The organism is Kitasatospora sp. NPDC058170, from assembly GCF_042883905.1.
In the GTDB taxonomy this organism is placed as follows: domain Bacteria; phylum Actinomycetota; class Actinomycetes; order Streptomycetales; family Streptomycetaceae; genus Kitasatospora.
The window spans coordinates 1-110,836 of sequence record NZ_JBHVUV010000019.1 but is presented as its reverse complement, the minus strand read 5'-3'; the positions used below and the strand labels follow the sequence as shown (position 1 = coordinate 110,836).

The 110,836-nt window shown below is 73.8% G+C and carries 105 protein-coding genes and 1 pseudogene (1 of these 106 cut by a window edge); 56 read left to right on the top strand and 50 right to left on the bottom strand.

Going from position 1 to position 110,836, the window contains the following annotated elements:
- Nucleotides 1-606 carry the beginning of a trypsin-like serine peptidase gene (locus ACFVVX_RS22165; RefSeq protein WP_387948113.1) on the bottom strand. Its footprint begins 615 nt before the window's first position, so only the first 606 of its 1,221 coding nucleotides appear in the window; it begins with the start codon at nucleotides 604-606; its stop codon lies beyond the left edge, outside the window.
- A gap of 545 nt (nucleotides 607-1,151) precedes the next feature.
- Here ACFVVX_RS22165 and ACFVVX_RS22160 point away from each other — a divergent pair.
- Nucleotides 1,152-2,759 (top strand): ABC-F family ATP-binding cassette domain-containing protein, encoded by a 1,608-nt coding sequence (locus ACFVVX_RS22160; RefSeq protein ID WP_387948111.1) that lies wholly within the window; start codon nucleotides 1,152-1,154, stop codon nucleotides 2,757-2,759.
- Between the two features lie 76 nt (nucleotides 2,760-2,835).
- Here ACFVVX_RS22160 and ACFVVX_RS22155 read toward each other — a convergent pair whose 3' ends face one another.
- The 4 genes from ACFVVX_RS22155 to ACFVVX_RS22140 form a co-directional block, all read right to left on the bottom strand.
- Nucleotides 2,836-3,483: a Pr6Pr family membrane protein gene (locus tag ACFVVX_RS22155; protein WP_387948109.1), complete on the bottom strand. Its 648-nt coding sequence runs from the start codon at nucleotides 3,481-3,483 to the stop codon at nucleotides 2,836-2,838.
- A 155-nt stretch (nucleotides 3,484-3,638) separates the two neighbouring features.
- The gene (locus tag ACFVVX_RS22150) at nucleotides 3,639-4,319 is read right to left on the bottom strand and encodes a response regulator (protein WP_387948107.1); all 681 of its coding nucleotides are present in this window, start codon (nucleotides 4,317-4,319) and stop codon (nucleotides 3,639-3,641) included.
- On the bottom strand, nucleotides 4,316-5,617 hold the full coding sequence (locus ACFVVX_RS22145; RefSeq protein WP_387948105.1) for a sensor histidine kinase: 1,302 nt from the start codon (nucleotides 5,615-5,617) through the stop codon (nucleotides 4,316-4,318). Before ACFVVX_RS22145 ends, ACFVVX_RS22150 begins: the two co-directional genes overlap by 4 nt.
- A complete protein-coding gene (locus tag ACFVVX_RS22140) occupies nucleotides 5,614-6,603 on the bottom strand; it encodes a hypothetical protein (protein ID WP_387948103.1) in 990 nt (329 codons plus the stop codon). Before ACFVVX_RS22140 ends, ACFVVX_RS22145 begins: the two co-directional genes overlap by 4 nt.
- Before the next feature lie 259 nt (nucleotides 6,604-6,862).
- On the opposite strand from ACFVVX_RS22140, the gene ACFVVX_RS22135 reads away from it, so the two are divergent.
- The 4 genes from ACFVVX_RS22135 to ACFVVX_RS22120 all read left to right on the top strand — a co-directional run bounded on the left by ACFVVX_RS22135 (nucleotide 6,863) and on the right by ACFVVX_RS22120 (nucleotide 12,693).
- Nucleotides 6,863-7,993, top strand: coding sequence for a CaiB/BaiF CoA transferase family protein (locus tag ACFVVX_RS22135; RefSeq protein WP_387948101.1), 1,131 nt, complete (start codon nucleotides 6,863-6,865; stop codon nucleotides 7,991-7,993).
- Nucleotides 7,994-8,003: 10 nt separating this feature from the next.
- Complete coding sequence (locus ACFVVX_RS22130) at nucleotides 8,004-9,146, top strand: acyl-CoA dehydrogenase family protein (protein ID WP_387948099.1); 1,143 nt, start codon at nucleotides 8,004-8,006, stop codon at nucleotides 9,144-9,146.
- Nucleotides 9,147-9,226: 80 nt separating this feature from the next.
- Entirely contained in the window at nucleotides 9,227-10,441 is a 1,215-nt protein-coding gene (locus ACFVVX_RS22125) for an acetyl-CoA C-acetyltransferase (protein WP_387948097.1), read from the top strand.
- 83 nt (nucleotides 10,442-10,524) lie between these two features.
- Nucleotides 10,525-12,693: a 3-hydroxyacyl-CoA dehydrogenase NAD-binding domain-containing protein gene (locus ACFVVX_RS22120; RefSeq protein ID WP_387948095.1), complete on the top strand. Its 2,169-nt coding sequence runs from the start codon at nucleotides 10,525-10,527 to the stop codon at nucleotides 12,691-12,693.
- On the opposite strand, the gene ACFVVX_RS22115 is transcribed toward ACFVVX_RS22120, so the two are convergent.
- Nucleotides 12,683-13,450 carry a MerR family transcriptional regulator gene (locus ACFVVX_RS22115; RefSeq protein ID WP_387948274.1) on the bottom strand — a complete coding sequence of 256 codons (768 nt, stop codon included), beginning with the start codon at nucleotides 13,448-13,450 and terminating at the stop codon, nucleotides 12,683-12,685. The two genes, ACFVVX_RS22120 and ACFVVX_RS22115, sit on opposite strands and share 11 nt — an antisense overlap.
- Nucleotides 13,451-13,659: 209 nt before the next feature.
- Complete coding sequence (locus ACFVVX_RS22110; RefSeq protein ID WP_387948093.1) at nucleotides 13,660-14,730, bottom strand: isopenicillin N synthase family dioxygenase; 1,071 nt, start codon at nucleotides 14,728-14,730, stop codon at nucleotides 13,660-13,662.
- 448 nt (nucleotides 14,731-15,178) lie between these two features.
- Here ACFVVX_RS22110 and ACFVVX_RS22105 point away from each other — a divergent pair, with 448 nt between their 5' ends.
- Nucleotides 15,179-15,691 carry an SgcJ/EcaC family oxidoreductase gene (locus ACFVVX_RS22105; protein ID WP_387948091.1) on the top strand — a complete coding sequence of 171 codons (513 nt, stop codon included), beginning with the start codon at nucleotides 15,179-15,181 and terminating at the stop codon, nucleotides 15,689-15,691.
- Here the strand turns inward: ACFVVX_RS22105 and ACFVVX_RS22100 are convergent.
- Together ACFVVX_RS22100 and ACFVVX_RS22095 are read right to left on the bottom strand one after the other, a co-directional pair.
- Complete coding sequence (locus tag ACFVVX_RS22100) at nucleotides 15,654-17,249, bottom strand: sensor histidine kinase (RefSeq protein ID WP_387948089.1); 1,596 nt, start codon at nucleotides 17,247-17,249, stop codon at nucleotides 15,654-15,656. The genes ACFVVX_RS22105 and ACFVVX_RS22100 overlap by 38 nt on opposite strands.
- Nucleotides 17,246-17,935, bottom strand: a complete 690-nt coding sequence (locus ACFVVX_RS22095; protein ID WP_387948087.1) for a response regulator transcription factor — start codon at nucleotides 17,933-17,935, stop codon at nucleotides 17,246-17,248. The genes ACFVVX_RS22100 and ACFVVX_RS22095 overlap by 4 nt, the downstream gene beginning before the upstream one ends.
- 96 nt (nucleotides 17,936-18,031) lie before the next feature.
- Between ACFVVX_RS22095 and ACFVVX_RS22090 the strand changes: the two genes are divergently transcribed.
- The gene (locus tag ACFVVX_RS22090; protein WP_387948085.1) at nucleotides 18,032-19,009 is read left to right on the top strand and encodes a phosphotransferase; all 978 of its coding nucleotides are present in this window, start codon (nucleotides 18,032-18,034) and stop codon (nucleotides 19,007-19,009) included.
- Between the two features lie 34 nt (nucleotides 19,010-19,043).
- Here the strand turns inward: ACFVVX_RS22090 and ACFVVX_RS22085 are convergent, their stop codons facing one another.
- The 3 genes from ACFVVX_RS22085 to ACFVVX_RS22075 form a co-directional block, all read right to left on the bottom strand.
- A complete protein-coding gene (locus tag ACFVVX_RS22085; protein ID WP_387948083.1) occupies nucleotides 19,044-20,063 on the bottom strand; it encodes an acetamidase/formamidase family protein in 1,020 nt (339 codons plus the stop codon).
- Nucleotides 20,060-21,505: an APC family permease gene (locus tag ACFVVX_RS22080; RefSeq protein WP_387948081.1), complete on the bottom strand. Its 1,446-nt coding sequence runs from the start codon at nucleotides 21,503-21,505 to the stop codon at nucleotides 20,060-20,062. The genes ACFVVX_RS22085 and ACFVVX_RS22080 overlap by 4 nt, the downstream gene beginning before the upstream one ends.
- Nucleotides 21,506-21,644: 139 nt before the next feature.
- The gene (locus tag ACFVVX_RS22075) at nucleotides 21,645-22,760 is read right to left on the bottom strand and encodes an ABC transporter substrate-binding protein (protein WP_387948079.1); all 1,116 of its coding nucleotides are present in this window, start codon (nucleotides 22,758-22,760) and stop codon (nucleotides 21,645-21,647) included.
- 82 nt (nucleotides 22,761-22,842) lie between these two features.
- On the opposite strand from ACFVVX_RS22075, the gene ACFVVX_RS22070 reads away from it, so the two are divergent.
- Entirely contained in the window at nucleotides 22,843-23,277 is a 435-nt protein-coding gene (locus tag ACFVVX_RS22070) for a MarR family winged helix-turn-helix transcriptional regulator (RefSeq protein ID WP_387948077.1), read from the top strand.
- A gap of 121 nt (nucleotides 23,278-23,398) precedes the next feature.
- Nucleotides 23,399-24,355: a helix-turn-helix transcriptional regulator gene (locus ACFVVX_RS22065; RefSeq protein WP_387948075.1), complete on the top strand. Its 957-nt coding sequence runs from the start codon at nucleotides 23,399-23,401 to the stop codon at nucleotides 24,353-24,355.
- Nucleotides 24,356-24,540: 185 nt separating this feature from the next.
- On the opposite strand, the gene ACFVVX_RS22060 is transcribed toward ACFVVX_RS22065, so the two are convergent.
- The gene (locus ACFVVX_RS22060) at nucleotides 24,541-25,452 is read right to left on the bottom strand and encodes an oxygenase MpaB family protein (protein WP_387948073.1); all 912 of its coding nucleotides are present in this window, start codon (nucleotides 25,450-25,452) and stop codon (nucleotides 24,541-24,543) included.
- A gap of 142 nt (nucleotides 25,453-25,594) precedes the next feature.
- Here ACFVVX_RS22060 and ACFVVX_RS22055 point away from each other — a divergent pair, with 142 nt between their 5' ends.
- Entirely contained in the window at nucleotides 25,595-26,401 is an 807-nt protein-coding gene (locus ACFVVX_RS22055) for a class I SAM-dependent methyltransferase (RefSeq protein ID WP_387948071.1), read from the top strand.
- 91 nt (nucleotides 26,402-26,492) lie between these two features.
- Here the strand turns inward: ACFVVX_RS22055 and ACFVVX_RS22050 are convergent, their stop codons facing one another.
- The gene (locus ACFVVX_RS22050) at nucleotides 26,493-27,710 is read right to left on the bottom strand and encodes an SUKH-4 family immunity protein (protein WP_387948069.1); all 1,218 of its coding nucleotides are present in this window, start codon (nucleotides 27,708-27,710) and stop codon (nucleotides 26,493-26,495) included.
- Nucleotides 27,711-27,921: 211 nt separating this feature from the next.
- Here ACFVVX_RS22050 and ACFVVX_RS22045 point away from each other — a divergent pair, with 211 nt between their 5' ends.
- Entirely contained in the window at nucleotides 27,922-29,556 is a 1,635-nt protein-coding gene (locus tag ACFVVX_RS22045) for an MFS transporter (RefSeq protein WP_387948067.1), read from the top strand.
- Nucleotides 29,557-29,574: 18 nt separating this feature from the next.
- On the opposite strand, the gene ACFVVX_RS22040 is transcribed toward ACFVVX_RS22045, so the two are convergent.
- Entirely contained in the window at nucleotides 29,575-30,297 is a 723-nt protein-coding gene (locus tag ACFVVX_RS22040; RefSeq protein ID WP_387948065.1) for a formylglycine-generating enzyme family protein, read from the bottom strand.
- A gap of 325 nt (nucleotides 30,298-30,622) precedes the next feature.
- On the opposite strand from ACFVVX_RS22040, the gene ACFVVX_RS22035 reads away from it, so the two are divergent.
- The 3 genes from ACFVVX_RS22035 (at nucleotide 30,623) to ACFVVX_RS22025 (ending at nucleotide 36,502) form a co-directional block, all read left to right on the top strand.
- Nucleotides 30,623-31,357: a hypothetical protein gene (locus ACFVVX_RS22035; RefSeq protein WP_387948063.1), complete on the top strand. Its 735-nt coding sequence runs from the start codon at nucleotides 30,623-30,625 to the stop codon at nucleotides 31,355-31,357.
- Nucleotide 31,358: 1 nt separating this feature from the next.
- Nucleotides 31,359-33,092, top strand: a complete 1,734-nt coding sequence (locus ACFVVX_RS22030; protein WP_387948061.1) for a DNA polymerase Y family protein — start codon at nucleotides 31,359-31,361, stop codon at nucleotides 33,090-33,092.
- A 161-nt stretch (nucleotides 33,093-33,253) separates the two neighbouring features.
- Nucleotides 33,254-36,502, top strand: coding sequence for an error-prone DNA polymerase (locus ACFVVX_RS22025; RefSeq protein ID WP_387948059.1), 3,249 nt, complete (start codon nucleotides 33,254-33,256; stop codon nucleotides 36,500-36,502).
- Between the two features lie 144 nt (nucleotides 36,503-36,646).
- Here ACFVVX_RS22025 and ACFVVX_RS22020 read toward each other — a convergent pair whose 3' ends face one another.
- Nucleotides 36,647-37,489 (bottom strand): TIGR03084 family metal-binding protein, encoded by an 843-nt coding sequence (locus ACFVVX_RS22020; protein ID WP_387948057.1) that lies wholly within the window; start codon nucleotides 37,487-37,489, stop codon nucleotides 36,647-36,649.
- Nucleotides 37,490-37,685: 196 nt separating this feature from the next.
- Here ACFVVX_RS22020 and ACFVVX_RS22015 point away from each other — a divergent pair, with 196 nt between their 5' ends.
- On the top strand, nucleotides 37,686-38,558 hold the full coding sequence (locus ACFVVX_RS22015) for a LuxR C-terminal-related transcriptional regulator (RefSeq protein ID WP_387948055.1): 873 nt from the start codon (nucleotides 37,686-37,688) through the stop codon (nucleotides 38,556-38,558).
- 77 nt (nucleotides 38,559-38,635) lie between these two features.
- Here the strand turns inward: ACFVVX_RS22015 and ACFVVX_RS22010 are convergent, their stop codons facing one another.
- The 3 genes from ACFVVX_RS22010 to ACFVVX_RS22000 all read right to left on the bottom strand — a co-directional run bounded on the left by ACFVVX_RS22010 (nucleotide 38,636) and on the right by ACFVVX_RS22000 (nucleotide 41,440).
- Nucleotides 38,636-40,168, bottom strand: a complete 1,533-nt coding sequence (locus ACFVVX_RS22010; RefSeq protein ID WP_387948053.1) for an AMP-binding protein — start codon at nucleotides 40,166-40,168, stop codon at nucleotides 38,636-38,638.
- A 112-nt stretch (nucleotides 40,169-40,280) separates the two neighbouring features.
- Nucleotides 40,281-40,637, bottom strand: coding sequence for a MerR family transcriptional regulator (locus ACFVVX_RS22005; RefSeq protein WP_387948051.1), 357 nt, complete (start codon nucleotides 40,635-40,637; stop codon nucleotides 40,281-40,283).
- Nucleotides 40,638-40,666: 29 nt separating this feature from the next.
- Nucleotides 40,667-41,440: an SDR family NAD(P)-dependent oxidoreductase gene (locus tag ACFVVX_RS22000; RefSeq protein WP_387948049.1), complete on the bottom strand. Its 774-nt coding sequence runs from the start codon at nucleotides 41,438-41,440 to the stop codon at nucleotides 40,667-40,669.
- Between the two features lie 220 nt (nucleotides 41,441-41,660).
- Between ACFVVX_RS22000 and ACFVVX_RS21995 the strand changes: the two genes are divergently transcribed.
- The 3 genes from ACFVVX_RS21995 to ACFVVX_RS21985 are packed head-to-tail and all read left to right on the top strand — an operon-like array spanning nucleotide 41,661 to nucleotide 43,099.
- Entirely contained in the window at nucleotides 41,661-42,131 is a 471-nt protein-coding gene (locus ACFVVX_RS21995) for a group II truncated hemoglobin (RefSeq protein ID WP_387948047.1), read from the top strand.
- Entirely contained in the window at nucleotides 42,128-42,676 is a 549-nt protein-coding gene (locus tag ACFVVX_RS21990; protein WP_387948045.1) for a GNAT family N-acetyltransferase, read from the top strand. Before ACFVVX_RS21995 ends, ACFVVX_RS21990 begins: the two co-directional genes overlap by 4 nt.
- A 60-nt stretch (nucleotides 42,677-42,736) precedes the next feature.
- Nucleotides 42,737-43,099: a VOC family protein gene (locus ACFVVX_RS21985; protein WP_387948043.1), complete on the top strand. Its 363-nt coding sequence runs from the start codon at nucleotides 42,737-42,739 to the stop codon at nucleotides 43,097-43,099.
- Nucleotides 43,100-43,220: 121 nt separating this feature from the next.
- Here ACFVVX_RS21985 and ACFVVX_RS21980 read toward each other — a convergent pair whose 3' ends face one another.
- Entirely contained in the window at nucleotides 43,221-44,003 is a 783-nt protein-coding gene (locus ACFVVX_RS21980; RefSeq protein ID WP_387948041.1) for a dioxygenase, read from the bottom strand.
- A 154-nt stretch (nucleotides 44,004-44,157) separates the two neighbouring features.
- Between ACFVVX_RS21980 and ACFVVX_RS21975 the strand changes: the two genes are divergently transcribed.
- A complete protein-coding gene (locus ACFVVX_RS21975; protein ID WP_387948272.1) occupies nucleotides 44,158-44,625 on the top strand; it encodes a MarR family winged helix-turn-helix transcriptional regulator in 468 nt (155 codons plus the stop codon).
- On the opposite strand, the pseudogene ACFVVX_RS21970 reads toward ACFVVX_RS21975, so the two are convergent.
- The 4 genes and pseudogenes from ACFVVX_RS21970 to ACFVVX_RS21955 all read right to left on the bottom strand — a co-directional run.
- A pseudogene (locus ACFVVX_RS21970) lies at nucleotides 44,591-45,231 on the bottom strand (DUF6596 domain-containing protein); the annotation flags it as partial. The gene ACFVVX_RS21975 and the pseudogene ACFVVX_RS21970 overlap by 35 nt on opposite strands.
- 455 nt (nucleotides 45,232-45,686) lie before the next feature.
- Nucleotides 45,687-48,095, bottom strand: a complete 2,409-nt coding sequence (locus ACFVVX_RS21965) for a glycosyl hydrolase family 28-related protein (RefSeq protein ID WP_387948039.1) — start codon at nucleotides 48,093-48,095, stop codon at nucleotides 45,687-45,689.
- A gap of 750 nt (nucleotides 48,096-48,845) precedes the next feature.
- Nucleotides 48,846-49,277 (bottom strand): hypothetical protein, encoded by a 432-nt coding sequence (locus ACFVVX_RS21960; RefSeq protein WP_387948037.1) that lies wholly within the window; start codon nucleotides 49,275-49,277, stop codon nucleotides 48,846-48,848.
- Between the two features lie 516 nt (nucleotides 49,278-49,793).
- Nucleotides 49,794-51,317, bottom strand: a complete 1,524-nt coding sequence (locus ACFVVX_RS21955) for a PucR family transcriptional regulator (RefSeq protein ID WP_387948035.1) — start codon at nucleotides 51,315-51,317, stop codon at nucleotides 49,794-49,796.
- Between the two features lie 392 nt (nucleotides 51,318-51,709).
- Between ACFVVX_RS21955 and ACFVVX_RS21950 the strand changes: the two genes are divergently transcribed.
- Nucleotides 51,710-52,159: a molybdopterin-dependent oxidoreductase gene (locus tag ACFVVX_RS21950; protein ID WP_387948033.1), complete on the top strand. Its 450-nt coding sequence runs from the start codon at nucleotides 51,710-51,712 to the stop codon at nucleotides 52,157-52,159.
- A 114-nt stretch (nucleotides 52,160-52,273) separates the two neighbouring features.
- Here the strand turns inward: ACFVVX_RS21950 and ACFVVX_RS21945 are convergent, their stop codons facing one another.
- Entirely contained in the window at nucleotides 52,274-52,693 is a 420-nt protein-coding gene (locus ACFVVX_RS21945; protein ID WP_387948031.1) for a molybdopterin-binding protein, read from the bottom strand.
- A 212-nt stretch (nucleotides 52,694-52,905) separates the two neighbouring features.
- Between ACFVVX_RS21945 and ACFVVX_RS21940 the strand changes: the two genes are divergently transcribed.
- Together ACFVVX_RS21940 and ACFVVX_RS21935 are read left to right on the top strand one after the other, a co-directional pair.
- Complete coding sequence (locus ACFVVX_RS21940) at nucleotides 52,906-53,247, top strand: ArsR/SmtB family transcription factor (RefSeq protein ID WP_387948029.1); 342 nt, start codon at nucleotides 52,906-52,908, stop codon at nucleotides 53,245-53,247.
- A gap of 1 nt (nucleotide 53,248) precedes the next feature.
- Nucleotides 53,249-54,148, top strand: coding sequence for a cation diffusion facilitator family transporter (locus ACFVVX_RS21935; RefSeq protein WP_387948026.1), 900 nt, complete (start codon nucleotides 53,249-53,251; stop codon nucleotides 54,146-54,148).
- An 18-nt stretch (nucleotides 54,149-54,166) separates the two neighbouring features.
- Here ACFVVX_RS21935 and ACFVVX_RS21930 read toward each other — a convergent pair whose 3' ends face one another.
- Entirely contained in the window at nucleotides 54,167-56,464 is a 2,298-nt protein-coding gene (locus ACFVVX_RS21930; RefSeq protein WP_387948024.1) for a hypothetical protein, read from the bottom strand.
- A gap of 121 nt (nucleotides 56,465-56,585) precedes the next feature.
- Nucleotides 56,586-57,713 (bottom strand): hypothetical protein, encoded by a 1,128-nt coding sequence (locus ACFVVX_RS21925; protein WP_387948022.1) that lies wholly within the window; start codon nucleotides 57,711-57,713, stop codon nucleotides 56,586-56,588.
- An 85-nt stretch (nucleotides 57,714-57,798) separates the two neighbouring features.
- Here ACFVVX_RS21925 and ACFVVX_RS21920 point away from each other — a divergent pair, with 85 nt between their 5' ends.
- Together ACFVVX_RS21920 and ACFVVX_RS21915 are read left to right on the top strand one after the other, a co-directional pair.
- Nucleotides 57,799-58,323 carry a GNAT family N-acetyltransferase gene (locus ACFVVX_RS21920; protein WP_387948020.1) on the top strand — a complete coding sequence of 175 codons (525 nt, stop codon included), beginning with the start codon at nucleotides 57,799-57,801 and terminating at the stop codon, nucleotides 58,321-58,323.
- 110 nt (nucleotides 58,324-58,433) lie between these two features.
- Complete coding sequence (locus ACFVVX_RS21915) at nucleotides 58,434-58,793, top strand: DUF6204 family protein (protein ID WP_387948018.1); 360 nt, start codon at nucleotides 58,434-58,436, stop codon at nucleotides 58,791-58,793.
- Nucleotides 58,794-58,873: 80 nt separating this feature from the next.
- Here ACFVVX_RS21915 and ACFVVX_RS21910 read toward each other — a convergent pair whose 3' ends face one another.
- Both ACFVVX_RS21910 and ACFVVX_RS21905 read right to left on the bottom strand, forming a co-directional pair.
- Nucleotides 58,874-59,401, bottom strand: a complete 528-nt coding sequence (locus ACFVVX_RS21910; RefSeq protein WP_387948016.1) for a DinB family protein — start codon at nucleotides 59,399-59,401, stop codon at nucleotides 58,874-58,876.
- Between the two features lie 157 nt (nucleotides 59,402-59,558).
- Nucleotides 59,559-60,422 carry a MurR/RpiR family transcriptional regulator gene (locus tag ACFVVX_RS21905; RefSeq protein WP_387948015.1) on the bottom strand — a complete coding sequence of 288 codons (864 nt, stop codon included), beginning with the start codon at nucleotides 60,420-60,422 and terminating at the stop codon, nucleotides 59,559-59,561.
- A gap of 54 nt (nucleotides 60,423-60,476) precedes the next feature.
- Between ACFVVX_RS21905 and ACFVVX_RS21900 the strand changes: the two genes are divergently transcribed.
- A complete protein-coding gene (locus ACFVVX_RS21900) occupies nucleotides 60,477-61,355 on the top strand; it encodes an EamA family transporter (RefSeq protein WP_387948014.1) in 879 nt (292 codons plus the stop codon).
- 33 nt (nucleotides 61,356-61,388) lie between these two features.
- On the opposite strand, the gene ACFVVX_RS21895 is transcribed toward ACFVVX_RS21900, so the two are convergent.
- The 5 genes from ACFVVX_RS21895 to ACFVVX_RS21875 form a co-directional block, all read right to left on the bottom strand.
- Nucleotides 61,389-61,985, bottom strand: a complete 597-nt coding sequence (locus tag ACFVVX_RS21895) for a DUF4291 domain-containing protein (RefSeq protein WP_387948012.1) — start codon at nucleotides 61,983-61,985, stop codon at nucleotides 61,389-61,391.
- A 198-nt stretch (nucleotides 61,986-62,183) separates the two neighbouring features.
- Entirely contained in the window at nucleotides 62,184-63,278 is a 1,095-nt protein-coding gene (locus tag ACFVVX_RS21890; protein WP_387948010.1) for a WD40/YVTN/BNR-like repeat-containing protein, read from the bottom strand.
- A 177-nt stretch (nucleotides 63,279-63,455) separates the two neighbouring features.
- Nucleotides 63,456-64,892, bottom strand: a complete 1,437-nt coding sequence (locus tag ACFVVX_RS21885; protein ID WP_387948008.1) for a dihydrolipoyl dehydrogenase family protein — start codon at nucleotides 64,890-64,892, stop codon at nucleotides 63,456-63,458.
- Nucleotides 64,889-65,353 (bottom strand): OsmC family protein, encoded by a 465-nt coding sequence (locus ACFVVX_RS21880; protein WP_387948006.1) that lies wholly within the window; start codon nucleotides 65,351-65,353, stop codon nucleotides 64,889-64,891. Before ACFVVX_RS21880 ends, ACFVVX_RS21885 begins: the two co-directional genes overlap by 4 nt.
- Nucleotides 65,354-65,560: 207 nt before the next feature.
- Nucleotides 65,561-66,301: an alpha/beta fold hydrolase gene (locus ACFVVX_RS21875; RefSeq protein ID WP_387948004.1), complete on the bottom strand. Its 741-nt coding sequence runs from the start codon at nucleotides 66,299-66,301 to the stop codon at nucleotides 65,561-65,563.
- Nucleotides 66,302-66,432: 131 nt separating this feature from the next.
- On the opposite strand from ACFVVX_RS21875, the gene ACFVVX_RS21870 reads away from it, so the two are divergent.
- Nucleotides 66,433-67,398, top strand: a complete 966-nt coding sequence (locus ACFVVX_RS21870) for a helix-turn-helix transcriptional regulator (protein ID WP_387948002.1) — start codon at nucleotides 66,433-66,435, stop codon at nucleotides 67,396-67,398.
- Between the two features lie 144 nt (nucleotides 67,399-67,542).
- Here ACFVVX_RS21870 and ACFVVX_RS21865 read toward each other — a convergent pair whose 3' ends face one another.
- Nucleotides 67,543-69,189, bottom strand: coding sequence for an APC family permease (locus ACFVVX_RS21865; protein WP_387948000.1), 1,647 nt, complete (start codon nucleotides 69,187-69,189; stop codon nucleotides 67,543-67,545).
- 170 nt (nucleotides 69,190-69,359) lie between these two features.
- On the opposite strand from ACFVVX_RS21865, the gene ACFVVX_RS21860 reads away from it, so the two are divergent.
- On the top strand, nucleotides 69,360-70,010 hold the full coding sequence (locus ACFVVX_RS21860) for a TetR/AcrR family transcriptional regulator (protein WP_387947998.1): 651 nt from the start codon (nucleotides 69,360-69,362) through the stop codon (nucleotides 70,008-70,010).
- Nucleotides 70,011-70,177: 167 nt separating this feature from the next.
- Here ACFVVX_RS21860 and ACFVVX_RS21855 read toward each other — a convergent pair whose 3' ends face one another.
- A complete protein-coding gene (locus tag ACFVVX_RS21855; RefSeq protein WP_387947996.1) occupies nucleotides 70,178-70,573 on the bottom strand; it encodes a thioredoxin family protein in 396 nt (131 codons plus the stop codon).
- 190 nt (nucleotides 70,574-70,763) lie between these two features.
- Between ACFVVX_RS21855 and ACFVVX_RS21850 the strand changes: the two genes are divergently transcribed.
- The 3 genes from ACFVVX_RS21850 to ACFVVX_RS21840 all read left to right on the top strand — a co-directional run bounded on the left by ACFVVX_RS21850 (nucleotide 70,764) and on the right by ACFVVX_RS21840 (nucleotide 72,805).
- Nucleotides 70,764-71,363 (top strand): hypothetical protein, encoded by a 600-nt coding sequence (locus ACFVVX_RS21850; protein WP_387947994.1) that lies wholly within the window; start codon nucleotides 70,764-70,766, stop codon nucleotides 71,361-71,363.
- 69 nt (nucleotides 71,364-71,432) lie between these two features.
- On the top strand, nucleotides 71,433-72,005 hold the full coding sequence (locus ACFVVX_RS21845) for a sigma-70 family RNA polymerase sigma factor (RefSeq protein WP_387947992.1): 573 nt from the start codon (nucleotides 71,433-71,435) through the stop codon (nucleotides 72,003-72,005).
- The gene (locus tag ACFVVX_RS21840) at nucleotides 72,002-72,805 is read left to right on the top strand and encodes an anti-sigma factor family protein (RefSeq protein WP_387947990.1); all 804 of its coding nucleotides are present in this window, start codon (nucleotides 72,002-72,004) and stop codon (nucleotides 72,803-72,805) included. Before ACFVVX_RS21845 ends, ACFVVX_RS21840 begins: the two co-directional genes overlap by 4 nt.
- A 66-nt stretch (nucleotides 72,806-72,871) precedes the next feature.
- Here the strand turns inward: ACFVVX_RS21840 and ACFVVX_RS21835 are convergent, their stop codons facing one another.
- From ACFVVX_RS21835 to ACFVVX_RS21825, 3 genes are all read right to left on the bottom strand, one after another.
- Entirely contained in the window at nucleotides 72,872-74,257 is a 1,386-nt protein-coding gene (locus tag ACFVVX_RS21835) for a hypothetical protein (RefSeq protein ID WP_387947988.1), read from the bottom strand.
- Nucleotides 74,254-74,787: a hypothetical protein gene (locus ACFVVX_RS21830; RefSeq protein ID WP_387947986.1), complete on the bottom strand. Its 534-nt coding sequence runs from the start codon at nucleotides 74,785-74,787 to the stop codon at nucleotides 74,254-74,256. The genes ACFVVX_RS21835 and ACFVVX_RS21830 overlap by 4 nt, the downstream gene beginning before the upstream one ends.
- 201 nt (nucleotides 74,788-74,988) lie before the next feature.
- Nucleotides 74,989-75,942, bottom strand: coding sequence for a LysR family transcriptional regulator (locus tag ACFVVX_RS21825; protein WP_387947984.1), 954 nt, complete (start codon nucleotides 75,940-75,942; stop codon nucleotides 74,989-74,991).
- Between the two features lie 103 nt (nucleotides 75,943-76,045).
- Between ACFVVX_RS21825 and ACFVVX_RS21820 the strand changes: the two genes are divergently transcribed.
- Complete coding sequence (locus tag ACFVVX_RS21820; protein ID WP_387947982.1) at nucleotides 76,046-76,939, top strand: NAD(P)H-binding protein; 894 nt, start codon at nucleotides 76,046-76,048, stop codon at nucleotides 76,937-76,939.
- 80 nt (nucleotides 76,940-77,019) lie between these two features.
- Nucleotides 77,020-77,385, top strand: coding sequence for a darcynin family protein (locus ACFVVX_RS21815; RefSeq protein WP_387947980.1), 366 nt, complete (start codon nucleotides 77,020-77,022; stop codon nucleotides 77,383-77,385).
- A gap of 88 nt (nucleotides 77,386-77,473) precedes the next feature.
- On the opposite strand, the gene ACFVVX_RS21810 is transcribed toward ACFVVX_RS21815, so the two are convergent.
- Nucleotides 77,474-78,109, bottom strand: a complete 636-nt coding sequence (locus ACFVVX_RS21810) for a DUF1990 family protein (protein WP_387947978.1) — start codon at nucleotides 78,107-78,109, stop codon at nucleotides 77,474-77,476.
- Entirely contained in the window at nucleotides 78,106-78,960 is an 855-nt protein-coding gene (locus tag ACFVVX_RS21805; protein WP_387947976.1) for a YndJ family protein, read from the bottom strand. Before ACFVVX_RS21805 ends, ACFVVX_RS21810 begins: the two co-directional genes overlap by 4 nt.
- Nucleotides 78,961-79,119: 159 nt before the next feature.
- On the opposite strand from ACFVVX_RS21805, the gene ACFVVX_RS21800 reads away from it, so the two are divergent.
- Both ACFVVX_RS21800 and ACFVVX_RS21795 read left to right on the top strand, forming a co-directional pair.
- Nucleotides 79,120-79,389: a DUF1876 domain-containing protein gene (locus ACFVVX_RS21800; protein WP_387947974.1), complete on the top strand. Its 270-nt coding sequence runs from the start codon at nucleotides 79,120-79,122 to the stop codon at nucleotides 79,387-79,389.
- Nucleotides 79,390-79,425: 36 nt separating this feature from the next.
- The gene (locus tag ACFVVX_RS21795) at nucleotides 79,426-79,656 is read left to right on the top strand and encodes a hypothetical protein (protein ID WP_387947972.1); all 231 of its coding nucleotides are present in this window, start codon (nucleotides 79,426-79,428) and stop codon (nucleotides 79,654-79,656) included.
- A 44-nt stretch (nucleotides 79,657-79,700) separates the two neighbouring features.
- On the opposite strand, the gene ACFVVX_RS21790 is transcribed toward ACFVVX_RS21795, so the two are convergent.
- The 4 genes from ACFVVX_RS21790 to ACFVVX_RS21775 form a co-directional block, all read right to left on the bottom strand.
- On the bottom strand, nucleotides 79,701-80,141 hold the full coding sequence (locus ACFVVX_RS21790) for a PPOX class F420-dependent oxidoreductase (protein ID WP_387947970.1): 441 nt from the start codon (nucleotides 80,139-80,141) through the stop codon (nucleotides 79,701-79,703).
- A 269-nt stretch (nucleotides 80,142-80,410) separates the two neighbouring features.
- Nucleotides 80,411-81,943, bottom strand: a complete 1,533-nt coding sequence (locus tag ACFVVX_RS21785; RefSeq protein ID WP_387947968.1) for an MFS transporter — start codon at nucleotides 81,941-81,943, stop codon at nucleotides 80,411-80,413.
- 69 nt (nucleotides 81,944-82,012) lie between these two features.
- Nucleotides 82,013-82,681, bottom strand: a complete 669-nt coding sequence (locus ACFVVX_RS21780; RefSeq protein ID WP_387947966.1) for a TetR/AcrR family transcriptional regulator — start codon at nucleotides 82,679-82,681, stop codon at nucleotides 82,013-82,015.
- Between the two features lie 171 nt (nucleotides 82,682-82,852).
- On the bottom strand, nucleotides 82,853-83,410 hold the full coding sequence (locus tag ACFVVX_RS21775) for a GNAT family N-acetyltransferase (RefSeq protein ID WP_387947964.1): 558 nt from the start codon (nucleotides 83,408-83,410) through the stop codon (nucleotides 82,853-82,855).
- Nucleotides 83,411-83,577: 167 nt separating this feature from the next.
- On the opposite strand from ACFVVX_RS21775, the gene ACFVVX_RS21770 reads away from it, so the two are divergent.
- The 11 genes from ACFVVX_RS21770 (at nucleotide 83,578) to ACFVVX_RS21720 (ending at nucleotide 95,602) form a co-directional block, all read left to right on the top strand.
- The gene (locus ACFVVX_RS21770) at nucleotides 83,578-84,855 is read left to right on the top strand and encodes an ATP-grasp domain-containing protein (RefSeq protein ID WP_387947962.1); all 1,278 of its coding nucleotides are present in this window, start codon (nucleotides 83,578-83,580) and stop codon (nucleotides 84,853-84,855) included.
- An 83-nt stretch (nucleotides 84,856-84,938) separates the two neighbouring features.
- A complete protein-coding gene (locus tag ACFVVX_RS21765; protein WP_387948270.1) occupies nucleotides 84,939-85,751 on the top strand; it encodes a Rossmann-like domain-containing protein in 813 nt (270 codons plus the stop codon).
- Complete coding sequence (locus ACFVVX_RS21760) at nucleotides 85,748-86,815, top strand: PLP-dependent cysteine synthase family protein (protein WP_387947960.1); 1,068 nt, start codon at nucleotides 85,748-85,750, stop codon at nucleotides 86,813-86,815. Before ACFVVX_RS21765 ends, ACFVVX_RS21760 begins: the two co-directional genes overlap by 4 nt.
- Complete coding sequence (locus tag ACFVVX_RS21755) at nucleotides 86,812-87,876, top strand: dipeptide epimerase (RefSeq protein ID WP_387947958.1); 1,065 nt, start codon at nucleotides 86,812-86,814, stop codon at nucleotides 87,874-87,876. The genes ACFVVX_RS21760 and ACFVVX_RS21755 overlap by 4 nt, the downstream gene beginning before the upstream one ends.
- Entirely contained in the window at nucleotides 87,873-89,078 is a 1,206-nt protein-coding gene (locus ACFVVX_RS21750; RefSeq protein WP_387947956.1) for an MFS transporter, read from the top strand. Before ACFVVX_RS21755 ends, ACFVVX_RS21750 begins: the two co-directional genes overlap by 4 nt.
- Entirely contained in the window at nucleotides 89,075-89,878 is an 804-nt protein-coding gene (locus ACFVVX_RS21745; protein WP_387947954.1) for a class I SAM-dependent methyltransferase, read from the top strand. The genes ACFVVX_RS21750 and ACFVVX_RS21745 overlap by 4 nt, the downstream gene beginning before the upstream one ends.
- Before the next feature lie 2 nt (nucleotides 89,879-89,880).
- Nucleotides 89,881-91,434 carry an ABC transporter substrate-binding protein gene (locus tag ACFVVX_RS21740; protein ID WP_387947952.1) on the top strand — a complete coding sequence of 518 codons (1,554 nt, stop codon included), beginning with the start codon at nucleotides 89,881-89,883 and terminating at the stop codon, nucleotides 91,432-91,434.
- Nucleotides 91,431-92,375, top strand: coding sequence for an ABC transporter permease (locus ACFVVX_RS21735; RefSeq protein ID WP_387947950.1), 945 nt, complete (start codon nucleotides 91,431-91,433; stop codon nucleotides 92,373-92,375). The genes ACFVVX_RS21740 and ACFVVX_RS21735 overlap by 4 nt, the downstream gene beginning before the upstream one ends.
- Entirely contained in the window at nucleotides 92,372-93,184 is an 813-nt protein-coding gene (locus ACFVVX_RS21730) for an ABC transporter permease subunit (RefSeq protein ID WP_387947948.1), read from the top strand. The genes ACFVVX_RS21735 and ACFVVX_RS21730 overlap by 4 nt, the downstream gene beginning before the upstream one ends.
- Entirely contained in the window at nucleotides 93,181-94,707 is a 1,527-nt protein-coding gene (locus ACFVVX_RS21725) for an ABC transporter ATP-binding protein (RefSeq protein WP_387947946.1), read from the top strand. Before ACFVVX_RS21730 ends, ACFVVX_RS21725 begins: the two co-directional genes overlap by 4 nt.
- A gap of 106 nt (nucleotides 94,708-94,813) precedes the next feature.
- The gene (locus ACFVVX_RS21720) at nucleotides 94,814-95,602 is read left to right on the top strand and encodes a VOC family protein (RefSeq protein ID WP_387947944.1); all 789 of its coding nucleotides are present in this window, start codon (nucleotides 94,814-94,816) and stop codon (nucleotides 95,600-95,602) included.
- Nucleotides 95,603-95,667: 65 nt separating this feature from the next.
- Here the strand turns inward: ACFVVX_RS21720 and ACFVVX_RS21715 are convergent, their stop codons facing one another.
- Nucleotides 95,668-96,324 carry a hemerythrin domain-containing protein gene (locus ACFVVX_RS21715; protein ID WP_387947942.1) on the bottom strand — a complete coding sequence of 219 codons (657 nt, stop codon included), beginning with the start codon at nucleotides 96,322-96,324 and terminating at the stop codon, nucleotides 95,668-95,670.
- Between the two features lie 92 nt (nucleotides 96,325-96,416).
- Complete coding sequence (locus tag ACFVVX_RS21710) at nucleotides 96,417-97,013, bottom strand: TIGR03086 family metal-binding protein (protein WP_387947940.1); 597 nt, start codon at nucleotides 97,011-97,013, stop codon at nucleotides 96,417-96,419.
- A gap of 163 nt (nucleotides 97,014-97,176) precedes the next feature.
- On the opposite strand from ACFVVX_RS21710, the gene ACFVVX_RS21705 reads away from it, so the two are divergent.
- Both ACFVVX_RS21705 and ACFVVX_RS21700 read left to right on the top strand, forming a co-directional pair.
- Nucleotides 97,177-97,746: a DoxX family membrane protein gene (locus ACFVVX_RS21705; RefSeq protein WP_387947938.1), complete on the top strand. Its 570-nt coding sequence runs from the start codon at nucleotides 97,177-97,179 to the stop codon at nucleotides 97,744-97,746.
- A 337-nt stretch (nucleotides 97,747-98,083) separates the two neighbouring features.
- Nucleotides 98,084-100,564 carry a collagenase gene (locus tag ACFVVX_RS21700; protein ID WP_387948268.1) on the top strand — a complete coding sequence of 827 codons (2,481 nt, stop codon included), beginning with the start codon at nucleotides 98,084-98,086 and terminating at the stop codon, nucleotides 100,562-100,564.
- Between the two features lie 84 nt (nucleotides 100,565-100,648).
- On the opposite strand, the gene ACFVVX_RS21695 is transcribed toward ACFVVX_RS21700, so the two are convergent.
- Nucleotides 100,649-101,410 (bottom strand): PP2C family protein-serine/threonine phosphatase, encoded by a 762-nt coding sequence (locus ACFVVX_RS21695; protein ID WP_387947936.1) that lies wholly within the window; start codon nucleotides 101,408-101,410, stop codon nucleotides 100,649-100,651.
- Between the two features lie 279 nt (nucleotides 101,411-101,689).
- Between ACFVVX_RS21695 and ACFVVX_RS21690 the strand changes: the two genes are divergently transcribed.
- A complete protein-coding gene (locus ACFVVX_RS21690) occupies nucleotides 101,690-102,790 on the top strand; it encodes an LLM class flavin-dependent oxidoreductase (RefSeq protein ID WP_387947934.1) in 1,101 nt (366 codons plus the stop codon).
- Entirely contained in the window at nucleotides 102,787-103,410 is a 624-nt protein-coding gene (locus ACFVVX_RS21685; RefSeq protein ID WP_387947932.1) for an FMN reductase, read from the top strand. Before ACFVVX_RS21690 ends, ACFVVX_RS21685 begins: the two co-directional genes overlap by 4 nt.
- A 112-nt stretch (nucleotides 103,411-103,522) precedes the next feature.
- On the opposite strand, the gene ACFVVX_RS21680 is transcribed toward ACFVVX_RS21685, so the two are convergent.
- On the bottom strand, nucleotides 103,523-103,954 hold the full coding sequence (locus ACFVVX_RS21680; protein ID WP_387947930.1) for a winged helix-turn-helix transcriptional regulator: 432 nt from the start codon (nucleotides 103,952-103,954) through the stop codon (nucleotides 103,523-103,525).
- Between the two features lie 275 nt (nucleotides 103,955-104,229).
- On the opposite strand from ACFVVX_RS21680, the gene ACFVVX_RS21675 reads away from it, so the two are divergent.
- The 6 genes from ACFVVX_RS21675 to ACFVVX_RS21650 all read left to right on the top strand — a co-directional run bounded on the left by ACFVVX_RS21675 (nucleotide 104,230) and on the right by ACFVVX_RS21650 (nucleotide 109,794).
- A complete protein-coding gene (locus ACFVVX_RS21675) occupies nucleotides 104,230-105,561 on the top strand; it encodes an MFS transporter (RefSeq protein WP_387948266.1) in 1,332 nt (443 codons plus the stop codon).
- A gap of 209 nt (nucleotides 105,562-105,770) precedes the next feature.
- Entirely contained in the window at nucleotides 105,771-105,914 is a 144-nt protein-coding gene (locus ACFVVX_RS21670; protein ID WP_387947928.1) for a hypothetical protein, read from the top strand.
- A gap of 18 nt (nucleotides 105,915-105,932) precedes the next feature.
- Nucleotides 105,933-106,973 (top strand): Dyp-type peroxidase, encoded by a 1,041-nt coding sequence (locus ACFVVX_RS21665; RefSeq protein WP_387947926.1) that lies wholly within the window; start codon nucleotides 105,933-105,935, stop codon nucleotides 106,971-106,973.
- On the top strand, nucleotides 106,970-107,770 hold the full coding sequence (locus ACFVVX_RS21660) for a family 1 encapsulin nanocompartment shell protein (RefSeq protein ID WP_387947924.1): 801 nt from the start codon (nucleotides 106,970-106,972) through the stop codon (nucleotides 107,768-107,770). The genes ACFVVX_RS21665 and ACFVVX_RS21660 overlap by 4 nt, the downstream gene beginning before the upstream one ends.
- A gap of 226 nt (nucleotides 107,771-107,996) precedes the next feature.
- A complete protein-coding gene (locus ACFVVX_RS21655; RefSeq protein WP_387947922.1) occupies nucleotides 107,997-108,782 on the top strand; it encodes an electron transfer flavoprotein subunit beta/FixA family protein in 786 nt (261 codons plus the stop codon).
- A 49-nt stretch (nucleotides 108,783-108,831) separates the two neighbouring features.
- Nucleotides 108,832-109,794 carry an electron transfer flavoprotein subunit alpha/FixB family protein gene (locus ACFVVX_RS21650; protein ID WP_387947920.1) on the top strand — a complete coding sequence of 321 codons (963 nt, stop codon included), beginning with the start codon at nucleotides 108,832-108,834 and terminating at the stop codon, nucleotides 109,792-109,794.
- A gap of 116 nt (nucleotides 109,795-109,910) precedes the next feature.
- On the opposite strand, the gene ACFVVX_RS21645 is transcribed toward ACFVVX_RS21650, so the two are convergent.
- Entirely contained in the window at nucleotides 109,911-110,345 is a 435-nt protein-coding gene (locus ACFVVX_RS21645) for a hypothetical protein (RefSeq protein WP_387947918.1), read from the bottom strand.
- Nucleotides 110,346-110,495: 150 nt separating this feature from the next.
- On the opposite strand from ACFVVX_RS21645, the gene ACFVVX_RS21640 reads away from it, so the two are divergent.
- A partial coding sequence (locus tag ACFVVX_RS21640) for an acyl-CoA dehydrogenase family protein (RefSeq protein ID WP_387947916.1) occupies nucleotides 110,496-110,836 on the top strand: 341 nt, incomplete at its 3' end.

Sequence of the window (110,836 nt, the reverse complement as noted above, 5' to 3'; positions counted from 1 at the left end):
CAGGCAGTGGCTGGCGGTCCACACCAGGTTGCTCTTGCCGGGGTTGGTCGGGTCGGAGACGACGGTGCCGGAGCACACGTAGTCCTCGTTGCCGTCCTTGAAGAAGATCTTCCCGTTGACGTGCAGGTTCTTCGCGAACGGGTGCGCGGCCGGCTTGGCCTCGATCACCTGCGGCAGCGGGTCGGCGCCGCCGGGGGGTGCGGTGGCCGGGGCCGGTGCGGTCGGCTGGGCGGTGGGCTGCGCGGTCGGCTGGGCGGGCGGCTGCGTCGGGTCGGGCTGGGGGCTCGGCATCGGCTTGGGCTTGGCGTCCAGCAGCTTCTGGAGGGTCCAGTAGCCCTTGACGGCCGGCGTGATGACGTTCTGCTGGGCCCACTTGTCCCAGTCCTCGAACTTCCAGCTCTTCAGTTCCTCGACCGTCGGCAGCTTGATCGGCGCGGCACCGGTCTTGCCGGCGGGCGTCGACGCCGTCCCGGCCGCGGTCGGGGCCGCGGTCTGCGCGCCGGCCGGGTCGGCGTTGTCCGGGCCGCAGGCCGTCGCGAGGACCATCGTCAGGGTGACGACGGACGCGCCCAGCGCAGCACGCTTCGTACGGGATATCGGTGACATCGGATCAGTTCCCCCTGTGAGCGGTGCCCCTGCGCTTCGAGCCGCAGGCGTGGCAGGTGAGGAGTCTGCCATGCGGACCGGCAGGCTCCTGACGTGCGGCCGTGTCCGGGACGCTCCTGTCACCGGATCGGCACCGGATCGGCACGGTGCAGGCACCGGGCACAATCCCCCGTCCGCGGACCACCGCTCCCGGGCCCCCGCTCCCGGACCGCCGCCCCCGGACCGCCGCCTCCGGGCCCAGCTCCCGGGCCCCCGCCTCCGGGCCCCGCCCGAAAACCGGTTGCGGGGCCGCGCGGGCCTTTCGTAGCGTGATCGGTGCCACCCGCCAGAACAGGAGAAGGCCGTTGCTCTACTGAGGTCCCGAGACACCGCCCCGCCGCGCCACGGCCGTATCGGCCTGTGCGTGCGCCGCGCGAGTGTGCGACCTCAGTGGTGAGCCGGCCCGGTCTTCCTCCGGGCGCGGGCGCTCCCGCACCTCCGCCGCACCCGCGGTGTCTCCCGTGTTGCTCCCTCGACCAGATTCGGCAACCACCGGGAGGCCATCCATGGCACAACCCACCATCTCCGTCCTCTGCTCCGACCTCTCCTTCGAGTGGCCGGACGGCAAGCCCGTCCTGGACGGCTTCAACCTCGCCGTCGGCCCCGGCCGCACCGGCCTGATCGGGCTGAACGGCGCGGGCAAGTCCACCCTGCTGCGACTCGTCGCGGGCGAGCTCACCCCCACCGGCGGCACCCTCCGGGTCGGCGGCGAGCTCGGCTACCTGCCCCAGGGCCTCACCCTCGACACCGGACTGCGGGTCGACGAGGCGCTCGGCATCCGGGCCGCCCGCGAGGCACTGCACGCCATCGAGTCCGGCGACACCGACCAGCGCCACTACGACGCCCTCGGCGACGACTGGGACGTCGAGGAGCGCGCCCGCGCCACCCTCGACCGGCTCGGGCTGCACCGGCTCGGCCTCGACCGCACCACCGGCGAGCTCTCCGGCGGCGAGGCCGTGCTGCTGCGCCTGGCCGCCCTGCTGCTGCGCCGCCCCGACGTCCTGCTGCTCGACGAGCCCACCAACAACCTCGACCGCGCCGCCCGCGAGCGGCTCTACGAGACGGTGGCCGGCTGGAGCGGCGTGATGCTGATCGTCAGCCACGACCGCGAACTGCTCCAGCACGTCGACCAGATCGCCGACCTCAGGGACGGCGCCGTCACCTGGTACGGCGGCAACTTCGCCGCGTACGAGCACACCCTCGCCGCCCAGCAGGAGACCGCCGAGCGGCTGCTGCGCACCGCCGAGGCCGACGTCCGGCGCCAGAAGCGGGACTTGGTCGACGCCCGGACGCGGCTGGAGCGCAGCGCCAGCTACGGCAAGAAGCGCTCCGTCACCCGCAACGACCCGCACATCTTCGCCGGCAAGCTGAAACGCCAGGGCCAGGAGACGGCCGGCCGCCTCCAGGGCATGCACACCGAGCGGCTGGAGGACGCCCGGCAGCGGCTCACCGCCGCCGAGGAGGCCGTCCGGGACGACGCCGAGATCCGGATCGACCTGCCGCGGACGAACGTCCCGGCCGGCCGCACCGTGCTCACCCTCGACCAGGTCCGGCTGCCCTACGGCGTCACGGCCGAGCTCGACCTGCGGGGCCCCGAGCGGGTCGCCCTGGTCGGCCGCAACGGCGCCGGCAAGTCCACCCTGCTGCGCGCCATCGCGGGCGAACTCGCCCCGCTGGCCGGGGAGATCACCATCCCGGTGCCGCTGCGCCACCTGCCGCAGCGGCTCGACCTGCTGGACGACGGGCTGACCGTCGTCGGGAACGTCAAGCTCTTCGCGCCGAGGGCGGGGGACAACGCGATCCGGGCCCGGCTCGCCCGCTTCCTGTTCCGCGGCGGCCGGGCCGACCAGCCCGCCGCCACGCTCTCCGGCGGGGAGCGCTTCCGGGCCACGCTGGCCGCCCTGCTGTTGGCCGACCCGCCACCGCAGCTGCTGCTGCTCGACGAGCCGACCAACAACCTGGACCTGGCCAGCGTCCGCCAGCTGACCCAGGCACTCGCCGCCTACGAGGGCGCGCTGATCGTGGCCAGCCACGACCTGCCGTTCCTGCGCGGCCTCGGCCTCACCCGCTGGCTGGAGCTGGACGGCGAGCTGCGGGCGGTGGACCCGATGTAGCCGCCCGGCATGCCCGGGGCGCCCGGGGATCCGATGATCCCCGGGCGCCCCGGGCGGAAGAAGGGGTGCGGGGCGCTCAGGCCTCGGACGGCCGCAGCCGGGCCCGGACGAGGGTGCCGAGCCGGTCCAGCCCGATCACGGTCGCCGCGAGCACCACGAACTCCACCGTCAGCAGGGCGATCTGACCCCACACATAGGCGTAGCCCTCGGTGGTCGGGTCGAAGAAGAAGTAGGGGTAGGGCATCGGGTAGTTGGAGAACAGCGCGTTGCGCGCCAGCACGATCGCCGCGTAGCCGAGCGGGAAGGCCAGCCAGAGCGGGACGTCCCGCCAGGCGGAGGCGTTGCGCGGCTTCAGCGTCAGCCAGTCGATGATCACCATCACCGGCGTGACGTAGTGCAGGAAGAAGGAGGACCAGTGGGCCAGCTTGTCCGGCCCGTCGAACAGCCCGGGCAGCGGGTTGGCGCCGTGCTCCAGCAGGACGTGCGAGACCAGGCCGGTGATCAGGATGTACAGCGTGGCGGCGCCGCGCAGCCGGGGTGCGGGCGCGTCGACGGTGCCGCGCTTGACCATCCAGTACACCGCGCCGATGAAGTAGCCGAGCACGATCACGTTGCTCTGGATCGTGAAGTACACCAGCGGCGCGGTCTGGAGGGTCAGGCCGAGGCCTGCCGAGAGCACGATGCCCAGGCGCCACCAGAGCGCAGGGCGGGTCCGGACTGACATGCGGCCACCAGTTCGTTTCAGGCGATACGGGAGGTATCGGACGGCTTGAGGGCCGAACTCTACTCGCTGGTAGCCACGGGACGGAAGAAACGTCACTGCGCCGCCCGCGCCGTCCCGGTCACCCGCGCTGCCCAGGTCGCCCGGTCCGCCCCCGGTCACCCGGGCAGCACGAACCCCGACTCGTAGGCGGTGATCACCGCCTGGGTGCGGTCCCGGGCCCCGAGCTTGGCGAGCACGCTGCCGACGTGCGTCTTGACCGTCTCCTGGCTGACCACCAGGCGCCCCGCGATCTCGCCGTTGTTCAGCCCGGCCGCCATCAGCCGCAGCACCTGCCCCTCCCGCTCGGTGAGCCGCTCGACCGGGCTGCGCCCCGTCCGGCCCGCCCCGGCCCGCCGGGCCGGCTCCCGCCGCAGCGCGAGCTCGCGCACCGCGGCCGGGAAGAGCAGCGAGTCCCCGCGCGCGACCAGCCGCACCGCCTGCACCATCTCCTCCGCCCGGGCCCGCTTCAGCAGGAACCCGCAGGCCCCCGCCCGTAGGGCGTCGTACACGTGGTCGTCGTGCTCGAAGGTCGTGACGACCAGGATCCGCGGGGGCTCGGACATTCCGGCGACGAGCTGCTCGGTGGCCCGGATGCCGTCGATGCCGGGCATCCGGACGTCCATCAGCACCACGTCCGGCCGCAGCTCGCGCACCAGCGGGACGACCTCGGCGCCGTCGGCGGCCTCGCCGACCACGGTGAGGTCCGGTTCGGCGTCGATCACCACCCGCAGGCCCGTCCGCACCAGGCGCTCGTCGTCCGCGATCACCACGCGGATCGTGTCGGTCGTGTCGTTCACTGTGCTCCTCCCACCGGCAGCCAGACGGCCAGCCGCCACGTCGTCCCGTCCTCCGTCGGCCCGGCCTCGCAGCCGCCGCGCAGCACCGCCGCCCGCTCGCCGATCCCGCGCAGCCCCCGGCCGCCGCCGGGCCGGCTGGGGTGGGCCGGGCCCATCGGGCTGGTCAGCTCGATCTGCAGCCGGCCCGCCGCCAGCCCCACCCGCAGCCGGGCCGGCGCGGAACCGGCGTGCCGCAGCACGTTGGTCAGGCCCTCCTGCACGATCCGGTACGCCTCGCGGGAGACGGCGGCCGGCAGCCGGTTCAGCCCGGGGGCGAGCTCGGCGTCGACCTCCACCCCGGTGCGGGCGAGCTGGCGCAGCAGGTCGCCCAGTCCGGCCAGGGTCGGACCGGGCGGCCGCGGGTCCGCCCGGTCCTCCTCGCGCAGCAGGCCCAGCACGGTGTCCAGGTCGGCGACGGCCGCCCGCGCGGTCTCGCCGATCGCCTCCAGCGCCTCGGCGGCGAAGTCCGGGTCGGTCCGCAGCACCCGGGCGGCGGCCGAGGCCTGGATGCCGACCGCACTGAGCGCGTGGCCGACCGAGTCGTGCAGCTCGCGGGCGAGCCGGTTGCGCTCGGCGAGCACGGTGGCCCGGCGCTCGGCGGCGGCCAGCCGCTCCTCCGGGGTCGGGCCGAGCAGGACCGGCGCCCAGCGGGCCAGCAGTGCGCCGAGGCCGGCGCTGGTGCCGATGATCAGCAGCAGCAGGGCGAGGCCGAGCACCTGAGCGGGCAGCGGGCCAGGGATGCCCCGGTCCTGCCAGAACTGCACCACGTCGTCCACCGCCGGCCCGCCCAGCGGCGTGATCAGCAGCACCACCGCGAACGGCGTCCCGGCCAGCGACATCCCGCTGACCACCCCGCCGAACAGCACGTGCAGGACGTAGAAGGCGGCGGTCCGGCGCCGCGCCGCCCAGGACCTCGCCGGGCCGGTGGACACCTCCTCGGCCCGCTCCGGCGCGCAGAGCGCCCGGGCGGCCGCCCCCTCCAGCGACCGGACCGTCGGCACCAGCGCGGTGACGGCGGCCATCGGCAGGGACAGCCCGAGGGAGGCGAAGTAGAGGAGGGTCTGGACCGGCTGCCCGTGGCTCGGGTCGAGCGCGCCGAGCAGGACGACGGAGAGCATCCAGTACGGCATCAGCAGCGCACCGCCGAGCACCAGGTGCACCCAGCGCAGCCGCGCCCGCCGCCCGAGCAGCGCGCTGCCCGCCCGCCGTGCCCCGCCGGTCATGCCCGTGCCCGCCCCCGCGCCCGCCCCCGTGCTCACCGGGCCGACTCTACGTCAGCGCTCCGGCGGGCAGCGGCCCGTTCCACCAGGGCGACCGCCCCGACCACCAGGACCAGCAGCCCCACCACCACCTGCAGCGCCTCCACCATCGGCAGCAGGCCGGGTACGGCCTTGCGGGCCTCGGGCACCTCGGTGGTGGCCGCGAACGCCACCAACTGCCAGGCGCCCCAGCCGAACAGCGACCCGGACGCGGTCCAGGCCGTGGCCAGCGGCACCCGCAGCCGCCGCCCGGGCAGGCGGCGGAACACCAGGAGCAGCAGCGCCGCCGGGGCGGCCACCGCCATCACCGCGGTCGTCCCGTCCAGGACGGCCATGCTGCGGCCGCGCTCCTCCACCCACTGGAGGGGCAGCCCCGTGGTGCCGCCCGCCGCCCAGTAGATCCGGGCCGCGGCCACCCCGAGCGCGAGCAGCGCGGCGACGCAGGCGAGGGCGCGCTGCACGGTCAGCGTGGGGGAGTCGGGCAGCTCGCCGATCCGGCTGCGCAGCAGGCCGACCCAGCGCCGTCGCGCGTACAGCAGGAACGCGGTGATCAGCGCGATGCCCTGGACGCTGAACCCGCCGTACACCACGGCGAACACCCAGTCGCCCAGCCCGCTCGGCCCGTCGTCCTGTTTTGGCGCCTCGCCGGTACCGAACAGCGGCACGGTCAGCAGGTACAGCGGCAGGGCGACCAGGATGGTGCCGAGCAGGCCGGTCGCCACCCACATCGGGAAGGCCAGCAGCCCGGCCGGTGCCCGCCGCCCCCAGGGCCGGGCGAACGCGAGCGCGAGCACGACCGCGATCGCGTCCATGCCGAAGGTCAGCAGGTTCACCAGCCACAGCTTGTCCAGTGCGGCCGGGTCGTCGGCGCCCACCGGGTGCCCGGTCAGCCAGAGCAGTTTGAGCGTCAGGTAGGGCAGCGTCGCGGCGACGGCCAGTGCGGCCGCCACACCCTGCGCCGTGCTGCCAGAGGTCCTCGTGGTCATGCCCCCACGCTCCCGCGGGCGGGCCCGCCCCCACCTCCCCCCGTCACACGATCCACCTCCCCCTGCGGGGGGATCCGCCCGGCGGCCGCCTCCTACCGCCGGCCCGTCCGGGTGCCCTGCGGGTCCGTCCGCCGGAGCCCGGGGCCGGTGGCGGTGCCCCGGCGCGCTTGGGCCGAGGGTCTTGTTACCGGCGGGTCGCTTCCCTATCATCGCGAGTGTTACAGCTTTACTGTCAAACCTCTGAAGGGGGCGGTGGCCCGTGTCTGGCGCAACCAGCCCCGGCCCGCTGGCCGGTGTGCGGGTGGTCGAACTCGCGGGAATCGGCCCCGGGCCCTTCGCCGCCATGCTGCTCGCCGACCTCGGCGCCGACGTGGTCCGGGTCGACCGGCCCAGCCCGTCCCCGCTGGGCGTCGAGCCGGCGTACGACCTCACCAACCGCAACAAGCGCTCGGTGCTGATCGACCTCAAGGCCCCCGAGGGGCCGGGCCGGGTGCTCGACCTCGTCGAACGCGCCCAGCTGCTGATCGAGGGCTACCGACCCGGAGTCGCCGAGCGCCTCGGCGTCGGACCGGAGGCCTGCCTGGCCCGCAACCCCGCGCTGGTCTACGGCCGGATGACCGGCTGGGGCCAGCACGGCCCGCTCGCCGACCGGGCCGGCCACGACATCGGGTACGCGGCCGTGGCCGGGGTGCTCGGCATGATCGGCGCCCCCGACGCCCCGCCCGCGATCCCGGCCAACCTGCTCGGCGACTACGCCGGCGGCTCGCTCTACCTGGTGGTCGGCCTGCTCGCCGCCCTCCACCACGCCCGTACGACCGGCGCCGGCCAGGTGGTCGACGCCGCGATCGTGGACGGCGCCGCCCACCTCACCTCGATGCTCTGGGGCCTGCTCGCCGCCGGCCACTGGCAGGACCGCCGGGGCGTCAACCTGCTCGACGGCGGCGCCCCCTGCTACGCCGTCTACCGCGCGGCGGACGGCGGCCACCTCGCCGTCGGGGCGCTGGAGCCGCAGTTCTACGCCGAGTTCGCCCGGCTGCTGGAGCTCGGCCCGGACGCGCCCGCCCAGTACGACACCGCCCGCTGGCCCGAGCTGCGGGCCCGGATCGCCGAACGCTTCGCCACCCGCACCCGTGCCGAGTGGGAGGCCGTCTTCGCGGGCTCCGACGCCTGCGTGGAACCGGTCCTGACGATGGGTCAGGCCGCCGCCCACGAGCACCTGGCGGCGCGCGGCACCTACGTCGAGGCGGGCGGCATCACCCAGCCGGCCCCCGCCCCGCGCTTCTCCGCCACCCCCGGCGCGCTGCGCCGCCCGCCGGCCCGACCGGGGGAGCACACCGCCGAGGTCGCCCGCGACTGGGGCGTCCCCGCGCTGGACTCCGAGGCCCGATAAGGAGCTTGCCGTGGAACGCGACATCTACACCGAGGAGCACGAGGACTTCCGCCGGACCGTCCGGTCGTTCCTCGCCAAGGAGGTGCTGCCGCACTACGACCGCTGGGAGCGGGCCGGCATCGTGGACCGCTCCGCCTGGCTCGCCGCCGGCCGGCAGGGCCTGCTCGGGCTCGCCGCCCCCGAGGAGCACGGCGGCGGCGGAAGCACCGACTTCCGCTACAGCGCCGTGCTGGCCGAGGAGTTCGCCCGGGCCGGCGCCTCGGGCCTGGCGATCGGCCTGCACAACGACATCATCGGCCCGTACCTCACCTCGCTCGCCACCGAGGAGCAGAAGCGCCGCTGGCTGCCCGGCTTCTGCACCGGCGAGCTGATCACCGCGATCGCGATGACCGAGCCCGGCACCGGCTCCGACCTCCAGGGCATCCGCACCCACGCCGTCGACCAGGGCGACCACTACCTCCTCAACGGCGCCAAGACCTTCATCTCCAACGGCATCCTCGCCGACCTGGTGGTCGTGGTGGCCCGGACCACCCCCGAGGGCGGCTCGCGCGGCCTCAGCCTGCTGGTGGTCGAGCGCGGCATGCCCGGCTTCGAGCGCGGCCGCAACCTCGACAAGATCGGCCAGAAGGCCCAGGACACCGCCGAGTTGTTCTTCGAGGACGTCCGGGTGCCCAAGGAGAACCTGCTCGGCGAGGAGCACCAGGGCTTCGTGTACCTGATGCAGAACCTCGCCCAGGAGCGGCTGACCATCGCGGCCGCCGCCATCGCCGGCGCCGAGTACCTGGTGGAGATCACCACCGAGTACGTCAAGCAGCGCGAGGCCTTCGGCCGTCCGCTGGCCAAGCTCCAGCACGTCCGCTTCGAGATCGCCGAACTCGCCACCGAGTGCGCCGTCACCCGGGCCTTCGTCGACCGCTGCATCACCGAGCACAACCGCTGGGCGCTCACCCCGGCGGACGCCTCGATGGCCAAGTGGTGGGCCACCGAGCTGCAGAAGCGCACCGCCGACCGCTGCCTCCAACTCCACGGCGGCTACGGCTACATGTCCGAGTACCCGGTCGCCCGCGCGTTCACCGACGGCCGCATCCAGACCATCTACGGCGGGACGACCGAGATCATGAAGGAGATCGTCGGCCGCTCCCTGCTCGGCTAGGCCCAGCCCAGCCCGCCCGGCGCCCGCCTCCGCCCGGCCACCACCCTCCGCCCGGTCAGACCCTCGAAAGGCTCTCCACCGTGACCACCGAAGCGTACGTCTACGACGCGATCCGCACCCCGCGCGGCCGGGGCAAGGCCACCGGCTCGCTGCACGGCACCAAGCCGATCGACCTCGTCGTCGGCCTGATCCACGAACTGCGCCGCCGCTTCCCCGGGTTGGACCCGGCGGCGGTGGACGACATCGTGCTCGGCGTGGTCAGCCCGATCGGCGACCAGGGCTCCGACATCGCCCGGATCGCCGCCATCGCGGCCGGCCTGCCCGACACGGTGGCCGGCGTCCAGGAGAACCGCTTCTGCGCCTCCGGCCTGGAGGCCGTCAACCTGGCCGCCGCCAAGGTCCGTTCGGGCTGGGAGGACCTCGTCCTGGCCGGCGGCGTGGAGTCGATGTCCCGGGTGAAGATGGGCTCCGACGGCGGCTCCTGGGCGATGGACCCGATGACCAACTACGAGAACCACTTCGTCCCGCAGGGTGTCGGCGCCGACCTGATCGCCACCATCGAGGGCCTCTCCCGGACGGACGTGGACGCCTTCGCCGCCGAGTCCCAGGCCCGCGCCGCCAAGGCGCAGGCGGACGGCCTCTTCGACGGCTCGGTCGTCCCGGTCCGCGACCGCAACGGCCTGGTCGTGCTGGAGCGCGACGAGTTCATCCGCCCGGGCACCACCGTGGAGAGCCTGGCCGGCCTCAAGCCCTCCTTCGCCGGTATGGGCGAGGCCGGCGGCTTCGACGCCGTCGCCCTGCAGAAGTACCACTGGGTGGAGGCCATCGACCACGTCCACCACGCGGGCAACTCCTCCGGCATCGTGGACGGCGCGGCCCTGGTCGCCATCGGCAACCGGGAGATCGGCGAGCGCTACGGCCTGCGCCCGCGGGCCAGGATCGTCTCCGCCGCCGTCTCCGGCTCCGAGCCCACCATCATGCTCACCGGTCCGGCCCCCGCCACCCGCAAGGCGCTGGCCAAGGCGGGGCTGACCGCCGCCGACATCGACCTGGTCGAGATCAACGAGGCCTTCGCCGCCGTCGCGCTCCGCTTCATCCGCGAACTCGGCTTCCGGCCGGACCAGGTGAACGTCAACGGCGGCGCGATCGCCCTCGGCCACCCGCTCGGCGCCACCGGCGCGATGCTCCTCGGCACCGTGATCGACGAGCTGGAGCGGCGCGAGCTGCGCTACGGCCTGATCACCCTCTGCGTCGGCGGCGGCATGGGCATCGCCACCATCGTCGAGCGCGTCTGAGCCTGCTCCGCCCGCCACCGCCTCCCGGCGGGGCGTCGTGCGGCACCCCCTCTCTTCCCGGCCTTCCCTGGAGACGAAAACCCATGTCCGACACCACCATCCGCTGGGAGCAGGACCAGGACGGCGTGGTCACCCTCGTCCTCGACGACCCCACCCAGTCCGTCAACACGATGAACGAGGCCTTCACGGCCGACTTCGAGGCCGCCGTCGAGCGCCTGGCCGCCCTCGGCGACGGGCTGCGCGGCGTCGTCATCACCTCCGGCAAGAAGACCTTCTTCGCCGGCGGCGACCTGCGGATGCTCTCCGCCGCCCGCCCCGAGGACGCCGCCGCCGTCTTCGAGAAGTCCCTGCGGATCAAGCGCACCCTGCGCCGGCTGGAGACCCTCGGCAAGCCGGTGGTCGCAGCGGTCAACGGGAGCGCGCTCGGCGGCGGCCTGGAGATCGCCCTCGCCTGCCACCACCGGATCGCCCTGGACACCCCGGCCAGCCGGATCGGCCTGCCCGAGGTCACCCTCGGCCTGCTGCCTGGCGGCGGCGGAGTGGTCCGCACGGTCCGGCTGTTCGGCATCACCGACGCGCTGCTGAAGTTCCTGCTGGAGGGCCGCCAGTACCGGCCGGCGCAGGCGCTCCAGCACGGCCTCGTCCACGAACTCGTCTCCACGCCCGAGGAGTTGACCGACCGGGCGCACGCCTTCATCGCGGCCAACCCGACCGCCGTCCAGCCCTGGGACGTCAAGGGGTACCGGATCCCGGGCGGCACCCCCGCCACCCCGGCCCTCGCCGCCAACCTGCCGGCCTTCCCGTCCAACCTGCGCAAGCAGCTGGCCGGCGCGCCCTACCCGGCGCCGCGCAACGTGCTGGCGGTGGCGGTGGAGAGCGCCCAGGTGGACGTGGACACCGCGATGGTGATCGAGGCCCGCTACTTCACCGAGCTGGCCTGCGGGCAGACCAGCAAGAACATGATCCAGGCGCTCTTCTTCGACCTGCAGGCCGTCAACTCCGGTGCCGGGCGCCCGAAGGGGATCGAGCGGCGCGAGGTGCGCAGGGTCGCGGTGCTCGGCGCCGGCATGATGGGCGCGGGTATCGCGTACACCTGCGCCGCGGCCGGCATCGAGGTCCTGCTCAAGGACGTCACCGTCGAGGCCGCCGAGCGCGGAAAGGCCTACTCCGCCGGCCTGTTGGACAAGGCGGTGGCGCGCGGCCGGTCCACCGCGGCGCAGCGCGACGAGCTGCTCGCCCGGATCACCCCGACCGCCGAGGCCGCCGACCTGGCCGGCTGCGACGCCGTGATCGAGGCGGTCTTCGAGAACCCCGAGCTCAAGCACAAGGTGTTCCAGGAGATCGAGGACGTCGTCGCACCGGACGCGCTGCTCTGCTCCAACACCTCCACCCTCCCGATCGGCCTGCTCGCCGAAGGGGTCGTCCGCACCGCCGACTTCATCGGCCTGCACTTCTTCTCGCCGGTCGACAAGATGCGGCTGGTGGAGATCATCCGCGGCCCCGGGACGGGCGACGAGGCGCTGGCCCGGGCGTTCGACCTGGTCCGCCAGATCAACCGGACGCCGATCGTGGTCAACGACTCGCGCGGCTTCTTCACCTCCCGGGTGATCGGCCAGTTCATCAACGAGGGCGTGGCGATGGTCGGCGAGGGCGTCGACCCGGCCTCCGTCGAGCAGGCCGCCGCCCAGGCCGGCTACCCGGCCAAGGTGCTCTCGCTGCTCGACGAGCTGACCCTCACGCTGCCGCGCCGGATCCGCGACGAGTACCGGCGGGCCACCGAGGCGGCCGGCGGCAGCTGGACGGCCCACCCGGCGGACGCGGTGGTGGACCGGATGGTCGACGAGTTCGGCCGCCCGGGGCGCAGCGGCGGCGCGGGCTTCTACGAGTACGGCGAGGACGGCCGGCGCGGCAGGCTCTGGCCCGGTCTGCGCGAGCACTTCACCTCGGCCGACTCCGCCGTCCCCTTCGAGGACCTCAAGGAGCGGATGCTCTTCAGCGAGGCGCTGGACTCGGTCCGCTGCCTGGAGGAGGGCGTGCTGACCTCGGTCGCCGACGCCAACGTGGGCTCGATCCTCGGCATCGGCTTCCCGGCCTGGACGGGTGGCGTGTTCCAGTACATCAACGGGTACGAGGGCGGCCCGGCCGGCTTCGCGGCCCGGGCCCGCGAGCTCGCCGCCGCCTACGGCGAGCGGTTCGCGCCGCCGGCCCTGCTGGAGCGGGTCGCCGCCGAGGGCCGGACCTTCACCGACTGACGGTCGGTCGGGCGGGCGGGTCGGTGTCCTCCGTGGAGCGCGCCGCCCCGCCCAGCTCCTCGCGCAGCGAGCGCTGGAACGCCGTGACCAGCGCCTGCGCCACCATCGGCTGGATGTGGTCCGTCAGCTCCTTCATCCGCTCCAGCTCCGCCGGCGCCGGCTCGCTCTCCCGGTACGGCCGCCACACCGTCTCGCGGAACAGCCGCTGCAGCTCGTGCGCGGTCGCCCGGCTGTGCTCCAGCACCACCGCGCGGGCCGCCAGCAGGGTCTCCAGCGGGATCGGCACGTCCAGGATCCGCACGCCCAGCGGCAGCAGCCCCGGATCCACCCGGAACACCTGCGGGTCCGCCGTCCGCTCCAGCGCGCCCATCGCGGCCAGCCGCTCCAGCTGCTGCTCCGACAGCCCCTGCCCGGCGCGGCGCTCCAGCTGCGCCCGGCTCAGCTCCTCGGCGGCCTCCGGCGTCCACGACGCGACCAGCGCCCGGTGGATCGCCAGGTCCAGCGGGGTGCTGTCCTGCGGCAGCCGGGCCAGGTACCGCTCGATCGCGGCCAGGGTCAGCCCCTGCCGCTGGAGCTCCTCGATCAGCCCGAGCCGGTCCAGGTGGTCCGCGCCGTAGAGCCCCACCCGGCGCGGTCCGAGCTCCGGCGGCGGCAGCAGGCCCTTCGTCCCGTAGAACCGCACCGTGCGCACGGTCACCCCCGCCCGCGCCGCCAGCTCGTCCACCGTCAGCCGCACCTCCGCCGCCTCGGCCCCCATCCGCCCCGCCTCCGCCTCCGTGTACCACCACTGCTGTAACAGCAAGAGTGTGACACCGTGCGCCCGGCCGGTCCACTGCCGGTGATGCCCGGGGGCCGGGCGGGCGGACGACAGGACCGGCCCGCGTCCGCGCCGGGGCGGGGAGGCGGAGCCGGTCCTGAGAGGTCGGGAGGGTCCGGACGGGGTCCGGACGGGTCCGGGAGGGGTGGTCAGCGCGGGGCGGCGTCGGCCAGCTCGGGGTGGTGGCGGCGGGTGACCTCGGGATGGGCCCTCGTGTACCCCTTCCACTCGTTCAGCCCGAACTCCGCGAAGAGCGGGTTGGCCGGATCCTCGGTCGCACCGGGGGCGTGGTGGGCGAGCGGGAAGTCGAGCGGCGCGATGTGGGCGTCGAGGCGCGGGTTGTAGAAGAACGGCACGGAGAAGCGCTCGCGGGCGCCGGCCGGGCTGACCACCCGGTGGCTGGTGGCCTTCAGGTAGCCGTCGGTGGCGACCTCCAGCAGCTCGCCGAGGTTGACCACGAAGGCGCCCTCCAGCGGCGGCACCTCCAGGAAGGAGCCGTCCGCGCGCTCCACCTGGAGTCCGCCGACGGTGTCCTGGAGCAGCAGGGTGATGAAGCCGTAGTCCTTGTGCGCGCCGACGCCCTGCCCGCCGCCGTCCGGGGCGGTGCCGGGGTAGCGGACCAGCTTGAGCCGCAGGTGGGGGTGGCCGGCGAAGACGTCGTCGTAGAAGTCGGGCCGGGCGCCGATCGCGGCGAGCAGCTCGTGCAGCAGCCGGCGGGCGACGGCGCCGAGCCGGTCGATCCAGCCGAGGGCGGCGGTCCGCAGCTCCGGGAGCGCCTCGGGCCACTGATTGGGGCCCTCCAGCCACCAGTACGCGGGCTCGCTCGGGGCGGGGACGTGCGGGGGCAGTTCGGCGCCGATGTCGAGCTGGTCGCGCCAGTCCCGGCTGCCGCCGGTGCGCTCGTCGCCGGTGCGCGTGTATCCGCGGTAGTGCGGGGAGTTGAGGTTGGCGACGGCGAGGCGGTCGGCCTCCGGGAGGGCGAAGAACGCCCGCATGGCGGCGGTCAGGGTGGCCGTCTGCGCGGGGGAGACGCCATGGCCGACGAGCTGGAAGAAGCCGACGTCGGTGGCCGCGGCACGCAGCTCGTCGTGCAGCCGGGTGCGGTCCTCCGGGCTGCCGTCGGCGAGCGAGAGGTCGATCACCGGGAGGCTGTCCAGCCCGGAGGGCGCCGTCCGGGCTGCGGTCTCGGTGGAGGGGGTGGTGGGGTGCTGCTGCGTCATGGGTGACATCCGCTGGGTCTCGTCCCGACCTGTCCCGGTGATCGACCGGGGGCTCCGGGGTCACGCCTGATGCGGCGGGTGCCCCGGGGGCCGGGAGGGGGGACGCGGCCTGCTGTGGCCGCGCTTGAGGGTGGGAGGCGCGAGGTTCAGCTGGAGCGTCGACAGGACATGCTCGTGACGCGGAGCAGGTCCACGTGGCGGCGGCGAACGAGTATGAGCACGTCACCAGCCTAGATGACGGTCGGAGCGGCGGGGAGACCCCGGGTCGACATCATTGTTCTGAACCTGCCAAGAGGCTCCCGGGAGAGCCCGCCGCCCGCCCCGCCCGCCGGGGCTTCTTGGCCGAGCCTTGTCCGCGCCCTTGCCCTGCGCTGTACGGACGCTAACCCGTCCCTCGGGAGAGTGGTCGCACACCCGAGACCGCAGACCCTCCCGAGCAGGAGCACCGATGAACCGTAAGATCCGCACCCGCGCCGCCGTCGCCGGCGTCGCCGTCGTCGCCGCGCTGGGTACCTTCACCGCCGGTGTCGGCGTCGCCCAGGCCGGCGACGAGCAGAGCCGCCGCGGCAGGACCACCGAGCGCGAGATCGCCGCGCTCTTCGACCAGTGGAACGCGGCCCTGCAGAGCGGCGACCCGAAGAAGGTCACCGCGCGCTACGCCCACGACGCGGTGCTGCTGCCGACCGCCTCGCCGCGGATCCGCACCAACCACGAGGAGATCGCCGACTACTTCGCGCACTTCCTGCAGAAGAAGCCGCGGGGCGAGAAGGTCCGCTCGGTGATCAACATCCTGGACGCCGACTCGGCGATCGACGCCGGCGTCTACCGCTTCCACCTCACCGACCCGAAGACGGGCGAGACCAAGCCGGTCGAGGCCCGCTACACGTACGAGTACGAGAAGCGCGGCGGCAAGTGGCTGATCGTCAACCACCACTCCTCGGTGCTCCCGGCCGAGGGCTGAGCCCCGGCCCCGTCCCGCTCCTGGGCCCGGTCCGGGGGCCCGCCCCCGCCCGGGCGTCCGTCCGCAGCCCGATCCGGACGCACAGCCCGCCGCCCGGCGCGTCCCGCAGCGCCACCGTGCCGCCGTCGTCCGTCACCAGCTGCCGGACGACGGCGAGCCCCAGGCCGGAGCCCGAGCGGCCGGTCAGTCCCTGGCCGCGCCAGAACCGGTCGAACGCGCGGGACTGCTCGGCGGCGGACATCCCCGGCCCCTGGTCGAGCACCTCCAGCACCGCCTCCTCCCCGGCGGCCTCCAGCCGCACGGTGATGGCGCCCCGGTCGGGGGAGACCTCCAGCGCGTTGGACAGCACGTTGTCCAGGACCTGGTCGAGGTTGCCGGGCCCGGCCAGGACGTGCAGCCGCTCGTCCACGTCGCCGGTCAGCGCGATCGCCACCCCGCGCTCGTCGGCGGCCGGCCGCCAGACGCTCAGCCGGTCCTCGACCAGCTCGCGCAGCGCCAGCGGCTCCGGCGCGGACACCTTGGCCTCCGCGCGGGCCAGCACCAGCAGCCCGCTGACCAGCCGGCTCATCCGGACCACCTCGGCGGTCGCCAGCTCCACGTCCTCGCGGAGGAACTCGTCGTCCACGCCGTCGGCGATGTTGTCCAGCGAGAGGCGCAGCGCGGTCAGCGGGGTGCGCAGCTGGTGCGAGGCGTCCGCGACGAAGATCCGCTGCGAGGCGACCAGGGTGTCGAGCCGCTCCGCGCCCTGGTTGAGCGTCCGGGCCAGGGTCTGGGTCTCCTGCGGGCCGGTGACGGGGGAGCGGGCGGTGAGGTCGCCGTCGCTGAAGCGGCTCGCCATGTCGTTGAGCTGGCGCAGCGGCTTGGTGAGCAGCCGGGCCACGATCGCGCCGAGCCCGGCGGCCACCGCCAGCACGCCGACCGCGAGGACGGCGCGGAAGCCCCAGATCCGCCAGAGCCGGTCGCTGAGGTCGGCCGTCGCGTAGCGGATCCGCACCGCGCCGACGATCCGCGGCCCGTCCGGCCTCCCGTCGGCCTGCGCCTGGGCCTGGGCCTGCTCCTGGGCCTGCTCCGGCGTCTGTGCCGGCGTCTGTGCCGGGGTCTGCGCCGGGGTCTGCTCCTGCGCCGGGGTCTGTGGCGGAGCCGGCGGCGGCCCGCCCGTCCGGGCGTGCGCGGGCACGGTGACCACCAGCTGCGGGCCCCAGACCAGCCGCGACCCCCAGTCGACCGTGCTGCGCCCCTCCCGCAGCGCCCGGTCGAAGGCCTCGTCCGCCGGGTGCGCCGGCGGCGGCAGCGGCGGTACCGCCGCCCCGTCGGCGGCCACCACCTCCACCGTGCCGGGCGTCTCGTCCGCGTACGCCCCGGCCACCCGCGCCAGCGCCTGCCGGGCGGGCTCGTCACCGTCCCCGAGCAGCAGCGCCATCGTGGTCGCCTCGCGCCGCACCGACTCCTCGGTGTCCCCGCGCAGCTGGGCGGTCAGGGTGAACGCCACCGGCACGGTGAACGCCGCCAGCGCCACCCCCACCAGCAGCACGTAGCTGACGATCAGCCGCCGGATCACGCCGTCGCCCCGCCGAGGCCCTCGTCCACCACCAGCCGGAAGCCGACCCCGCGCACCGCCTCGATCACCACCGCCCCGGCGAGCTTGCGCCGCAGCGCCGCCACATGGACGTCCAGCGTCTTGGTCGGCCCGAACCAGTTGGCGTCCCAGACGGCCTCCATGATCTGCTCGCGCGACATCAGCGCACCCGGCTCCTCGGTGAGGAAGGCCAGCAGGTCGTACTCCTTGGGGGTGAGCGCCACCTCGGCCCCGTCCAGCCGCACCCGGGCCGCCTTGCGGTCGACGGTCAGCCGGGCGCCGTAGCGGTCCGGCCCGGCCGGCTCGTGCGCCCTCGGCCGCACCCGCCGCATCACGGCCCTGATCCGGGCGATCACCTCGCGCACCCCGAAGGGTTTGGACACGTAGTCGTCCGCCCCGATCTCCAGGCCGACGACGCGGTCCGTCTCGTCGCTGCGCGCGCTGATCACGATGATCGGCACGTCCCCGCGCCCGCGCAGCACCCGGCACACGTCCAGCCCGTCGGTGTCGGGCAGTCCGAGATCCAGCAGCACCAGGTCGTAGGGCTCGGTCGCGGCCAGCGCCGCCGCACCGGTGGTCACCCACCGCACCGTGAACCCGTACCGCACCAGCCCGCGCCGCAGCGACTCCGCGACCGGCTCATCGTCCTCCACCAGCAATACACGCACGAGGCGAACCCTATTGACCCGGCTCGGGGGCACCGACACCGCCCACCGCGCGGATAATCCGGCGCCCGGGCCGCCCGGGCTCGCTAGCCTTCCCGCATGAAGACCCGCCCGGACGGCCTCGACGACCAGCAGCTCCGAACTGCCCTGCGGGAGTTCGGTATTGACGCCACGGAGCTCGGCTATGCGCCGGTCGGCCACGGTGACCACCACTGGACGGCGGTCGACCGGGACGGCGGGCGATGGTTCGTCACCCTCGCCGACCTCGCCCACAAGAGCCACTGCGGACCGGAGCCGGAGAGCGCCTTCGCGGGCCTGCGCCGCGCCATGGACACCGCCGCCGCCCTGCGCGCACTCGACCTGGTCGTCGCCCCGGTGCCGGCCGCCGACGGCGCGAGCGTGCTGCGCCTCGCCGACCCGCGGTACGCACTGAGCGTCTTCCCGCTGGTGCCCGGTGCCGCGGGCGGCTTCGGCGAGGCGCTCGGTCCGGCCGACCGCTCGCTGCTGATCGCCGCCCTGGCCCGGCTGCACACCACCCGGCCCCCGGCCGGTATCCCGGTCCACCACCCCGACCTGTCCGCCCGCCCCCGTCTGGAGGCCGCCCTCGCGGACCTCGACGCACCCTGGAGCGGCGGCCCCTACACCGGCCGGGTCCGCGAGCTGCTGGCCGGCCACGCCCCCGCGCTGCGCCGCCGCCTCGCCGAACTCGACGAGCTGGTCGCCCGCCCGGCCGGCCCCCGGGTCGTCACCCACGGCGAACCCCACCCCGGCAACCTGCTGCGCACCCCCGGGTGCGTCCGCCTGGTCGACTGGGACACCGTCGCCCTCGCCGCCCCCGAACGCGACCTCTGGCTCACCGGTGCCACCGACGGGGACCTCGCCCACTACGCGGCCCTCACCGGCCACACCCCCGACCCGGGGGCGCTCGCCCTCCACCGCCTGCGCTGGGCGCTGGAGGACGTCGACGCCTACCTGCACTGGTTCCGCTCGCCGCACACCGACAGCGAGGACGCCCGCGACTCCTGGGCCGCCCTGTCCGGCACGGTGCGCGAGCTGGCCGTGCCGGCCGGGGGGTAGCCCGGGGGGCCGCGGGCGGCCCGAGGCCGGTGGCTCAGCGGTGCCGCAGGTAGGCGGCGGCCGTCTCCCGGAGCCGGTCGTGCAGGCCGTCGTACGCGCGGGCGCGGCCGAGCACGGCCTTGGGCAGCTTGGCGGCCATCGTGTAGTTGGTGTCGCACACGTTCGCCGCCGGGGCCAACCCGGCCTGGCTGACCAGCTGGTAGGCGTCCAGCTGGTCCAGGCCGACCAGCTCGGCGGTCCAGCGGACCAGGTCGTGCTGGCTGATCCGGAAGGCGTCCTCCAGCGGCCGGGCCGAGCCGGTGGAGATCAGGTACCGGTCGTTCTCCAGCCGCGGCCAGGCCGGTCCGCCGCCCTTGACGAGGTCGACCACCACCGTGGTGCGCATCGCCGTCTCCACGGCCGTGCCGCACACCTCGCCCTCGCCCTGGCGGGCGTGGCCGTCGCCGACGGCCAGCAGCCCGCCGGGCACGTTGACGCCGAAGTAGGCGGTGGTGCCGGCCCGCATCTCGGGGGTGTCGAGGTTGCCGCCGTGGGCGCCGGGGGTGATCGACATCAGCGTCTCGCCGCCGGCCGGGGCGACGCCGACCGTGCCGTGCATCGGGTCCAGCGGCAGCTCGGCGGTGAAGTCGCTGTTCCGGGCCCGGAACCGGCAGATCCCGGCCGCGGTGTCCAGCTCGTACACCCAGACCCGTTCCTCCAGCGGTGCGTGCAGCATCGCCGTGGTGTGGGTCGCGGTGAGCGCGCCGAAGTGCGGGAAGGTGCTGGAGATCCCCCAGTCCCGGGCCGGGACGATCTCCACGAAGTGCACGGCGAGGGTGTCGCCCGGTTCGGCGCCGGCCACCGCGATCGGGCCGGTCACCGGGTTGAGGTAGGGGAACTCGCAGACCGCGCTCGGCAGGTCGCCGATGCCGCGCACCCGCCCGCCGAAGCAGTCCTCGGTGGTCAACTCGACCACCGTGCCGGGCCGGACGGTCACCAGCGGGGCGCGTCCGCCGAAGGTGTAGGCGTACTCGTCCGGGGCGGGGGAGAGCGAGACGGCGTCGGGCAGGTTCACGGGTTCTCCTTGACGGCGGGGGAGTCGGTCGGGTCGGGGGATGCCGCGGCGGTCGCGGTGTCCCCGGCCACCGCCAGGCGCGGCCGGCGGCCGGTGAGCACCAGCCCGGTCAGCACCAGGGCGCCGACCGCCAGCCAGGCGAAGCCGAGCCGCTGGGCGGCGATGTCCGCGTTGACGACCACGTAGGCGAGGATCGCGAACCCGGCGGCCGGTGCGACCAGGTGGCGCCACCAGTCCCGGCTGCGGCGCCGGATCAGATAGTGCACCACCACCGACACGTGCAGGACGAGGAACGTGGTCAACGCGCCGAAGTTGACCAGGCTGGAGAGCAGCGTGATGCCGTCCTCGCGGGAGGCCGTGTAGAGCCCGAGGACCAGCGAGACCCCGGCGGTCAGCAGGGTGGCGTTCACCGGGACGCGGTGGCGCGGGTGGACCTTGGCGAGGAACGCGGGCAGCTGCCGGTCGCGCGCCATCGCGTACAGCAGCCGCGAGGTGGCCGCCTGGGCGACCAGCGAGTTGGCGAACCCCCAGGCGACGGCGGTCGCGGCGGCCGTCACCGTGGCGAGCCAGCCGCCGGCGGCGACCCGGGCCGCGTCGTAGAAGGCGGTGCCGTCCGGGTCGCCCCCGGCGATCAGCGCCTGCGGATCCGGTACGAGGAGGGAGGCGATCCAGGTCTGCACGATGAACAGCGAACCGGCCAGCAGCAGCGCGGCGGTCATCGAGCGGCCGATCGCCCGGGCGGAGTCGCGGTTCTCCTCGGAGAGGGTGGAGATCCCGTCGAAGCCGAGGAAGCTCAGCACCGCCACCGACACCGCGCCGAACACCAGGCTCCACGAGAAGGTCTGCGGGTTGTAGACCGGCGTGAGGTCGAAGCCCCGGCCCTCGCCGGCCGCCAGCGCCGCCAGTCCGAAGCCGATGAACACCACCAGCACGACCAACTCGCCGATCAGCATGGCCTTGTTGACCTTCGAGGTCAGCTCGATGCCGAAGTGGTTGACGGCGGTGTTCAGCAGCACGAAGCCCACCAGCCAGAGCCAGACCGGCACCGCGGGCACCAGCGAGTTCATCGCCACCCCGGCGATCAGGTAGAGCAGGCCGGGTACCAGCACGTAGTCCAGCAGGATCATCCAGCCGGACAGGAAGCCGACGGGCGCCGCGATGCCGCGCCCCGCGTAGGTGTACACCGAGCCAGCCATCGGGAAGGCCCGTGACATCTGGGCGTACGACAGGGCGGTGAACACCATCGCCACCATCCCGAGCCCGTACGCCAGCGCGACCATGCCGCCGGAGCCCTGGAAGACGCTGCCGAAGATGCCGAACGGCGCGATCGGCACCATGAACACCAGTCCGTAGACCAGCAGATCGGTGAAGCGCAGGGAGCGGCGCAGCTCCTGTCTGTAGCCGTAGCTCTCGATGTTCTGGGGCGCGGGTGCTTCGGACATGGGGGCTCTCCTCCGTGACGACCCGGGGTGGTGGGGGAGACAGTAGGGCCAGTTATTTCCAAATGGAAGAGTTCTCGCCGGTCCGCGCCGAGGCGTGGGGCCGCGGAGGAGTTCTCCGGCCGCCTCAGGGCAGGACACCTCAGGGCAGGACGGTGAACCCGAGCCCCTCCGCCCGCGCCAGGTGCACCCCCTCCCGGGCCGGCCCCAGCGGCGCCCGCGCCCAGGCCCGCCGGACCGCCGCGCCCTCCCCGTGCAACAGCCGCGCCGCCGCCCGCGCCAGGCCGCCGGCCGGCACCAGCTCGCCGCGCGACCCGAGCGCCGCCAACAGGTGCAGCCCGTCGTACAGCCCCACCGCGTACGCGTCCAGCACCGGCGCGTACGGCCCGAACACCGCCCGGTGCCGCTCGGCCAGCCGCAGCCGCCGCTCCTCGGCGAGCGAGACGAACGACGGCATCACCGCGTACAGCGTGCCGGTGTCGTCCCCGCCGTACGCGACCAGGCTGTTCTCCTCCAGCGCGCCGGAGAGCCGCACCAGCCGCCGGTGCAGGCCGCTGCGGCGCAGCGCCCGGTTGAACCGCACCAGGTCGGCGCCGATCAGGCTCAGCAGCAGGGCGTCCGCACGCGCCGCCCGGAGCGCGTCCAGCAGCGGCTCCAGCGCCCGCTCCGCCGTGCCGAACGGCAGGTGCCGCTCCAGCACCACCCCCGCCCCCGCCCGGGCCACCGCCGCCCCGGCGGCCCGGTGCACCGCGCGCGGCCAGATGTAGTCGTTGCCGACCAGCGCCCAGCGGCGCAGCCGGTGGCGGGCGGTGAGCCGCTCGATCACCCCGTCCAGCTGCCGGACCGGATCCGCCCCCGTGCAGACCACCCCGGGCCGGCGGGTCCCGCCCTCGTGCGGCGGTGTGAACACGTAGGCGGCACGCCCCGAGACCACCGCCTCCACGGCCCGGTGCACATCACTGGAGTGGCAGCCGGCCACCGCGTCCACCGCCCCGGCGTCCAGCAGCAGCGCCACCTCCCCGGCCGCCGCCCCCGGCGGGCCGCCGCCGTCCACCAGCACCAGCTCCAGCGGCAGTCCGCGCACCCCGCCGCCCGCGTTCACCTCGTGCGCGGCCAGCAGCGCCCCGTCCAGCGCCGACGGCCCGGTCAGCCCCAGCGGCCCGGACTGCGGTACGACCAGGGCCACCCGGAGCGCCGGCCCCTCCCGGGGGAGGTGCAGCGCGTCGAGCGGTTCCAGCAGCTTCACGTCGGCGCTCATTGCCTGCGAGTATCGTCATGCCGGCGGATCCGGCAAGCGGCAGGCACCACGGCGGCACCACGGCGGCGAAAGAGGCACGGCGATGACACCATCCGGCACCGCCCCCGCCGTCGTCGACCAGCCGCTCCTGATCGAACTCCTCACCGTCGCCCAGCGCCGGCTGGCCCGGGGCCTGGCCGCCCAGTTGGAGGCCGAGGGCTGCACCCTCGACCAGTGGCGCGTCATGCGCGCCCTCGCCGCCCACGAGGCCGGCTGCGCGATGGGGGAGCTGGCCCAGGCCCTGGTCATCCCGCAGGCCAGCCTCAGCCGCGTGGTCGACGCCCTCACCGAGGCCGGCTGGGCCTACCGCCGCCAGGACGAGCAGGACCGACGCCGCGTCACCGCCCACCTCTCCCGCCGCGGCCACACCCGCCTCACCCGCCTCGACGCCCTCGCCGCCGCCCACGACGCCGCCGTCCGCGCCGCCTGCGGCACCCCCGACCCCGGCCCGCTGCTGCGCCACCTCACCGAGGCGTAGCGCTCCGGAGCGCGGTGCTCCGCGCCGTGCCGCCCGCATGCCGCCCGCGTGCTGCCCGCCTGCCGTGGCTACACCCGACAGGTGCAGGCACGGCCGGGCCGCAGCGGCGAGACTGGGGGCCATGAGTCCACAGGTATCCAGCACCCCGCGCCAGGAGCTCGGCGCCTTCCTGCGCGTCCGGCGCGCCCGGCTGCGGCCGGAGGACGTCGGACTGCCCACGTACGGCGGCCAGCGGCGCGTCCCCGGGCTGCGCCGGGAGGAGCTGGCGCAGCTGGCCGGGGTGAGCGCCGGCTACTACACCCGCCTCGAACAGGGGCAGAGCCCCAACGCCTCGGACGCGGTCCTGGACGCCGTCGCCCGGGTGCTGCGCCTGGACGCCGACGAGCGGGCCCACCTGTACGCGCTGGCCCGGCCGGTCCAGCGGCCGCGCCGGCGGGCGGCGCGGCCGGAGCGGGCGCGGCCGACGGTGCAGATGATGGTCGAGTCGCTCCGGGACGTCCCGGCGCTGGTGTTCGGCCGCTTCCTGGACATCATCGCCTGGAACCCGATGGCGCACGCCCTGCTGGCCGGCCACCTCGACCCCACCGCCCCGCAGCGGCCCGCCGACCGGCCCAACCTGGCCCGGCTGCTCTTCCTCGACCCGCACGTGCGCGAGCTGTTCGCGGACTGGCCGCGCCAGGTGCGGGGCGTCGTCGCCGACCTGCGGCTGGTCGCCGGGCGGCACCCGGACACGCCGGAGCTGGCCGCCCTGGTCGGCGAACTGTCCATGGCGAGCGAGGAGTTCGCCCGGCTGTGGGCCTCGCACGCGGTCTTCTGCCCGGGCAGTGACACCCGGGTCTACCGGCATCCGCTGGTGGGCCCGGTGGAGCTGACCACCGAGTACCTGTCGCTGCCCAAGGACGAGGAGCAGCGGGTGGCCGTCTACACGGCCGAGCCCGGTTCGCCGTCCGAGGCGGCGCTGCGGCTGCTGGCCGGGCTGGTGGCCGAGGGACGGGAGCCGGACACGGCCTGGACGGTCGCCGGGCCGCCCGGCACGGCGACCGGGGCGGCCGCCGTGCCGCGGCAGGACCGGGCGTAGGGCGTGTTTGCAAAGTCCCGCCGGGTCCGCGACGCCGGGCATCCCGCCTGGACGTACGCCCGAATCACCCAAGTACATCCAGTACGAGGGCGATCCGGGCGCACGCCCAGCCGGGCGCCCAACGCCGCGGCCTGGTCCGACGCGACTTTGCAAACACGCCCTAGGGCACGCCCGGGCGCGCCCGCTCAGGCCTCGTCCGCCGAGGCCTTCGCGTGCGGGAACGGGCAGCCGCCGGCGGCCGGGGCGGCGGGGGCGTCCGGGAAGGTGCCCAGCTCGCCGATCCGGTAGCCGTTCGGGTAGCCGCGGACCTGGCGGTTGTTGCGGGCCAGGCTGGGCCGCCGCCGGGGCGGGAGCAGCCGGACGGCCCGCCCGCGCAGCCGCATGCCGGCGCGGACGGCGCGCCGGACCACGGCGGGCGGGGCCGGGTAGCCGAAGGCCTCGCGCAGCGGGTCGTCGAGCAGGCAGACCGAGGAGAGCCGGATCGAGGGGCGCAGCGGCGGCGGGAACCAGGAGGCCATCAGGCCGAGCGTCGCGTCGGAGACCTCCCGGCCGCCCGGGTCGAAGCCGAAGTGCTCGCGCTCGTAGTCGTCGAGCAACTGCTCGAACTCCTCGAAGGTCTCCGGGATGCCGCTCAGGCCCATGTGGCGGCCCAGCTCGCGGTAGTAGTTGGTGGCGGCGCGGACCTCGTGCCGCGAGTACGGGCGCCAGCCGTAGTCGTCGAGCCAGCGCTTGGGGACCACCACGAAGGTGGCGAGCACGTACAGGTACTCGTCGTCGGAGATGTCGTACCGGCGGTGCATCTGGTTCATTCGCCGGATCGCCTCGCGGCCCTGCACCGAGCCGAAGCCGTGCTCGACCACGGCCTCCAGGATCAGCGTGGTGTCGTCGTACCGCTTCTGCGCGCGGTCGGTGAACTCGCGGGTCTGCGCGAGCAGCCGCCCGATGCCGGGGACGGCGTAGGTGCGGTACAGCGCGAAGCTGAGCGACTGGGTGGTGTCCCAGGGGAACTCGTACCAGCTGCTGATCCGGTAGATCTGGATGAACTCGGTCTCCGGATCCAGCTGCTGAATCTTCTTCAGCCAGTCGTATCGCTTCACCCTCAGACCATAGGGTCCGGTCAGGGACGGGTCAACGCGGCCGGGAGCGGTCCGCGGGCGCCGCCGCGCCCCCGGCGGGCCGACCGGCTCTTTTTCCGAGATCCCCGCCCCCGCCCCCGTGCATCCGTGACAGGGTGCGGTTATGACGACGCTCTCGGAGACCCCCGGCTTCGGCGGTGAAGTGGCCGAGTACTACGCCAAGTTCAGGCGCGGCTACCCGCCGCCGGTGATCGACGCGCTGCAGGCCGCCTGCGCGTTCGGCAGCGACGACCTCGTCCTCGACCTGGGCTGCGGCACCGGCCAGCTCGCCCTCCCGCTGGCCGGCCGGGTCGGCACGGTCTTCGGTATGGACCCGGAGCCCGACATGCTTCGCCAGGCCCGGGCGGCGGCGGCCCACCGGGGGGTCGGCAACGCGATCTGGCTGCTCGGCTCGGACGCGGACGTCCCGGCCCTCGCCCCGCTGCTCGCCGGGCGGCTGGGCCTGACGACGGTCGGCAACGCCATCCACTGGATGCGTCCCGAGCAGCTCTTCGCCGCCCTCCACCCGCTCACCCGCCCCGGCGGCGGCGTCGCGGTGATCGCCAACGGCACCCCGATCTGGGCGCAGGACTCCGACTGGTCCCGGGCCCTGCGCGGTGTCCTCGAACGCCACTTCGGCCAGGCCCCGGACAACTCCTGCGGCACCGCCGCCGCCGACCGCGCCCGCTACGCCCGGGCCCTCGCGGACGCCGGTTTCGGCGACGTCCGCGAGACCGTCATCGACCAGGACGACCAGCTGACCTTCCCCCAGCTGCTCGGCACCCTCTACTCGGCGATCCCCACCGGCGAGCTGCCCGCGCCGTCCCAGCGCCCCGCCTTCGCCGCCCGCATCCGCCAGGCCCTCCCGCCCGGCCCGACCTACCCCGAGCGGGTCCGGGTCGCGGTGCTCACCGCCGTCCGCGCCGGCTGACGGCTGCCCTGGCCGCTTGCCTGACTGCCCGCCTGCCTGTCTGCCGGGCCGCCCGCTTGCCCGGCCGACCGCCGCCGCCCGGGCCGCCGGGTCACGACAGGAGGCCGCCGGCGTGCGCGTCGTCGGCGAGCAGCTGCCAGGAGTGGCCGGGGGTCGCGAAGGCCTCCGGGTCGACGGCCGCCACCGCCGCGTCCACCGCGCTGTGCAGCAGGGCCTGCGGGTCGAACACCGCCCAGGGCCCGCCGTCCTCCCAGCGGTCCCACTCCTCGCGCAGCCGCTCGTACGTCCACAGGGCGTAGAGCAGCGCGGAGAGGTCGCGGTTGAGGTAGGCGGCGGGCTCGCCGTCGTCGTACCAGTCCGGGAGCTCCAGCCGGCCGGTGGCGCCGTCGAGGGCGACCTCCAGGTCGGTCGGCCAGGAGGCGAGCGCGAAGTAGCCGCGCTGGTAGTCCCGCTCCTCGGCGGCGTCCTGCGGCCCGTCGGCCTCGCCGAAGTACTCGGGGTACTCCTCCGCCATGGTGAGCAGCGGGCCCTCGTGGACGGCGAACATCCAGCCGCCGAGCGGCAGCCCGACCTCGGTGAGCAGCCGCCGGGTCGGCGCGTGGGTGAGCCCGGCCGGCAGCTCGGCCTCCACGTAGCGGCGGACGGCGCCCTCGTCGGTGAGCGCGGCGATCTCCGCCACCAGCCCGGGGTCGAGCTCGTACCGGAGCCCGTCCGGCCCGCCGGGCCCGGCGCCCCAGCACAGGGCGCGGACCCGCAGCGCGGTGTCCCAGTGCGCGGGCGGGGCGCCGCCGTCGTACAGCCGCGGGTCGATGGCGCGCATCCGCCGCCCGGTGGCCGCGATCACCTTGGCGACCACCGCCGGGCCCCGCAGGCCCTCGTACGCGTCGGGCTGCCGGGCGGCCCGCGCCACCGCCTCGGTCTCGTGGATCAGGGCGGCGAGCGCGGGGAGGTCGGAGGCGAGCAGGTCCCGCCGCAGCCCGCCGTCGACCCGCTCGGCGAGGTGCACCTCCCCGGTCGCGCCGTCGAGCACCACGCTGCTGCCGGCGAAGGCGATGTGGGGGAAGTAGTCGGTCTCACCGAGGAGGAACAGCGGCCCCGCGCCCTCGCCGCCGGGCTCGTAGAGGGACGGCCCGTCCGCCGCCAGGTCGCCGAAGTCCAGGAAGGCGCCCCTTTCCGGCAGCCCGTCCCGGACGAGGAAGCTCCGGCTGGGACCGTGTGCCAGCCCCGCCGGCAGCGCCTGTGGATCGACCGGGTACGGCCGCTCCCCGGCCGCCTCCGCGTCGTTGGTGTCCATGGTGGTGGTGTCCATGGGTGCCGCCCCCCTGTATCGGTGATTCCTGCGGCCCCGACCCTAACGGGAGACGGGGACGGCGGTGACCTCGCCGGTACCGGGCCCCTGCCGCCCGCGGGCCGCCCCCGCCGGCGGCCGGGGGGCACGGCACCGCCCGCGGGGCGCCAACCGGCTGACAGCCGGGGCGGGTCGGGGGCCCGTCGGCGGGGGAGGCTGGCACGATGCGCCCATGGCAGCCGGGACAGGTACATCCGAGCGTTCGGCAACGGCGGGGTTCGTCCTGCCCACCCTCGCGGCAGGTCAGTTCCTGATGGCGCTCGACAGCTCCGTCATGAACGTCTCGATCGCGACGGTGGCCGACGACGTGGGCACGACCGTGACCGGGATCCAGGGCGCGATCACGGCCTACACGCTGGTGATGGCGATGTTCATGATCCCCGGGGGCAAGGTCGGCGCGCTCATCGGCCGCAAGCGGGCGTTCATGATCGGCTGCGCCGTCTACGGCTGCGGCTCCCTGACGACGGCCCTCGCCCCGAACCTGACCGTGCTGCTGCTCGGCTGGTCGCTGCTCGAAGGGCTCGGGGCGGCGCTCATCCTGCCCGCGATCGTGGCGCTGGTCGCCGGCAACTTCGCCGCCCGGCGCCGGCCCGCCGCCTACGGGCTGGTCGCCGCCGCGGGGGCCGTGGCGATCGCCGTCGGACCGCTCATCGGCGGCGTCGCGACGACGTACTTCTCCTGGCGCTGGGTCTTCGCCGGCGAGGTCGTGGTCGTGTTCGGCATCCTGGTCCTGGCCCGCCGCCTCGCCGACGCGCCCACCGAGGGGCGCGCCCGCATCGACCTCCTCGGAGCGGTGCTCTCCGCCCTCGGCCTCGGGGTGTTCGTCTACGGCATCCTGCGCTCGGGCGAATGGGGCTGGTTCCTGCCGAAGCCCGACGCACCCTCCTGGCTGGGGATCTCGCTGGTGGTGTGGCTGGTGCTCGCCGGCCTGGTCCTGATCCAGCTCTTCCTCCGCTGGGAGGCCCGCCTGGTGGAGCGGGGCGGGGAGCCGCTGGTGGACCCGGCCCTGCTGCGGAACCGGCAGCTCAGCGGCGGCCTGGTGATGTTCTTCTTCCAGTACCTCGTCCAGATGGGCGTGTTCTTCGTCGTCCCGCTCTACCTGTCGGTCGCGCTGGGCCTGTCCGCGCTCAGGACCGGGGCCCGGCTGCTGCCGCTCTCGCTGACCCTGCTCGCCGCCGCGGTCCTGATCCCCCGCCTGCTGCCCGGCATCTCGCCGCGGCGGGTGGTGCGGACCGGGATCCTGCTGATGATCGCGGGCGCGGTGGTCCTGCTGGCGGCGCTCGACGCGGACGCGGGCGCCGAGGTCGTCACCGTCCCCCTGCTGCTGATCGGGCTCGGCATGGGCGCGCTGGCGTCCCAGCTGGGCGCGGTCACCGTGTCCGCCGTACCGGACGGGCAGAGCGCGGAGGTCGGCGGCATCCAGAACGCCGTCACCAACCTCGGCTCCTCGATCGGCACGGCGCTCGCCGGGTCGATCCTGATCGCCACCCTGACCTCCTCGTTCCTGGCAGCCGTCGAGCAGAACCCGGCGGTCCCGACCGCGGTCAAGAGCCAGGCCTCCGTGCAACTCGAAAGCGGCGCGCCCTTCCTGTCGGACGCCCAGCTGACGGCGGCCCTCGACCAGGCGGGCGCCGGCCCGGAGACGGCCGCGGCCGTGCTCGACGCGAACGCCGAGGCGAGGGTCGACGGCCTGCGGGCCGCACTGGCCGTCCTCGCCCTCGCCGGGCTCCTCGCGATGTTCTTCACCCACCGGATCCCGACGACCGCGCCCGGTTCCACCGCCCCCGGCTCCAGCGCGCCCCGCTGACCGGGCGGGGCCGCGCGCTCAGCCCGCCGCGGACCGCGCGACCCGGAAGCCCACGTCGTCGATCCGCAGGCTCGGGTGGCTGCGGCGGCGCGCGGAGGCCCGGCAGCTCCAGTGCTCGTCGAACCAGCCGCCGCCGCGCAGCACCCGGTAGCTGCCGTAGACCTCGGCGTCGTAGACGTCCCAGCACCAGTTCCAGACGTTGCCGAGCATGTCGTGCAGGCCCCACGGGTTGGGCCGTTTGCCGCCCACCTCGTGGATCCGCTCCGCCGAGTTGCCGCGGTACCAGGCGATCTCGTCGAGCGGCCCGTAGTGGGGCCCGGCCGTACCGGCGCGGCAGGCGTGCTCCCACTCGGCCTCGGTCGGCAGCCGGTACCCGTCGGCGGACACGTCCCACACGACGCCCCCGTCCCCGTCGCCGCCGTCCTCCCGGCCGTCCTCCGGGCCGCCCTCGCCGCCGTCGGGGCCGAGGCGGTAGGCGGGCGTGAACCCGTCCCGTCGGGACAGGGCGTTGCAGAACCGGACGGCGTCCCACCAGGAGACCCCCTCGACGGGCAACCGGTCCCCCCGCCCGGCCCCCGGCCACTGGCCGGTGACCTCCGCGTAGAGCCCCTGGGTGACCGGGAACGCCGCGACCCGACAGGGCGCGACCTCCACCGACCAACTGCGCTGCGTCCGCCGGTCCGACAGCGTGACCACCCCCGGCGGGACGGCGACCATCCCGTCCCATGCGCTTGCGTCCATGAGCAGATGATCCTACGCGCCGGCGGGTCAGGTGGCCCGGTTCGCCGACTGCCCGTCGGACAGGCGGCCGGGCGGCCTCACCGGCACGTCTCCTCGACCGTCAAGGGCGCCGAGCCCCCTCTCTTCCGGAATTCCGGGGCCTTCAGGGAACGTGCGCTGCGCCCCGCGATCAAACGTCGCCGATACAGGACAGCGGCAACTCAGCGTAATCGCCGGGGTGGGGGATTCGGACTTGAATCTTTGCGAACAGATGTTCGATCCTGGGGGTGTGCCTGTTTTCGAATCTGCTTTCGATTCCACCGCCGAGCGACCGACGCTCCGGCCGGTGGTGTCGACGGCTGCGCCGGGCGCCGGCGGCCGGGTGGGCGGGGTGCTGCCGGTGCCGCCCGCGCTGGGGGCGGTGCTGCCGGACGGGGGGCTGCGCCGGGGGACGGTGGTGTCGGTCGGGGGCGGGGACGCCGGGCTGCTGCTGGCGCTGGCGGCCGGGGCGGTGGGGGAGGACGCGGTGGCCGGGGGTGGCTGGGCCGCGGCGGTCGGGCTGCCGGACCTCGGGCTGGCCGCGGCGGCCGGGTACGGGCTGGACCTGCGGCGGCTGCTGGTGGCGGACGACCCCGGGCCGCACTGGGCCGAGGTGGTCTCGGTGCTGGCCGGTGCGGTCGAGCTGATCATGCTGCGCCCGGACGGGCCGGTGGCCCCCGGGCTGGCCGCCCGGCTGGCGGCCGTGCTGCGCCGCAGCGGCTGCGTGCTGCTGGTGGCCGGGCCGTGGCCGGGGGCCGGGCTGCGGCTGGGGGTGCGGTCCGGGCGGTGGTTCGGGCTGGGCGACGGGCACGGACAGCTCACCGGCCGGCAGGTGGAGGTGGTGGCCGAGGGCCGCGGCGCGGCGGTGCGCGGCCGGACGGCGCGGCTCTGGCTGCCGGACGAGCACGGCGAGGTGCGGGCGGTGGCGGAGCCGGCGGTGGATCCGGTGCGGACGGTGGATCCGGTGCGGGCGGTGGGGACGGCGGGGGAGGGCGCGGTGTCGGGGGCCGGAGCGGGCCTCGAACGTATGGCGGTGGTGTGAGATGGCGGACGGTCCACGCGTGCTGGTGGTCTGGTGCCCGGACTGGCCGGTCGCGGCGGTCGAGGGCCTCGGCGGCGACCGCCCGGTGGCGGTGACCGCCGGCGGGCGGGTGCTGGCCTGCTCGCGGGCGGCCCGGGCGGCCGGGGTGCGGCAGGGCCAGCGGCTCAAGCTCGCCCAGCGGCTCTGCCCCGCGCTGGAGCTGCGGGAGCGCGACCCGGAGGCGGAGACCCGGCGGTTCGAACCGGTGGTCGCGGCGGTGGAGGCGTTCACGCCCCGGGTGGAGGTGCTGCGCCCGGGCCTGTGCGCGATCCCGGTGAAGGGCCCGGGCCGGTACTTCGGTGGTGAGGAGGCGCTGGCGGCGAAGGTCCGTACGGCGGTGGCGGACGCGCTGGCGGCCCCGGTGGTGCAGGTGCACCCGGCCGACGCCGAGGCCTGCCCGGCCGGGCGCGCCCACCCCGGGCCGGAGTTGCCGGAAGGGCGCGGTCCGGAGACGGACGACCCGGCGTCCGGGCCCGGGCCTGCGGCGGCGGCCGAAGCGCCGGAGGCACCGGAGATCCCGGAGTCCCTGGTCGGCGTCGCCGACGGCCTGTTCGCCGCCGTGCTGGCCGCGCGGGCCGGGGTGCTGGTGCCGGCCGGGCGGACGGCGGAGTTCCTCGCCCCCTACCCGGTGGCGGCGCTCGGCGACGAGGGGCTGGCCGAACTGCTGGACCGGCTGGGCCTGCCCACCGTCGGGGCGTTCGCCGCGCTGCCCGCCGAGGCGGTCGCGGACCGCTTCGGCCCGGCCGGCACCGCCGCCCACCGGACGGCCCGGGGGCTGCGGTCGCGCCCGCTGGTGCCGCGGGCGGAGGAGCCGGACCTCTCGGTCGAGCAGCGCTTCGACCCGCCCGAGCCACTGGCCGAGCCGCTGGTGTTCGTCGCCCGGGCCCTCGCCGAGCGGCTGCACCAGCGCCTCGCCGGGGCGGGGCTGACCTGTCGGCGGGTCGCCGTCGAGGTGGCGTGCGCCGACGGGCGGACGGCCTCGCGGCTCTGGCGGCACGAGGGGCTGTCGGCGGGGGCGCTCGCCGAACGGGTCCGCTGGCAGCTCCAGGCCTGGCAGGGCGCGGGCACGTTCACCGCGTCAGCCGCGTCAGCCGCGTCCGGCACGTCCGGCACCTCCGCCGCCGGGCCCGACGCGGGCTTCACCGTCCTGCGGCTGGCCCCCGACGGGCTGGCCCCCGACCAGGGGCGGCAGCTGGCGCTCTGGGGACAGGCCGTCGCGGACGACCGGGTGGAGCGGGCGGTGGCCCGCGTCCAGGCGGTGCTCGGGCACGCCGGGCTGCGCCGGATCGAGCCGGCCGGCGGGCGGGGGCCCGAGGAGCAGGCGGTCCGGGTGCCGTGGGGCGAGGTGCACGAGCCGGCCGCCCCGGCCGACGCGCCCTGGCCGGGGCGGCTGCGGGACGTCTGGCCGGCCGTGGTGCACCGCACCCCGCTGCCGGCCGTGGTGCTGGACGCGGACGGGCGCCCGGTGACGGTGGACGGGCGGGCCGGGGTGTCGGCCCGCCCGGCCCGGGTCGCGGTGCGGGGGCGGGAGCTGGTGGTGGACGGCTGGACCGGGCCCTGGCCGGCGGTCGAGTACTGGTGGGACCAGTCGCTCGCCCGCCGCCGGGCGCGCTTCCAGGTCGCGGTGGAGGGCGGCCGGGCGCTGCTGCTCACGGTGGAGGGCGGCGCGTGGTTCGTGGAGGCCGGCTACGACTGACCGGAACGACCGAGGGGCACGACCGAGGGGGGCGACAGAGGCGGGCGACCGAGGCGACAGCCAGGCGCGAAGCGAAGGAAGCGCGAAGCGAAGAGAACGCGAAGCGAAAAGAACGAGGGGGGCGGCAGACAGACACGGCAGGACCGGAGAGACAGCCCCCGATGGGATTCACCAGCCACCCCACGCTCCCCTGGAGCGAACTGCACCGACGCCTGGCCGGCGGCCGGCCGGGCCCGGAGGGTGGCGAGGTCGTCCCGCTGCGCGGCCGCGCCCGGGCCGGCGCCACCGGTCCCGCCGAAGGCCCCGCCGAACCCTCCGGTGCGCCCTCCCCCGCCTGGGCCGAACTGCACGTCCACTCCGCCTTCAGCTTCCTGGACGGCGCCAGCGACCCCGAGGCGCTGGTCGCGGAGGCCGCCCGGCTCGGGATCGAGGCACTCGCCCTCACCGACCACGACGGCCTCTACGGCGCGGTCCGCTTCGCCGAGGCGGCCCGTGAGGCGGGCATCGCCACGGTGTTCGGCGCAGAGCTGACGCTTCGTCAGAACGGTGAACACCTGCTGGTCCTGGCCCGCGACCCGGCCGGCTACCGCCGGCTCTCCGCGGCGATCAGCGCGGCCCAGCTCGCGGGCGGGGCCAAGGGGCGGCCGGCGTACGACTTCGCGGCGCTCGCCGACGCGCACGACGGCCACTGGGCGGTGCTCACCGGCTGCCGCCTCGGCCGGGTGCCCGCGGCCCTGGCCGGCGCGCCGGACGGGAGCGCCGCCGAACAGCGACTGCGCACCCTCACCGAGGCGTTCGGCCGCGACAACGTCTACGTCGAACTGATCGACCAGTGGCAGCCCGGCGACGACCTGCGCAACGACGCCCTGGCCGCCCTCGCCGCCGGGCTCGGCCTGCCCGTGGTCGCCTCCACCAACGCCCACCACGCCGGCCCGGCCCAGGGCCGGCTGGCGCAGAGCCTCGCCGCGCTGCACGAGCGCCGCACCCTGCAGGACGCGGCGGGCTGGACGCGGGCGTCCGGCACCGCCCACCTGCGGTCGGGCCGCGAGATGGCCGCCCGGCTGGCCCGCTTCCCCGGCGTGCGGCAGGCCACCGTCGACCTCGCCCGCGCCTGTGCCTTCGACTTCGCGAGACTCGACCCGGAGCTCCCCGGCTTCCCCGTCCCGCCCGGGCACACCGAGATCAGCCACCTGCGCGCGCTGGTCGCCGAGGGCGGCCCGGCCCGCTTCGGCCCCGGCAACGGACCCGCCCGCCGACAGCTCGCCAAGGAACTGGACGTCATCGAGGAGCTCGACCTGGCCGGGTACTTCCTGATCGTCCACGACATCGTGGACTTCTGCCGCCGCGAGTCCATCTGGTGCCAGGGCCGCGGTTCGGCGGCCAACTCGGCGGTCTGCTACGCCCTCGGGATCACCGCGGTCGACCCGGTCCACTACCGACTGCTCTTCGAACGCTTTCTGAGCACCGCCCGCGACGGGCCGCCCGACATCGACCTGGACATCGAGAACCGCCGCCGCGAGGAGGTCATCCAGTACGTCTACCGCCGATACGGGCGCGAGCACGCCGCCCAGGTCGCCAATGTGATCACCTACCGGCCCCGGCTGGCGCTGCGCGACGCCGCCCGGGTGCTCGGCTACCCGCAGGGGCAGGTCGACGCGTTCAGCCGGCAGAGCGACTTCCGCTCCCCGCCCGGCGCCGACGCCGTCATCCCCTCCGACGTGTTCGCACTCGCCTCCCAACTCCACGGCCTGCCACGCCATCTGGGCATCCACTCGGGCGGCATGGTGCTCACCAGGGAGCCGATCGGTGAGATCTGCCCGACCGAGTGGGCCCGGATGCCGGGCCGCTCGGTGCTGCAGTGGGACAAGGACTCCACGGCCGGCGCCGGGCTGGTCAAGATCGACCTGCTCGGCCTCGGCATGCTCTCCGCGCTGCACGACGCCTGCGACCTGATCGCCGAGCACCACGGGCAGCGCTACGACCTGGCGACCGTCCCGGACGGCGACCCGGGCGTCTACACGATGCTCCGGCGGGCCGACACCGTCGGCGTCTTCCAGGTCGAGTCGCGCGCCCAGATGGCCACCCTGCCGCGCCTGAAGCCGGACCACTTCTACGACCTGGTGGTGGAGGTCGCGCTGATCCGCCCGGGCCCGATCCAGGGCGGCTCCGTCCACCCGTACCTGCGGCGCCGCGCCGGGGTCGAACCGGCCGGCTGCCCGCACCCGTTGATGGAGAACGCGCTCGGCAAGACCCTGGGGGTACCGCTGTTCCAGGAGCAGATGATGCAACTGGCCATCGACTGCGCCGGGTTCACCCCCTCCGAGGCCGACCGGCTCCGCCAGGCGATGGGCTCCAAGCGCTCCCACGAACGGGTCGCCCGGCTGCGCGGCCGACTGCTGGAGGGCATGGCCGAGCGCGGCATCCCGCCGGAGGTCGCCGAGGACGTCTACACCAAGATCGAGGCCTTCTCCAACTACGGCTTCCCGGAGAGCCACGCGATCAGCTTCGCCTACCTGGTGTACGCGAGCGCCTGGCTCAAGTACCACTACCCGGCGGCCTTCACCTGCGCGCTGCTGGCCAACCAGCCGATGGGCTTCTACGCGCCGCTCAGCCTGATCTCGGACGCCCGGCGGCACGGCGTACGGGTCCGCGGGGTGGACGTCAACGCCAGCGCGGCCCGGCCGACCCTGGAGCCGTACCAGGGGCCGACCCCCAGCCCGCCGCTCACCGCCGGGCGGCCGCAGCCCGCGATCCGGCTGGGCCTGGACACCGTCCGAGGCATCGGCGCACCGCAGGCCGAGGCGATCGCGGCCGGGCGCCCGTACGCGGACCTGGAGGACTTCGCCCGCCGGACCGGCCTGTCCGCGCCGGCCCTGGAGGCCCTCGCCGCGGCGGGCGCGTTCGGCTGCTTCGGACTGAACCGGCGGCAGGCGCTCTGGTCGGCGGGCGCCTTCGCCGGGGTCTCGGCGGCGCTGCTCCCGGGCACCACGCCCGGCACCGAGGCGCCGCCGCTGCCCGGGATGACCCCGGTGGAGGAGACCATCGCCGACCTCTGGGCCACCGGCTCCTCCGCCACCAGCCACCCCGTCCAGCACCTGCGGGCGCACCTGGAACGCGGCGGCGCGCTGTCGGCCGCCGAACTGCCGGACATCGCGCAGGGCACCGCCGTCGTGGTCGGCGGCCTGGTGACGCACCGCCAGCGGCCGCCGACGGCGGGCGGGGTGCTGTTCCTCAGCCTGGAGGACGAGACCGGTCTGATCAACGTGATCTGCAGCCGCCCGGTCTGGGAGTCCCAGCGCCGTACCGCCCTGGACCGGGCCGGCCTGCTGGTCCACGGCCACATCGAACGCGACCGGGGCGCCACCAACCTGGTCGCCACCCGGCTCAGCCCCCTGCGGATCGGGCTGTGACCTCCAGACTTGTGCCGCCCGGGGCGGCAGCCCGGTGTCCGGTGGTACGGCGCGGCGCAGGGGGAATTCCATCATTCGTCAACGAACTCTGCCTATCGCCGGAAGGAGTGGTTTGGCTTTTCCCTCCTGGTATTTGACGATGACTCAGGCGGAGGCGCCACCCGCGTCCCGCCCCTTTCCGGGCGCACCGGCGAAGGCCTGGGCGATCGGCAGCCAGGCCGTCGCCACCTCGCCGGAGGCGGTCAGCCCAAGGTCGTCCTGGTGCCGGCGCTGGGTCACCAGCAGGCAGAAGTCCAGGGCGGGCCCGCTCACCCGGTCCACCGCGTCCTCGGGGCCCCAGGCCCAGGGCTCCCCGTCGGGCCCGGTCAGCTCCACCCGGACCGGGGCCTCGGGCGCCGGCAGCCCGTGCAGCGTGAAGGCGAACCCCATCGTCCGCACCCCCAGGTGTGCGATGTGCCGCAGCCGCGCCGACGGCTCGCGCACCGCGCCGAGCGCGTCCGCGACGTCCTGTCCGTGTGCCCAGGTCTCCATCAGCCGGGCCGTGGCCATCGAGGCCGGCTTCATCGGCGGCCCGAACCACGGCAGCCGGATGTCGGCCGGTGCCGCGTCCAGCACCGCCAGCACCTGCTCCCGACCGGCCCGCCAGCGCGCCAGCAGCGCCCGGGGCTCCTCGGCCGCACCGCGGGCCGCCCCCTCCTCCACCGGGTCGGCGCCAGCCGCGAGCAGCTCCCCGAAGAGCCCGCCGATCGCCTCGCCGAAGGCCTCCGCGTCACGCGCCGACAGGGTGGCCCAGTCGTCCGTCCACGCCAGGTGGGCGATCTGGTGGGCGATCGTCCAGCCCTCGGCCGGTGTCGGGAGGGCCCACTGCTCCGGCGCCAGCCCGGCCACCAGGCCGTCCAGCACCTCGCTCTCGGCCCGCAGGTCGGCCAGCAGGCCGTCCAGGACGTTCGGACCCTTCGGCTTCGGGCTCGGGCTCGGGCTCGTCATCGGCATCCCCATTCTCATCGGTCAGTGCTGACCCATCGGTAACCCAAGGCCGCACCCTACGGGCCGCCGGGCGGCTCCACCGGGGACTCCATCGAACACGCACGTCACGAGCCGCGTCACGAGCCGCGTCACGACCCTCGCCAAGACCTGCGTCACGGCTCTCGCCACCGGCCGCACCGCGTGTGACAATCGCGCGATGACCAGGGCTGCGGACACCCCCCTCCGGGCGGCCGACGGCGTTGCCACGCGCGCCACCCGTACCGCCTACCCCGCTTTTCCCGCCTGCCCCGGCGGCCCTGCGGGCCCCGCCGTGGATCCCGTTGCGGATCCCGCCGGCGATCTCGCCGCCAGGGCCGCCGAGCTGGTCCGGGACGCGGTGCTCGGCGACCTCGCCCGCCGGGTGGTGGCCGACTGCGGCGCCGACGTCGGCCTGGTCGGCGTGCCAGGCACCGGCACCGGCGCTCGCACCGGCACCGGCACCGGCCGAGCGGCGGCCGGCCCCGCGGGGATGGTGCTGTGCCACTGGGCCGGCACCCGGGCCGATCTGCTGCACGACCTCGCCGTCCCCGCCGGGACCGGCCTCGGCGGCCGGGCGCTGGCCGAGCGCGCCCCCAGCTGGGTGCCCGACTACCGGGCCGCCACCACCATCTCGCACCACTACGACGCGGCGGTCACCGCCGAGGACCTCTACGCGATGCTCACCGTGCCGCTGCTGCACGGCGGCACGGTGCACGGCGTGGTGTACGCCTCGCTGCGCGCCGTCGTCCCGTTCGGGGACGTCCGGATCGCCGCCGTCAGCAGGCTCGCCGCGGCCGCCACCCGGGCGCTGGCCGGCGCTGCCGCCTGGGCCGGCCCGGCGGTCGCGGCGCCGCGGGCCGCGCTGACCCGGCGCGAGCACGAGGTGCTGAGCTGGGCGGCGACCGGCCGGACCAACCCGGAGATCGCCGCCCAGCTGGGCCTCACCTGCAACACCGTGACCGGCTACCTGAAGAGCGCCATGCACAAGCTCGGCGCCCGCAACCGGACCGAACTCGCGCTCGTCGCCCGGGAGTCGGGCCTGATCGGCTGACCCGACTGAGCTGATCCGACCCGGCAGAGCGGCTGATCCAGCAGGCCGCCCGACCCGGCAGACCGGCTGCGCGCGCCTCAGTTGACCTTGCGCTCCCGCCCGGCCCAGTACGGCTCGCGCAGCCGGAACTTCTGCAGCTTGCCGGTCGTGGTGCGCGGCAGCGTGTCCCGGAACTCCACCGAGGTGGGCGACTTGTAGCCCGCCAGCCGCTGCTTGCAGTGCGCGATGAGCTCCGCCTCCCCGGCGTCCTGCCCGGGCTTGAGCACCACCAGCGCCTTGACCGTCTCGCCCCACTTCTCGTCCGGCACGCCGATCACCGCGACCTCGGCCACCGCGGGGTGGTCGTAGAGGCAGTCCTCCACCTCGATCGAGGAGACGTTCTCCCCGCCGCTGATGATGACGTCCTTCTTCCGGTCCGAGATGGTCAGGTAGCCGTCGGTGAGCGTCCCGCCGTCCCCGGTGTGGAACCAGCCGTCCCGGACCGCCTCCGAAGTCTCCTGCGGCTGCTGCCAGTAGCCGTCCATCACGACGTTGGAGCGCACCAGCACCTCGCCCTGGTGGTCGACCCGCAGCTGGTTGCCGAGGGCCGGGGCGCCCGCCTGGACGAGCTTCTCCGCCCTTTCGGCGGACGGCAGTTCGTCCCACTCCGCGCGGGTGCGGTTGACCGTCACCACCGGCGAGGTCTCGGTCAGGCCGTAGATCTGCAGGAACTCCCAGCCGAGTTCGGACTCGATGCGTTGCACCACCGAGGTCGGCGGCGGCGCGCCGGCCACGATGATCCGCACCCGGTCCCGGCCGGGGATCGGTCCGTCCCAGTCGGCGGCGGCGTCCAGCACCATCGAGACCACCGCGGGCGCCCCGCACAGGAAGGTCACGCCGTGCTCGTCGATCCTGCGCAGGATCTCGGCGCCGTCCACCTTGCGCAGCACGATGTGCCGGGCGCCCAGGCCGGTGAGCGCGAACGGCAGGCCCCAGCCGTTCGCGTGGAACATCGGCAGGGTGTGCAGGTAGACGTCCCGGTCGCCGGCCCCGAAGTGCAGGCCCATCAGTACGGCGTTCAGCCAGATGTTCCGGTGGGTGAGCTGAACGCCCTTGGGGCGCGCGGTGGTTCCACTGGTGTAGTTGAGCGTGGCGGTGTCGTTCTCGGAGATCTCGTACCGGCGCGGCGCACGGTCGAAGTCGTACAGCAGGGCGTCGCTGTCCTCGCCGATCACGAACGTGTGCTTGGCGGTGACCCCGGACAGCGTGTCGGCGACCTCGGGGTCGAGCAGCAGCACGGACGCGCCGCTCTGCTCGACGATGTACGCGACCTCCTCCGCCTTCAGACGGAAGTTGACCGGCACCAGCACCCGGCCGTGCCCGCTCACGCCGTACATCGAGGTCATCAGCCGGGCCGAGTTGTGCGAGACGATCGCGACCCGTTCGCCCGGTCCGACGCCCAGCCGGTCCAGTCCGGCCGCCTGTGCCCGTGCCAGTTCGGCGATCCGACGGTAGCTCAGCTCGCCCCAGGACCGGGCGGGTTGGTCCGGCTCGTCGACGATGCCGACCCGGTCGCCGTAGACCAGCTCGGCCCGGTCGAGGAAGTCCATCACGGAGAGTGGAATCTGCATGCGCCCACTGTCCTCCGCGCGCCGCCCGCTGCACACCCCCGATCGGGGGTGTCACCCGTACGGCAGCCGTACGGCAGCCGTCGGGCGGACCGGCCCGGCGGGACCGGTGCGCTCAGGCGTCCCCGCCCACCCGTGCCAGGGCCGCGGCCAGCCGGTCCCGGGCCGCCGTCTGGGTGGCGATCCGGCGCTCCAGGACGGCCAGTCGCTCCCGGGCGACCCGCAGCAGCTCGGTGCTCGGCGGCTTGGCCAGCACGTCGCCGTCCAGGCAGGGCATCAGCAGCTGGATGTCCTCCAGGGTGAACCCGGAGTCCAGCAGGGAGCGGATGTTGCGGACCCGCACCGCCTGCGAGGCGTCGTACACCCGGTAGCCGTTGGCCGCGCGGGCCGAGCTGATCAGCCGGGCCTGCTCGTAGTGGCGCAGCGCCCGTGCCGTGGTGCCCGTCGCCCGGGCCAGCTCTCCGATCCGCACCTGTCCTCGCCCCATCCTTGCGCGGCCCGTCACCCCACGACGGCGCCTCCGTCCACGGGCAACACTACTCCGGTGACGAACGAGGCCTGCGGGGATGCGAGTTGCGTGATCGCCCAGGCCACCTCGGTGGGCAGGCCGATCCGTCCAAGCGGGGTGTGACCGATCTGCCACCGCCGGACGGCGTCCTGCTGCGCCCGGCTCAGCCCGGAGTGCTCGCCGATCGGGGTCTCGATCGCCCCGGGCGCCACCGCCACCACCCGCACCCCGCGCGGCGCCAGCTCCACCGCCCAGCTGCGGGTGACCACCTCCAGCGCGGCCTTGCTCGCCGCGTACACCGAGTTCCCCGGCCAACCCCGCTGGCCCACCGAGGTGCTGACGTTGACGATCACGCCGCGGCTCGCCTCCAGGGCCGGCAGCGCGGCCTGGCTGAGCAGCACGGCGGCGATCAGGTTGGTCGCCAGCTGGGCCTCGATCCCGTCCGCCGTGAGGCTCCCGATCCCGCCGCTGCGGACGATCCCGGCGTTGTTGACCAGGACGTCCAGCCGCCCGTGCCGGTCCAGTACCTCGCGGACGACCGCCTCCGGCGCCTCGGCGTCGGTGATGTCCGCGACCAGCGGGTGGATCCGCCCGGGGTGGCTCCGCGCGGTGTCCGCCAGCGGTTCGGCCCGCCGCCCGACCACCACCACCTCCACCTCGGGCCCCTGTCCGGCGAAGGCGTGGGCGGTGGCCCGCCCGATCCCGGTCCCGGCACCGGTGACCAGGACGACTCTCGGGGTGGTGGAGGGCTGTGCTGAGAAGTTCATGTTTCAAAGAGTGCAACCCTGCCGCCAGTGTCAAGGTCAAGGCCCCGGCAAAAGGAAGTCGCACGTCCGTTTGCTGAGCCGGCCGCGAACAGGGTGGGGGAGCGGGAGTCACGCGGGCCCACCGACTGTTAGGAAGGTCGGGCACACACCCGCGCACGGCGCCGAGCCCACCCGCCCGGCAGTCACGCACCGGGCGCACCGATCCCACGGGGAGACACGCATGAGCGACGAACGGGACGAACACACCGGGAGTCTGTACGACGCCGTCGGCGGCATCGAGGCACTGCGGCGGCTGAGCAACACCTTCTACGACGGAGTGCTGGCGGACGCGCTGCTGGCCCCCGTCTTCGCGAACTTCACCACCACCCACATCGAGCACGTCGCCGTCTGGCTGGCCGAGGTCTTCGACGGCCCGGCCCGCTTCACCGGCGAGCTCGGCGGCCACCAGGCACTGCTCCGCAGGCACCTCGGCCTGTCGATCACCGAGGAGCAGCGCGAGCGCTGGATGGAGCTGATGGCCGTCGCGGTCCGCAAGGAGCTGCCGGAGGACGAGCTGCTGCGCCGCCGGGTGCTGGAGTACTTCGACTGGGGCACCAGGATCGCCAGGGACGTCTCGGGCGCCCCGGTCGGCGCGGACCTCGGGGACCCGGGCCCGACGCCGCGCTGGGGCTGGGAGGGCCTGGAGAAGTGACGGCCCCGCTCACCGGCCCCGCTCCGGCGGCGTCCGGCCTGCTCCTGCGGCCGTTCCGGGACGAGGACGCCCCGGCCCTGGTCGAGGTCTACCGCGATCCGGTGCTGCGGCACTTCACCCAGGCCCCGGTGACGGACGAGGCCGACGCCGCCCGCTGGCTGGACGTCCAGCGCAGGGGCTGGGCGGACGGCGACCGCTGCAGCTTCGCGGTGCTGGAGGAGGAGAGCGGCACCCTGGTCGCCAACGTGGTGCTCAAGCGCGGCGCCGCCGGCGGCCCCCGCGCCGAGGTGGGCTACTGGACGGCGGCCGCCGCGCGCGGCCGCGGCGTGGCGCCGCGTGCGCTGGAGGCGCTCACCCGCTGGGCGTTCGAGGCCTTCGCCGCCGACGGCCTCGTCCGGCTCGACCTGCTGCACCAGGTGGACAACCGGGCCTCCTGCCAAGTGGCGGAGAAGACCGGATACCGCTTCGAGACCGTGCTCCCGGCCCGGCCGCCGTTCCCGCTGGACGGCCATCTGCACAGCCGTGCCGCGGTGCCCGCCGGATAACGGCTGGACCGGGGAGGAGCGGCGGGTCAGAGTGGCCTCATGGCTTCTCTTGTACGACACGTGACGATCGATTGCGCCGACGCCTACCCGCTCGCCGAGTTCTGGGTGAAGGTGCTGGACGGCAAGCTGGGCGAGGGCGACGAGCCGGGCGACCCGGAGGTGCTGGTGGAGTCGGCCGGGGCCGGGCTGCTGTTCATCGTGGTGCCCGAGGGCAAATCGGTGAAGAACCGCATCCACCTGGACCTCAAGCCGCTGGACCGCACCCGCGACGAGGAGGTGGAGCGCCTGCTGGCCCTGGGCGCGACCCTGGTCGAGGACCACCGCGCGCCGGACGGCAGCGGCTGGGCGACCCTCGCGGACCCGGAGGGCAACGAGTTCTGCGTCGAGCGCAGCGCCGCCGAGCGGGCCGCGACCGGCGGCTGACGCGGGCTCGGGAGCCCCGGCGGGCCGGGCCGGCGATCCGGCCCGGCCCGTCGCGCCCGGCCGATCCGGGGATCGGCCGGGGAGCTGGTTGCCGTGGTTCGAGAGCCAGGCCCCCAGGGCCTCAGCCCAGCTGGATCGAACGCTTCGCCAGCCCCATCCAGAACCCGTCGATCACGCTGCGCTGGCTGCCGAGGTCGGCCTCCCCGGCGCCCAGGGTGACGAACAGCGGGGCGAAGTGCTCGGTGCGCGGGTGGGCGAGCCGCCCGGCCGGGGCCTTCTGCTCGAAGTCGAGCAGCGCGTCGAGGTCCTGCGAGTCCAGGGCGCGCCGCCCCCAGTCGTCGAACTCGGCCATCACGGACGTCACCCGGCCGTCCGAGCTGAGCGCCCGCAGGTTGTGGGTGAAGAAGCCGCTGCCGACGATCAGGACGCCCTCGTCGCGCAGCGGGGCGAGCCGGCGGCCGATCTCCAGCAGTCGCTGCGGGTCCAGGGTGGGCATGGACACCTGCAGGACGGGGATGTCCGCGTCCGGGAACATCTCGACCAGCGGCACGTACGCGCCGTGGTCCAGGCCCCGGTCCGGGATGTCCTGGACGGGGGTGCCGGGGGCGCGCAGCAGCTTGCGCACGCGCTCGGCGAGCTCCGGCGCGCCGGGGGCGGCGTACCGCACCCGGTAGTAGTGCTCGGGGAAGCCCCAGAAGTCGTAGACCAGCGGCACGGTGGTGACGGCGCCGAGTGCGAGCGGCGCCTCCTCCCAGTGCGCGGAGACCATCAGGACGGCCTTGGGCCGCGGGAGGCCGGCCGACCAGGCGGCCAGCTCGCCGGGCCAGACCGGGTCGTCCGCCAGCGGCGGCGCGCCGTGCGAGAGGTAGAGGGTGGGCATACGCTCGGGGGCTGCGGTGCTCATGGCGTCTCTCCTCGGGTTCCTCGGGGCTCCGCGAGGTTCCGGTCCCAGGTGGACCCCGGCGGGTCGCAGGTAGTTCAATATTGAACCTTGACACCTCGACGGTACACCTTGGTTCGAATTTGAACAACAGGAGTACGATTCCCCCATGCCCTCCCTGAACGACCCCCGTTGGCTGGACCAGGACGAAATGGCCGCCTGGCGGGGTTTCGTCACCGCGAGCAACCTGCTCAACCGCCGCCTGGAGCGCCAGCTCAAGGAGGACTCGGGCCTCTCGCACACCCAGTACGAAGTCCTGGTGCACCTCTCCGCCGCCCCGGCCGGGTCGCTGCGGATGACCGAGCTGGCGGAGAAGCTGGTCACCTCCAAGAGCGGTCTGACCTACCAGGTCACCCAGTTGGAGCGGATGGGCCTGGTCGGCCGCCGCTCCTGCCCGAGCGATGTGCGCGGCGTCTTCGCCGAGCTCACCGAACAGGGCTGCGAGGCCCTGCGCCAGGCGGCCCCCGGGCACGTCGCGCTGGTCCGCGAGCTGCTGATCGACGTGCTCAGCCGCGAGCAGCTCGCCGTCCTCGCCGAGGGCCTCGGCGAGGTCAGCGCCCGTCTGCGGCTCGACGACGGGGCGTGACGGCGGAGCACCGCGCCGCCCGCTCCAGCAGCAGCTCCCGCTCCCGGGCGTTGCGGGTCAGCGACGCCGCCCGCTCGAACTCGGCCCGGGCCTCCCCGCCCCGCCCCAGCCGCTCCAGCAGGTCCCCCCGCACGCTCGGCAGCAGGTGGTACCCGGCCAGGACGTCCGTCAGCGCGTCCAGCAGCTCCAGGCCGGCCGCCCGCCGGGGCTGGTGCGGGCCGCCGTGCGGGAGGCCTGGAAGTCCAGCAGCGCGGCCAGGCCGTGCACCTCCGGCTCCTCGGGCATCAGCGCGGCCAGTACCCGGGACAGCCGCAGGGCGTCCTCGCAGAGCGCCGGCCGCAGCAGGTCGTCGCCGGCCGTGGCCGAGTACCCCTCGTTGAAGATCAGGTAGACGACCTCCAGCACGGAGGAGAGCCGGGCCGCCCGGTCCGCGCCGTACGGCACCTCGAAGGGCACCCGCGCCGCGGCGAGACTCCGTTTGGCGCGGACGATCCGCTGGGCGACGGCCGACTCGGCGGCCAGGAACGCCCGGGCGATCTCCTGGGTGGTCAGCCCGCCCAGCAGCCGCAGCGTGAGCGCGATCCTGGCCTGCTCCGACAGCGTCGGGCGTCATGGTGGGGGCGTCCTGCTCGTTGATGCGGATCAGCGTGCTGGCGGAGAGCAATACTCGATTGCGCCGAATGCGTCCGCGGCGCACTCACGAACAGTGACCGAGGGCGGGACAGCCATCGGGTCTCACCCGATCTGCGCTGGATGGTCGAGTACCGGTGCGGTCCACCGGGCCCAGCAGCCCTGCACGTAGTCACGCATTCGGCGTCCGGGGCTCGACCCGCGTGAAGCGGGCCTCGATCCGCGGAAGGAGTTCGTCCAGTTCCCGATCCCGTGCATCCGTCAGATCGTCGCTCACGCGATGAGCTGTCCGCGGCGTTGCCAATACATGCGGCGCGGCCACCCGTTCGCGCGACATCCCCGCGAACACCCCTCCGTCCCTGGCGCAGCCCGGCTACACTCACCGCCACCAGGCCGCTGACCAGGGAAAACGAAGAAGTCTCACTGGAGTACTAGGGTTCCAACAGGTTCGCCGCTCTCATGCTTGCAAGAAGTGAGTTGAAGTTCGCGTTCAGTTCGGCGATGGTCGTCGCTGTGGAATCGGCTTGGTTTTTCGCGCGTTGCGGCAGCGGCTCTATGGCCCAGGAGTTTTTAGGGGCATCCAGATCGTAGAGTGTTTGCCATATCAGATTTTTATCCGTGGTTGTGCCGCCGATGTTTGGATTCCAAAGCGGCTCTGTCTGGCCGGACGTTTTGGACAGGGGATACGACGGTGGGTCTGTGGTGTATGAGAGCAGCCGGTAGACATGCGCGTTGCCGTTGGGATGCGCTGGCTTGACTGTCTGCCCTATGGCGTAGTGCTTTTTACTGGTCCATGAGTTAGTGGCCCTTCCGCATGCCGCCTTCACTGCCCACCCGATGCCCTCGTTACGCTTCGCGAATCCGGTGCCGTTGAGGATCAAGTCGCCCGGGGCGTAGAAATTGCATCTACCGATGCTACCGGTATTGGCGACGAGGGGACTCCCCGTATGGGAGACAGCGATGCGCCGTTCGCCGTAGTAGATGGATCCTATCCAGATATCCGGAAACATGAGAGTGCCGGGGGCGGGGCCATGCTCATACATGGTATGCCAGTATGCGGGGAGGAGTGACGCTCCACTTGTGAGTCCCGTTTGCAGTCGCTGCCCCTGGGCGAGCGTGTGGGGCGAAACTTCAGTACGGAAGAAGGGGATTGATGTACCGTCCGGCTTTTCGAAGCCGAAATCCTGAATTATGGCCGGTCCTGGCGGGTGAGGCGTACCTCCGAGCCAGTTGAATGTCGCGGGCTTATTGACGTAGGAGCCTTCGCATCTCCATACCAACCCTTCATGCTCGGACACGGTATTCCCGGTTACGGTTGCGCTCTGCCAGTCGGGAGGATTTTCGGGGGGCATGCGCTTACTTCCGTATGTGCGCCCCGCCCTAATTGCCCGATACCAATATCCATTTCCGGGCTCGCATAGTTCATCTAGTTCGATTTGAACTCCAATGCCGCTTTCGCCTGTGCCTCGGTAGGGAGGTGTAGACGAATATCCATTTCTGACGCCCATGCTGGGAGGGCCTTGAACCATAGGCCCGTAGCCCCAGTACCAAGAATCCCGGGAAATCTCTATGTCGCCTCCCACTACGACTACATTTACTCCCCGGAAGAGCGAGGGCTCGCGTCCTTCTGCATAGCACCCGATGTACGTGGCGCATGTAGGTCCGTCGGTGCGATCGCAGTAGTAGTTTCGCCCATTGTTTGCCTGGGCGTGGCAGGCGACAAAGGTGCAGCCCAAAAATGAATGGTCATGAATTCCGTCACGGCCATTGTTCGAGGCATCGACACCCATGACGAGCATCGAATTGGTGTTATCGTTCCCATGGCTGCCGATATCCAGGCCATGCTGTCCGTTGAAATAGAGGAGGCAGCCGTATATCTGTGTGCAGTTCGTATTTACTACTGGCGGAACGAAGTGCGAGTAGATTGTAATCCCATTGCGTCTGAAGCCGTTAACGGCCACATTTTCAAGCAAAGGGCCATGCGCCATGACGCGCACGCCGTCCATCTCGGGATTCTGGGCCGACATTCCCTGTCCGGGGCGCGGTTGCAGGCCGAATTGGCGAATGATGCCCCAGTCTGCGCGACCGCGATGACGAGTGGGGACGTGGACAGGATCAGGTTCCGTCATCGCAGCGCCCGTCTCCCAGCCCGTCAGGGCTACGGCACAAAAGATTTCCTTCCCGTCGACTTGTCCGATTCCGCTAGCACTGGAAAGGCTGAAATCCCCATGCTCCATATCCGCCAGTATGCGGGTGGTGCCGCCGAAATTATTTGCGGTGAGCCCGGCGCCTGCACCTTCCAGAACGCAGCTATTTGAGACGATTAGAGGTTTATCGATGAGATAGTCGCCGGGGGGCAGGTAGACAATTTTTCCGAAGGATTGCGACTCAAGCCCACCTATCTCACTTCGCGCCGCGCAATCCAAGGCCCGCTGGATCGCTTCCCTGTCGAGGGCCGCGCCATCTCCGACAGCGCCGAATTCCAGCACGCTCAGGCGACTGTTGAGGCGTGGTCTGATTGTCACCGTACCTGAGGCGTCGCAATCACCTATCCAGTTTGGTGCGCTCGTGCAGTGCGCATCCGTAGCGCGGACGAGTTGTCCCGAATCGTTGACCCCAACTGCGGTAGCGAGGCCATTACCTAGCCCGCCAAAAATTCCCCCAGTTTGAACCTTGACGTTTTGCCCGCTATTTGCCGAGTCGAGTGCGACACCGAAAAACGGGCCGGTGTGCAAGAGTTTTGGCTCTACTGCGGGAGTGACGGTAGTAGGGGATCCTGTGGTCCGGACTGCCTGGCCGGCGTTGATGGGTTTCGCCGCGCGCAGGGTAACGATATCCATCAGAGCACCTCCTGCTGATGGGCACGGGGAATCAACCTCTATGGTTTCCTCAATCGAGGACCGCATTCGTGGCCCCCGAGAGCGCAGAGGTTTGGTACTGGGACGGCAGAGTCGCGCCGGGGAAAGACGAGACGAAGCGGGTACTGTCGTCGTCAGCTCCAGCTCAAAATGGTCGTCAGTTCGCCTTCTCCGCCCTAACAGTGTAGGCGCATCGACGCAACCGTGGCGATCCGGAGCTTAGTTTTCTTTTTCACTAGCGCAGCACAAAGGTACCGTCGCGGCAACTTGGAGATATAGGGCTGTAGGCCATCCCCGCTGGCGCGGGGAGCCGGCCGTTCGCCGAATCACCTGGAATCTCTCAGCGTTGCATAGGGTGACTATCGGAGCGCTGAGTTACCGCCGCCACCCCGATCTGAGTGGTGGGCGAGCCAGCTCGCTATATCCGCGCTGGGTCAGCATTTCTTGTTAAGAGCCAGTAGAGGATCATTCGGGACTCGTCGGGGCTTGTGCTGCTTGGAAGCGGCTGGCGACGCAGCTGGCGCGGTCCCCTCCGTTCCATTTGTGCCAGTGGTGGGCGGTGCTGTCGGCGGCGCCCAGGAGATCGGCGAACATCTTCCAGTGGACCGCGCCGACGAGTGCCAGCCAGGCACCGTTGCGTGCCTTGCTGGCGCTGGGGATACCGAGGCGTTGGAGGCGTTGTTGCAGCGTGTTCGAGCTGAGCGGACGGGAGGGGCGAAGGTGGGGGAAGAGCTAGGGGGTCTCCTGGTCTTTGAGGGGCGCAGACAGGGGGCGGCGTTGCTGGCCGATGTACTCCTGCGCGTGCCGGACCGCGTTCAGGTCCCGCAGCGCGAAGCCGGTGAACATCCCGAAGGTGCTCAGGCACACCTGCGGCCACTCGTAGGCCGGATCGCTCAGGTAACTCAGGTAGAGCGCAAGGTCGTTCTGATACTTGCGCATCGTCGACGTGGCGACGGTGTCCGCGAGCATCGCCGACCACCGGTCGAACAACCGCCTGTCCCAGGCCGGCTCCCACGGATACCCGCCGGACATCGCTTGGACCTGGCGCGTGATACGAGCCCTGGTGTTGACCGTGTCCCAGGACAGCCGACGAGCCCGGTGGTGGTCCGCGAAGCCTTGCAGCGTCTTCTCGAAGACAGCCTCCTCGGGGCGGAGCATCGCCACACCCGGCAGCACATGCAGCGTCGCGACGCCCGGAACAGCTACCGAGCCCCCTGAGGCACTTCGACCCATCCGTCACCCTCCGTTTCTGGTACAGGGCCGTACCTTCCACACGGTGATGCGTAGCGCGCGACACTGGTGCAGTGATTGCACCACGATCGAGGCAATCGCAGGCCAACCCGCACGCGGAACTGATGGATCGTGATACAACCCGAACCAACCGGGCAACGCACGTTCTCCTGGCCGGGGGTAACACCGCTGGCCTCCTGGTGTGCACGTGCCGCAACATTGCTCGAAGTCATGAAGCGCGGCATGGTGACTCCTCGGTGCGATGCGGTTCGTTCGGTGCGTTTCGGTACGAGCGGCGGGGCCTTTCCCCGCCTCTCACCCCTGCGTCGAACGGGAGACGGCCGGATCGACAGGCCGCCCCGGAATTCTTCCGAGAAGTCCTCGACCGGGCCACCGGAGCGGCGGCCGGGCCTCCTGAGCCGCTGCCGCCGCCTTGAGGCCGGACAGGATCTAGCGGGCCGGGGCCGCCACCGGCGCGGGCGGCCGCTCCGGCGCGCAGAGCAGCGCCGCCCGCAGGTCGAGGCGGTCCTGGAGCCGGGCCAGGTTGCGGCCGGTGAGCTCCTCGATCCGCCGGATCCGGTAGTGCACCGTGTTCACGTGGATGTGCAGCGACTCGGCCGTCCGCGCCCACGAGCCGTCGTGGTCCAGGAAGACCGCCAGCGTGCCGAGCAGCGAGACGCTGTTCTCCCGGTCGTGCGCGGCCAGCGGTGCCAGCAGCCGGGCGTGGAACGCCGCCGTGACCTCCGGCGGGATGCCGCGCAGCAGCCCGGCCAGCGAGTCCAGCTCGGCGGCGCTGCCGACCGGGCCGGCCGAGCCCTCCAGCACGTACCGGGCCTGCACCAGCGCGGCCCGCAGCGGCCCGGTGGCGGGCGGTGCCGCCGGGCCGACCCCGACCCGCAGGGTGCGCCGCCCGGTCAGCCGGGCCTGCAGCGCGGGCCGCGCCCGGCGCAGTCGTTCGGCGACCCGCTCGGCGGGGGCGGCGACCAGTGCGGCCGCCCGTCCGGCCCGGTCCGCCCCGGCGGCGTACGGCTCGCCCAGCGGCTCCAACGCCTCCGCGAGCGCCTGCGCGGCCCACCCGGCCGGGACTTCGCCGGCCCGCCCGCCGTCGATCCGCGCGGTCACCGCGACCAGCGGCGCGGGCCCCGGCAGACCGCAGGCGGCCAGCGCTTCGGCGAGGTCGGCCGGCCCGTCCCCGCCGAGCACGTCCAGCAGTCGCCCGGCGGCCAGCCGTCGCACCGCCGCCTCCGCGTGCGCCCTGGTGGCGAGCGGGGCGAGCAGCTCGGCCAGCCCCTGCCACAGCGGCTCGGCCCCGGCGTCCCGGACGTGCGGCCGCAGTCGCCACCCGTCGAACGGCGAGCCGTCCTGGGGCCCGACCGCCGGCCCGCCGTCCCCACGCTCGGCCGGCGGCGCGGGCGAGGCGGTGGCCGCCACCAGCCGCCCGCCGGCCGTCAGGACCGAGCAGTCCGGCACCCCGAGCCGCCCCACCGCGTGCGCCAGCACCTCCCCGGCCCCGGCGCCCGCACGGGTCAGTTCGGCGAGCTCACGCCGCACGGTGTCCGGGATCGCCGCCGCGTCCTGCGCGCCGGCCCGCAGGTCGCCCCAGAGCCGCAGGTACACGCGGTCGGTGACGGCCCGGAAACTCGTCCCTGCGGGTACCGCGAGCAGCGGGATGCCGTGGGTGCGGCAGGCGTCCACCAGGCTCTGCGGCACGCTGCCGTGCGTGCCCTCGCCCGCCAGCAGCGCCGCGACGCCCGCGCTGCGCAGCGCGGTGGCGAAGCGCAGCGCCCCGGAGGCGTCGGCGGGCTGCCACCAGACCAGCCCGGTGAGGACGACCTCGCCGGGCTGCAGGTAGCGGGCCGGGTCCTGGAGATCGGTGGAGCTGACACCGGCGACCTGCCGGGCGAGGAGGTCCGGCGTGCCCCAGGCCAGCCGGATGTCCAGGTCGTCCAGGTGCATTAGGTCTCCGACGATCATCTCTGGCTCCTTGTGCCTCCGCGCGGGACAACAGCTTGCAGGTGCAAGCTTCAGGTGCGCATAGGCATCGTAAATGCAAGCCGGAGAGCGGCAATCCTCCTTGTTGGATCATCCAGCGCAGGCCCCCGCGGATGGTGTCCGGAACCAGTCGTCCGCACCGTTGCCGCCTTGCTTCAATCAGTGCGGGGCGCGCCGCAGTGTCTCCTCCGGTGCGCCCCACACCCCCCGCGTCCACACGTCCCACTTGTCGCAGCTGCGACCTGATCGGCTACTTGCCATCGCACATGCGGCTGAAATATTCCTTTCATCGCCGCATCTGCGAGTGCTGGTAACTTCTGGCGGGTAGCACCTCTCCCGGGCCGCACCGGCGCGGCCCGGGAGGAGCGTCCGGCATGGGAGCGTCCGCGAGAGTCCGCCTGCACGGCCACCTCGACCAGCCCGCCGAGCTGACCGTCGACCAGCTGCGCGCACTGCCCGCGCACCGGGTGGAGGTCAGTTTCGACTGCCTGGGCGAGGGTGAGCAGCGCCACGGTTACGAGGGTCCCGCCCTGTGGGACGTGCTGCGTGCCGCCGGCCCGCGGATCGACTTCACCGGCCGCAAGCAGCGGCTGCGCTTCCTGCTCTCCGTGACCGGCGCCGACGGCCACCGGGCCGTCGTCTCCTGGGCCGAGATCGATCCCGACTTCGGCGCCCAGCGGATCCTCCTCGCCACCAGCATGGACGGCGCCCCGCTCGACGACACGGGCCCGCAGCTGGTCGTCCCCGACGACCACTGCGGTGCCCGTTACGTCAGCGGCGTCACCGCCGTCTGGCTGGGCCCGCTCGGCGAACCGGCGGCCTGAGCCCCGGCGCCCGCGCGGGGTGCCTGTGCGGGGTGCTCGGGCGGGCCGCTCGGGCGGGGTGTCCGCGCTGGGCGCTCAGGTGAGACGCTCGCGTCCGGCGCCGGCGCGAGGCACTCACACGGTCGCGAGCGAGACCTCGGTCGACTTGATCAGGGCGACGACCGGCGAGCCGGCCTTCAGGCCCAGGTCGGCCACGGCGTCGGCGGTGATCGCGGCGGTGAGCTCGCCGCCCTCGACGGTGACCTTCACCCCGGCCATCGCCCCGCCGGTGGCGATCTCCGACACCGTCCCCGGGATCTGGTTGCGGATCGACAGCCCGGAGACCGGGCCGGTGGCCAGCGAGACCTCGGTGGACTTCACCAGGGCCCGCACCTCGCTGCCCTCGCCGAGGCCGAGCTCCTTGACGGCGTCCAGGGTGACGGCGGCCGTGAGCTGCTGCCCGGAGGCGAGGCGCACCTTCACGGTGGCCATGACCTCGCCGGTCGCGATCGCGGTGACCGTGCCGGGGATCTGGTTGCGGATGCTCAGGCTCATGGTGGTTCCTCGTTCTCTCGATCATGGAATGAAGCGGTCCCGATCGTGCCGCCTCCCACCCTAGGGGCAAGGAAAGACCAGGTCAGAGCGGTTCTGACGGCCCATCGCAGCTGCCAGGGCGCTCCGCGCGCAACCCTCTCAGCTGCGGGCCGCCGCCAGCTCAGCATCAGTACAGCGCTTGCTGAATTCAGCCATCGCTGTACTGTGGAGTCATGGAACCGACCAGCCCCACCCGTATCCCGCACCTCCCCTCCGAGGCGCAGGAAGCGGCCATGGAACGGGTCGGCAAGGCCCTTGCCGACACCAGCCGGCGCCGCATCCTGCTCGCCCTGCTCGCCGCCCCCCACTACCCGGCCGACCTCGCCGAGGAACTGGGCCTGACCAGGGCGAACGTCTCCAACCACCTCGCCTGCCTGCGGGACTGCGGCCTGGTGCGGACCGTCCCCGAGGGCCGCCGCACCCGCTACCACCTGGCCGACGACCGCCTGGCCCACGCCCTGCGGGACCTGCTCGAAGCCGTCCTGCCGCTCGACCCCGCCCGGGAGGAGCACTGACATGGGTGCCAACCACGCCCCTGCCCCCGCCACCGTCAGCGGTGCCTACCGCCGCCGGATGCTGCTCACCATCTCCGTCACCGCCACCGTCCTGGTCTTCCAGGTCGTCGGCGGCCTGCTCTCCGGCAGCCTCGCCCTGCTCGCCGACTCCGGGCACATGCTCACCGACCTCTCCGGTGTCACCCTCGCCCTGGTCGCCGTCCAGATCGCCCAGCGTTCGCCGACCCTCCGGCGCACCTTCGGCCACTACCGCCTGGAGATCCTGGCCGCGCTGGCCAACTCCCTCCTGTTGATCGGCGTCTTCGTCTGGGTCGCCTACGGCGCCGTCCGGCGCCTCGGCCAGCCGGTGGAGGTCCAGGGCGGCCTGATGCTGGTCGTCGCGCTCGTCGGCCTGGCCGCCAACCTGGTCGGCGTCGCCCTGCTGCGCGGCGGCAAGGACCACAGCCTCAACCTGCGCGGCGCCTACCTCGAAGTCCTCGGCGACGCCCTCGGATCGGTCGCGGCGATCGCCGCCGCCGTCGTCATCCAGCTCACCGGCTGGCAGTACGCCGACCCGATCGCCTCCCTCCTCATCGGCGTGATGATCCTCCCGCGGGCCTACCTCCTGCTCCGCGACGCCCTGCGCGTCCTGCTGGAGGCCACCCCCGAGGACGTCGACCTGGCCGCCCTGCGGACGCACCTGCTGGCCGAGGACGGCGTCGAGGAGGTCCACGACCTGCACGCCTGGACGGTCACCTCCGGCATGCCCGTCCTGACCGCCCACGTGGTCGCCGCCGAGGCCCCTGCCGACCTCCTCACCCGCCTCCGCACCTGCGCCGCCGACCACTTCGGCATCGCCCACACCACCCTCCAACTGGAGCCCGCAGCACGCCGCGCGTGCCCCACGCCAGCCCACGCCTGAGAGGTGTCCGAGGGCTGGCTACTTCGGCCAGCCCTCGGGGCGCCGTGCGATCCGTGCGAACTCCTCCGCGTCGACATGCAGCTGGAGCTGCGTCGGCGGTGGCAGCGAGGATCGCGAGTACTTCTCGCCGGGGCGCAGGTCGCTCATGTCGACGATGGTGCGCATGGACCGGGCGCCGTACCGGTATCGCGGGATCTCCAGAAAGGCTCGGGCAACCCCGTACTCGACGTCGTCCTCCACTGTGGTGATCCGACCGGACTTCCTCAGGTCCTCCAGGAGTCCGTGCAACAGTAGTGCGCGATGGATCAGGCGACTGGGTTCGTCGATGAGTTTGTCGTCGCTCGCGTTCAGCCCGGCGATGTCGAGATATCCGGACAGGCGGCTGATGAAGTCGACGGCCTTGGAATCGATGTACTCGGGCTGGAGGACGGCCGTGTTGAAGTCCTTGAATGTGCTGAAGATTCCTCCGGCGAATACGAAGATGGCGCGCCCGATCGGGCGCACGATCTGTCCCTGCTGGAAGCTTCCGTCCTGCATCGGGGAGAGGAAGTATCGGAGCCACGGGAGGCGCTCGCCCCGGAACGAGGTGTCGAACTCGTCCCAGAAGACGAGTGGCATCTCGCCCCGGAGGGACCGGTCCCGAACCTGATGAAACGCGTCGATCAGATTGTCTGTTTCGCTGAACTGGGAGAGGTTGAACTGAAGAGGAGGTGGCCCGTCCTCCTTCTTTCCTCGCTCGCTTTCCAGCTCGGCGACGACTTGACTGACAGCGAAGCTCTTACCGTCTCCGGGGGCCCCGAAGACCGCGACCGACCTGGGCTTGGTCTTCCCATCGTCGTCCAGATACTCCGTGATGAGCTTGCGTAGGGATCGGAGCCCCTCTATCTCGTTGCGATCTGCCGTGACCAGCTTGCCGAATCTCGCGATCGGGACGTCTACCAGAGCTTTCGGTCCGTCGCGAATGACGCGCACGGCGAGATCATAGGGATTCCCTCCCCGGAGTCTCTTGTCGAGGATCGACCAGCTGGCAGATGGTGGCGGATCGGTGAGGATTGGATTCGGAACCCGCCGTGCCACCCCGATCCTGGATGCCGCTGCCTCGATCTCGTCATCGGCGAGGGGGGCTCCGGTGTCTAGAGGAAAGAGGAGCTTCGGCCCGGCCTCCTTGGTGAATCCCTCGTCTATCTTAGCCGTTTCCGCCAGGGCTGATTTGATTCCTGCATCCAGGCATTCATGAATGGCCATCGGATCCAGTGTTTCCGAGCGCCGGGATTCGGTGTCGGGTGAGCTGTTCAGAGGGCACACTGACAGTCGTGCGGCGAGCTCTGCAACCAGTGCGGCACCGTAGCCGAACATGTGGCCGGTACCCTTTTGCTTTCGCAGCCATGGACCCTCCATCAGTTGGCTGTCGAAATAGAGAGAATACTTCCCGGGGTGGAAATTGTCGATCAGCAGTGCGCCGACCGGGCCGAAGGATACGATTATCCGAGGGCAAGTCTGGAGGGTCTTTAGGTTCGGATTTCTCTGAATCTCGGCCAGGATGTCCTGGGCGGAACGTTCCCAGGACAGGTCTGCGCTCACTTCCGCTCCGGCTTCGCGAAGGCTGGCAACTTTGACTACGGCGATCAGCCTGGACGCCAGCGAGTTGTCCGGCGACTTGAGTTCCCTGGCGATGGTGTTCCAGAGAGAGTCCCTCCGCCGGCTACTGATGCTGGTGCACCCGAGCTTGTAGACGATCCAGGTGGGCTCACCGCGTACGAGTTCGAGTAGCCCTTCCTTGGCGGCGCTCTCGCCGAATCCCAGTCCGGCGTCGTCGACGACCACGACGGCGAGGCGCTGCCCGTCCGACCGCTTGCCGAGCCGGACCTGGTACTTGTCCAGGCTGTGGGCGCGAGTGATTCCGAAGAACTGGTCGATTCGCCACCTTGCGGGCTTTTCACTAGCCGGGCCTGTCGATTCAGGGGCGGTTTCCCGAATGGTGTTGTAAGTGTGATGAAGGGTGGTGTCATCTATTTTTGGATATGTGATAGCGAAAGGAGATCTGACATCTGATGTCGGCGGAAGTCCTTTGGATAGATAGACGCGCTCGGTGGATCTGGTCACGAGCCTGTGCAGCAGGATGGCACCCCCGTGGTGCTGACATGCGCGGGTTGCCACCTTCAGGCGCTGGCCGATATCCGGTAAGCCTTTCGGTGACACGGTGATGGCCCAGTCGATCGTCGGATCCCCGGTGACGTAAATGATGGGCGGATGATTGCTGTCCACGGTAATCGCCTCGATGTGGACTTCTCCGGTCGCGCCGATTTGTACGTGCACGCCGGATGTCGGCAGGGAAATCCCTGACAGTTCCAGGCTGCGCGTCCCGACTACGGTACGTCAAGGGCTGCTCAGCCCACTTCGGCGACCAGGGCCCCCAGCCGACGCGGCGGGGAACTGATCACACCTTGTAGTGATGGGCGTCGCCCTTGGCGGGCCGCATCTCCGGGGGCAGCGGCCGGGCGTTCGACAGCTTCACCGCCATGCCGCGCGCGAGGTCGAAGGCCGCGACCGGGTCGCCCTGGGCCGTCCACGGCGTCGCGCCGCACCAGCGGCCGATCAGCCGGAACTGCTCCAGCGCCTTGGTGTGCAGCCCGGCCTTGCCGCAGTAGTAGGCGAGCAGGTGTCGCAGCATGGGCAGCCGCTTGTCCTCCTCGGGGACGGCCGCCAGCGCCGCCGCGACCTTCCGCAGCCGCTGCCTCCCCAACTCCCCGGCCAGGGAGGAGTGGTGGGTGTTGCGCTTCTCCAGCTCGACGAGCGCGTGCAGGTAGATCCCCGGCAGCGGGCTGCCGACGGGCGCGTGGTCCATGGCGCGCTTGGCGAAGGCGAGCATCTTCCGGTCGGAGCCGAACCACTTGGCGCACCAGTACTGCATGGCCTGCCAGTGCCCCTCGTAGTGGTGCGGGGCGCGGGCGGCCAGCCCGGCCCAGAGCGGCCTGAACTGCGCGGGCTTGTACCGGGCACCGCGCGCCGCCGTCACCATGACCACCCACGGGGCCGGGTCCTGCGGTGCCAGCAGCGTCGCCCGGCGGGCCGCCTCGATCGCGGCGGGCAGCAGCTCCCGGAACTTCGCCATGTTCGCGGCCGGGACGTCGGGCGCGTACCCGGATCCCCGGATCTCCCACGCGTGGTGCACCATCCGCTGGGCCTCCAGGGTGGCCGCGTCGCAGCTGTCCGGGTCGGCCGCCCGCCAGGCCGTCAGCCAGGCGTCGTTCTCCTCCGCGATGCTCGCCAGCAGCTCCAGTCGCGACCACCGCTCGTCCCAGTCCTGCCCGGCCGCCTCCACGTGCGCGGCGGCCGGACGCCAGTTCCCGCCCCAGGCGGCGTCGGCGACGGCCTGGGACTGCTTGATGCGCTCGGTGGACATCGGCGGCCCGGCCCGGTGCGGGTTGAGCCGGTCGCGGGGCACCAGGCCGTAGGCGGCCGGCTCGAAGCCGGTCGCGGCCCACTCCCTGGCCTTGGTGCTGCGGGACTTCTTCACGGCGAGGATGAGGAGAATCGCCGTCAGAGCGGCCAGGAAGTACGTCACGGAGGCGAATCATGGCTGGTGGGAGCCGGTTGACGCAACGAGGAAACGGCTCGCCGAGTACGCATTTCCGTGCAAACATGCCTAGGTGGGGACGACACTGCACGGCACCCTGGTGACTCTGCGCCCGGCGACCGCCGACGACATCCCGGCCCTCGCGGCCATCCGCGGCACGCCCGAGGTCTACGCCCGCTGGCGCGGCGGCGACGACCTGACCGGCGAGGTCGCCTCCGACCTCGACGACCCGGACACCGAGATCTTCGCGATCGAGCTGGGCGGCCGGGTGGTCGGCGCCATCCAGTGGTACGCGGAGAACGACGACGAGTACCGCCATGCGGGCATGGACATCTACCTCGATCCGGCCTGCCACGGCCACGGCGCGGGCACCGACGCCGTCCGCGTGCTGGCCCGCCACCTGATCGACCAGCACCACTACCACCGGCTGATCATCGACCCGGCCGCCGACAACGTGGCGGCGATCCGCTGCTACGAGAAGGTGGGGTTCCGGCCGGTGGGCACGATGCGCCAGTACGAGCGCGGTCTCGACGGCAGCTGGCACGACGGCCTGCTGATGGACCTGCTCGCCGCCGAACTCGTCCGCGGGGACGGCTGACGCCGGCCGGAACCGCCCGGCCGGAATCGCCCGGCCGGACTGCGGGCGGCGATCCGCCGGGTGCGAAAACCCGGTGGAACCGTGCCGCTCCCGCCGTCTATGGTCCGGGGATGAGCACTCGCACCTTCCGGATCACCGTCCGCGGCGTCTTCGACGGGCTCGGCGCCGACCAACGGGCCGAGCTGCAGGCCCGCGCCGCGGAACACGACGTGCTCCACGCGGCCTTCACCCCCGAGGGCCATCTCAGCTACGAGATCGCCGCCCGGCCCGCCTTCACCTTCCGCTTCCTCGACGAGGGTGAGGCGGAGGAGGACATCCTCCTCGCGACCGAGCGCGCCGAGGCCGCGGCCGAGGCCTGGATGACCGGGCGCGGCTACGGCTTCAAGAACCTGCGCTCCCAGGCCGAGGACCTCTCCCAGGCGCCCCTCGGCAAGCGCCAGCGCCGGGAGGCGAGCCGGAACCCGGCCTGACCCGGAACCCCGCCTGACCCGGGTGCCCGCCGCCTCGGCCGCCCCGCCCGGCCGGGGTGCCCCGTAGGCCCTCTGCGGTCTCAGTCGCCCGTCACCCCGTCGGTCCGCTCCCGCAGGAAGTCGGCGTGGCCGTTGTGCCGGGCGTACTCCTGGATCATCATCAGATAGACCCAGCGCAGGCTGAGCGGGACCCCGCGCGGGGACGGGAAGGTCTCGTCGAGGCCGCGCCCCGCCACCGCCGCGTCGCACGCCCCGACCTCGGCCCGGTACAGGCCGAAGTCCCGCTCCGCACAGGCCGGGTCGACTCCGTCGAGCCCCTCGTTGCCGTCCGACGGGCCGGTGAAGACCTCGCCGACGGCCTCGCCCGCGAAGCTGCGCCGGAACCACCATCGCTCCACCTCCGCCATGTGGCGGACCAGTCCGAGCAGGGTGAGGTCCGAGGGCTCCACGGCCGCCCGGGCCAGCTGGTCCGGATCCAGCCCGGAGGCCTTGGCCAGCAGCGTCTCCCGGTGCCAGTTCAGCCAGCCCTCCAGCATCCTGCGCTCGGGCACGTCGCCCAACTCGCCCAGCTGTGTGGTGCGCTCGACCTGTGGTGCCGTCCACGTCATGCGCCCACCCTGCACCGCCACCCCGGCGTGGTTCAACCGGCGGGGTTCAACCTGCGTGTTCAATCTGTGGCGTTCAACCGGCGGGGTCCGAGCCGGTGCGGGAAGTCCCCGTCCGTGCGCGGTCCTCGGCCCGTGCGGAGCTCCTCCTGCCGGACCGTCAGTAGGTGTGGTCCGCCGTCACGTCCGCCGAGAGGTTGAGGGCCTGCTCGGCCGCCGGCCCGCGCAGCGCCTGCAGGGTCAGGGTGAGGGCGTCGACCACGGTGAGGTGGGCGAGGCGGCTGGCGGTGGTCTCCAGACCGAAGACCAGGTCCTGGCCGCCCGCGACGAGGGTGTGGGTGGCGGCCTCGCTCAGCGGCGAGCGGGCGTAGCTGGTGAGGGCGATGACGGTGGCGCCCGCGGTGCGCGCCCGCCGGGCGGCGTCGACGGTGGTCGGGGTGGCGCCGGTGTGGCTGATGGCCACGCAGACGGCGGTGGAGGGGAGTTGGGCCGCGGCGAGCTGGGCGGTGATCGGGTCGGCGGGGGAGTCGACGAGGATGCCGAGGGCCCGCAGCCGGTAGGCGACGTCCAGGGCCACCGCGCCGGAGAGGCCCGCGCCGACCACCACCGCGTGGCTCGCGCCGTGCAGTGCCGCCGCCGCCTCCCTCAGGTCCTCGGCGGTGAGCGTGGTGGCGATGCCGTCGAGGGCCTCCCGGGCGGCGCGGACGGTGTCGGCGAGTGCCCGGGCCGCCGGATCCCGCTCCTCGGCCACCGAGGGGACGGGGTGCGGGGCCTGCCGGGCGGCCGCGATCTTGAGCTCCTGGTAGCCCCGGAACCCCAGCCGCTGACAGGCCCGCACCACGGAGGAGGGGGCGGTGCCGGCCAGCGCGGCGACGTCGCTGACGCTCAGGTGCACCAGGTCGACGCCCTTGTCCAGGACGACTTGGGCGACCCGGGCCTCGGTGCCGCGCAGCTCGCCGAGCCGCGCGCGGATGTGGGCGGCCAGCTGTGACTCCAGTACCGAAAATTCGGAACGCTCTTCCATGGATCTAGGATACCTTGGAATTCGATTCCAGATCCGTTGGAGGGGAGCTTCGCCATGTCCGCACTCGCGTCCTCGTCGCCGGGCGACACGGTGACGGTGCCGGCCGTCGTCCTCGTCGCCGCGGTCCTGCACGCCGTCTGGAACGGGCTGGCGCACCGGATCCACGACAAGCTGGTCGGCTTCGCCCTGATCAACCTCACCTACACCGCCTGCGCGGTCGTCCTGGTCGTGCTGAACCCGCTGCCGGCGGCTGCCGCCTGGCCCTACCTCATCGCCTCGGTGGTGATGCAGGTGACGTCCCAGATACTGCTCCTGCGGGCTTACCAACTGGGGGACTTCGGGCAGATGTACCCGATCGCGCGCGGTTCCGCACCGCTGCTGGTGGCCCTGCTCTCGGTGGTGGTGCTCGGCCAGTCCCTCGCCGGCGGGGAGCTGCTCGGCGTTGCGGTGATCTCCTTCGGCCTGATCGGCCTCGCCCTCGCCAAGGGCATACCCGGGCGGGCGCAGCTGCCCGCGCTCGGCGCGGCCGCCGGCACCGGCGTGATGATCGCCGCGTACACCGTGCTGGACGGCAGCGGGGTCCGCCACGCGGGCACCGTCGGCGGCTATGTCGCCTGGCTCTTCCTGCTCCAGGGGCCAGCGCTGGCGCTGATCGCCTGGGCCCGGCGGGGCCGCGCGCTGGCCACCGGGCTGCGGCCGGTGGCGGGGGTGGGCATCGTCGGCGGGGTGCTCTCGCTGACGGCCTACGGACTGGTGGTCTGGGCGCAGTCCCGGGGCAGTCTGGCGACGGTCGCGGCGCTGCGCGAGACCAGCATCGTCATAGCCGCGCTGATCGCCACGGTGGTCTTCCGCGAACGGCTCGGCCGGCTGCGGATGGCCGCCAGTGCGGCGGTCCTGGCCGGGATCGCCGTCCTGGAGCTCGCCCACCCCTGAAAGCGAGGTGGCCAGAAGCCCCGGCCCGGGCGCCTACCCGGTGCCGGTGCCGGAGCCGGTACCGGGGAGGAGCCGTCGGCCGGTCGGCACCGGTACCGGGTAGACCCGCTCCGGGGGAAGCAGCCGCTGCGCCTTCGCGGCCTGCCCTCCCTGGATCAGCTCGGCCACCCGCCGCGCCTGAGGAGTGACATCGGTGATACCGACGACCCACTCCTCGGCGAAGGTCCGGATCAGCCCCCGGCCGACGCCGACCTGAATGCTGTAGTGGTTGAGCGCGGCCCCCCGCAGCGAGCGCTCGGGATCCCACTGGACGTGGACGGCGGCCCGCGCGACCAACGCCGGATCGGAGGTGGTCGGAACGGCCTGGGAGAGCGCCTCCTCCCAGCCCTCCCGGGTGATCCGAACGGCGAGGACGCGTTCCTGCCCGGCCTTCCGGGCCCAGTTGCTGCGGTGCATCAGCCAGCGGAAGGAGGGCTTGATCCACGTCATCCGGTTGAAGGAGAACGGTGGGACGAACCGCTGCGCCCGGACCGCCGGGTCGGCCACGGCGGGCGTGTACGCCTGGTAGACCACGATCGTCCGGGCGTCGTAGTCGGCACGGACCTGGTAGAGGGCTGGCTGGGCTGACATGCAGCGCACCCTGCCAGTCGGCGCGCACCCCTGGCGAGCCGTTTTCCCCGGCGTCTGTCCGGCCGTCAGCCCGCAGCCGGGCCCGCAGCCGGGCCCGCAGTGCAGGCGCATCCGGGTACCCGCAGATCGGCAGCGACAGCTGGATCGGCAGCGGCAGCGGGCGGACACCGCATGTGTCCGCCCGCTCCCGGGTGGGCCTCAGCCCACCACGGCCGCCCGCACGCACAGGACGTCCGGCAGATGGGAGATCAGCAACGACCAGCTCTCGCCCTCGTCGGGGCTCGCGTAGACGTCGCCGGTGCGGTTGCCGAAGTAGATGCCGGCCGGTTCGGCGTCGTCGGTGCGCAGGGCGTCGCGCAGGACGACGCCGTAGTGGTCCTCGCCGGGCAGGCCCTTGGCGAGCGGGTGCCAGCTGTTGCCCGCGTCCTCGGTGCGGAAGATGCGGCAGCGGCGGTCCGGCGGCACGCGGTCATCGGAGCCGCCGAGCGGGAAGAGGTAGGCGGTGTCGGCCCGGCGGGGGTGGGCGGCGACGGCGAAGCCGAAGTCGGCGGGCAGCCCGTCGGTGACGAACTGCCAGCTCAGGCCCGCATCGTCACTGCGGTAGACGCCGCCGTGGTTCTGCAGGTAGAGGCGGTCCGGGTTCACGGCGTCCGCGGCGATCTTGTGCACGCACTGGCCGAACTCCGGGTACTGGCTCTCCTCCGGCAGGAACTCCGCCCGCAGCCCGGTGTTGGACGGCTCCCAGGCGGCGCCCCCGTCCTTGCTCCGGTAGACGCCGCCGCTGGAGATCGCGACCAGCAACTGCCCGGCGTCGCGCGCGTCGGTGAGGATCGTGTGCAGCCCCTGGCCGCCGTACCCGGCGCCCCACTCGGTCCGCTGCGGATGCTCCCAGAGCGACTCGACCAGGGCGAAGGTCTCGCCGCCGTCCTCGGAGCGGAACAGCGCCGCGGGCTCGGTGCCCGCGTACACCACGCCGGGCGCCTCGTCCCCGGCCGGATGGAGCTGCCAGACCCGGGTGAGCGAGGCACCGGTGTGCTCGGGGAAGCGGATGGCGGGTTTCGGCGGCTCGTACCAGCTCGCGCCGAGATCGTCCGAGCGCCAGACCGACGGGCCCCAGTGGCTGCTGTCGGCGCCGACCAGCAGCCGGACCCGGCCGGCCCGGCGGTCGATGGAGACGGAGTAGATCGCGTTCATCGGGAAATGCGGCCCGCTGAACTCCCAGTTCAGCCGGTCGCGGCTACGGCCGAGAAAGAGGCCCTTCTCGGTTCCGACGGCCAACAGCACCTCGGTCATGCCTCACCACCACCTGGTCGGTAAAACGGTTCCCACTGGAAATACCTCCACCGGGTCAGTCTCCTCTCCATCGCCCGGTGCCCACCCGCCGCCGCGCCGGTCTCCCCGCCGCGCCGGTCTCCCCGCCGCGCCGGTCTCCCCGCCGCGCCGTCCGCCCCGCGGGGCGACCGGCCACGGTCAGCCCCGGCACCCCTCCAGCAGCCGGAGCCACACCTCGCTGATCGTCGGGTACGCCGGTACCGCGTGCCAGAGCCGGTCGATCGGCACCTCGCCGACCACCGCGATCGTCGCCGAGTGCAGCAGCTCCGCGACGCCCGGCCCGACGAAGGTCGCGCCGACCAGCACCTGCCGGTCCAGGTCGAAGACCACCCGGGCCCGGCCCCGGTAGTCGTCGCCGTAGAGCGAGGCGCCCGCGACCGCGCCGAGGTCGTGGTCCACCGTCTTGACCCGCAGCCCGGCCCGCTCGGCGGCGTCCAGGGTCAGCCCGACCGCCGCGACCTCCGGTTCGGTGAAGACGACCTGCGGGGCCCCGGCGCTGTCGGCCGAGGCGGCGTGCGCGCCCCACCGCGCGGTGTCCAGCGTCCGCCCCTGGGCGCGGGCGACGATCGCCGCGCCCGCGATCCGGGCCTGGTACTTGCCCTGGTGGGTGAGCAGCGCTCGGTGGTTGACGTCCCCGGCCGCGTACAGCCAGTCGCCCTCGACCCCGAGCACCGTGCAGCTGTCGTCCACGTCCATCCAGCCGCCGGGCTTCAGACCGACCTGCTCCAGCCCGACATCGGCGGTGCGCGGCGCGCGCCCGGTCGCGTACAGCACCTCGTCGGCGGTCAGCCGCTCGCCGCCCTCCAGCAGCAGCGCCACCCCGACGCCGTCCACCCGCTCCAGCGAGGCCACCGAGACCCCGAACCGCAGCTCCACCCCGGCCGCGCGCAGCCCGTCCGCGACCAGCTCGCCCGCGAAGGGCTCCATCCGGGGCAGCAGGGCGTCGCCGCGCACCAGCACGACGACCTCCGAGCCGAGCGCCCGCCAGGCGGTCGCCATCTCCACGCCGACCACGCCGCCGCCGACCACCGCGAGCCGGCCGGGCACCGCGGGGGCGCCGGTGGCCTCGCGGTTGGTCCAGGGCCGGGCCTCGGCCAGACCGGGGACGCCCTCCGGCAGTACCGGCCGGCTGCCGGTGCAGACGGCGACGGCGTGCCGGGCGGTGAGCACCCGCTCGCTGCCGTCCTCCGCCTCGACCGTGACCGTCCGCTCGCCGGCCAGTCGGCCGTGCCCGCGGACCAGGTCGATCCCGGTGTCGCGCAGCCACTGCACCTGGCCGTCGTCCTGCCAGTGCGAGGCGAACGAGTCGCGCCGGGCCAGCACGGCCGCGGCGTCCAGGCCGCCGCCGACCGCCTCCCGCGCACCGGCCACCGCCCGGGCGGCGGCCAGCGCGGCCACCGGGCGCAGCAGCGCCTTGCTCGGCATGCAGGCCCAGTACGAGCACTCGCCGCCGACCAGTTCGGCCTCGACGATCACCGTGCGCAGCCCGGCGGCGGCGGTCCGGTCGGCGACGTTCTCGCCGGTCGGGCCCGCACCCACCACAATGACGTCGTACTCCTCCGGTGTGGTCGTCACGCGCGGTCCTCCGTGGTCTCGATCGCCACCCCGGCCCGCAGGGCGAGGGTGACGGGTGTGCGCTCGCAGATGTCGAGCAGCCGGGCGCGCTGGTCCGCGTCGAGGGCGCCGGTGAGGGCGACCCGACGGGAGATCCGGCCGGTGCTGCCGTTCGTCTCGTATCCGAGCCTGACCCGGACGGCCTCCAACGGCCACTCCTTGCGCTCCGCGTACATCCGCAGGGTGATGGCGGTGCACGAGCCGAGCGAGGAGAGCAGCAGGGCGAACGGCTCCGGGCCGCTGTCCGATCCGCCCCGGCGCACCGGCTCGTCGGCGGTCAGCTGGTGGGTGCCCGCCCTGACCTCCACGTGGAAGGGCGCGGCGTCGGCGCTGCCGGTCACCAGGGCGGTGGTGACGCGTCGGAACTCCGGTGCGCCGGAGGCCTCCTCGGTGGTCGCTGCGCCGGTCGGGGTCTGGCTCATGGCGGGCACGCCTCGCTCTCGTTCACGGTGTCGCACGGCGCCGGATCCGTGGCGCCGTGCCCCATCCTGCGCTGTTCGGGCTACCCCGCGCAGCCGAACACGCAGCCGAACACGCAGCCGGACACGCAGCCGACGACGCAGCCGAGCGGGCGCCGCGGACGCCCCCGGCCGCGGCACCGGCCGCCGCCCCGGCCGCGCTACCGGCCGTCACACTGCGGCGAGCTCCGCCAGCAGCGCGGCGGTGTCGTCCGGGCGGGAGAACATCGGCCAGTGGCCGGTGGGGAGTTCGCGCAGCTCCCACTCCGGCCCGGCGAGCGCCGCGAAGTACGGGTGGCCGGAGGCGATCATGCCCCGGACCTGCTCCAACGGGAAGGAGCAGGAGACCAGGGCCTTCGGCAGCGCGTCCCCGCGGCCGGTCAGCCGCAGCGGCTGGGCGAACCCGCCGGCGGGCTGGTCGGTGGTGTGCTCGCGGATACGGGCGAGGGCGGCGTCGTCCAGGCCGTCCAGACCTGCCCCGGAGGCGGCCAGCTCCGCCCAGGACGGCATCGGGTAGCGCCAGCCGTCGACCACGGAGGCCTCGGCGCGGGCGCGGTACTCGGGCTCCCACAGGTCGCGCAGCGCGGCGCCGTCGGTCAGCGGGCCGCTGTCGAGGTAGACGACCCGGCGGATCCGCTCGGGCATCCGGTCGGCCGCGCCGGTGACGGGGGCGCCGCCGCCGCTGTGGCCGACCAGGACGACGTCCCAGAGGTCCTCGCGGGTCAGCAGGTCGGTGAGGTCGGCGATGTGGGTCTCCAGGTCGACCGCGGGCCCGCCCTCGCCGGAGCGCTCGGCGACACCGGTGAGGGTGACCGGGTGGACGGTGTGCCCGGCCGCGCGCAGCGGCTCGGCCACCGCGTCCCACGCCCAGGCGCCGAGCCAGTAACCGGGGACGAGTACGAACGTGCTCATGGGGGGCGCTCCTTGGTAGGGGGAACCGTCACGACCGACTCTAGGATCGAATCCGGACAGATCCCGCCCGGATGAGCGAGCGCGACACGAACAACCGGAAAAGTGCACGAACAACCGGAGAGGAGGACGCCATGGACCACCCGGTCAGCCGGGTCCTCGCCCTGCTGGAACTGCTCCAGGCCCGGCCGGGCCTCACCGGTGCCGAACTGGCCGAGCGGCTGGCGGTGGACGAGCGCACCGTCCGCCGCTACACCGCCCGGCTGGTGGACCTCGGCATCCCGGTGCAGGCCGACCGCGGCCGCTATGGCGGCTACCGCCTGCTCCCCGGGTACCGGCTGCCGCCGCTGATGCTGACTGGGGACGAGGCCGCCTCGGTGGTCCTCGGGCTGCTGGCCGGGCGCAGCTCGGGGCTGTCGGTGGGGGAACAGGCCGCGGAGTCGGCGCTCGCCAAGATCCAGCGGGTGCTGCCCCCGCAGCTGCGCGAGCGCGTCGCGGCGGTCGAGCAGACGCTCGGACTGACCGCGGCCCCTGCGGCCGGGCCCAGTCCGGCCGCCGCCGCGCTGTTCGCGCTCGCCGAGGCGGCGCGCCGCCGGCGCCGGGTCCGGCTCGCCTACCGGGACCGTGCGGGCGAGCCCAGCGAGCGCGAGTTCGACCCGTACGGGCTGGTCTTCCACTCCGGCCGCTGGTACACCACCGGGCTGGACCACCGCAGCGGCGAACTGCGCACCTTCCGGCTGGACCGGATCGAGGCGGTCGAGCCCCGCGAGGCCGCCTTCGAGGCGCCTGAGGACTTCGACCCGGTCCAGCGGGTGGTGGAGTCACTGGCCGCGGTGCCGTGGACGCACGAGGTGGAGGTGGTGCTGACGACCACCCTCGCCGAGGCCCGGCACCGCATCCCGCCCACCGCCGGGACGCTCACCGGGACGGACGACGGACGGGTCCTGCTGCAGGCCCGGGCGCAGCGGCTCGACGGCATGGCGATGATGCTGGCCGGCCTCGGCTGGCCGTTCGCCGTCCGGCGGCCGGACGCCCTGCGCGAGGAGGTCCGCGCCCTCGCCGCCCGCCTCACCGGGTGGAGCGACCCGGCTGCCGGGTGAGCACCCCCGGGCACCCCGTCGCGGGGCGACCGTACGCGCGCGACCAGGCGGGCGACCAGGCGGCCCGCCAAGCCGCCGCCGGGCCGGTGTACCGCCGGGCCGGCGCACTGACCCGGCGCACTGACCCGGCGGTGCACGGCGGGGTCAGTGCACCGCCGGGGCGAGCTCGTCGCCGACGGGCCGGTCGGTGAGCGCGCCGTCCCGCATCAGCCGCTGCGGCCGCCGGACCAGCAGGTAGCCGAGGCCGGCCAGGCTGACCAGGCCGACGCCGAGCAGGGCCGCCCACACCTGGTACCAGGGCGCTCCGGGCGGGGCGAGGATGGCGCGCGGCCAGCAGATGTTGACCACCTCCAGGCCGGTCCAGAGCACCGCGAGGGCGTTGATCACCGTCCCGGCCCGCCCGTAGGAGACCTCGCCCGACGGTCGCCAGGTGCCGCGCAGCCGGGCGGTCAGGGCGGCGACGCTGAGCAGGAAGAACGGCAGGAAGGTGGCGGCGGTGCCGAAGGTGATCAGGCTTCCCATAGCGGTGGCCTCCAGCCCGAGCGGCAGCGCGGCCGCACTGACCACGGTGGCCGCGACCAGTCCGCCGATCGGCGCCCTGTGCCGGTTGACCCGGCGGACCTGGGCGGAGAACGGGAAGACGCCGTCACGGGCCAGCGAGTAGAGGCCGCGTGCGGCGCCGCCCTGCGAGGCCATCAGACAGGCGGTGAAGGAGATCAGCACGACCACCACGAAGGGCTTGGCGGACCAGTCGCCGAAGGCGGTGGTGACGGCGGTGGTGACCGGGTCGAGGTCCCGGCCGGCGACCACCGCGGCCGGGTCGGGGTGGGCGAGCGCGACCGAGACGGCGTTCAGGATGACGACGACGCCGACGCTCAGCAGCGCCCACCACATCGCGCGCGGCACCTGGCGGCCGGCGTCCCTGGTCTCCTCCGCGGTGGAGACGCAGGCGTCGAAGCCGATGAACGCCCAGCCGCCGACGGCGACCACGGCCAGGAAGGCGGCCCCGGTGGAGACCCCGGCGGTGGCGGGGGCGTCCAGGAGGTCGGTCAGCAGGCCGAAGCCGTGCACCCGGAAGAACAGCAGCAGGGCGAAGCCGACCAGCACCGAGGCGATCAGCTCGGCGGCGATGCCGAGCGAGACGAACCAGCGCAGCAGGTTGATGCCGTAGGCGTTGACCAGGGTGCAGAACAGCATGAACACCACCGAGACCAGCACCAGTCGGGCGGGTGTCGGGGTGAGCCCGAACAGGGCGAAGAACCACGGCGAGGCCAGGTAGGCGACGGTGGTGTTGGCGAACATCACGGCGAACTGCCACATCCACCCGGTGAGCCAGGCGAAGGTCGGGCCCGCCAGCCGTCGGCTCCACTGGTACGCGCCGCCGGCCAGCGGCCACTGGGAGGCGAGTTCGGAGTAGACCGCCACCACCAGCATCTGGCCGAGCAGGCACACCGGCAGCGCCCAGACCCAGGCGCCGCCGGCCACGCTCAGGCCGACCTGGCTGACGGCGTACAGGCCGACGACGGGGGAGACGACGGCGAATCCCATCGAGATGTTGCCGAGGATGCCCAGGCTGCGGCGCAGCTCCTGGCGGTAGCCGAGGGCGGCGAGCCGGTCGGCGTCGCCGGCTCCGTGCGCGGTCCTGTCCGGGGCTGTGCCCGCGGCCCCGTCCAGGGCCGTGCCCGGGGTCGTGCCCGGGGTCGTGTCCGGGGCTGTTCCCGGGGCTGCGCCCGGGGCAGTCGTGGGGCCGGGGCCCGTGCTGGTCCCGGATCTCGGGGGGTTCTCGGTCATGGTGCGGTCCGCCTTCCCGCCGTGCGGGGGGAGGCCCGCCACGGAAAACTAACTTTGTTAGTTCGGGACGGTAGCCCGTGCCCCCCGGGCAGGGGAAGAGTCGACACCAGGCTGTAATAACGTGGGGCGACGCAGGGGCTGAGACAGTGGGCGGCGAGGGGCGGAGCACCGTGGGACGACCGAGCAGGGCGCTGCTGAGCAGGGAGATCATCGCCAGGGCCGCCCTCGACGTGGTCGACGAACAGGGCCCGGACGGCCTCACCATGCGCACCCTCGCCGACCGCCTGGGCGTCAAGGCGGCCTCGCTCTACAACCACATGGGCGGCAAGGACGATCTGATCGACGCGCTCGCCGAGCTCGTCAACGCCGAGATCGACCTCGAACCGCTGACCCGGACCGGCGGCGCCGACTGGCGGGACGGCATCGCCGCCTATGCGCGCGGCTACCGCGGGGTCTTCCTGCGCCACCCGAACACCATCGCGCTGCTCGCCCGCCGCCGGGTCGAGGCGGAGCGCCAACTGCTCGGCTACGACACCCTGCTCGGGGCGCTCGGCCGGGCCGGCCTCGGGCCCGCCGACGCCGCCGAGGCGGCCGCCGCGCTCGACTACCTCGTCCTCGGCTCGGCGCTGGAGACCTTCACCGCCGGGTTCACCCGCGGCTCGGCCGACTACCGCCCGCGCTACCCGGCCCTGGCCGGGGCACTGGAGGCCTCCGCCGAACGCGGCGGCGGGCCCGGCCCGGGGGCGTCCGGTCTGGACGAGCGGGGCTTCGAACTCGCCCTGCGGCTACTCCTGGACGGCCTCGCGGCACGCACCCCCTGACGTCCGGGGCCTGACGCCCGGGGCCTGCCGCCGGACTGTCACCGTGCTGCCGCGCGCCGTCCGGCGGCCCTCCGGCAGATACGCAAGCGCGCACGACGGCGGGCCCGGGGTGCCTCACACCCCGGGCCGCCGCCGTGCGCCGACGTGCCCTCCCGGACCCGCGGGACTCAGACCTTCCGGTCCGCCTCCGCCTCCTGCTCGGCCGCCACCTTGCGCTTCACCTCGTCCATGTCCAGCTTCCGGGCCTGACCGATCAGGTCCTCGAAAACGGCCTCGGGCAGCGCACCCGCCTGCGAGAAGACGAGCACGCCCTCACGGATGATCGCCAGCGTCGGGATCGACTGGATGCCGAAGGCCGCGGCCAGTTCCTGCTGCGCCTCGGTGTCCACCTTGGCGAACACCAGATCCGGGTGGCGGTCGGCCGCCTTCTCGTACACCGGGGCGAACTGCCGGCACGGGCCGCACCAGCCCGCCCAGAAGTCGATGAAGACGAAGTCCTTGCCGTCCGGGCCCGGGACGATGTCGTCGAAGTTCTCCTTGGTCAGCTCGACCGTGCTGCTCATCTCGCGATTCCTGCCCTTCCGGAGGAGGCGGCTCAGGCCATGTGCCCGCGACAACGGCCCCGCTCCGCCCGCTATTCCTGGGGGCTGCGCGGGTCCGCCGAAAAAATCTCGGCCGACCGTTGAGCAGCCCGCCGCTCCCGTCCGTACTGGAGGGTGTCCACATCCGCGCATCCACTGGGGGAGAAACACCATGCGCACACTCAGCAACGGGGGACGCATCGCCGTCCTCGCCGCCTCCGGCATCGCCACCGTCGCCCTGGTCGCGGGCTGCGGGTCCTCCGGCTCCGGGAGCAGCGGCTCCCCGGCACCCTCCGGTGCCGGGGCCACCGCCACCGCGCCCGCGACGCCGGGCGGTCCCGCGAGCCCGAGCGCACCGGCGAGCCCGGCCGCCGCCGGCCTGCAGGCCGCGAACGACCCCAAGCTCGGCGCCATCGTCACCGACGGCAACGGCTTCACCCTGTACCGCTTCGACAAGGACACCGCCACGCCTCCGATGTCCAACTGCAACGGCGCCTGCGCCACGACCTGGCCGCCCGTCCCGGCCGACGGCTCGGTCACCGTCAAGGGCATCGACGGCAAGCTGGTCGGCAGTGTCACCCGGGCCGACGGCACCAAGCAGCTCACCCTGAACGGCTGGCCGGCCTACCGCTACGCGCCCGACAAGAAGCCCGGCGACACCCTGGGCCAGGGCGTCGGCGGCACCTGGTTCGTGCTGACCCCGACCGGCGGCAAGGCGGGGGCGGCACCGGCCGCGCCCACCACCCCGAGCGGCGGGTACGGCGGTTACTGAGCCCGCTCACCGAGCCCGGCGGGCAGCCGTGGCCGAACCGGACGTGGAACTCTCGACCCGGAGGTACGGGTGCGCAAGGATGGCGTCGTGACCGAGGAGCACCCCGGCGGTGGTGGCGCCGCACGCGGTACGGGCGCGCCCGACGAGGAGTTGATGCGCGCCCTGTACCAGGAGCACGCCGGACCGCTCCTCGGCTTCGTGCTCCACCTGGTCGCGGGGGACCGCCAGCGCGCCGAGGACGTCGTGCAGGAGACGCTGGTCCGGGCCTGGCGCAACATCCACCGGCTTGACCCGGCGGCCCGCTCGCTGCGGCCCTGGCTGGTCACGGTGGCGCGGCGGATCGTCATCGACGACCACCGCAGCAGCCGGGCCCGGCCGCACGAGGTGGACCCGTCGCCGCTGGAGCTGCTCCCCGCCGAGGACGAACTCGACCGGGCGCTCAGGCTGATGACGATCTCCGAGGCGCTCGGCGACCTGTCGGGCGCCCACCGGGAGATCATCGTCGAGACGTACTTCAAGGGCCGCACCGTCAACGAGGCGGCCGTCGAACTCGGCATCCCGGCCGGTACCGTGCGGTCCAGGGTGTTCTACGCACTGCGCTCGCTCAGGCTCGCGCTGGAGGAACGGGGAGTGACATCGTGACATCGTCCAAGCCCGGACCAGTCGGCCCCGAGCACGACCACGGCCCGGCCGGCGGGCACGACCCGATCGGCGGACCCGGCCCGGCCGGCGGCCCCGGACCGGTCGGCGAGCACGTCGACGTCGGCGCGTACGTCCTCGGCCTGCTCGAACCCGCGGAGCGCGCCGCCTTCGAGGCCCACCTGGAGGGCTGCCCGCAGTGCGCCGGTCAGGTGGCCGAACTCGGCTTCGTCGAGCCGCTGTTGGCCGAATACTCGGCCTCCGCCGAGGCCGCCGGTCTCGACCCGGCGGACCCGCCGCCGCGCCCGAGCCCGCTGCTGCTGGACCGGCTGGTCGGCGAGGTCGCGGCCGGCCGCCGGCGGGGCCGGGTGCGGCGGCTGGTGCTGGTCGCCGCGGCGGCCGTCCTGGTGGTGGCGGGCCCCGCGGTCACGGCCGCCGTGGTCACCGCCGACTCCGGACCGGCGGCGGTCGCCGTCGCCCAGTTCAGCGCCACCGACCCCACCACCGGGGCCAGCGCCGTCATCGGCGTCGACGGCAAGGCCTGGGGGAGTCAGATCAGCCTCGAACTCTCCCACGTCCAGGGGCCGTTGACCTGCGACCTGGTCGCGGTGTCGCGGGCCGGCGAACGCCAGACCGTCACCACCTGGGCCGTCCCCGCCGCCGGCTACGGCACCTCGGCGAAGCCCGGCTCACTGCGCACCGGCGGCGGCGCGGCCCTCCAGCCCGGCGACATCGACCACTTCGAGATCCGCACCCTGGACGGTGCCACCCTGCTGGTCTCCGTCCCCGCCCGCCCCGCCTGAGCCCCACCGCGGCACCGGATCGAAGGCCGCAGAACCTTCGATCCGGGCCGTCGGCCGCCGCCCGTACTACTGGAGCTCGGAGTTCGACCCGTGGGGGAGTTCTCCCAGGGCGTGAGGCTCGTCCGCACCGAGTACGGCCGCGAGACGGCCCGAGTCCACCTCCGACGGGTCGAGGAAGGCGCAGGCGCAGAGCAGTGCCAGCTCTCCCAGCGGCGCGCCGCTTCGGGGCCTGCGCACGGTCGCGCTCCTCCGGCGGAAGTTCAGAAGCAGCCTGGCGCCGGACGATGCCACCACCTCCGCGTTCGAGACGCTCGCATCGGGACCGAGGCTCCCCTCGATCTGCTGAAGGACGCTTGGCACGATCGCGTCCCCGGCCCCGCCGTAGGTGACCTTCTGGGTGCCCCGGACGAGGGTCACCTGTGACAGCCGCCCAGGGGCCCTGGACATCCTTTCCCACAGTGCGTCCAAGGACGGCTGCCGGTACTCGCGATCCCGCCGTAGGGCTCCCGCCCGGTCGGCGATCCGGATCGCGAAACCCGGCCCGTGGAGTGCGAGGCGCCCGCCGTCGAGCGTCCAGCGCCATGGGGAACCCGTGCCGTACTCGGCGGCGATCTCGCAGGCCCGCGCCTGCCACTGGTCGAGGCCCAGGCGGGCCAGGCGCTGCAGGCCCTCGGTGTCCGCCACCGATTGTTCGAGGATCTGCTCGAACGGGACCGTTCCCGCGGTGCGCTCCAGGACGGCCGGATCGGGTTCGTCCTCGTGCAGGAGGAGCCGCAGGGCCAGGTCGTCGACCCGGCCGGCGCCGGTCGTCTCGGTCGCCGTCGGTGTCCCGAGCGGGAAGGAGCGGGCGTACGACTCCTCGGTCCGGTACCGGCGCAGGAGATCAGGCATGTGCTCCGCCACCAGGCCCAGGCGACGGGTGCTCGCCTCGGACGCGCCGGACGCCGGACGGCTCGACGCCTGCCGCACCAACTGCGTTGCCGCGGCGCCGTCGAATACGCCGCTGCGGTGCTCCACGAGGTCCGACACGGTCAGACGGAGGGCGACGGAGCGCCTCGCCGCCCCGACCAGCACTTCGAGGGCCGGCACGTCGAGCAGGAGTGCGTCCTTCCGGCCGGCGGCCTGGAGGAGGTCTGTGCCGTCATCCAGCGCGCCGAGGCACAGCAGGATCGGCCGGTTCCCGCGGTCGAGCAGCTGGAGATCCCCACCCAGCTCGTCCCTGATCCGGGTCGTCCGCAGGTGGAGGTGGCGGTCGGTCGTGGAGTCCTGTCCCGGCCAGTGCAGCAGCATGTCGGGTACGTGGCTGTGGTTGAAGTAGCCGGTCGTCACGACGCGCAGGTGCGGGTCCAGATCCTTCAGCACTCCGGCGACGGCGTTCTTGACGCCGGAGAAGGCGCCGCGGGGATCGGGCGAGACCAGGGCCTCCGTCAGGGTGCTCAGGGCGGTGCTCACCAGTCCTTCCCCTTCCTGACCAGTTCGGCTTCGACGATCGCCCGCCATTCGGTCAGGGGCATCAGGTTCTCCTGCTTGCGGGACAGGACGATCAGCCAGAGGCGGTCGGCGACGGACGCGGCGACCGCGTCGTCCACCAGGCCGGCGGCTTCGGTTTCCGAGACGTCGCCGAAGATCCGGTTGCGGTGGCGGACCACCGCTTCCTTGACCTTCTCCGGCGAGTCGAGCTGGGACCACGCCGTGACCAGGAAGGGCGCCCAGGTGATCCACATGAAGTGGCGGCCGAGCATGTAGTTCTGCTGCCGGGCCACGTAGCACTTGGCCAGGAACGCGTAGAACTCGGTGCCCTGATCGCCGCTGCCCTGGTAGTTCTTGACCTCGGCGCAGAAGAAGTCGCCGTCGTAGTCGGCCCCTCGCAGCGTGCCGCCCATGTCGTAGGAGAAGGGCTCGCCACCCTGCGGCCACGTACGGGAGAGAGCCTCGGCCCACACAGGTGAGTCGGTGTTCGCGTAGGCACTGGAGATGCGCATCGTGCCTTCGAGCCAACGCTTGGCCCGACGGACGCCGTCGAACCCCTTCTGGTGTGCTTCTTCCCCTACGGCCACATCGAACAGCTTAGAACCCGTGCCACTCCGGTCCGGTGGTGCCGAGGAGGCGATGCGGCTGAGGACGCGGCCGCAGGAACGCCTCCTCGCCGACGGCCAGGTGGCCACCTGGTGCCGACGGCCGGGTCACGCGGGCGGGCTTCCGGGTGTGCGGAGGGTCCGGCGGACGGCGTTGCGGAGCCAGTGGTGGGCCCGGTCGGCTGCGTGGCGGGGGTGCCAGGCCATGCCGACGGTCACGGGCGGCAGCGCCAGCGGGATGTCCAGGAGGTGCAGTCCGAGGGCGACGGCGTCGCCGGTGAGGGGTGAGGGGGCGGCGCCGGGGAGTGCGGCGGGTACCAGGCAGACGACGTCGCTGCGGGCGGCGAGGGCCATGGCGGCCAGGTGGCTGGGGAGGACGATGCCGACCCGCCGCCGGAGGTCCTGCTCGGCCAGGGCGGCGTCGAGGGGCCCGGTGAACCGGCCGCGGCGGCTGACCGCGACGTGCTGGGCGGCGGCGAGCCGGGCCGGGGTCAGCGGACCTTCGGTCAGCGGATGGCCGGGGCGGACGGCCGCCACCATCCGGAGGCTGACCAGTTCCTCGACCCTGGTCTCGGGGTCCACGTGGTCGATGGACCCGACCTCCAGGTCGATCCGGCCGTCGCGCAGGGCCGGGCCGGCCTCCAAGTCCTCGGCCCGGAGCCGGAAGGAGACCCCCGGCGCCTCCTGCTCGGCCAGCCGCATCAGCCCGGGGGCCAGCGCCGCGCCGACCAGGTCGGCGGCCTGGAGGGTGAAGGTGCTGCGCAGGGTGGCGGGGTCGACTCCGGTGTCGGGGCTGAGCAGGGCGCCGAGGCGCTGCACCACGGCCGCGGCCTCCTCGCGCAGGGCCTGGGCGCGCGGGGTGGGGACCATGGTCTGCCCGGCCCGGACCAGCAGCGGATCCTGCAGGGTGCGGCGCAGACGGGCGAGCGTGCGGCTCATCGCGGCGGGCGAGGTGTGCAGGCGGGCGGCGGCCCTGGTGACGCTGTGCTCGGCCAGCAGGGCGTCCAACGCGACGGCGAGATTGGCGTCGAGGGCCGAATCCGGGCTGTTCACCAGCATCATTCCGTTTCAGTCAATGATTCCGTGCTGAAGTTCCCATTGTGGCAACACCGTGCCGCTTCGCAGGATGAGGGGTGTACCGACCGGCACGACCTGCGAGGTTTTCATGATCGTCATTACCGCTCCCACCGGGAACATCGGCCGTCACCTGCTCTCCAGGCTCCTGGAGTCCGCCCCCGCCGCTGGCGAGGAGCTGCGGGTGATCGTGCGCGATCCCGCCCGGCTGCCGGACTCGGCGCGCGGCCGGGTCGAGGTGGTCGCGGGCTCGCACGGCGACGCCGAGGTCGTCGACCGTGCCTTCGAGGGCGCGGACGCCGTCTTCTGGCTCGCGCCCCCGGACGCCGCCCTGACCCCGTACGAGGCCTACAGCGGCTTCAGCGCACCCGCCGTGCGGGCGCTCGCCGCCCACGGCGTCGGCCGTGTCGTCGGCGTCTCCGCGCTTGGCCGCGGCACCCCGCTCGCCGACCGGGCCGGCCTGGTCACCGCCTCCCTCGCCCTGGACGACCTGATCGCCGGCAGCGGAGTCGCCTACCGGGCCCTGGCCAACCCGTCGTTCTTCGAGAACCTCCTGGAGGAGGCCGCCTCGATCCGTGACAGGGGCGTCTTCACCGACTCCGTCGACGCGGACCGCAGGGCCCCCTTCGTCGCCGTCGCCGACATCGCGGCCGTGGCCGCCGGCCTGCTGCTGGACCGCTCGTGGACCGGCACCGACAGTGTCCCGGTCCTCGGCCCGCAGGACCTGTCCCCCAACGACCTGGCCCGGATCATGACCGAACAGCTCGGCCGCCCCGTCCGCTACGAGTACCAGCCGCTCGACGAGATGCACCGCACCCTCGTCGGCTACGGCCTCAACGAGGCGTTCGTCCGGGGCATCGTCGACATGAAGCGGGCCAAGGACCAGGGCCTGGACGCCGGCGTCGCCCGCACCCCGGAGACCGCCTCCCCCACCGGCTTCGAGCAGTGGTGCGCCCGGACGCTCAGGCCCGCCGTCCTCTCCTGAAGCCCGCCACCCACCCGCCCCTTTGGAGGCACCCGATGTCCGCTGAACCGATGTCCGCTGAACCGATGTCTGCTGAACCGATGTCCGCCGAACGTACCGAACCGCCGGTCACGGCGTTCATGCTCGTCAAGACCACGCCCGAGTGGCTCGCCCTGACCGTCCGGCAACGCCTCCACGCCTTCACCACCGAGGTGCTGCCCGTGATCGAGGCCAGGACCACCGGCGTCCGGTCGCGCTTCTACGACACCGAGTTCTACTCCGCGCGCGTCACCGACGTCTGGGTGTGGGAAGCCGACGACCACCACGCCTACCGGCTCCTCGTCGACGCACTGCGCGAAACCCCGTTCTGGGACCGCTACTTCGAGGTCGTCGACCTCCTCGTCGGCACCGAGAACGGCTACGCCCGCACCTACGGCCTCGAACCCGTCGCCACCATCAGCACCTGACACACCCGCCAGGACCCGGCACACCCGCCGGGACCTGGCACACCCGCCGGGACCTGGCACACCCGCCCGCCCCGCGCGAGCCGCCCTCTCAGGACCGGGACCCCTCCCCGCGGGCGGTGGCCGAGGCAGCCGAGGTGGCCGAGGCGGCGACGCGGGTGAGGGCGCGGCCGCAGAGGCGGGCGAAGAGGTGCTGGCCGAGGGGGAGGAGGGGGCCGGCGAGGCGGGCGAACGGGCGGCCCGGGCGGCTGAAGGCGGTGACGCTGAACCAGACGGCCTTGTCGGGGCCCATCTCGACCAGGAAGGTCTCCTCGCCGAGGGCCAGGTGGCCGGCCCGGGTGCCGTAGGTGAGGCCGTAGCGGTCGGGGCCGTCGGCCGTCCACACCACCCGGCAGGGGGCGCCGATCCGTAGCGGACCGAGGCCGATCGCACACTCGACGGCCGCTCCGGGGGTGGCCCGGTCGGCCTCGGACGTGACCAGGACGCCGACCGCGCGGTGCATCCGCCAGCCGAGGACGGCGGCGCCGGCGGCGTCCAGGGCGGCGCGGCCGTGGCCGATCAGGACGCGGTGGCGGAGGTGGTTGTACCCGGCCGGGAGGGGGCCGCCGGTGCGGCTGGCACCGAGCTCCGGGTAGGTGAGGTCGGGGTGGTCGAGGCCGTCCTGCGGGCGGGCGAGGTCGGGGTGGTCGAGGCCGGGGCGGGCCTGCGGGCGGGCGGGGTCGTTCATCGGGGGGTCTCCTCGGTGGGGGCGCCGAGCCGGCGCCAGGCGAGCAGGGAGCAGAGGGCGAAGCCGAGCGCGTTGCCGACGCCGTGGGTGGCGGCCATCCAGCCCAGCGTGGGGTGGGGAATTCCGGCGGCCTCGCCGAGGGCCCACCAGAGGGCGAGCAGCATCGTGGCGGCGAGGACGACGGAGGACACCGCGAGCAGCGCGGCGGCCGTCCGGTCGGCGGTGCGGGCACGGGGCCGGAGGTCGCGCCAGGTGAGCAGGCCGACCAGCCACATCCCGATGGTGAGCACGACGGCTCCGGCGAGCTCGGCCCAGTCGTCGACGAAGTATCCGGCCAGTACCAGCAGGGTGCCGAGCGGCACGCTGAGGGCGGCGAACCGGGCGGCGGCGCTGGTGGCGGGCGCGGTCCGGCAGACCAGCCCGGCGACTAGGGCGGCGGTGAACCCGGCGAAGTGGAAGTGCGGCACGGTGAGCGCCAGGATGTCGAGGTCGAAGCCGAACAGCCGGTGACCGGAGCGCTCGGCGACCAGCGCGAGCCCGGCCACCGAGGGCGTGGCGAGGGCGGTCAGCACGGCGACCTCCCGCGGTGCGAGCGAGCGGGTGCGGTACAGCCGCAGCGGCGCGCGGGCGGCGAGGACGAGGGTACCGAGCGCGTAGAGTGCGGCGCAGCCGGTGGCGAGTCCGCCGCGCGGCAGCCAGAGGGAGAGCGCGCCGGGTACGGCGGCGAGCGGCCAGTACCGGCGCAGCCGGGCCAGTCCGGGCTCGTCGATCAGGGTGAGGCCGAGCGGGATCACGGCGCCCATGCCGAGCAGGACGATGAGGTTGACCAGCTCCGCGGTGCCTGGGCCCATGGCGGTCCCACCCCCTTCATTGAACGCGTTCAAATCCTTACGGCGGTGACTCTACGCCCCGGGATTGAACGCGTTCAACTCGACCCGGACCGGTCTGCCCTGGTGTTCACGCTGGGTGCGGCGCACTCTGGAGGTGGTAACCGATGGAGGTGATCCGCCATGCAGACTCTGGTCGGTTGGCACATCGAGATGGAGTTCCGCGAGGAGGGCGCGAGGACGGCCGCCGCGGCCCTGCTCCGGCTCGGCGACGGTTCCGAGCTGCGCGCCCACGGCTACACCAGCCGTCACCCGTCCGACCCGGAACAGCTGAGGGTCGGGGAGGAGATCGCGGCCGCCCGCGCGCTCAACGACCTGGCGTCGCAGCTCCTCACCAAGGCCCACGGCGAGATCCAGGCCGTCAGCCCGGTCCCGACCCACCCCCTGACCTGACCGGTGCGACCCGGTCCCCGGCGGAGGGAGACGCGGATGCCGAGCATTCCCCTGATCTGTCCGCGGTGCGGCCGCGAGCAGCAGGTCGTGCCGGGCGGCCCCGAGCGGGCCGTCAAGGTCGTGCACGCGGGCACCGGCCGCGAGGCGTGCGAGCCGGCCGACCTGGCGCGGGAGCCCGGGAGCGGCCTGCCCGGGGGCGACCCGGGCGGGAGCGAATCGCCCGGGAGCGGGGGCGGCCCGCCGGAGGACGGCCCGGCCGCGGGCTGACCACCCGCGGCCGGGCCGCCACGCGTCGCGCCGCGCGCCGAGCGTCAGTTCGGGCAGTACGTGGCCGGCAGCTGCCACTCCGGGCCGATCAGCCGCCGTTCTAGCTCGTTGAGGGTGATCCGGATGCCGATCGTCCCGGCCAGGCCGAGCCGGAACCGGCTGCGCGCCAGGGCGATCAGCGCCGTCATGCCGTACTTGTTGAGCAACGAGGTGCGGTAGCGCGCCGTCGCGTCCGCGTCGCAGACCGCCGCGCGGGCCGGGACCTGGCGGCCGGTCGGGCGCCCGTGGGAGTCGCACGGGCCGACCAGCACCTGGGGGTGGCGGCGGATGCGCTCGGCCTCGCCCGAGTGGGTGGGCGTCCAGATGCCGAGCGCCGTACCGTCGGCGACCACCCAGATCTGCGAACGCACCCGGCCACCGTCTTCGTCGAACGTGGTGAGGAGGAGGTATCTGTGGTCGGCGAGCTGGTCGGTACGGTCGGGCACGATGTCCTCCCTTGCCGGGCCGGGCAGGTACGCGGCCACCGGCCGGTGCTCGGGCCGCCGCCCCGGCCGGGTGGGCGGTTCCATTCTGGTCCACCGCGGCCGCCGGATCGAGGGGGCGGAGCCGCCCGGGTGCGGCCCGGGCGACGCGGACCAGGCGGCCCGGGCGGGCCGAAGCGGACGGGTCGCCGCTTCGGACTCGAAACGGCGAGCGGCCCGCCCGGTGTCGAAACACCGGACGGGCCGCTCCGCACCCGCGTCGCCCCGAGGGGTCAGTGCACCAGCACCGGCACGTCGTTGGCGCTGCCCGCGCCCTCGGACGCGTCCGAGCCCTCGGCCCCACTGCCGGGCCGGCCGGCGTTGATCAGGACGAAGGCGATGGCGGAGGCCGCCACCAGGATCCCGAACGACCACCAGATCGCGGTCGAGAAGCCGTGCACCATGCCCTGGAACTGCAGCGCCTTGGCCGCGTCCGGGCTGGTCGCGCCGCCGAGGTGGGCGGCGAGGTAGGTGGCCGTGGAGCTGGCCGCGATGGTGTTCAGCAGCGCGGTGCCGATGGCGCCGCCGACCTGCTGCGAGGTGTTGACCATGGCGGACGCCACGCCCGCGTCGCGCGGCTGGACGCCGTGCGTGGCCAGGCTCATCGCGGGCATGAACGCGGTGCCCATGCCGAGGCCCATCAGGACCAGGCCGGGCAGGATCAGCGCCGGGTAGGAGGTGTCCAGCCCGATCTGGGTGAGGATCAGCAGGCCGAGCGAGGCGACCAGGAAGCCGGGCGCCATCAGGTAGCGCGCGGGGACCCGGGTCATCAGCCGGGCGCCGATCTGGGTCGAGCCGGTGATCATGCCCGCCACCATGGGCAGGAAGGCCACGCCGGTCAGCACCGGGCTGTAGTCGAGCACGATCTGCAGGTAGTAGGTCAGGAACAGGAACAGGCCGAACATGCCGATCACGGCCAGGCCGAGCGACAGGTAGACGCCTCCGCGGTTGCGGTCCAGGACCACCCGCAGCGGCAGCAGCGGGGCCTTCACCACGCGCTCGACCACGAGGAAGGCGGTCAGCAGGATCGCGGCGGCGATGAACAGGCCGATGGTGATCTTGGAGCTCCAGCCGTCGGACTCGGCCCGGGTGAAGCCGTAGACCAGGGCGACCAGGCCGGTGGTGACCAGCAGCACGCCGGGGATGTCCAGGCGGTTGCGGTTGCGGCTCCCGGCGGGCTCGCGGATCACCATGACGGCGCCCATCGCGGCGGCCACGGCGAACGGGATGTTGACGAAGAAGGTCCAGCGCCAGTTCAGGTACTCGGTCAGCAGGCCGCCGAGGATCAGGCCGATCGCGCCGCCGCCACCGGCGATGGCGCCGTAGATGCCGAACGCCTTGGCGCGCTCCTTGGCCTCGGTGAACATCACGGCGAGCAGCGAGAGCGCGGCCGGGGCGAGCAGGGCGCCGAAGACGCCCTGGAGGGCGCGCGCGCCGAGCAGCATCGCGGTGTTGGCGGCCGCGCCGCCGAGCGCGGAGGCCACGGCGAAGCCGGTCAGGCCCACCACGAAGGTCCGCTTGCGGCCCCACAGGTCGGCTATCCGGCCACCGAACAGCAGCAGGCCGCCGAAGGCGAGCGCGTAGGCCGTGATGACCCACTGGCGGTTGCCGTCGGTGATGCCGAGGTCCTGCTGGGCGGACGGGAGGGCGATGTTCACGATGGTCGCGTCGAGCACGACCATCAGCTGGGCGAGGCCGATGAAGATCAGGGCCTTCCATCGCCTCGGATCGGGCTGGATGTCCGGCTGAGCGGCTGTTTTGGGCATGGGGGTACTCACTTCACGGTGCGTTGCGGGTGAAAGCAGGGCGGTCGGTGTGCGAAGCGCGGCGGTGGATCAGTGCTGGGGCTGGAAGTCCTCGAAGGTCGCGGCCCGGCCGGGCAGGGTGGAACGGGCGGGCGCCCGCAGGCCGTCCAGGAACAGCTGCAGGTGCCGGTGGACGAAGCCGTCGAGCAGGTGGCAGGAGGTGCCCGGCAGCGGTCGGGTGAGCTGGCTGATCGCGACGAACAGGTCGCCGTGGTCGACGTCCGCCCGCAGCTCGCCGGCCTCCCGTGCGCGCGTCATCAGACCGCCGACGACGGTCGCCAGCCGCTCACGGGCCCCCACCAGGGCCGGGTCGAACGGGTCGACCCGGTTGGAGAAGATCGGGCACAGCGCGCCGACCTGCTCCTCGACCGCCGCGTGGGCGAACCGCTGCAGGGCGTCGAACGGGCCGGCGCCCTCGGCGGTCGCCGCCTCGGCGGCCGCCAGGATGCGGTTCTTGACGAGCAGTGCCACCTCCCGGATCAGCGCGGAGCGATCCGGGAAGTTCCGGTAGAGGGTGGCGTTGCCGACACCGGCCCGCTTGGCGATCTCGTCCAGCGGCGCGTCGGCGCCGTGTTCGACGAAGGCCTCCCGGGCCGCCAGGATGATCCGCTCACGGTTGCGGGTCGCGTCCGCGCGCAGTCTGGGTGCGCGGACGGGGTCCGTGGTGCGGGCCGGCTCGGCGGCGGCGGTCCTGCTCACTGCGTGCTCCTCCCACGATACCGGGGAAATCTTCCCCGTTTCGACGTACGAAAGAGCAAACGGGGATTCAGTCCCCGGAAATTTCGCCCTGGAGTGTGACCTGCATCACATTCGGAATACGGGCCGCCCGGCCCGGGTCGGACGGGCCGGACCAGGCCCGGGCGGGGTGGGTCAGACCAGGGCCGGCCGGTGCAGCGGGATCTCGAAGTGGACGGTGGCGACGCCGGGGCCGTGCTCGCCGGTGGGGCGGGCGTCGTGGACCTCCTCGGCGAGGCTGCGCCAGAACGGCTCGGCGCCCGGGATGTCCGCGTTGGTGTGCAGGTAGACGCACCGGTACCCGCCCTCGGCGGACGCGAACGCGCAGGCGCGGCGGACCAGCTCGCGGGCCAGGCCGTGCCGGCGGTGCTCGGCCCGGACGTACACCCGGACGAGCTGGGCGGTCGTCCCGTCGGGGTAGCGCTCGGCCACCTCGCGCGGGTGTGGCGGGTGGGCGGGCCCGGTGGAGTGCAGGGCGGTGGTGGCGACCACCTCGCCCTGTCGGACGGCGACCAGCAGGGTGTGCCGGGGGTGGTCGAGGTAGTGGCCCTGGAGGTCGACGACGTCGGCGTGCCACTCGGGGACGTAGCCGTAGCCGAACTCCCGGTAGAGGGTGTCGAGGATCAGTCGGCGGGCGCCCGGCACGTCCTCGGGCCGGGCATGCCGGACGGTGTAGACGGTCTGACGGTCCATCGGCTTCCTCCGTGCGTGCTGCGGGGGTGGATGGCTGCGAGCCTACATGAAAACGACTTTCATCTGGCGATCCGTCGACAGGCGTGTTGAAAATGAAAACGGATGCCGTTAAGTTTCTCCCCCAGCAGGCCGGACCGGTCTGCCGCACCCCGTCGAGAGGGAGATCCGTGGCACATCTGCTGGTGATCGAGAGCTGGGTCGGCTCCATGAGCAGACTGCTGCCCAGGGCGCTGGGGGAGGGCGGGCACCGCTTCACCTTCCTCACCCGCGACCTGCACCACTACCTGCGGGCGGCCCCCGACGACGGGACGCACCCGCTGCTGGCCGCCGAGAACGTCCTCACCGCCGACACCAACGACCCCGCCGCACTGCTCCCGTATGCCGAACGGCTGCACGGGGTGCTCGGCTTCGACGGGGTGCTCTCCTCCTGCGACTACTACCTGCCGCTGGTCGCGCGGACGGCCCACCGGCTCGGCCTGCCCGGACCGGCGCCCGACGCCGTCACGGCCGCCTGCCGCAAGGACCTCACCCGCCGCGCGCTCGCCGGGGCGGGCGTGCCCGGGCCCTCGTACGCGCTCTGCGACGACCCCGGTCAGGCGCTCGCCGCCGCCCGGGCGATCGGTTTCCCCCTGGTGGTCAAACCGGTCGACCTGTGCGCCGGGATGTTCGTCCGCGAGGTGCTCGACGAACGCGAGCTCACCGCCGCCCTGCGGGCCCTGGAGGCCTTCCCGGTCAACGCGCGCGGCCAGCGGCGGGCCCCCGTCGTCCTGCTGGAGGAGCTGCTCACCGGCCCCGAGGTCAGCGTCGAGACGGTCTCCTTCGACGGCACCGCGCACGTCGTCGGCGTCACCGACAAGAGCGTCGGCGGCGCGCCCTCCTTCATCGAGACCGGCCACATGTTCCCCGCCGCGCTCGACCCCGCCGACGCCGCGGCCGCCGTCTCCACCGCCCTCGCCGCACTGGCCGCGCTCGGACTGGACCAGGTCGTCGCCCACACCGAGATCAAGCTCACCCCCGCCGGCCCCCGGGTGGTCGAGGTCAACCCGCGCCCGGCCGGCAACCGGATCACCGAACTCGTCCGCCGGGTCACCGGCGTCGACCTCGCCGCCGCCTGCGTGGACGTCGCCCTCGGTCGGCGTCCCGACCTCACCGTCCACCGCACCGGCGTCGCCAGCGCGGCGATCGCCTTCCTGGTGCCGGAGCGGACCGGTCTGCTGGACGGCTTCGACGGCGAGCCCGCGGTCCGGCGCGACGACGCGGTGGTCGAGCTGTCCCTCGCCGGGCCCGGCCGCGACATCCGGCCCGCCACCAGCAACAACGAGTACCTCGGACACGTGATGACCGCCGACACCGAGGGGCTCGGCGCCCGCCGCACCGCCGAGCGGCTGCTGACCGGGCTGCGGCCCCGCTACCGCCCCGCCGGCGCCCAGGCGGTGCCCGCGTGACCACCGCCTCCCCGGCCGCCGCCGCCTCCCCGGCCGGCGCCACCTCTGCGGCCGGCGCCACCGCCCTGGCCGGCGCCACCGCCCTGGCCGGTGCCACCGCCCTGGCGGGGCTCGCCGACCGGGCCCGCGCCGGGCGGTACGGATCCGACCCGGCCGACCTGCACATCGCCCTCGCCTTCACCACCAGCCAGGCCGTCCGGCACACCGGCCGCGCCCGGGGCTACCGCAACGAGGTGCTCAGCCTGCGCCTCGGCGCCGCCACCGGCTCCTGCGCCGTCGAACCCGGCGAGCTGCCCGCCGACGCGCTCACCGACTGCGTCGGCGCGAGCGTCGCCGACCTGCTCGACCACCCGCTCACCGCCGTCCGGGTCGCCGCCCTCGACGCCTACCTGATGCACTGCCGCCCGCACACCCGCGCCGCCGGGGCCCGCCCGGTCGCCCTGCCGGCCGGCACCTCGCTGGCGAAGTCCCGCGCCCGCGCCCGGGCCGTCACCGGCCTGCTCCCCCCGGGGGTGCGCCGCGTCCTGGTCGTCGGCGTGGTCAACTCACTGCTGGAGCAGCTGCGTTCGCGCGGCATCGACTACCTCCCGTGCGACCTCAAGGGCGGCGCCACCGAGTGGGGCGAGCCGGTGCGCACCGACGCCCTCGCCCACCTCGACGACTGCGACGCCGTCCTCGCCTCCGGGATGACCCTCGGCAACGGCACGCTCGACCCGCTGCTCGCCCACGCCCGGGCCACCGGCAAGCCGCTGGTGCTGTTCGCCCAGACCGGCAGCGCCGTCCTGCCCCGACTGCTGGGCGAGGGCGCCACCGCCGTCAGCGCCGAGCCGTACCCCTTCTTCTGGCTCGACGGCGGACCCACCGTCCTCCACCTGTACGGCGGCGGTGCCCGGTGACCGCGCTGCTCACCCCCGCCGGCCTCGGCAACCCCGAGCTGCTGAGCCTGCTCGGCCGCACCCCGCTGGCCCGCATCCGCACCCCGCTGCCCCACCCCCACCCCGGCTTCTGGGCCAAACTGGAGGGCCTCGGCGCCGGCGGCATGAAGGCCCGCTCCGCCGTCGCCATGCTGCGCGGCGCCCACGCCCGCGGCGAACTCCGGCCCGGCGCCACCGTGGTGGAGTCCACCTCCGGCACCCTCGGCATCGGCCTCGCCTTCGCCGGCCAGGCCCTCGGCCACCCCGTCGTCCTCATCGGCGACGCCGAACTCGAACCGTCCATGCGGCAGTTGCTGCACTCCTACGGCGCCCGGCTGGAGATCGTCGGGCAACCCGCCCACCAGGGCGGCTGGCAGGCGGCCCGACTCGCCCGGCTGCGCGCCGTCCTGGCCGAACTGCCCGGCGCCTACTGGCCCGACCAGTACAACAACCCCGACAACGCGGCCGGCTACCACGCGATGGCCCAGGAGATCGCCGCCGAACTCGACCACCTGGACGTACTGGTGTGCAGCGTCGGCACCGGCGGCCACAGTGCCGGGCTCGCCGAACCGCTGCGCCGCCGCTGGCCGGGCCTGCGGATCATCGGCGTCGACTCCGTCGGCTCCACCATCTTCGGCCAACCCGCCCGCCCCCGGCTGATGCGCGGCCTCGGCAGCTCCATCCACCCGCGCAACGTCGCCCACCACGTCTTCGACGAGATCCACTGGGTCGGCCCCGCCGAGGCCGTCGACGCCTGCCGCCGCCTCGCCCGCGGCAGCTTCGTCAGCGGCGGCTGGAGCACCGGAGCCGTCGCCCTGGTGGCGTCCTGGGCCGCCCGGGTGCACCCCGGCGCGGCCGTCGCCACCGTCTTCCCCGACGGCCCGCACCGCTACCTCGGCACCGTCTACGACGACGCCTTCTGCCACCGCCACGGGCTGGAGCCCGCACACGCCGCACCCCGCCCGATCGAGATCCCGCACCCGGCCGCCGTCGAGGTCGCCGGATGGGCCCGCTGGCGCACCGACCGCCTGGAGGAACGCCGATGAGGATCGCCGTCCACACCGTACGGCTCCGGCTCGCCCGGCCACTGCGGATCTCCCGCTCGGTCACCACCGAGCGCGACGCCGTCCGGCTCTCGATCGCCCACGGCGGCCTCACCGGCCACGGCGAGGCCGTCAGCAGCGCCTACCTCCAGCTGCCCACCGACCGCATCCTGCGCGAACTCCAAGCCCTGCGACCCGCGTTGGAGCGGTTCCCCGGACCCGAGTACGCCCTCGCCGAACTCCAGCGCGGGGCAGCGGAGTTCAAGGACCCGGCGGCCGGGGTACTGGCCGCCGTCGACGCCGCCCTGCTCGACCTGGTCGGCAAGCGGGCCGGCGCACCCGCCCACCAACTCCTCGGCCGGCTCGCCCCGGTGTCCGCCCCCACCGCCCGCACCATCGGCATCGAGGAGCCCGCCCGCGCCGCCGTCCAGGCCGCCCGGCTCGACGCCGCCGGCTTCACCGTGCTCAAGGTCAAGGCCGGTTCCGCGGACCCGGCCGAGGACCTCGCCCGGGTCCGCGCGGTGGCCGAGGCCGCGCCGCAGGCCCGCCTCCTGCTCGACCCCAACGGCGCCTGGACCCCGCCCGAGGCCCGCCGACTCCTGCCCGCCTTCGCCGCCCTGGGCGTCGAGGCGGTCGAGCAGCCGATCGCCCCCGGCCGCCCCGAGGAGCTCGCCGCCCTCGCCGAGCACTCCCCGCTGCCGATCATCGCCGACGAGGACGCCGTCGGCTACGAGGACGCCGTCCGCCTGGCCGGCCGGGTCCACGGCGTCAACATCAAACTCGCCAAGTGCGGCGGCGTCCACCAGGCCCTGCGCATCCACGCCGCCCTCCAGGGCAGCGGCACCGAGCTGATGCTCGGCTGCCTCGCCGCCAGCTCGCTGGGCATCGCCCCCGCCGTCCACCTCGCCGACCGCGCCCGCTGGGTCGACCTCGACGGCCACCTGCTGCTCGCCCACGACCCCTGGCAGGGCATCGGCGGCACCGACGGGACCGTCCGCACCCCCGACCGGGCCGGCCTCGGCGTGCTGCCCGCCCGCCCCGGCGACCCGACGGCCGACCGGTGAGGATACTGCGCGCCGTACGGACCTTCCCGCTGCCCGTACGGCTGCTGCTGGTCAACCAGCTCGGCGTCAACACCGGCTTCTACCTGCTCATCCCGTACCTCGCCGGCCACCTCGGCCAGGACCTCGGGCTCTCCGCCCTCGCCGTCGGCGCCGTCCTCGGCGTGCGCAACCTCAGCCAGCAGGGCCTGTTCATCATCGGCGGCTCGGCCGCCGACCGGCTCGGCGCCCGCCGCGTCATCATCACCGGCTGCGCCCTGCGCACCGCGGGCTTCGGCCTGTTCGCACTCGGCGACTCGCTCGCCGTGCTGCTCGCCGCCTCGGCGCTCAGCGGTCTGGCCGGCGCCCTGTTCAACCCGGCCGTACGCACCTACGTCGCGCACGAGGCGGGGGAGCGCAAGGCCGAGGCGTTCGCGCTGTTCAACGTGTTCGCCACCACCGGAGCGCTGGCCGGCCCGCTGCTCGGCACCGTCCTGCTGCTGGTCGACTTCCGGGCCGCCGCACTCACCGCCGCCGGGATCTTCGCCGTGCTCACCGCGGCCCAGGCCCTCGCCCTGCCCGCCCGGGACGTCCCGCCACCGGAGCGCGGCCTGCTCGCCGACTGGCGCGAGGTCGCCGCCGACCGGCGCTTCCTGGCCTTCGCCCTCGCCATGGTCGGCCTGTTCGGCATGGAGAGCCAGCTCTACCTGCTGCTGCCCGACGCCGCCCGCCGCGCCACCGGCTGGGAGGGAGCCGTCAGCCTGGTCTTCCTGACCAGCACCCTCGCCAACCTCACGCTCCAACTGCGCATCACCACCAGGCTCCAGCGCCGCGCCGCCCCCGCCCGCTGGATCACCCTCGGGCTCGCGCTGGCGGCCACCGGCTTCCTGCTCCCGCTCGCCGCGCCCGGCCTGCCCGGCGTCCTCGGCGGCGTCCTACTGCTCCAGCTCGGCCTGATGACCGCCCAGCCCTTCGTGCTGGAACTCATCCCCGCCTTCGGCCGCGACGGCCTCACCGGCACCTACTACGGCCTCTACTACGTGGTCTCCGGCGTCGCCGCCGCCCTCGGCAACACGGCGGTCGGCCGGGCCATGGACGGCGCCGCCGCCGCGCCCTGGCTGCTCTGCTGCGGCCTCGGCCTGGCCTCCGCCGCCGCCCTCGCCCGACTGCAGCGCTCCGGACGCCTCCCCGCCCCCGCCCGCCCACTCCCCAGCGAGGCCCGATGAACGGCCGCAACCTGCTCACCGACACCCCCGAACTCTACGAACTGCGCTTCCCCGACCCGGGGTTCCGGGCCGCCCGCTGGGCCGAGTCGGTGCTGCACGAGTACCGCGCCGGACCGGACGTGCTCGACCTCGGCTGCGGCACCGGCCGCGACGCGCAGTGGCTGCACCGGGCCGCCGGACGCTCGGTCACCGGCCTGGACAGCTCCGAGGAGATGATCCGGCACGCCCGCACCCGCCACCCCGGGCCCGACTACCACGTCGGCGACATGCGGAGCCTGCGGCTCGGCCGGCGCTTCCACGCGGCGCTCTGCCTGGACAGCGCACTGCTCTACTGCCACACCAACGAGGACCTGGACGCCCTGCTCGGCCGCCTGCGCCGCCACCTGCGCCCCGGCGGGCTGCTGATCGCCGAGATGCGCAACGGCGCCTTCTTCCTCGGCCGCACCGAACTCCTCGACGCCCCGCGCACCGACACCGTCACCCACGACGGCGTCACCCACACCTCGCACACCACCCTCCGGATCGACCACGCGGCCCAACTCCTGCGCCGCACCCGGATCTGGACCGACGACGGCGGCGGCGAGCCGGTCACCCAGCACTCCGCCTGGCGGCTCCTCCTCCCGCAGGAACTGCGGTACGTCCTCGCCGCCAACGGCTTCTCCGTCCTCGCCCTCTACGACCGCCCCGGCCCGCGCACCGAACCGCCCTGGGTGGAGGGCGACCGGCCCGCCGACACCGCCGAGGCCGACCGGATCCACCTGGTCGCCCGGCTCGACCAGCACGGAAGAAAAGGCAGTTGAGAATGACCCGGACAGTTCCGCGCCGCACCCTGCTCACCGCCGGGGCCGCCCTGGGCCTCGCGGCCTGCACCTCCCGCACCACCGGACCGGCCGCCGACTCCGCCACCGGTGCCGCCGCCACCCCGCGCAGCGGCGGCCGGCTGCGCGCCGTCTTCGCCGGCGGCGGCGCGGGGGAGACCCTCGACCCGCACCTCACCAACCTCTTCGCCGACGCCGCCCGCGCCAAGGCCCTCTACGACAAGCTCGCCGACGCCGGCGCCGACCTCGCGGCCCGCCCCCGACTGGCGAGCGGCTGGGAGCCCAACGCCACCCTCGACACCTGGACGGTCCGGCTGCGCAGGGCCGCCTTCCACGACGGCCGGCCCGTCACCGCCGCCGATGTGCTCTACAGCTACCGCCGCATAGCCGACCCCGGGCGGGCGTTCCGCGCCCGCGCCTCCCTCGAACCGATCGACCTCGCCGCCAGCCGCGCCGTGGACGCGGCCACCGTCGAGTTCCGGCTCAAGCGGCCCTACGCCGAATTCCCCAACGTGCTGGCCGCGTTCGGCGCCTACATCGTCCCCGAGGGCACCGAGGACTTCACCCGGCCGGTCGGCTCCGGGCCGTTCGCCTTCGTCTCCTTCACCCCCGGAGCCTCCCTGGTCGTGCGGCGCAACCCCGACCACTGGGACGGCGCCCCGTACCTGGACGAGCTCGAAATCCTGGTCGCCAACGAGGAGTCGGCCCGGGTCAACGCCCTCCTCGGCGGACAGGCCGAGTACGCCCACGAGTTGGCCCCCGCCACCGCCCGCACCCACGAACACGGCGGCCGGATCGGTATCGTCCGGCTGCGCAACAGCGCCATGCAGGGCTTCGTCATGAAGACCGACCGGCCGCCGTTCGACGACCCCCGGGTGCGCCGGGCGTTCTTCCTGATCGCCGACCGCAGGGAACTGGTCGACGGCGCCCTCTCCGGGGCGGGCGAGATCGGCAACGACGTCTTCGGCAAGGGCGCCCAGTACTACCCGGCCGACCTGCCCCAGCGCGTCCAGGACCTCGACCGGGCCCGCGCCCTGCTGCGCGAGGCCGGCGCCGAGGGCCTCAAGGTCACCCTGGACACCTCGGCCGTCGCCGCCGGGTTCGTCGAGGCGGCCGGCATCCTCAAGGAGCAGGCGGCCCGGGCGGGCGTCGCGGTCGAGGTGAGGGTCGGCAGCAAGGACACCTACTGGAAGGACATCCTGGACGGCGGAGTGCTCGCCTCCTACCGCTCCGGGGCGCTGCCCGTCGAGTCACACATCTCCCAGCGACTGCTCTCCGGCTCCACCACCAACGCCACCCACTGGCGCCACCCCGATTTCGACGACCTGTACACCCAGGCGCAGTCCACCGCCGACCCGGCCGCCCGCGCCGCGCTCTACGAGCGGATGCAGCGCCGGCTCCACGAGGAGGGCGGCTTCCTGATCTGGGGCTTCGCGGACTGGATCCTCGGCACCTCCCGGCGGCTGCACGGCGTGGCCGCCGACGCGCCCGCCAACACCCTGGACTGGGCCCGCTTCGACAAGGTCTGGCTGGCATGAGCCCGCTGCGCGGCCGGGCCGGGCGCCGGCTGCTGCTCGGCGCCGCGCAGGTGGCGGCCGTACCGGTCGTGGTCTTCGCCCTCACCGAGGCGCTGCCCGGCGACGCCGCCGTGGCCCTCGCCGGGGACGACCCCGACCCGGTGCGGATCGCCGCGATCCGCACCGCGCTGCGGCTGGACCGGCCGGCCGTCGAACGGTTCGCCGACTGGGCGGGGGAGTTGGCGCACGGCGGCCTGGGCCGCTCGCTGGTCAGCGGACGGCCGGTGGCGGACCACCTGGCGGAGGGCTTCGCGCCGACCCTCCTGCTGGCCGCCCTGGTGCTGGCCCTGCTGGCGCCGTCGGCGGTCGGCCTCGGCATGCTCGCCGCCCGCCGGGAGGGCGGCCCGCTGGACCGCGCGATCAGCACGTTCACCCTGGCGGTCTACGCCGTACCGGAGTTCGCGCTCGGGGTGCTGCTGACCGCGGTGTTCGCCCTGCGGCTGGGCTGGCTGCCGCCGACCGCCGTCGGCGGGGTGTGGCGGCAGCCAGCCGTCCTGGTCCTGCCGGTGCTGGTGCTGCTGGCCCGCCCGGTCTGCAGCATCGCCCGGCTGGTCCGGGCCGGCCTGGTCGAGGCGATCGCCGCGCCCTACGCCGTCCACGCCCGGCGCTGCGGCGTCCCGCCCGCCCGGGTCCGCTGGACCCACGCCCTGCCCAACGCCCTGGCCCCGGCCGCCCAGCAGCTCGCCCGCACCGCCGACTGGCTGCTCTGCGGGGTCGTCGTGGCGGAGGCCCTGTTCGTCCTGCCCGGCCTCGGGACGCTGCTGCTCGACGCCGTCGCGGCCCGCGACATGCCGGTGGTGCAGGGGCTGGCGGTGCTGTTCGGCGTGGTGACGGTCGTGGTGAACCTGGCCGCCGACCTGCTGGCCCGCCGACTCGCACCCCGGACGGAGGTGCTGGTGTGAGGCGCTACGGGCTCGGGGCGGCCCTGGTCGCCGTCCCGCTGCTGCTGGCCCTGCTCGGGCCGCTGTTCGCCGGGCCGCCCGGGCCGCACACCGTCTCCTTCGCGCCCGGCGGCGGCCTCGGCCTGGGCACCGACTTCACCGGCCGCGAGGTCTGGCGCCAAGTCCTGCTCGGCGGACGGCCGGTGGTCCTGGTGGCCGTCGCCGCGACGGCGCTCGGCTACGCGCTGGCGGTGCCGCTCGCACTGGCGGCCGCGCTCACCGGCCGGGCCTGGCTGGAGGAACTGCTGCTGCGGCCGCTGGACGTGCTGATCGCGGTGCCCTCGCTGCTGCTCGTCCTGCTGGTCGCCACCGCCCTGACCCCGGGCCCGGCCGGGCTGGCCGTCCTGGTCGCGCTCGCGGCCGCCCCGGACGCCGCCCGGGTGGTCCACGCGGCGGCCGTCGAGGCCGCCGCCCGCCCGGTGGTGGAGGCGCTGCGGCTGCACGGCGAGTCCTGGCACCGGATCGCCTTCGGCCAGGTCGGCCGTTCGATCCGCCGCACGCTGGCCGCCGACGCGGGCACCCGGCTGGTCGGCGCGCTGCACCTGGTCGCCACCGCCGCCTTCCTCGGCGTCGGCGTCCAATCCGACGCCGCCGACTGGGCCGTGATGGTCGACCGCAACCGGCCCGGCCTCCTGCTCCAGCCGTGGGCCGTCCTCCTCCCCGCCGTACTGATCGCCGGCCTCGCCACCGGCACCAACCTGCTGTTCGACACGGCGCTCCAGCGCGGGCGCCACCCGGCGCGCCCGGGACGGAAGGAGCCCCGGCGATGACCTCCGCCCTCGCCACCGTGGACGGCCTGCGGGTCGAGGTCGACGGCCGCGTGCTGGTGCACGACGTGGCCCTGCGGGTCCGCCCCGGCCGGGTCACGGCCCTGGTCGGGCCGTCCGGCAGCGGCAAGACCACCACCGCCCTGGCGCTGCTCGGCGAGTACCCGCCCGGCGCGTCGGTGGGCGGCTCGGTGACGGCCCCCGCCGGTCCGATCGGCTACCTCCCGCAGCACCCCGCCACCGTCCTCAACCCGGCCCGCCGGGTCGGCGTCCTGCTGCGCGACATCGCCCGCCGCACGGGCGGTGGGGCGCCCGCCGTCCGCGAGGCCCTGCGGCAGGCCCGGCTGGCCGATGTCCAGGGAGTGCTGCGGCGCTTCCCGCACCAGCTCTCCGGCGGCCAGCAGCAACGGGTGGTGCTCGCCCAGGCACTGCTGCTCGGGGCCCGTGTCATCGTCGCCGACGAGCCCACCACCGGCCAGGACCCGCTCACCCGGCAGCGCCTCACCGTCCTGCTCGGCGAGCTCGCGGCCGGCGGCATCGGCATCGTGCTGCTCAGCCACGACCTGGACGTGGTCCGGGCGTTGGCCGACGAGGTGGTCGTCCTCGCGGCCGGCCGCGTCGTGCGCACCGGCCCGCCGGCCTCGGCCCTGGCCGCTCCCGCCCCACCCCAGGTGCGGCCGAACCGGCCGCTCCCCGAGGGCCGCCGCCCGCCGGCCGGCGCCGTCCGCCTCGCGGTCGGCGGCCTCACCGCCCGCCACGCCGGGGGCGGGGCCGTACTGCGCGACGTCCGGCTGGAGCTGCGGGCGGGGGAGTGCCTGGCCCTGGTCGGGCAGTCCGGCAGCGGCAAGACCACGCTGGGCCGGTGCCTCGCCGGACTGCACCCGCGCCACGAGGGCACCGTCCGCCTCGACGGTGAGCCGCTGCCGCGCAGCGTCCGGCAGCGTGACCGCCGCCAACTCGCCGCCGTGCAGTACGTGTTCCAGGACGCACGGGCCGCCTTCGCGGACCACCGGCCGATCGCCGACCAGGTCGCCCGGGCCGCCGTCCGGCTGCGCGGCCTGGCCCGGCAGGCGGCCGCCCGCGAGGCCGCGGAGCTGCTCGCCGCGCTCGGACTCGACGGCGCCGAGGCGGCCCGCCGCCCCGGCGCCCTCTCCGGCGGCGAGCTGCAACGGGCCTCCCTCGCCCGGGCGTTGATCGTCCGCCCGACGGTCCTGGTCTGCGACGAGATCACCTCCGGGCTGGACGCCGCCACCCGCGCGGCGGTCCTCGACCGGCTCGCCGCCCTGCGCGAGCGGACCGGCCTGGCGCTCCTGCTCATCACCCACGACCTCACCGCCGCCGACGCCCTCGCGGACGGCGTGGCCGTCCTGGCCGACGGCCGGCTGACCCAGGGCCCGCAGGCCGGGGCCGTCACCGCGAGCGGCGCGCCCAGCGTGGACACCGCGACCGACCTCGCGCCCGCGCCCGCGCCTGCGGTGTCCCGCCCCGATTGGCGTGCCCGACAGTTCCCGCCGGGCGCGCGCTGATCCGACGGGAACGGTCGGACACGGCCTAGGCTGAGGGCGCCCGGGCGGCCGGCAGGCCGTGGGAGTCGGGACGGGCCCGGCGGCCGGGCGGTCAAGGAGGTTCGCGATGAGCAGCGGCGAGACCGCCAGGGTGCGCTGCGTGGCGGCCGTTCCGTGCTGGGTGAGCCTGATGGCCCGCGATCTGGACGCCGCCAAGGCGTTCTACGGCCCGCTGCTCGGCTGGGAGTTCGAGCCCGGGCCGGACCGCTTCGGCCCCTACGTGCACGCGGTGACCGGTGGCGAGGCGGTCGCCGGGCTCGGGGTGGCCGGCGCCGGCCTCACCCTGCCCGTGGCGTGGACCAGCTACTTCGGGACCGAGAGCGCGGACGCGGCCGCCGACGCGGTGCGCGAGCGCGGCGCCACGCTGGCGGTGGGCCCGCTGGCCTTCGACGCGGGGCGGATGGCGTTCGCCGCCGACCCGGCGGGGGCGGTGTTCGGCATCTGGGAGGGGCCGCCGGGCCGGGCCCGGCGCCTGGACCTGCCCGGCGCGCCGGTCTGGATCGAGCTGCGCACGCCCGACCCCTTCGCGGCGGCGCTCTTCTACGGCGAGGTGTTCCGCTGGGACGGCCGGGACCCGGAGCGCTTCGAGGTGCGCTGGGAGCACGACCGGGTGGTGCTGCGGGCCGAGGGGCACAGCGTCGCCGCCCTCGCCCGGGAGCAGGCGAGCGGCCCGGAGGGCCTGCCGCCGCACTGGGAGGTGTCCTTCTCCGTCCCGGACACCGACGCGGCGCTCGCCCGGGCCGGGGAGCTCGGCGGCTCGGCCGTCGGCCAGGCCTTCGACTCCCCGTACGGGCGGGTGGCCCGCCTCCAGGACCCGGAGGGCGGGCGCTTCGCGGTGATCGGCCCCAAGAGCTGACATCCGGGCCCGGCCCGCCCGTTCCGCCCGGCGGGCCTCAGCTCCCGGACCTCAGCTTCCGGGCCTCAGTTCCCGGGCCTCGCCGCCGCCCGGTCCGCCCGCAGCCGTTCGCCGAGCGCGGCCCGTGCGGCGGCGGGCAGGGCCTTGCGGGCGGCCGGGAACAGCGCCTTCTCCTCCGCCGTGAGGTGCCGCCGGACGGTGTCGGCCAGCCCCTGGAGCAGCGTGTCGAAGGCCGGGTCGTCCGCCGGCAGGCCCTGCAGGTCGGAGAGGTACTGGCCGATCGCGAGATGCTCGTGGATGCTCCGGAACACCAGTGCTCCGCCCTGCGGTACATCGTGCTGGACGACCGGGAACAGGTGCTCCTCCTCGGCGGCGCAGTGGCTGAACAGCAGGTCGGTGAGCTGGGTGACCAGCTCGCCGCGCCCGTCGGCACCGGCCCTGCCGCCCTCGGCAGCGGCGTCGTCCGGGCCCGGGGCCCCGGGCGCAGCCGGTGCCTGCGTGCCCGTGCCCGTGCCCGTGCCCGTGCCCGTGCCCGCACCCGCTCCGGCCGTGCTCCCGCCCGCACCCGCTGCGGCCGGGTCCGGGGCCGGGTCCGGGTCCGGGGCTTCGGCGGCCGTTGCGGCCGTGCCCGGTCCCGTCGTGCCCTCGATCCGGGCGAGCAGCTCCGTCACCGCCCGGTGGTCGGCGGTGAACTCGCCGAGGATGTCCGGCCTGCGGCTCATGGTCCGCCCGCCTCTCGTCCGGTTGCCCCCCGACACCTCCAGTATCCGGCGTCACCGGGCGGTACGGCTGGCGCCCACCGCGACCCCGCAGGTCAGAGCCGGTCGCGGCGCCCGGTGAGAGCCAGCAGCCGGGTCTGCGGGCCCGCATCCCCGGGGACGGGCAGCGGCGGGTCGAACAGCCCGCTGCCCGAGAGGTCCCCGGCGCCGGCGAGCTCGCCGAGCGCGAAGTCCACCAGGGGCTCCGGCAGCCGGGTGCGCTGGCGGATGCCCTCGGCGAGGTCCCAGGTGTGCACGACGGCGTCGGTGGTGAGCTGGTCCAGGTAGTACTGGGCGGACACGTCGCCATAGGAGAGGTGGACGGTCAGCTCGGTGGCGCCCGGTACCTCGAAGGCCTCGCGGGCGGCGTCGGCGGCGGCCGTCCAGGCGGCGGCCGGGTCCGCGCCGAGCACGTCGCCGTCGAACCGGCCGCCGATCTCGGAGACCGTCGAACCCATCAGCAGCTCGGGCACCCAGAGCTGCTCGGCGGTGAGGTGGTTGACCAGGTCACGGACCGACCAGTCGGCGCACGGCGTCGGTGCCTGCCACTGACCGGGGGCGACGAGCCGGACCCGGGCGCCGAACTCGGCCAGCGCCTGCGTGTACGGCGTGCCGGGCTGTGCGGTCCGCCGGTGTTCCCTGCGATGAGCCATGGTTCCAGCCTGCCCCCGGGGGCGGCCCGCCCGCGACTCACGAGGACGCGACGGTCCGGACCGCGACCCGCCCGCGGGTTGTTCAAATTCGAACCACCGGGTACCGTCGATGGCGATCGGTTCGAATTTGAACAACGCCTGCCCATGAATGATGGAGACGCGCATGCCGAGCACCAGCCCGAGCACGACCGCCGCCACCGCCCCCGTCCGTCCGGGCCAGGTCGCGCCCGAACCCGCGACGACCTCCCCGCACGCCTACGACGCAGGCCTCCTGCTGCTGCGCCTCGCCCTCGGCCTGACCATGGCCGCGCACGGCAGCCAGAAGCTCTTCGGCTGGTTCGGCGGCGGCGGCATCGACGGGACCGGTCAGTTCTTCACCATGAGCGGCTACCCGGCCGGGGACGCCATGGCCGTCGTGGCCGGCCTCACCGAGACCCTGGGCGGGCTCGCCCTGGCCGCCGGCCTGCTCACCCCGCTGGCCGCCGCCGCGATCGTCGGCACCATGGTCAACGCGATCGCCGTCACCTGGGGTGGCGGGTTCTTCGCCCCCAAGGGCAGCGAGTACGAGCTGCTGCTCACCGCCGGCGCCGCCGCGCTCGCCCTCACCGGGCCGGGCCGCTACGCCGTGGACCGCTTCCTGCCCGTGCTGCGCTCGCACCGGCTCGCGTACGGCGCGTCCGCCGTCGTGGTGGGCCTGGTGACCGCCGGGGTCATCCTGCTGCTGCGCAAGTGACGCGCGGCCGGATCCGGCCGCTGCCGGCCTAGGGTCCCCGAACGGCCGTCGTGACGAGGAGTCAATCCCGTTGCGGCGGCCTTCGTGCTGTCCGGGTGCGGCCGTCGGAAACTCGTCGGCGCCTGAGGGTTCCCACCGTCATGTGATGTATGCCATTGTACATGTCACACTCCCCACCGTGTGCACGACGGAGCCTCCCCCAACGGCGCCGTCGCTACGGTCCTCACTCCCGCACGGCCGCACCCCCCAGCGCGGCCGAACATGGCCCGGAGGCCCCCACGTGAGAACCGCTCCATCGATCCAACGTGCCCAGATAGCAAGGCTGTTGACGTTCGCCATGGCGATGCTGCTGGCGTTCGGCCTGTTCACCCCGCGCAGCGCGGCCGCCCCCGTCCCGGCCGCACCGAAGCCCGACGCCGCCGCGCCCACCGCCCCGACCGCCCCGGCCCCCCAGCCGGCCATCGGCGCGGACCTCGACGAGCACGGCGCCAACAAGGCGGTCCCCGCCCGCGACCGGGCCCCGCTGATGCTCACCGCCGAGGCGCAGCAGAAGTCCGTCAAGTCCCTCGGCCGGAGCGCCGCCGCCGCGGAGGCCGCGGCCTGCAACATCGGCGACTTCACCAGCCGGACGGGCAGCGCCCTCGTCCAGCAGATCAAGTCCGTCGACCTGAACTGCGTCAACCAGCTGTTCACCATCACCGGCACCGACGCGTACAACGCGTTCCGCGAGGCCCAGATGGTGACGGTCGCCGACGCGCTGCGCGACGCCGCCGCCAGCTACCCCGGGAACAACACCACCGCCACCGGCCAGCTGGTGCTCTTCCTGCGCGCCGGCTACTTCGTGCAGTGGTACCACGCCAGTGACGTCGGCACCTACGGCACCACCCTGCAGACCTCCATCCGCGGCGCCCTGGACACCTTCTTCGGCAGCGCCCACTCGCGGGACGTCAGCTCGGACAACGCGTCCACCCTGGGCGAGGCCGTCATCCTGATCGACAGCGCGCAGGAGAACACCCGCTACCTGCCGGTGGTCAAGCGGCTGCTGACGGACTACAACAGCGCCACCCACAACCCCGCCGGCATGGGCAACGCGCTCAACGGCGTGTTCACCGTCCTGTGGCGCGGGCACCAGCTCCCCGCCTTCGTCTCGGCCGTCCAGGCCGACCCGAGCGTGCTCGACACGCTGTACAACTTCGCCTCCGCCAACAAGTCCCAGCTCGGCGGCGACTACGGCTTCCTGGTCTACAACGCGACCCGCGAGCTCGGCCGCTTCGTCCAGCACGCCCCGCTCCAGGGCAAGGTCCGCCCGCTCATCAAGGCGCTGGCCGACCAGTCCTCGGTCTCCGGCCCCACCGCCTACCAGTGGGCCGCCGTCGCCGAGATGGCCGAGGCGTACGACGCCGGAAACTGCTCCTACTACGGCACCTGTGACGCGCCCGCCCGCCTCAAGGCGGCGATCCTGACCGTGAACTACACCTGCAGCCCGAGCATCCGGATCATCGCCCAGGCCCTCGACAGCGCCAAGCTGAACACCGCCTGCACCAGCCTCACCGGCCAGGACGCGTTCTTCCACTCGGTGGCCCGTGACCAGGGCGCGGTCTCCGACGACCGCAACACCACCATCGAGGTCGTGGTCTTCCACTCCCGGTTCGACTACGGGGTGTTCGCCGCCAGCATCTACGGCATCGACACCAACAACGGCGGGATGTACCTGGAGGGCAACCCGGCCACCGTCGGCAACCAGCCGCGCTTCCTCGCCTACGAGGCCGACTGGGTGCGCCCGGACTTCGAGATCTGGAACCTCAACCACGAGTACACCCACTACCTCGACGGCCGGTTCGACATGTACGGCGACTTCAATGCCGGCATGACCACGCCGACCGTCTGGTGGGTCGAGGGCTTCGCCGAGTACGTCTCCTACTCCTACCGGAAGGTGACGAACGACGGCGCGATCGCCCAGGCGGCCAACCACACCTACAGCCTGAGCACCCTCTTCGACACCGCCTACGGCGACCAGGACCGGGTCTACCGCTGGGGCTACCTGGCCGTCCGCTACATGCTGGAGAAGCACCGTGGCGACATGGACGCGGTGCTCGCCAAGTACCGTGCGGGCGACTGGAACGGCGCCCGCAGCTACCTGACCACCACCATCGGCACCCGCTACAACGCCGACTTCGACACCTGGCTGACGGCCTGCGCCAACGGCGCCTGCGCCGACACCGGCAACCCGCCCGCCAACCAGGCCCCCAAGGCCGCCTTCACCACCGCCGTCGGCGAGCTCGCCGTCACCTTCGTCGACCGCTCGACCGACGCGGACGGCACGATCGCCGCGCGGTCCTGGAACTTCGGTGACAACTCCGGCTCCACCGCCGCCAACCCGACCCACGTCTACGGTGCGGCCGGCACCTACACCGTCACGCTGACCGTGACGGACGACAAGGGCGCCACCGCGAGCAGCAGCCAGACGGTCACCGTCTCGCGGCTGCCGGAGTGCGCCGGCGCCGACGTCCGCCAGCTCGACAAGAACTGCCGCCGCAGCAACATGGCGGCGACCACCGGCAACTACGCCCACTTCTACCTCTACCTCCCGGCCGGGACGAAGCAGCTGAAGCTCACCAGCGGTGGCGGCACCGGCAACGCCGACCTCTACTACAACGCGAGCGGCTGGGCGTACACCAACGCGTACACCTCCCGCTCCACCAACGCCGGCAACAACACCGAGACCCTCACCATCACCAACCCGCCCGCCGGCTACGTCTTCGTGAGCCTCTACGCCCAGCAGGGCTTCAGCGGGGTGGACATCAAGGCCGAGTACTGATCCGGCCCCTGACCGAGCGGCCCCGGCGGAGCGCAGCCAGCGCCCCGCCGGGGCCTTCGGCACGTCCCGCCCTGCCTACCCCGCCTACCCGCCGATCCGCACCAGGGCCAGGGTGATGTTGTCCGGCCCGCCCGCCTCGATCGCGGCCTTCCAGAGGTCGAAGACCGCCTGACCGTCGGCCCGTTCCGACTCCTCCTCCGGCCGGGCGAGCAGTGCGGACAGCTCCTCGTCCGGTACCGGGTCGGTGAGCCCGTCGCTGCACACCAGGTAGCGGTCGCCCACCGCCAGCGGCGCGCTGCGCACATGCGGTTCGACGAAGGTCAGGCCCAGCGAGCCGCCGAGCGTCTGGGTGACCAGCGAGGTGGTGCGGCGCCCGGGCGCGAGCGGCGGGCTGTCGTCGACGCTCACCCGGTGCAGGCCGTCGTCGGCGACCCGGTAGACCCGGCTGTCGCCGACGTTGAAGCTGATCGCCTGCTCGGGCAGCAGCACCAGGCCCGCCACCGTCGTGCCCATCGCGGCCAGCCCGGGGTCGTCGGCGGCCGCCGCGAACACCGCCCGGTTGCAGGTCTGCAGCGCGTCCCGGACGGACTCCTCGTCGGTCAGTCCGGGCCCGGCCGCCGCCAGCCGCCGGGCCACCAGCGCGCTCGCCACCTCGCCGCCGGGGTGCCCGCCGAGGCCGTCCGCCACCGCGACCACGCAGGGCGGTCCGAGCGGGAACAGCAGACTCTGCGGGTTGGTGGTGACGGTGGCGCAGAGCGTCCAGGGGCCGACCGTCAGGCTGTCCTCGTTGTGCTCCCGCACCCGGCCCTCGTGGCTCAGCGCGCTCACCGCTATGTAGGCCGCCATCGGTTCGCCGCCCTTCCGGAGCTCCGGGCCGGCCGTCCTTGCCCTCCCATTGTCGCGTCCGCCCGCCCGGTCCGTCCTGGGGAGCCGGTCGGCCCTGGGGGAGCAGGTCCGCTCCGGGGAACCGGGCGTCCCGGGGAATACGGGCGAGCACCGCGGTGCTAAGGTGGTTGAAACTTTGACGATCTGGCCCGGTCGCCCGGGCCACCCGATCGTCCGGGCCGTCCCGTCCGTCCGGGGCGCCCGGATCGCGCGGAAGCAGACTGGAGCGTGGTGAGCAGCATGCAGTTCGGAATCTTCACCGTCGGCGACGTCACCCCCGACCCCACCACCGGCCGCACCCCGACCGAGCACGAGCGGATCAAGGCCATGGTGGCCATCGCCCGCAAGGCCGAGGAGGTCGGGCTGGACGTCTTCGCGACCGGCGAGCACCACAACCCGCCGTTCGTCCCGTCCTCGCCGACGACCATGCTCGGCTACATAGCCGCGCAGACCGAGCGCCTCATCCTCTCCACCTCCACCACGCTGATCACCACCAACGACCCGGTGAAGATCGCCGAGGACTTCGCGATGCTCCAGCACCTCGCGCAGGGCCGGGTGGACCTGATGATGGGCCGCGGCAACACCGGGCCGGTCTACCCGTGGTTCGGCAAGGACATCCGCCAGGGCATCCCGCTCGCGATCGAGAACTACGCGCTGCTGCACCAGCTGTGGCGCGAGGAGTCGGTGGACTGGCAGGGCCGCTTCCGCACCCCGCTGCAGTCCTTCACCTCCACCCCGCGCCCGCTGGACGGCGTCGCGCCGTTCGTCTGGCACGGCTCGATCCGCAGCCCGGAGATCGCCGAGCAGGCCGCGTACTACGGGGACGGCTTCTTCGCGAACAACATCTTCTGGCCCAAGGAGCACTTCCAGAAGCTGGTCGGCCTCTACCGCGAGCGCTACGCCCACTACGGCCACGGCACGCCCGAGCAGGCGTACGTGGGCCTCGGCGGGCAGGTGTTCATGCGGCGGAACTCGCAGGACGCGGTACGGGAGTTCCGCCCGTACTTCGACAACGCGCCGGTCTACGGGCACGGGCCGTCGCTGGAGGAGTTCACCGAGCAGACCCCGCTGACCGTGGGCAGCCCGCAGGAGGTCATCGAGAAGACGCTGACCTTCCGCGAGTCCTTCGGCGACTACCAGCGCCAGCTGTTCCTGATGGACCACGCCGGCCTGCCGCTGAAGACCGTGCTGGAGCAGCTGGACCTGCTCGGCGAGGAGGTCGTGCCGGTGCTGCGCGAGGAGTTCGCCAAGGGCCGCCCGGCCGAGGTCCCGGACGGGCCGACGCACACCGCCCGGGTGGCACAGCAGGCCGGGCGCGAGCTCCTGGAGGTGACCGAATGATCGCGCTCAGGCTGGCCGTCGTCAGCGCCGGGCTCTCCGAGCCGTCCTCGACCCGCCTGCTGGCGGACCGGCTCGCGGCGGCGACGGTCCGCCGACTCGGCGAGGACGGGCGGCAGGTGGAGGTCACGGTGGTCGAACTCCGCGACCTCGCGACCGACATCGCGCACAACCTGGTGACCGGTTTCGCCGGCGGCGCGCTGCGCGGGGCGGTCGAGGCGGTGACGGAGGCGGACGCGCTGATCGCCGTGACGCCGATCTTCACCGCCTCGTACAGCGGCCTGTTCAAGTCCTTCTTCGACGTGATCGACCAGGACGCCCTGGCCGGCAAGCCGGTCCTGATCGCCGCGACCGGCGGCACCGCCCGCCACTCGCTCGCCCTGGAGCACGCCGTCCGGCCGCTCTTCGCCTACCTGCGGGCGGTCGTCGTCCCGACCGCGGTCTACGCGGCCACCGACGACTGGGGCTCGGCGGGGGACGGGTACGCCGACGCGCTGCCGGCCCGGATCGACCGCGCGGCAGGGGAGTTGGCCGCCCTGCAGACCCGTCGCGGACCGGTGGCCGCGGCGCGGCCGGAGGCCGTGGTGCCGTTCGCCCAGCAGCTGGCGGCCCTGCGGGTCTGACGGCCGCCGGGTGACGGACGGAAGGGGCGGGCCCGCGGGCCCGCCCCTTCGCCATGCCTGCGCCCATGCCTGCGTGTGCGCCTGCGCCCCTGCCGGCGCGTGCGCCCGTGCCCTACGCCTGTGCCTGCGCCTCGCGCGTGTCGTAGGCGGCGCGGGCCGCCGCGATCTCCCGCTGGTGCGCCTCCGTCCAGTGGACCAGGGACTGGATGGTGGCGTGCAGCGTCCGTCCGAGCGGCGTCAGCGCGTAGTCGACCCGGGGCGGGACGACGGGGTGGACGGTGCGCGAGACCAGCCCGTCGCGCTCCAGCTGGCGCAGCGTGACGGTCAGCATCCGCTGGCTGACCCCGTCGATCTCGCGGCGCAGCTCGGTGAAGCGCAGCGAGCGCCGGTCGAGGAGCGCGATCACCAGCAGCGACCACTTGTCGGCGATCCGGTCGAGGATCTGCCGGACCTCGCAGTCCTCCCGGGAGTCCCACTGGAGCACGCCGTAGGCGTCCTCGGTACCCGTGCAGTGCGTCGGTAACTTCGAAGTGCCTTCTTCCATGCCTCCTGATGCTGCCGGAGGATGACGAGTGGTTACAAGAGGGAACCGACCGGCTGATCAGGAACCGGGTCGTGTGCCGCACCCCTCGCCTCCCCGTCCTCCGCAGGAGACCTCCCGTGTCCGTGTCCTCAGCCATGCCCTCAGCCGTGCCCGAAACCGGCGGCCCGTCCGGATCCGCCCCGCCCCCGGCGGCCCCGCCCCGTCCGCGCGGCCGCGACGCCGCCGTGCTGCTCGTCCTCTGCGGCGCGATCTTCCTGGAGGGCATCGACGTCGCCATGCTCAACGTGGCGCTGCCGTCCATCCGCGCCGACCTGGGCATGTCCACCGGCGCGCTCAGCTGGGTGCTGAGCGCGTACGTCCTCGGCTACGGCGGGTTCATGCTGCTCGGCGGCCGGACCGCCGACCTGCTGGGCCGCCGCCGGATGTTCCTGTGCTGGCTCACCGTCTTCGTCCTGTTCTCCGGCCTCGGCGGGCTGGCGGGCGAGGGGTGGGTGCTGATCCTGGCCCGCTTCGCCACCGGCCTCTCGGCCGCGTTCATGACCCCGGCGGGCCTGGCGGTCATCACCACCGCCTTCGCCGAGGGCCCGCAGCGCAACCGCGCCCTGCTGGTCTACGCGGGCACCGCGGCGGCCGGCTTCTCGCTCGGCCTGGTGGCCGGCGGACTGCTGGCGGCGGTCAGCTGGCGCTGGGTCTTCTTCGCCCCGGTGCTGCTGGCCGGCGCGCTGCTGCTGGCGGCGATCCCGCTGCTCCCGCGCGACACCGCCCCCGTCCGGCGGCCCGGCGAGCGCTTCGACCTGGCCGGCGCCGTCACCGCGACCGGCGCGATGCTGCTGCTGGTCTACACCGTGGTCCGGCTCGGCGAGCCCGGTGCCTCGGCGGTCTGGACGGCGGCCGCCCTGGCCGGCGGGCTGGCGCTGCTGGCCGTCTTCGCGGCGGTCGAGCGGCGCTCGGCCGCGCCGCTGGTCCGGCTCGGCCTGCTGCGCTCCGGCCCGCTGCTGCGGGCCAACCTCGGTGCGATGCTCTTCGCCGGGTCGTTCTTCGGCTTCCAGTTCGTCGCCACCCTCTACCTGCAGGACCTGCGCGGCTGGACCCCGCTGCAGACCGGCCTGGCGCTGCTCGCGGTCGGTGTGGACGCGGTGCTGGCGCCCACCCTCACACCGCGGCTGGTGGAGCGGTTCGGCAACGCCCGGGTGATCCTCGGCGGCTTCTGCCTGGCGGCGCTCTCCTACGCGCTGTTCCTGCCGGTGGGGCTGGACTGGACCTACCCGATGATGTTCCCCACCATGATCCTCACCGGGCTGGCCTTCGCCCTCGCGTACGGGCCGCTGACCATCGCCGCCACCGAGGGGATCGCCGAGGAGGAACAGGGGCTGGCCGGCGGGCTGCTCAACACCTCGTTCCAGTTCGGTGCGGCGCTCGGCCTCTCGGTGGTGACGGCGGTGAACCTGGCCGCGACGGCCGGCGGGCCCGGCACCGCGCAGGCGGGGCTGGAAGGCTTCCGGGCGGCCCTGGTGGTGCCGGTGGCGGCGGTGCTGCTGGGCGCGCTGGTGACCGCGTCGGGTCTGGGCCGCAGTCGGCCGGCCGCCGGCCCCGGGGCATCCGGGTGAGGCCCTGACGCTCCGCCACCCGTTCGGCCCCCGGTGGACGACCATCCGCCGGGGGCCGAACGGGTGGCGTGTTGGCCGTGCCTAAATGTCCGCTATGCGGTGTAATCGTCCGCGTGATCAGATCACCGTCGGTCCGTCGCGCCCTGCCCCTCCCGGTCACGCGCCCCCGGCGGACGGATCGCCCGGGGTGACGCTGCTGCGGTTCGACGGTGCCCGGCTCGACGGTGACCGTCAGCCGCCGCGTCAGCGTCAGCGTCAGCGTCAGCGCCGACGTCGAGGCCGAGGCTGAGACGAGGAGCGGCCGGACCCCCGCCGACCACCGCGCCGCGCGGGAAGCCCCGCAGGCCTCCTGACCACCCCCTGGAGTCATCGTGTCCGCTGAACCGCAGGCCGTCCTCGCCCCGCTCACCGGCGCCGCCGTCTTCCTCGTGCTCACCGTCGACCCCGGCGGCGAGCCGGTGGTCCGCGAGCTGCTGCCCGACCTCGCCGGGCTGCGCCGCGCGGTCGGCTTCCGTGCCCCGGAGGGCGGGCTGACCTGTGTCACCGGCATCGGCTCCGCAGCCTGGGACCGGCTCTTCGCCGGTCCCGCGCCCGCCGGGCTGCACCCCTTCCGGGAGGTGGCCGGCCCGCGCCACCGCGCCCCGGCCACTCCCGGCGACCTGCTGCTGCACATCCGGGCCGACCGGATGGACCTCTGCTTCGAACTGGCGGGCCAGCTCACCGGGCGCCTCGCCGGGGCCGCCACCGTCGTCGACGCCGTCCACGGCTTCCGCTACTTTGACGACCGCGACCTGCTCGGCTTCGTCGACGGCACCGAGAACCCCGAGGGCCGGGCCGCCGAGGCCGCCGTGGTCGTCGGCGAGGAGGACGCCCGGTACGCCGGCGGCAGCTACGTCATCGTCCAGAAGTACCTGCACGACCTCACCGCCTGGAACGCCCTCCCGGTGGAGCGGCAGGAGCGGGCGGTCGGCCGCACCAAGCTCACCGACATCGAGCTGGACGACGCGGACAAACCCGCCGACTCGCACGTCGCCCTCACCACCGTCACCGGACCGGACGGCGAGGAGCGGCAGATCATGCGCTACAACATGGCGTTCGGCTCCTTCGGCGGGGGAGGCGAGTTCGGCACCTACTTCATCGGCTACTCGCGCACCCCCGAGGTGACCGAGGAGATGCTGCGCAACATGTTCACGGGCAGGGCGCCCGGCGGCCACGACCGCCTCCTGGACTTCTCCACCGCCGTCACCGGCGGGCTCTTCTTCACCCCGGCGGCGGACTTCCTGGACAGCCCGCCGCCCCCGCCCGTCGCCCACTCCGCGACCGCCACCGCTCCCGCCTCCGCCACCGCCCCCGTTCCCGTCTCCGATGGCTCGCTCGCCATCGGCAGCCTGAAAAGGACCCGCACCCCATGACCAACCTGCACCGCGACCTCGCCCCCGTCTCGGCCGCCGCCTGGGCGGAGATCGAGGAGGAGGCCCGGCAGACCTTCAAGCTCCACATCGCCGGCCGCCGGGTCGTCGACCTGCACGGACCGGACGGCGCCACCCTCGCCGCCGTCGGCACCGGCCACCTGACCGGCATCGCCCCACCCGCCGACGGCGTCATCGCCCGCGCCCGCGAGGCCCGGCCGCTCGTCGAACTGCGGGTCCCCTTCACCGTCGACCGCGCCGCCGTCGACGACGTCGAACGAGGCTCCCGCGACTCCGACTGGCAGCCGGTCAAGGACGCCGCCCGCACCCTGGCCCTGGCCGAGGACCGCGCCATCTTCGAGGGCTACCGGGCCGCCGCGATCGAGGGCATCCGCGCGGGTGCCACCAACCCGCCCATCCCGCTCCCCGCCGACGTCCGCGAGTACCCCACGACCGTGAGCCAGGCCCTCACCGCGCTGCGCCTGGCCGGTGTCGGCGGCCCCTACTCGCTCCTGCTCGGCGCCGACCCGTTCACCGCCGTCAGCGAGACCAGCGACCACGGCTACCCCGTCGCCGCCCACATCGCCCGCCTCCTGGACGGCGAGATCATCTGGGCCCCGGCGATCGAGGGCGCCTACCTCCTGTCCGCCCGCGGCGGCGACTTCGAGCTCTTCCTCGGCCAGGACGTCTCGGTCGGCTACCTCTCCCACGACGCCGCCTCGGTGTCGCTCTACCTCCAGGAGTCGATGACCTTCCGCCTCTACACCGGCGAGGCCGCCGTCGCCCTCGGCGGGAGCTGAGGACCCCCCTCGACCAGGCGAAGGGTACTGAGTTCCTTTACGCGGGGTACTGAGTGCCGTATTGTCTCCGGTGAGCCTCTGACGCCAGTCGAAGAGAGCCGACACGGCATGCCGGTCCAGGTGGCGCCTGCGGTATCGCAGGGCGTGGCCGGGCCGGACTTGGCACTCAGTACCCTCGGCATGACCTGAGGCCATGGACCAGTGCACCCGTACAGGAGAACCGCTCATGAGCTTGAGGATCGTTGTCTGTGTGAAGCACGTGCCGGACGCGACGGGTGACCGTCGTTTCGCGGACGATCTCACCACTGACCGGGAGGGCGTGGACGGCCTTCTGTCGGAGCTGGACGAGTACGGCGTGGAGCAGGCGCTGCGGATCGCGGAGGCGAACGAGGGTGCCGAGGTCACGGTGCTGACGGTCGGGCCGGACGACGCGAAGGACGCGCTGCGCAAGGCGCTGTCGATGGGTGCGGACAAGGCGGTGCACGTCAACGACGACGACATCCACGGCAGTGATGTGATCGGGACGTCGGCGGTGCTGGCGAAGGCGCTGGAGAAGACCGGGTTCGACCTGGTGATCGGCGGGATGGCGTCGACGGACGGCACGATGGGTGTGCTGCCGGCGCTGCTGGCGGAGCGCCTGGGTGTGCCGCAGGTGACGCTGCTGTCGGAGGTGTCGGTCGAGGGCGGCGTGGTGCGCGGGCGCCGGGACGGTGACGCGGCGACGGAGCTGGTGGAGGCGGCGCTGCCGGCGGTGGTGTCGGTGACGGACCAGTCGGGTGAGGCCCGGTACCCGTCGTTCAAGGGGATCATGGCGGCGAAGAAGAAGCCGGTCGTGTCGCTGGACCTGGACGACCTGGGGATCGAGGCGGACGAGGTCGGTCTGGCGGGTGCGTGGACGGCGGTGGAGTCGGCGACGGCGCGTCCGGCGCGTACCGCGGGCACGGTCGTCAAGGACGAGGGCGAGGGCGGCCGACAGCTCGCCGCCTACCTCGCCGCGCAGAAGTTCATCTGACGCCCCCTCGCCACCCCGGCCCACCGCAACACCAAGGAGACTTTGAGCAATGAGTGAGATCCTCGTCCTCGTCGACCACGCCGACGGTGCGATCCGCAAGCCGGCCCTCGAACTGCTGACCCTGGCCCGCCGGATCGGCGAGCCCTCGGCCGTCGTCCTGGGCGCAGGCCCGGCCGCCGCCGCCATCGCCGCCAAGGCCGGCGAGTACGGCGCCGCCAAGGTCTACGTCGCCGACGGCGCCGAGTTCACCGACCAGCTGGTCGTCCCCAAGGTCGACGCGCTGACCCAGATCGCCAGGACCGCCGACACCGGCGCCGTCCTGGTCACCTCCTCCGGCGAGGGCAAGGAGATCGCGGCCCGCGTCGCGCTGCGCCTGGGCTCCGGCATCATCACCGACGCCGTCGACCTGCGCGCCGGCGACGCCGGCCCGGTCGCCAGCCAGTCGGTCTTCGCCGCGTCCTACACCGTCGAGTCGCGCATCAGCACCGGCGTGCCGGTCATCACCGTCAAGCCGAACGCCGTCGCCCCCGAGGCCGCCGCGGCCGCCGGCGCGGTGGAGAACGTCGCCGTCGCCTTCACCGGCAACGCCGCCACCGTCACCTCCCGTACCCCGCGCGTCTCCAGCGGCCGCCCCGAGCTGACCGAGGCCGCCATCGTGGTCTCCGGCGGCCGCGGCGTCGGCGAGGCCGAGGGCTTCGCCGTGGTCGAGGACCTCGCGGACGCGCTCGGCGCGGCCGTCGGCGCCTCGCGTGCCGCCGTCGACGCCGGCTGGTACCCGCACACCAACCAGGTCGGCCAGACCGGCAAGCAGGTCTCGCCCCAGCTCTACGTGGCGAACGGCATCTCCGGCGCCATCCAGCACCGGGCCGGCATGCAGACCTCGAAGACCATCGTGGCCGTCAACAAGGACCCCGAGGCCCCGATCTTCGAGCTCGCGGACTACGGCGTGGTCGGCGACCTGTTCGCCGTCCTGCCGCAGCTCACCGACGAGGTGAAGAGCCGCAAGGGCTGAGCGTGAACGCGTAGCGCGCGGTCCACCGCGCGCAGCGCGCAGTGAGGAGGGCGTGGCACCGGGTACCCGGTGCCACGCCCTCCTCCGCGTGTCCGCGAGGCCCCCGGGCCCCGGTCTCACTCCGCGAAGGCCGCCAGGTGCTGGGTGAAGCCGCCCTGGTTCGGCGGCAGCGGGCGCGGCTCGACGGGCTCGACCGGCTCCGGCTCCTCGTGCGGGAGCAGGGTCAGCTCGGGCTGCTCCGAGTCCGCGGACGGCGTCAACCGGACCCGGGTGCCCACCGGGACGGTGCTGCGCAGGCCGTTGACGACACACCACACGTCGAAGCCCTCGGCCATCCGGATCAGCGACTTCTGCCGGGCCAGCGGCGTGCGCGCCTGCTCCACCGCGCAGCGGCGCACCACGCCGGTGCCCTCGCTGCGCTCCAGCCGCAGGTCGGTGGAGCCGCAGGTGGGGCAGAGCAGCCGCTGGAAGGTGGGGTTGTGGCACCAGGCGCAGCGCTGGAAGTGCAACGCGACGTTCTCGGTGTCGGAGTCGATTGCTGAGTGGACCACGCTGTCATCTCCCTGCGCTCGGACTGTCGGCCTTACGCGGAAAAGAATAGGGAACTCAGTGCCGCCATGTGAAGGCACTGAGTTCCCTTTTTGCTGCGCACATGCATAATGAAGGGTACTGAGTACCGTCGCGAACCAGGAGTACCGATCATGAGCCAGGACTTCGATCTCTTCCGGATCTCCGAGGAGCACGGGATGCTCCGTGAGGCGGTGCGTTCGCTGGCCGAGGCGAAGATCGCTCCGTTCGCGGCGGAGGTGGACGAGCAGGGGCGGTTCCCGCAGGAGGCGCTGGAGGCGCTGCAGGGCAGCGATCTGCATGCGGTGCACGTGCCGGAGGAGTTCGGCGGTGCGGGGGCGGACGCGCTGGCGACGGTGATCGTGATCGAGGAGGTGGCGCGGGTGTGCGCCTCGTCGTCGCTGATCCCGGCGGTGAACAAGCTGGGTTCGCTGCCGGTGCAGCTGTCGGGTTCGCAGGAGTTGAAGGCGAAGTA

Bases quoted from the DNA above. Each gene is read 5' to 3' on its own strand.
- ACFVVX_RS21740 (WP_387947952.1), top strand. From the start codon at position 89,881: ATGACCCGGACAGTTCCGCGCCGCACCCTGCTCACCGCCGGGGCCGCC.
- ACFVVX_RS21995 (WP_387948047.1), top strand. From the start codon at position 41,661: ATGAGCGACGAACGGGACGAACACACCGGGAGTCTGTACGACGCCGTC.
- ACFVVX_RS22090 (WP_387948085.1), top strand. From the start codon at position 18,032: ATGAAGACCCGCCCGGACGGCCTCGACGACCAGCAGCTCCGAACTGCC.
- ACFVVX_RS22120 (WP_387948095.1), top strand. From the start codon at position 10,525: ATGTCCGACACCACCATCCGCTGGGAGCAGGACCAGGACGGCGTGGTC.
- ACFVVX_RS21940 (WP_387948029.1), top strand. From the start codon at position 52,906: ATGGAACCGACCAGCCCCACCCGTATCCCGCACCTCCCCTCCGAGGCG.
- ACFVVX_RS21660 (WP_387947924.1), top strand. From the start codon at position 106,970: ATGACCAACCTGCACCGCGACCTCGCCCCCGTCTCGGCCGCCGCCTGG.
- ACFVVX_RS22045 (WP_387948067.1), top strand. From the start codon at position 27,922: ATGGCAGCCGGGACAGGTACATCCGAGCGTTCGGCAACGGCGGGGTTC.
- ACFVVX_RS21675 (WP_387948266.1), top strand. From the start codon at position 104,230: ATGCTCAACGTGGCGCTGCCGTCCATCCGCGCCGACCTGGGCATGTCC.
- ACFVVX_RS21900 (WP_387948014.1), top strand. From the start codon at position 60,477: ATGTCCGCACTCGCGTCCTCGTCGCCGGGCGACACGGTGACGGTGCCG.
- ACFVVX_RS21705 (WP_387947938.1), top strand. From the start codon at position 97,177: ATGCCGAGCACCAGCCCGAGCACGACCGCCGCCACCGCCCCCGTCCGT.
- ACFVVX_RS21880 (WP_387948006.1), bottom strand. From the start codon at position 65,353: ATGAGCCAGACCCCGACCGGCGCAGCGACCACCGAGGAGGCCTCCGGC.
- ACFVVX_RS22050 (WP_387948069.1), bottom strand. From the start codon at position 27,710: ATGGACACCACCACCATGGACACCAACGACGCGGAGGCGGCCGGGGAG.
- ACFVVX_RS21950 (WP_387948033.1), top strand. From the start codon at position 51,710: ATGGGAGCGTCCGCGAGAGTCCGCCTGCACGGCCACCTCGACCAGCCC.
- ACFVVX_RS22155 (WP_387948109.1), bottom strand. From the start codon at position 3,483: ATGTCAGTCCGGACCCGCCCTGCGCTCTGGTGGCGCCTGGGCATCGTG.
- ACFVVX_RS21775 (WP_387947964.1), bottom strand. From the start codon at position 83,410: ATGGACCGTCAGACCGTCTACACCGTCCGGCATGCCCGGCCCGAGGAC.
- ACFVVX_RS22055 (WP_387948071.1), top strand. From the start codon at position 25,595: ATGACGACGCTCTCGGAGACCCCCGGCTTCGGCGGTGAAGTGGCCGAG.
- ACFVVX_RS21820 (WP_387947982.1), top strand. From the start codon at position 76,046: ATGATCGTCATTACCGCTCCCACCGGGAACATCGGCCGTCACCTGCTC.
- ACFVVX_RS21795 (WP_387947972.1), top strand. From the start codon at position 79,426: ATGCCGAGCATTCCCCTGATCTGTCCGCGGTGCGGCCGCGAGCAGCAG.
- ACFVVX_RS22010 (WP_387948053.1), bottom strand. From the start codon at position 40,168: ATGCAGATTCCACTCTCCGTGATGGACTTCCTCGACCGGGCCGAGCTG.
- ACFVVX_RS22070 (WP_387948077.1), top strand. From the start codon at position 22,843: ATGACACCATCCGGCACCGCCCCCGCCGTCGTCGACCAGCCGCTCCTG.
- ACFVVX_RS21875 (WP_387948004.1), bottom strand. From the start codon at position 66,301: ATGAGCACGTTCGTACTCGTCCCCGGTTACTGGCTCGGCGCCTGGGCG.
- ACFVVX_RS21655 (WP_387947922.1), top strand. From the start codon at position 107,997: ATGAGCTTGAGGATCGTTGTCTGTGTGAAGCACGTGCCGGACGCGACG.
- ACFVVX_RS21690 (WP_387947934.1), top strand. From the start codon at position 101,690: ATGCAGTTCGGAATCTTCACCGTCGGCGACGTCACCCCCGACCCCACC.
- ACFVVX_RS21785 (WP_387947968.1), bottom strand. From the start codon at position 81,943: ATGCCCAAAACAGCCGCTCAGCCGGACATCCAGCCCGATCCGAGGCGA.
- ACFVVX_RS21700 (WP_387948268.1), top strand. From the start codon at position 98,084: ATGGCGATGCTGCTGGCGTTCGGCCTGTTCACCCCGCGCAGCGCGGCC.
- ACFVVX_RS21965 (WP_387948039.1), bottom strand. From the start codon at position 48,095: ATGGATATCGTTACCCTGCGCGCGGCGAAACCCATCAACGCCGGCCAG.
- ACFVVX_RS21890 (WP_387948010.1), bottom strand. From the start codon at position 63,278: ATGACCGAGGTGCTGTTGGCCGTCGGAACCGAGAAGGGCCTCTTTCTC.
- ACFVVX_RS22115 (WP_387948274.1), bottom strand. From the start codon at position 13,450: ATGGGGGCCGAGGCGGCGGAGGTGCGGCTGACGGTGGACGAGCTGGCG.
- ACFVVX_RS21685 (WP_387947932.1), top strand. From the start codon at position 102,787: ATGATCGCGCTCAGGCTGGCCGTCGTCAGCGCCGGGCTCTCCGAGCCG.
- ACFVVX_RS22040 (WP_387948065.1), bottom strand. From the start codon at position 30,297: ATGGACGCAAGCGCATGGGACGGGATGGTCGCCGTCCCGCCGGGGGTG.
- ACFVVX_RS21695 (WP_387947936.1), bottom strand. From the start codon at position 101,410: ATGGCGGCCTACATAGCGGTGAGCGCGCTGAGCCACGAGGGCCGGGTG.
- ACFVVX_RS21720 (WP_387947944.1), top strand. From the start codon at position 94,814: ATGAGCAGCGGCGAGACCGCCAGGGTGCGCTGCGTGGCGGCCGTTCCG.
- ACFVVX_RS21915 (WP_387948018.1), top strand. From the start codon at position 58,434: ATGAGCACTCGCACCTTCCGGATCACCGTCCGCGGCGTCTTCGACGGG.
- ACFVVX_RS21905 (WP_387948015.1), bottom strand. From the start codon at position 60,422: ATGGAAGAGCGTTCCGAATTTTCGGTACTGGAGTCACAGCTGGCCGCC.
- ACFVVX_RS21800 (WP_387947974.1), top strand. From the start codon at position 79,120: ATGCAGACTCTGGTCGGTTGGCACATCGAGATGGAGTTCCGCGAGGAG.
- ACFVVX_RS22015 (WP_387948055.1), top strand. From the start codon at position 37,686: ATGACCAGGGCTGCGGACACCCCCCTCCGGGCGGCCGACGGCGTTGCC.
- ACFVVX_RS21945 (WP_387948031.1), bottom strand. From the start codon at position 52,693: ATGAGCCTGAGCATCCGCAACCAGATCCCCGGCACGGTCACCGCGATC.
- ACFVVX_RS21815 (WP_387947980.1), top strand. From the start codon at position 77,020: ATGTCCGCCGAACGTACCGAACCGCCGGTCACGGCGTTCATGCTCGTC.
- ACFVVX_RS21710 (WP_387947940.1), bottom strand. From the start codon at position 97,013: ATGGCTCATCGCAGGGAACACCGGCGGACCGCACAGCCCGGCACGCCG.
- ACFVVX_RS21755 (WP_387947958.1), top strand. From the start codon at position 86,812: ATGAGGATCGCCGTCCACACCGTACGGCTCCGGCTCGCCCGGCCACTG.
- ACFVVX_RS21980 (WP_387948041.1), bottom strand. From the start codon at position 44,003: ATGAGCACCGCAGCCCCCGAGCGTATGCCCACCCTCTACCTCTCGCAC.
- ACFVVX_RS21855 (WP_387947996.1), bottom strand. From the start codon at position 70,573: ATGAGCAGCACGGTCGAGCTGACCAAGGAGAACTTCGACGACATCGTC.
- ACFVVX_RS21680 (WP_387947930.1), bottom strand. From the start codon at position 103,954: ATGGAAGAAGGCACTTCGAAGTTACCGACGCACTGCACGGGTACCGAG.
- ACFVVX_RS21830 (WP_387947986.1), bottom strand. From the start codon at position 74,787: ATGCGCATCTCCAGTGCCTACGCGAACACCGACTCACCTGTGTGGGCC.
- ACFVVX_RS22140 (WP_387948103.1), bottom strand. From the start codon at position 6,603: ATGACCACGAGGACCTCTGGCAGCACGGCGCAGGGTGTGGCGGCCGCA.
- ACFVVX_RS22110 (WP_387948093.1), bottom strand. From the start codon at position 14,730: ATGACGCAGCAGCACCCCACCACCCCCTCCACCGAGACCGCAGCCCGG.
- ACFVVX_RS22105 (WP_387948091.1), top strand. From the start codon at position 15,179: ATGAACCGTAAGATCCGCACCCGCGCCGCCGTCGCCGGCGTCGCCGTC.
- ACFVVX_RS21805 (WP_387947976.1), bottom strand. From the start codon at position 78,960: ATGGGCCCAGGCACCGCGGAGCTGGTCAACCTCATCGTCCTGCTCGGC.
- ACFVVX_RS21725 (WP_387947946.1), top strand. From the start codon at position 93,181: ATGACCTCCGCCCTCGCCACCGTGGACGGCCTGCGGGTCGAGGTCGAC.
- ACFVVX_RS21895 (WP_387948012.1), bottom strand. From the start codon at position 61,985: ATGTCAGCCCAGCCAGCCCTCTACCAGGTCCGTGCCGACTACGACGCC.
- ACFVVX_RS22080 (WP_387948081.1), bottom strand. From the start codon at position 21,505: ATGTCCGAAGCACCCGCGCCCCAGAACATCGAGAGCTACGGCTACAGA.
- ACFVVX_RS21745 (WP_387947954.1), top strand. From the start codon at position 89,075: ATGAACGGCCGCAACCTGCTCACCGACACCCCCGAACTCTACGAACTG.
- ACFVVX_RS22075 (WP_387948079.1), bottom strand. From the start codon at position 22,760: ATGAGCGCCGACGTGAAGCTGCTGGAACCGCTCGACGCGCTGCACCTC.
- ACFVVX_RS21650 (WP_387947920.1), top strand. From the start codon at position 108,832: ATGAGTGAGATCCTCGTCCTCGTCGACCACGCCGACGGTGCGATCCGC.
- ACFVVX_RS21715 (WP_387947942.1), bottom strand. From the start codon at position 96,324: ATGAGCCGCAGGCCGGACATCCTCGGCGAGTTCACCGCCGACCACCGG.
- ACFVVX_RS22020 (WP_387948057.1), bottom strand. From the start codon at position 37,489: ATGACGAGCCCGAGCCCGAGCCCGAAGCCGAAGGGTCCGAACGTCCTG.
- ACFVVX_RS21825 (WP_387947984.1), bottom strand. From the start codon at position 75,942: ATGATGCTGGTGAACAGCCCGGATTCGGCCCTCGACGCCAATCTCGCC.
- ACFVVX_RS22065 (WP_387948075.1), top strand. From the start codon at position 23,399: ATGAGTCCACAGGTATCCAGCACCCCGCGCCAGGAGCTCGGCGCCTTC.
- ACFVVX_RS22030 (WP_387948061.1), top strand. From the start codon at position 31,359: ATGGCGGACGGTCCACGCGTGCTGGTGGTCTGGTGCCCGGACTGGCCG.
- ACFVVX_RS22160 (WP_387948111.1), top strand. From the start codon at position 1,152: ATGGCACAACCCACCATCTCCGTCCTCTGCTCCGACCTCTCCTTCGAG.
- ACFVVX_RS21735 (WP_387947950.1), top strand. From the start codon at position 91,431: ATGAGCCCGCTGCGCGGCCGGGCCGGGCGCCGGCTGCTGCTCGGCGCC.
- ACFVVX_RS21955 (WP_387948035.1), bottom strand. From the start codon at position 51,317: ATGATCGTCGGAGACCTAATGCACCTGGACGACCTGGACATCCGGCTG.
- ACFVVX_RS22000 (WP_387948049.1), bottom strand. From the start codon at position 41,440: ATGAACTTCTCAGCACAGCCCTCCACCACCCCGAGAGTCGTCCTGGTC.
- ACFVVX_RS21935 (WP_387948026.1), top strand. From the start codon at position 53,249: ATGGGTGCCAACCACGCCCCTGCCCCCGCCACCGTCAGCGGTGCCTAC.
- ACFVVX_RS21810 (WP_387947978.1), bottom strand. From the start codon at position 78,109: ATGAACGACCCCGCCCGCCCGCAGGCCCGCCCCGGCCTCGACCACCCC.
- ACFVVX_RS21910 (WP_387948016.1), bottom strand. From the start codon at position 59,401: ATGACGTGGACGGCACCACAGGTCGAGCGCACCACACAGCTGGGCGAG.
- ACFVVX_RS21870 (WP_387948002.1), top strand. From the start codon at position 66,433: ATGGACCACCCGGTCAGCCGGGTCCTCGCCCTGCTGGAACTGCTCCAG.
- ACFVVX_RS21865 (WP_387948000.1), bottom strand. From the start codon at position 69,189: ATGACCGAGAACCCCCCGAGATCCGGGACCAGCACGGGCCCCGGCCCC.
- ACFVVX_RS22025 (WP_387948059.1), top strand. From the start codon at position 33,254: ATGGGATTCACCAGCCACCCCACGCTCCCCTGGAGCGAACTGCACCGA.
- ACFVVX_RS21850 (WP_387947994.1), top strand. From the start codon at position 70,764: ATGCGCACACTCAGCAACGGGGGACGCATCGCCGTCCTCGCCGCCTCC.